The sequence below is a fragment of the Pseudooceanicola aestuarii genome (genome assembly GCF_010614805.1).
GTDB lineage: Bacteria > Pseudomonadota > Alphaproteobacteria > Rhodobacterales > Rhodobacteraceae > Pseudooceanicola > Pseudooceanicola aestuarii.
The window spans coordinates 2,042,247-2,157,589 of the sequence record NZ_JAAFZC010000001.1 but is presented as its reverse complement, the minus strand read 5'-3'; the positions used below and the strand labels follow the sequence as shown (position 1 = coordinate 2,157,589).

102 protein-coding genes, 3 tRNA genes and 1 pseudogene (2 of these 106 cut by a window edge) are annotated in these 115,343 nt (G+C 63.9%); 51 read left to right on the top strand and 55 right to left on the bottom strand.

All coding sequences use genetic code 11. The features are described from left to right. The 3 genes from G5A46_RS10265 to G5A46_RS10255 all read right to left on the bottom strand — a co-directional run. On the bottom strand, positions 1-172 hold the start of the coding sequence (locus G5A46_RS10265) for a cytochrome-c peroxidase (RefSeq protein ID WP_163849974.1). It extends 1,118 nt beyond the left edge of the window; only the first 172 of its 1,290 coding nucleotides appear in the window; the start codon lies at positions 170-172; its stop codon lies beyond the left edge, outside the window. 243 nt (positions 173-415) lie between these two features. Further along, positions 416-1,051, bottom strand: a complete 636-nt coding sequence (locus G5A46_RS10260) for an inner membrane-spanning protein YciB (protein WP_163849305.1) — start codon at positions 1,049-1,051, stop codon at positions 416-418. Between the two features lie 21 nt (positions 1,052-1,072). Next, positions 1,073-1,981 carry a DMT family transporter gene (locus G5A46_RS10255; RefSeq protein WP_163849304.1) on the bottom strand — a complete coding sequence of 303 codons (909 nt, stop codon included), beginning with the start codon at positions 1,979-1,981 and terminating at the stop codon, positions 1,073-1,075. A 137-nt stretch (positions 1,982-2,118) separates the two neighbouring features. On the opposite strand from G5A46_RS10255, the gene G5A46_RS10250 reads away from it, so the two are divergent. Continuing rightward, complete coding sequence (locus G5A46_RS10250) at positions 2,119-2,586, top strand: MgtC/SapB family protein (RefSeq protein ID WP_163849303.1); 468 nt, start codon at positions 2,119-2,121, stop codon at positions 2,584-2,586. A 34-nt stretch (positions 2,587-2,620) separates the two neighbouring features. Here the strand turns inward: G5A46_RS10250 and ftsY are convergent, their stop codons facing one another. Then, positions 2,621-3,883: a signal recognition particle-docking protein FtsY gene (ftsY, locus tag G5A46_RS10245; protein ID WP_163849302.1), complete on the bottom strand. Its 1,263-nt coding sequence runs from the start codon at positions 3,881-3,883 to the stop codon at positions 2,621-2,623. A gap of 284 nt (positions 3,884-4,167) precedes the next feature. On the opposite strand from ftsY, the gene G5A46_RS10240 reads away from it, so the two are divergent. After that, positions 4,168-5,301 carry an alkane 1-monooxygenase gene (locus tag G5A46_RS10240; RefSeq protein WP_163849301.1) on the top strand — a complete coding sequence of 378 codons (1,134 nt, stop codon included), beginning with the start codon at positions 4,168-4,170 and terminating at the stop codon, positions 5,299-5,301. 37 nt (positions 5,302-5,338) lie between these two features. Continuing rightward, positions 5,339-5,773: a hypothetical protein gene (locus tag G5A46_RS10235; protein WP_163849300.1), complete on the top strand. Its 435-nt coding sequence runs from the start codon at positions 5,339-5,341 to the stop codon at positions 5,771-5,773. A 46-nt stretch (positions 5,774-5,819) separates the two neighbouring features. Here the strand turns inward: G5A46_RS10235 and xseA are convergent, their stop codons facing one another. Continuing rightward, the gene (xseA, locus tag G5A46_RS10230) at positions 5,820-7,481 is read right to left on the bottom strand and encodes an exodeoxyribonuclease VII large subunit (RefSeq protein ID WP_163849973.1); all 1,662 of its coding nucleotides are present in this window, start codon (positions 7,479-7,481) and stop codon (positions 5,820-5,822) included. 257 nt (positions 7,482-7,738) lie between these two features. On the opposite strand from xseA, the gene purD reads away from it, so the two are divergent. Both purD and G5A46_RS10220 read left to right on the top strand, forming a co-directional pair. Beyond that, on the top strand, positions 7,739-9,004 hold the full coding sequence (gene purD, locus G5A46_RS10225; RefSeq protein WP_163849299.1) for a phosphoribosylamine--glycine ligase: 1,266 nt from the start codon (positions 7,739-7,741) through the stop codon (positions 9,002-9,004). 145 nt (positions 9,005-9,149) lie between these two features. After that, on the top strand, positions 9,150-9,812 hold the full coding sequence (locus G5A46_RS10220) for a hypothetical protein (RefSeq protein ID WP_163849298.1): 663 nt from the start codon (positions 9,150-9,152) through the stop codon (positions 9,810-9,812). Between the two features lie 145 nt (positions 9,813-9,957). Here G5A46_RS10220 and G5A46_RS10215 read toward each other — a convergent pair whose 3' ends face one another. Continuing rightward, positions 9,958-10,677 carry an FG-GAP repeat domain-containing protein gene (locus G5A46_RS10215; RefSeq protein ID WP_163849297.1) on the bottom strand — a complete coding sequence of 240 codons (720 nt, stop codon included), beginning with the start codon at positions 10,675-10,677 and terminating at the stop codon, positions 9,958-9,960. After that, positions 10,677-11,000 (bottom strand): 2Fe-2S iron-sulfur cluster-binding protein, encoded by a 324-nt coding sequence (locus G5A46_RS10210; RefSeq protein WP_163849296.1) that lies wholly within the window; start codon positions 10,998-11,000, stop codon positions 10,677-10,679. The genes G5A46_RS10215 and G5A46_RS10210 overlap by 1 nt, the downstream gene beginning before the upstream one ends. Positions 11,001-11,183: 183 nt before the next feature. Between G5A46_RS10210 and G5A46_RS10205 the strand changes: the two genes are divergently transcribed. Beyond that, positions 11,184-11,747 (top strand): peptidoglycan-binding domain-containing protein, encoded by a 564-nt coding sequence (locus G5A46_RS10205; protein ID WP_163849295.1) that lies wholly within the window; start codon positions 11,184-11,186, stop codon positions 11,745-11,747. Positions 11,748-11,866: 119 nt separating this feature from the next. Here the strand turns inward: G5A46_RS10205 and G5A46_RS10200 are convergent, their stop codons facing one another. The 6 genes from G5A46_RS10200 to rpiA all read right to left on the bottom strand — a co-directional run bounded on the left by G5A46_RS10200 (position 11,867) and on the right by rpiA (position 18,338). Next, positions 11,867-13,333, bottom strand: coding sequence for a Do family serine endopeptidase (locus tag G5A46_RS10200; protein ID WP_163849294.1), 1,467 nt, complete (start codon positions 13,331-13,333; stop codon positions 11,867-11,869). 241 nt (positions 13,334-13,574) lie between these two features. Further along, a complete protein-coding gene (locus G5A46_RS10195) occupies positions 13,575-13,769 on the bottom strand; it encodes a DUF2065 family protein (protein ID WP_163849972.1) in 195 nt (64 codons plus the stop codon). Further along, positions 13,769-14,908: a protease modulator HflC gene (gene hflC / locus G5A46_RS10190; RefSeq protein ID WP_163849293.1), complete on the bottom strand. Its 1,140-nt coding sequence runs from the start codon at positions 14,906-14,908 to the stop codon at positions 13,769-13,771. The genes G5A46_RS10195 and hflC overlap by 1 nt, the downstream gene beginning before the upstream one ends. After that, positions 14,908-16,119, bottom strand: a complete 1,212-nt coding sequence (hflK, locus tag G5A46_RS10185) for an FtsH protease activity modulator HflK (protein WP_163849292.1) — start codon at positions 16,117-16,119, stop codon at positions 14,908-14,910. The genes hflC and hflK overlap by 1 nt, the downstream gene beginning before the upstream one ends. Positions 16,120-16,176: 57 nt before the next feature. Further along, positions 16,177-17,538: a glutathione-disulfide reductase gene (gene gor, locus G5A46_RS10180; RefSeq protein WP_163849291.1), complete on the bottom strand. Its 1,362-nt coding sequence runs from the start codon at positions 17,536-17,538 to the stop codon at positions 16,177-16,179. An 11-nt stretch (positions 17,539-17,549) separates the two neighbouring features. Next, positions 17,550-18,338 carry a ribose-5-phosphate isomerase RpiA gene (gene rpiA / locus G5A46_RS10175; protein ID WP_163849290.1) on the bottom strand — a complete coding sequence of 263 codons (789 nt, stop codon included), beginning with the start codon at positions 18,336-18,338 and terminating at the stop codon, positions 17,550-17,552. A 177-nt stretch (positions 18,339-18,515) separates the two neighbouring features. Here rpiA and G5A46_RS10170 point away from each other — a divergent pair, with 177 nt between their 5' ends. Beyond that, the gene (locus G5A46_RS10170; protein ID WP_163849289.1) at positions 18,516-19,886 is read left to right on the top strand and encodes an L-serine ammonia-lyase; all 1,371 of its coding nucleotides are present in this window, start codon (positions 18,516-18,518) and stop codon (positions 19,884-19,886) included. 309 nt (positions 19,887-20,195) lie between these two features. Continuing rightward, positions 20,196-20,903 carry a hypothetical protein gene (locus G5A46_RS10165; RefSeq protein ID WP_163849288.1) on the top strand — a complete coding sequence of 236 codons (708 nt, stop codon included), beginning with the start codon at positions 20,196-20,198 and terminating at the stop codon, positions 20,901-20,903. Positions 20,904-21,026: 123 nt separating this feature from the next. Here the strand turns inward: G5A46_RS10165 and G5A46_RS10160 are convergent, their stop codons facing one another. Continuing rightward, positions 21,027-24,650, bottom strand: coding sequence for a hydantoinase B/oxoprolinase family protein (locus tag G5A46_RS10160; RefSeq protein WP_163849287.1), 3,624 nt, complete (start codon positions 24,648-24,650; stop codon positions 21,027-21,029). Positions 24,651-24,797: 147 nt separating this feature from the next. On the opposite strand from G5A46_RS10160, the gene G5A46_RS10155 reads away from it, so the two are divergent. From G5A46_RS10155 to G5A46_RS10130, 6 genes are all read left to right on the top strand, one after another. Continuing rightward, a complete protein-coding gene (locus G5A46_RS10155) occupies positions 24,798-25,772 on the top strand; it encodes a TRAP transporter substrate-binding protein (RefSeq protein ID WP_239520727.1) in 975 nt (324 codons plus the stop codon). Between the two features lie 69 nt (positions 25,773-25,841). Beyond that, a complete protein-coding gene (locus tag G5A46_RS10150) occupies positions 25,842-26,384 on the top strand; it encodes a TRAP transporter small permease (protein WP_163849286.1) in 543 nt (180 codons plus the stop codon). Then, positions 26,384-27,688 (top strand): TRAP transporter large permease, encoded by a 1,305-nt coding sequence (locus G5A46_RS10145; RefSeq protein WP_163849285.1) that lies wholly within the window; start codon positions 26,384-26,386, stop codon positions 27,686-27,688. Before G5A46_RS10150 ends, G5A46_RS10145 begins: the two co-directional genes overlap by 1 nt. Then, positions 27,685-28,203: a winged helix DNA-binding protein gene (locus G5A46_RS10140; RefSeq protein ID WP_239520726.1), complete on the top strand. Its 519-nt coding sequence runs from the start codon at positions 27,685-27,687 to the stop codon at positions 28,201-28,203. Before G5A46_RS10145 ends, G5A46_RS10140 begins: the two co-directional genes overlap by 4 nt. 160 nt (positions 28,204-28,363) lie before the next feature. Further along, positions 28,364-29,386 carry a siderophore-interacting protein gene (locus G5A46_RS10135; RefSeq protein WP_163849284.1) on the top strand — a complete coding sequence of 341 codons (1,023 nt, stop codon included), beginning with the start codon at positions 28,364-28,366 and terminating at the stop codon, positions 29,384-29,386. A 108-nt stretch (positions 29,387-29,494) separates the two neighbouring features. After that, positions 29,495-33,793, top strand: a complete 4,299-nt coding sequence (locus G5A46_RS10130) for a CARDB domain-containing protein (RefSeq protein ID WP_163849283.1) — start codon at positions 29,495-29,497, stop codon at positions 33,791-33,793. A 29-nt stretch (positions 33,794-33,822) separates the two neighbouring features. On the opposite strand, the gene modC is transcribed toward G5A46_RS10130, so the two are convergent. From modC to modA, 3 genes are read right to left on the bottom strand one after another with little or no spacing between them, the layout of a single operon-like run. Then, positions 33,823-34,908 carry a molybdenum ABC transporter ATP-binding protein gene (modC, locus tag G5A46_RS10125; RefSeq protein WP_163849282.1) on the bottom strand — a complete coding sequence of 362 codons (1,086 nt, stop codon included), beginning with the start codon at positions 34,906-34,908 and terminating at the stop codon, positions 33,823-33,825. Beyond that, the gene (modB, locus tag G5A46_RS10120; protein WP_163849281.1) at positions 34,905-35,600 is read right to left on the bottom strand and encodes a molybdate ABC transporter permease subunit; all 696 of its coding nucleotides are present in this window, start codon (positions 35,598-35,600) and stop codon (positions 34,905-34,907) included. Before modB ends, modC begins: the two co-directional genes overlap by 4 nt. Beyond that, positions 35,601-36,383, bottom strand: a complete 783-nt coding sequence (modA, locus tag G5A46_RS10115) for a molybdate ABC transporter substrate-binding protein (protein WP_163849280.1) — start codon at positions 36,381-36,383, stop codon at positions 35,601-35,603. A gap of 173 nt (positions 36,384-36,556) precedes the next feature. Here modA and G5A46_RS10110 point away from each other — a divergent pair, with 173 nt between their 5' ends. After that, positions 36,557-36,970, top strand: coding sequence for a VOC family protein (locus G5A46_RS10110; RefSeq protein ID WP_163849279.1), 414 nt, complete (start codon positions 36,557-36,559; stop codon positions 36,968-36,970). A gap of 3 nt (positions 36,971-36,973) precedes the next feature. Here the strand turns inward: G5A46_RS10110 and G5A46_RS10105 are convergent, their stop codons facing one another. Then, entirely contained in the window at positions 36,974-37,888 is a 915-nt protein-coding gene (locus tag G5A46_RS10105; RefSeq protein ID WP_163849278.1) for a LysR family transcriptional regulator, read from the bottom strand. 120 nt (positions 37,889-38,008) lie between these two features. Between G5A46_RS10105 and G5A46_RS10100 the strand changes: the two genes are divergently transcribed. The 8 genes from G5A46_RS10100 (at position 38,009) to G5A46_RS10065 (ending at position 48,415) form a co-directional block, all read left to right on the top strand. After that, complete coding sequence (locus G5A46_RS10100; RefSeq protein WP_163849277.1) at positions 38,009-39,172, top strand: acyl-CoA dehydrogenase family protein; 1,164 nt, start codon at positions 38,009-38,011, stop codon at positions 39,170-39,172. Next, complete coding sequence (locus G5A46_RS10095) at positions 39,172-40,275, top strand: CaiB/BaiF CoA transferase family protein (RefSeq protein ID WP_163849276.1); 1,104 nt, start codon at positions 39,172-39,174, stop codon at positions 40,273-40,275. Before G5A46_RS10100 ends, G5A46_RS10095 begins: the two co-directional genes overlap by 1 nt. 115 nt (positions 40,276-40,390) lie before the next feature. Continuing rightward, positions 40,391-40,711 (top strand): hypothetical protein, encoded by a 321-nt coding sequence (locus G5A46_RS10090; protein WP_163849275.1) that lies wholly within the window; start codon positions 40,391-40,393, stop codon positions 40,709-40,711. A 205-nt stretch (positions 40,712-40,916) separates the two neighbouring features. Then, a complete protein-coding gene (locus G5A46_RS10085) occupies positions 40,917-43,175 on the top strand; it encodes a TonB-dependent receptor domain-containing protein (RefSeq protein WP_163849274.1) in 2,259 nt (752 codons plus the stop codon). A gap of 9 nt (positions 43,176-43,184) precedes the next feature. Beyond that, a complete protein-coding gene (locus G5A46_RS10080) occupies positions 43,185-44,909 on the top strand; it encodes an ABC transporter ATP-binding protein/permease (protein ID WP_163849273.1) in 1,725 nt (574 codons plus the stop codon). Continuing rightward, positions 44,906-45,658 (top strand): ChuX/HutX family heme-like substrate-binding protein, encoded by a 753-nt coding sequence (locus G5A46_RS10075; protein WP_163849272.1) that lies wholly within the window; start codon positions 44,906-44,908, stop codon positions 45,656-45,658. Before G5A46_RS10080 ends, G5A46_RS10075 begins: the two co-directional genes overlap by 4 nt. Next, positions 45,655-46,449, top strand: coding sequence for a ChaN family lipoprotein (locus G5A46_RS10070; protein WP_163849271.1), 795 nt, complete (start codon positions 45,655-45,657; stop codon positions 46,447-46,449). The genes G5A46_RS10075 and G5A46_RS10070 overlap by 4 nt, the downstream gene beginning before the upstream one ends. Before the next feature lie 568 nt (positions 46,450-47,017). Beyond that, positions 47,018-48,415: a tyrosine-type recombinase/integrase gene (locus tag G5A46_RS10065; RefSeq protein WP_163849270.1), complete on the top strand. Its 1,398-nt coding sequence runs from the start codon at positions 47,018-47,020 to the stop codon at positions 48,413-48,415. 218 nt (positions 48,416-48,633) lie between these two features. On the opposite strand, the gene G5A46_RS10060 is transcribed toward G5A46_RS10065, so the two are convergent. From G5A46_RS10060 to G5A46_RS10035, 6 genes are all read right to left on the bottom strand, one after another. Continuing rightward, complete coding sequence (locus G5A46_RS10060; protein ID WP_163849269.1) at positions 48,634-49,815, bottom strand: GIY-YIG nuclease family protein; 1,182 nt, start codon at positions 49,813-49,815, stop codon at positions 48,634-48,636. Next, the gene (locus G5A46_RS10055) at positions 49,808-51,850 is read right to left on the bottom strand and encodes a DEAD/DEAH box helicase (RefSeq protein ID WP_163849268.1); all 2,043 of its coding nucleotides are present in this window, start codon (positions 51,848-51,850) and stop codon (positions 49,808-49,810) included. The genes G5A46_RS10060 and G5A46_RS10055 overlap by 8 nt, the downstream gene beginning before the upstream one ends. Next, positions 51,847-52,740: a hypothetical protein gene (locus G5A46_RS10050; protein ID WP_163849267.1), complete on the bottom strand. Its 894-nt coding sequence runs from the start codon at positions 52,738-52,740 to the stop codon at positions 51,847-51,849. The genes G5A46_RS10055 and G5A46_RS10050 overlap by 4 nt, the downstream gene beginning before the upstream one ends. 100 nt (positions 52,741-52,840) lie before the next feature. After that, entirely contained in the window at positions 52,841-54,157 is a 1,317-nt protein-coding gene (locus G5A46_RS10045) for a PDDEXK-like family protein (RefSeq protein WP_163849266.1), read from the bottom strand. Next, positions 54,154-56,904, bottom strand: a complete 2,751-nt coding sequence (locus G5A46_RS10040) for a class I SAM-dependent DNA methyltransferase (protein WP_163849265.1) — start codon at positions 56,902-56,904, stop codon at positions 54,154-54,156. The genes G5A46_RS10045 and G5A46_RS10040 overlap by 4 nt, the downstream gene beginning before the upstream one ends. After that, a complete protein-coding gene (locus G5A46_RS10035; protein ID WP_163849264.1) occupies positions 56,901-57,179 on the bottom strand; it encodes a HigA family addiction module antitoxin in 279 nt (92 codons plus the stop codon). The genes G5A46_RS10040 and G5A46_RS10035 overlap by 4 nt, the downstream gene beginning before the upstream one ends. Positions 57,180-57,542: 363 nt before the next feature. Here G5A46_RS10035 and G5A46_RS10030 point away from each other — a divergent pair, with 363 nt between their 5' ends. The 5 genes from G5A46_RS10030 to G5A46_RS10010 all read left to right on the top strand — a co-directional run bounded on the left by G5A46_RS10030 (position 57,543) and on the right by G5A46_RS10010 (position 65,167). After that, the gene (locus G5A46_RS10030; RefSeq protein WP_163849263.1) at positions 57,543-58,178 is read left to right on the top strand and encodes a hypothetical protein; all 636 of its coding nucleotides are present in this window, start codon (positions 57,543-57,545) and stop codon (positions 58,176-58,178) included. 222 nt (positions 58,179-58,400) lie between these two features. Further along, positions 58,401-59,594 carry a hypothetical protein gene (locus G5A46_RS10025; protein WP_163849262.1) on the top strand — a complete coding sequence of 398 codons (1,194 nt, stop codon included), beginning with the start codon at positions 58,401-58,403 and terminating at the stop codon, positions 59,592-59,594. A 397-nt stretch (positions 59,595-59,991) separates the two neighbouring features. Then, the gene (locus G5A46_RS10020) at positions 59,992-60,399 is read left to right on the top strand and encodes a hypothetical protein (protein WP_163849261.1); all 408 of its coding nucleotides are present in this window, start codon (positions 59,992-59,994) and stop codon (positions 60,397-60,399) included. A 1,313-nt stretch (positions 60,400-61,712) separates the two neighbouring features. Continuing rightward, positions 61,713-63,635 (top strand): hypothetical protein, encoded by a 1,923-nt coding sequence (locus G5A46_RS10015; protein ID WP_163849260.1) that lies wholly within the window; start codon positions 61,713-61,715, stop codon positions 63,633-63,635. Further along, positions 63,635-65,167, top strand: a complete 1,533-nt coding sequence (locus G5A46_RS10010) for a hypothetical protein (RefSeq protein ID WP_163849259.1) — start codon at positions 63,635-63,637, stop codon at positions 65,165-65,167. Before G5A46_RS10015 ends, G5A46_RS10010 begins: the two co-directional genes overlap by 1 nt. A 76-nt stretch (positions 65,168-65,243) precedes the next feature. On the opposite strand, the gene G5A46_RS10005 is transcribed toward G5A46_RS10010, so the two are convergent. Then, positions 65,244-65,456 carry a hypothetical protein gene (locus G5A46_RS10005; protein WP_163849258.1) on the bottom strand — a complete coding sequence of 71 codons (213 nt, stop codon included), beginning with the start codon at positions 65,454-65,456 and terminating at the stop codon, positions 65,244-65,246. A 341-nt stretch (positions 65,457-65,797) separates the two neighbouring features. Between G5A46_RS10005 and G5A46_RS10000 the strand changes: the two genes are divergently transcribed. The 3 genes from G5A46_RS10000 to G5A46_RS09990 all read left to right on the top strand — a co-directional run bounded on the left by G5A46_RS10000 (position 65,798) and on the right by G5A46_RS09990 (position 71,087). Next, complete coding sequence (locus G5A46_RS10000; protein WP_163849257.1) at positions 65,798-67,900, top strand: DUF262 and DUF1524 domain-containing protein; 2,103 nt, start codon at positions 65,798-65,800, stop codon at positions 67,898-67,900. Positions 67,901-68,289: 389 nt separating this feature from the next. Next, positions 68,290-70,383 carry a DEAD/DEAH box helicase gene (locus G5A46_RS09995; RefSeq protein WP_163849256.1) on the top strand — a complete coding sequence of 698 codons (2,094 nt, stop codon included), beginning with the start codon at positions 68,290-68,292 and terminating at the stop codon, positions 70,381-70,383. Then, positions 70,380-71,087, top strand: a complete 708-nt coding sequence (locus G5A46_RS09990) for a DUF2290 domain-containing protein (RefSeq protein ID WP_163849255.1) — start codon at positions 70,380-70,382, stop codon at positions 71,085-71,087. Before G5A46_RS09995 ends, G5A46_RS09990 begins: the two co-directional genes overlap by 4 nt. A 167-nt stretch (positions 71,088-71,254) precedes the next feature. Here the strand turns inward: G5A46_RS09990 and G5A46_RS09985 are convergent, their stop codons facing one another. The 3 genes from G5A46_RS09985 to G5A46_RS09975 form a co-directional block, all read right to left on the bottom strand. Then, a complete protein-coding gene (locus G5A46_RS09985; RefSeq protein WP_163849254.1) occupies positions 71,255-72,079 on the bottom strand; it encodes an aldo/keto reductase in 825 nt (274 codons plus the stop codon). Beyond that, positions 72,076-73,047 carry a TIGR03571 family LLM class oxidoreductase gene (locus G5A46_RS09980; protein WP_163849253.1) on the bottom strand — a complete coding sequence of 324 codons (972 nt, stop codon included), beginning with the start codon at positions 73,045-73,047 and terminating at the stop codon, positions 72,076-72,078. Before G5A46_RS09980 ends, G5A46_RS09985 begins: the two co-directional genes overlap by 4 nt. 63 nt (positions 73,048-73,110) lie before the next feature. After that, complete coding sequence (locus tag G5A46_RS09975; protein WP_163849252.1) at positions 73,111-74,292, bottom strand: MFS transporter; 1,182 nt, start codon at positions 74,290-74,292, stop codon at positions 73,111-73,113. 84 nt (positions 74,293-74,376) lie between these two features. Between G5A46_RS09975 and G5A46_RS09970 the strand changes: the two genes are divergently transcribed. Continuing rightward, on the top strand, positions 74,377-75,273 hold the full coding sequence (locus G5A46_RS09970) for a LysR family transcriptional regulator (protein WP_163849251.1): 897 nt from the start codon (positions 74,377-74,379) through the stop codon (positions 75,271-75,273). Positions 75,274-75,490: 217 nt separating this feature from the next. Continuing rightward, positions 75,491-75,835: pseudogene (locus G5A46_RS09965) on the top strand (transposase); the annotation flags it as partial. A gap of 50 nt (positions 75,836-75,885) precedes the next feature. Here G5A46_RS09965 and G5A46_RS09960 read toward each other — a convergent pair. The 15 genes from G5A46_RS09960 to G5A46_RS09890 form a co-directional block, all read right to left on the bottom strand. Next, complete coding sequence (locus G5A46_RS09960; RefSeq protein ID WP_163849250.1) at positions 75,886-76,191, bottom strand: helix-turn-helix transcriptional regulator; 306 nt, start codon at positions 76,189-76,191, stop codon at positions 75,886-75,888. Between the two features lie 199 nt (positions 76,192-76,390). Beyond that, positions 76,391-76,465, bottom strand: a tRNA-Phe gene (locus G5A46_RS09955). A gap of 491 nt (positions 76,466-76,956) precedes the next feature. After that, positions 76,957-77,169, bottom strand: a complete 213-nt coding sequence (locus G5A46_RS09950) for a DNA gyrase inhibitor YacG (protein ID WP_163849249.1) — start codon at positions 77,167-77,169, stop codon at positions 76,957-76,959. Next, positions 77,166-78,233 (bottom strand): ribonuclease E/G, encoded by a 1,068-nt coding sequence (locus G5A46_RS09945; RefSeq protein WP_163849248.1) that lies wholly within the window; start codon positions 78,231-78,233, stop codon positions 77,166-77,168. The genes G5A46_RS09950 and G5A46_RS09945 overlap by 4 nt, the downstream gene beginning before the upstream one ends. After that, positions 78,230-78,823: a Maf family protein gene (locus G5A46_RS09940; protein WP_239520725.1), complete on the bottom strand. Its 594-nt coding sequence runs from the start codon at positions 78,821-78,823 to the stop codon at positions 78,230-78,232. The genes G5A46_RS09945 and G5A46_RS09940 overlap by 4 nt, the downstream gene beginning before the upstream one ends. A gap of 27 nt (positions 78,824-78,850) precedes the next feature. Next, entirely contained in the window at positions 78,851-79,069 is a 219-nt protein-coding gene (infA, locus tag G5A46_RS09935; protein ID WP_163849247.1) for a translation initiation factor IF-1, read from the bottom strand. A gap of 83 nt (positions 79,070-79,152) precedes the next feature. Next, positions 79,153-80,025, bottom strand: a complete 873-nt coding sequence (locus G5A46_RS09930; RefSeq protein ID WP_163849246.1) for a carbon-nitrogen hydrolase family protein — start codon at positions 80,023-80,025, stop codon at positions 79,153-79,155. After that, the gene (locus G5A46_RS09925; protein ID WP_420821354.1) at positions 80,022-80,633 is read right to left on the bottom strand and encodes a GNAT family N-acetyltransferase; all 612 of its coding nucleotides are present in this window, start codon (positions 80,631-80,633) and stop codon (positions 80,022-80,024) included. The genes G5A46_RS09930 and G5A46_RS09925 overlap by 4 nt, the downstream gene beginning before the upstream one ends. Next, the gene (locus tag G5A46_RS09920; RefSeq protein ID WP_163849245.1) at positions 80,630-81,019 is read right to left on the bottom strand and encodes a ketosteroid isomerase-related protein; all 390 of its coding nucleotides are present in this window, start codon (positions 81,017-81,019) and stop codon (positions 80,630-80,632) included. Before G5A46_RS09920 ends, G5A46_RS09925 begins: the two co-directional genes overlap by 4 nt. Then, on the bottom strand, positions 81,016-81,477 hold the full coding sequence (locus tag G5A46_RS09915; RefSeq protein WP_163849244.1) for an arsenate-mycothiol transferase ArsC: 462 nt from the start codon (positions 81,475-81,477) through the stop codon (positions 81,016-81,018). The genes G5A46_RS09920 and G5A46_RS09915 overlap by 4 nt, the downstream gene beginning before the upstream one ends. Before the next feature lie 3 nt (positions 81,478-81,480). After that, the gene (locus tag G5A46_RS09910) at positions 81,481-81,960 is read right to left on the bottom strand and encodes a UPF0262 family protein (RefSeq protein WP_163849967.1); all 480 of its coding nucleotides are present in this window, start codon (positions 81,958-81,960) and stop codon (positions 81,481-81,483) included. Positions 81,961-82,069: 109 nt separating this feature from the next. Beyond that, positions 82,070-83,374, bottom strand: coding sequence for a histidinol dehydrogenase (hisD, locus tag G5A46_RS09905; protein ID WP_163849243.1), 1,305 nt, complete (start codon positions 83,372-83,374; stop codon positions 82,070-82,072). A gap of 150 nt (positions 83,375-83,524) precedes the next feature. Continuing rightward, on the bottom strand, positions 83,525-83,998 hold the full coding sequence (locus G5A46_RS09900; protein ID WP_163849242.1) for a DUF2948 family protein: 474 nt from the start codon (positions 83,996-83,998) through the stop codon (positions 83,525-83,527). After that, entirely contained in the window at positions 83,995-85,263 is a 1,269-nt protein-coding gene (gene murA / locus G5A46_RS09895) for a UDP-N-acetylglucosamine 1-carboxyvinyltransferase (RefSeq protein WP_163849241.1), read from the bottom strand. The genes G5A46_RS09900 and murA overlap by 4 nt, the downstream gene beginning before the upstream one ends. A 4-nt stretch (positions 85,264-85,267) precedes the next feature. Next, a complete protein-coding gene (locus G5A46_RS09890; RefSeq protein WP_163846111.1) occupies positions 85,268-85,423 on the bottom strand; it encodes a hypothetical protein in 156 nt (51 codons plus the stop codon). 106 nt (positions 85,424-85,529) lie between these two features. Here G5A46_RS09890 and G5A46_RS09885 point away from each other — a divergent pair. Next, positions 85,530-85,604 (top strand) — tRNA-Thr (locus G5A46_RS09885). Positions 85,605-85,825: 221 nt separating this feature from the next. Continuing rightward, positions 85,826-86,173: a hypothetical protein gene (locus tag G5A46_RS09880; RefSeq protein ID WP_204318724.1), complete on the top strand. Its 348-nt coding sequence runs from the start codon at positions 85,826-85,828 to the stop codon at positions 86,171-86,173. Positions 86,174-86,255: 82 nt separating this feature from the next. Here G5A46_RS09880 and G5A46_RS09875 read toward each other — a convergent pair whose 3' ends face one another. The 5 genes from G5A46_RS09875 to G5A46_RS09855 form a co-directional block, all read right to left on the bottom strand. After that, positions 86,256-86,477: a hypothetical protein gene (locus tag G5A46_RS09875; RefSeq protein ID WP_163849239.1), complete on the bottom strand. Its 222-nt coding sequence runs from the start codon at positions 86,475-86,477 to the stop codon at positions 86,256-86,258. 256 nt (positions 86,478-86,733) lie between these two features. Next, on the bottom strand, positions 86,734-88,638 hold the full coding sequence (locus G5A46_RS09870; protein WP_163849238.1) for an acyl-CoA synthetase: 1,905 nt from the start codon (positions 88,636-88,638) through the stop codon (positions 86,734-86,736). A 177-nt stretch (positions 88,639-88,815) separates the two neighbouring features. Next, entirely contained in the window at positions 88,816-90,615 is a 1,800-nt protein-coding gene (locus G5A46_RS09865; RefSeq protein WP_163849237.1) for an ABC transporter transmembrane domain-containing protein, read from the bottom strand. A 206-nt stretch (positions 90,616-90,821) separates the two neighbouring features. Beyond that, a tRNA-Gly gene (locus G5A46_RS09860) sits at positions 90,822-90,895 on the bottom strand. Positions 90,896-91,035: 140 nt separating this feature from the next. Beyond that, entirely contained in the window at positions 91,036-91,779 is a 744-nt protein-coding gene (locus G5A46_RS09855) for an IclR family transcriptional regulator (protein ID WP_163849236.1), read from the bottom strand. A 133-nt stretch (positions 91,780-91,912) separates the two neighbouring features. On the opposite strand from G5A46_RS09855, the gene G5A46_RS09850 reads away from it, so the two are divergent. The 8 genes from G5A46_RS09850 (at position 91,913) to G5A46_RS09815 (ending at position 98,414) form a co-directional block, all read left to right on the top strand. Continuing rightward, the gene (locus G5A46_RS09850; RefSeq protein WP_163849235.1) at positions 91,913-92,911 is read left to right on the top strand and encodes a TRAP transporter substrate-binding protein; all 999 of its coding nucleotides are present in this window, start codon (positions 91,913-91,915) and stop codon (positions 92,909-92,911) included. Positions 92,912-92,990: 79 nt separating this feature from the next. Beyond that, positions 92,991-93,557: a TRAP transporter small permease gene (locus G5A46_RS09845; RefSeq protein WP_163849234.1), complete on the top strand. Its 567-nt coding sequence runs from the start codon at positions 92,991-92,993 to the stop codon at positions 93,555-93,557. Next, the gene (locus tag G5A46_RS09840; protein ID WP_163849233.1) at positions 93,554-94,831 is read left to right on the top strand and encodes a TRAP transporter large permease; all 1,278 of its coding nucleotides are present in this window, start codon (positions 93,554-93,556) and stop codon (positions 94,829-94,831) included. The genes G5A46_RS09845 and G5A46_RS09840 overlap by 4 nt, the downstream gene beginning before the upstream one ends. 3 nt (positions 94,832-94,834) lie before the next feature. Then, entirely contained in the window at positions 94,835-95,887 is a 1,053-nt protein-coding gene (locus tag G5A46_RS09835) for a beta/alpha barrel domain-containing protein (protein ID WP_163849232.1), read from the top strand. A gap of 12 nt (positions 95,888-95,899) precedes the next feature. Continuing rightward, complete coding sequence (locus G5A46_RS09830; protein ID WP_163849231.1) at positions 95,900-96,817, top strand: DUF6282 family protein; 918 nt, start codon at positions 95,900-95,902, stop codon at positions 96,815-96,817. A gap of 1 nt (position 96,818) precedes the next feature. Then, on the top strand, positions 96,819-97,574 hold the full coding sequence (locus G5A46_RS09825; protein ID WP_163849230.1) for an HpcH/HpaI aldolase family protein: 756 nt from the start codon (positions 96,819-96,821) through the stop codon (positions 97,572-97,574). Positions 97,575-97,593: 19 nt separating this feature from the next. Next, on the top strand, positions 97,594-97,926 hold the full coding sequence (locus G5A46_RS09820; RefSeq protein WP_163849229.1) for a cupin domain-containing protein: 333 nt from the start codon (positions 97,594-97,596) through the stop codon (positions 97,924-97,926). 104 nt (positions 97,927-98,030) lie between these two features. Then, complete coding sequence (locus G5A46_RS09815; RefSeq protein WP_163849228.1) at positions 98,031-98,414, top strand: MerR family transcriptional regulator; 384 nt, start codon at positions 98,031-98,033, stop codon at positions 98,412-98,414. Between the two features lie 205 nt (positions 98,415-98,619). Here the strand turns inward: G5A46_RS09815 and G5A46_RS09810 are convergent, their stop codons facing one another. After that, positions 98,620-99,678 carry a DUF475 domain-containing protein gene (locus tag G5A46_RS09810; RefSeq protein WP_163849966.1) on the bottom strand — a complete coding sequence of 353 codons (1,059 nt, stop codon included), beginning with the start codon at positions 99,676-99,678 and terminating at the stop codon, positions 98,620-98,622. 597 nt (positions 99,679-100,275) lie between these two features. On the opposite strand from G5A46_RS09810, the gene G5A46_RS09805 reads away from it, so the two are divergent. After that, positions 100,276-101,217, top strand: a complete 942-nt coding sequence (locus G5A46_RS09805) for a DMT family transporter (protein ID WP_163849227.1) — start codon at positions 100,276-100,278, stop codon at positions 101,215-101,217. On the opposite strand, the gene G5A46_RS09800 is transcribed toward G5A46_RS09805, so the two are convergent. Beyond that, positions 101,132-101,830: a thiamine diphosphokinase gene (locus G5A46_RS09800; RefSeq protein ID WP_163849226.1), complete on the bottom strand. Its 699-nt coding sequence runs from the start codon at positions 101,828-101,830 to the stop codon at positions 101,132-101,134. The genes G5A46_RS09805 and G5A46_RS09800 overlap by 86 nt on opposite strands. A 157-nt stretch (positions 101,831-101,987) precedes the next feature. Between G5A46_RS09800 and G5A46_RS09795 the strand changes: the two genes are divergently transcribed. Then, the gene (locus G5A46_RS09795) at positions 101,988-104,525 is read left to right on the top strand and encodes a hypothetical protein (RefSeq protein ID WP_163849225.1); all 2,538 of its coding nucleotides are present in this window, start codon (positions 101,988-101,990) and stop codon (positions 104,523-104,525) included. 381 nt (positions 104,526-104,906) lie between these two features. Here the strand turns inward: G5A46_RS09795 and G5A46_RS09790 are convergent, their stop codons facing one another. Beyond that, the gene (locus G5A46_RS09790; protein ID WP_163849224.1) at positions 104,907-105,698 is read right to left on the bottom strand and encodes a crotonase/enoyl-CoA hydratase family protein; all 792 of its coding nucleotides are present in this window, start codon (positions 105,696-105,698) and stop codon (positions 104,907-104,909) included. Positions 105,699-105,818: 120 nt separating this feature from the next. On the opposite strand from G5A46_RS09790, the gene G5A46_RS09785 reads away from it, so the two are divergent. After that, positions 105,819-106,931, top strand: a complete 1,113-nt coding sequence (locus tag G5A46_RS09785; protein WP_163849223.1) for a pyridoxal phosphate-dependent aminotransferase — start codon at positions 105,819-105,821, stop codon at positions 106,929-106,931. Positions 106,932-107,025: 94 nt separating this feature from the next. On the opposite strand, the gene G5A46_RS09780 is transcribed toward G5A46_RS09785, so the two are convergent. After that, positions 107,026-108,297: a pyridoxal-phosphate-dependent aminotransferase family protein gene (locus tag G5A46_RS09780; RefSeq protein ID WP_163849222.1), complete on the bottom strand. Its 1,272-nt coding sequence runs from the start codon at positions 108,295-108,297 to the stop codon at positions 107,026-107,028. Positions 108,298-108,479: 182 nt separating this feature from the next. On the opposite strand from G5A46_RS09780, the gene G5A46_RS09775 reads away from it, so the two are divergent. Then, positions 108,480-109,181, top strand: a complete 702-nt coding sequence (locus tag G5A46_RS09775; protein ID WP_163849221.1) for a tyrosine-protein phosphatase — start codon at positions 108,480-108,482, stop codon at positions 109,179-109,181. 27 nt (positions 109,182-109,208) lie between these two features. Here G5A46_RS09775 and G5A46_RS09770 read toward each other — a convergent pair whose 3' ends face one another. Next, a complete protein-coding gene (locus G5A46_RS09770; protein WP_163849220.1) occupies positions 109,209-109,913 on the bottom strand; it encodes a glycosyltransferase in 705 nt (234 codons plus the stop codon). Positions 109,914-110,037: 124 nt separating this feature from the next. Here G5A46_RS09770 and ygfZ point away from each other — a divergent pair, with 124 nt between their 5' ends. Continuing rightward, positions 110,038-110,772, top strand: coding sequence for a CAF17-like 4Fe-4S cluster assembly/insertion protein YgfZ (ygfZ, locus tag G5A46_RS09765; protein WP_163849965.1), 735 nt, complete (start codon positions 110,038-110,040; stop codon positions 110,770-110,772). A 153-nt stretch (positions 110,773-110,925) separates the two neighbouring features. Continuing rightward, positions 110,926-111,507: a C40 family peptidase gene (locus G5A46_RS09760; protein ID WP_163849219.1), complete on the top strand. Its 582-nt coding sequence runs from the start codon at positions 110,926-110,928 to the stop codon at positions 111,505-111,507. 125 nt (positions 111,508-111,632) lie between these two features. Here G5A46_RS09760 and efp read toward each other — a convergent pair whose 3' ends face one another. After that, positions 111,633-112,196, bottom strand: coding sequence for an elongation factor P (gene efp / locus G5A46_RS09755; protein ID WP_163849218.1), 564 nt, complete (start codon positions 112,194-112,196; stop codon positions 111,633-111,635). A gap of 214 nt (positions 112,197-112,410) precedes the next feature. Between efp and G5A46_RS09750 the strand changes: the two genes are divergently transcribed. Together G5A46_RS09750 and G5A46_RS09745 are read left to right on the top strand one after the other, a co-directional pair. Further along, the gene (locus G5A46_RS09750) at positions 112,411-112,731 is read left to right on the top strand and encodes a DUF6280 family protein (RefSeq protein ID WP_163849217.1); all 321 of its coding nucleotides are present in this window, start codon (positions 112,411-112,413) and stop codon (positions 112,729-112,731) included. A gap of 153 nt (positions 112,732-112,884) precedes the next feature. Next, positions 112,885-114,339 (top strand): cobyric acid synthase, encoded by a 1,455-nt coding sequence (locus G5A46_RS09745; RefSeq protein WP_163849216.1) that lies wholly within the window; start codon positions 112,885-112,887, stop codon positions 114,337-114,339. Between the two features lie 137 nt (positions 114,340-114,476). On the opposite strand, the gene G5A46_RS09740 is transcribed toward G5A46_RS09745, so the two are convergent. Continuing rightward, on the bottom strand, positions 114,477-115,343 hold the 3' portion of the coding sequence (locus G5A46_RS09740; RefSeq protein ID WP_163846109.1) for a hypothetical protein. It continues 654 nt past the right edge of the window; the window shows 867 of its 1,521 coding nt (coding positions 655-1,521); its start codon lies beyond the right edge, outside the window; its stop codon occupies positions 114,477-114,479.

Sequence of the window (115,343 nt, the reverse complement as noted above, 5' to 3'; positions counted from 1 at the left end):
AGGTCGCGCAGGAGGTGTTGCGATTGCCCGACAGGATCGGGTCGTAGAACAGCAATTGCCCCAGAGCGACCCGCGCCGGATCCGGGTCCGCGAAGGCAGGCGCGGGCCCGAGGTCGGGCAGGAGGTCGGGGCCGAGGCCCGGCCCAGGGTACGGCAGGGTACGCGGCGCCATATCGGCAAGCGTGCCCCCGCCCCAGCCACCGACGGCCAGGACGAGCGCCAGAGACAGCGCCGTTTTTCTGCGAAATCCCATGCGGTCCCCCCCGATTTCCCCACCGGAGTAGAGCATGTCGCGCAGCACCAAGAAAGGGGGTGCGGCCGGACCGGGAGAGGCCATTGGCGAAGACATAGGGCCGCTGCACGCCACGCGATCTTCGCCCGATACGGCCCTGGCCTATCCGGCGAAGACGAAGGCTTAGCCGGCGGGGCTGTCTTTGCCGTGCTCGGGATCCTCGATCGCGTAATCGGTGAACAGGCGCCCCTGGGTCATGAAGAACGCAAAAACGGCGGCGGACAGGCCGAAGGTCTTGAAATAGACCCAGATTTCCGTGGTCTGCGTGCGCCAGATCAATTCGTTCAGCACCGCCAGCGCCAGAAAGAAGGCACAAAGCCGACGGGTCAGCTTCATCCAGCCCTCATGGCGCAGCGGCATCATCTCCTCCATCACCAACTTCAACCAGCTTTGCCCGCGCAGCAGTCCCAGGCCCAGGGCGCCGCCGAAGACCAGGTAGATCAGCGTCGGCTTCATCTTGAAGAAGCGGTCGTCGTTCAGCCAGACCGAAAGCCCGCCGAACACCGTGACCAGCACCGCCGTCACCACCTGCATCCGCGACAATTTCCCGGTCAGCCGCCACAGGAAAAAGGTCGACAGCAGGATCAGCGGGATGAAGGCTGCGGTGACGAGGATGAACCCGTCATACTCCGCGCCCGCGATGGTGAAGACACGGTCCTTCAGCGCCAGATAGGCGACGAAGAACAGAACGATCGGGCCAAGTTCCAGGCCCAGTTTCACAGCCGGGTGAATTTTTGCGGGGTCTCGCACTTTGCTCATTCCTTGCTTCGCTCGCGGGGGTCAGCCCCCCATTTCAACTACCACGGCCCCCACGGCGATCAAGCTCATCAAAGCGATGCGCCGGGGGCCGACCGTTTCCTTGAGGATCAGCCATCCGATCAGCGCCGCGAAGACGGTCGAGGTCTCGCGCAGGACGGCGGCCTCTCCGACCTTGTCGAGGCGGGTGGCCAGCATGACGAAACCAAAGGAGCCAAAGGCGATCAGCGCGCCGAACAGGCCCAGCCGCATCACCCCTCGCGGATCGGGGCGCTGTGCAGGATCCATCCGGCGCCAACGCAGCCAGGCGATGATCGGGAAATCCAGATCGGCGATGACGAAGAACCACGCGAGGAAGGTGAAGGGGTTCACCGTGTTGCGGATCGCATAGGCATCGTAGGTTGTGTAGATCGCCACCATCGCACCGGTGAACACCGCCAGCATCAGTGCGGCGGCCAGGGTTTCGCGGCCTTCGGTCAGGTTGCGCCAATTGTAGAGCGCAAGGCCGAAGATCCCCGACACCAGCAGCCCAACGCCCAGCCATTGCATGAGGGTGAAGGCCTCGTGAAAGATCAGGCCCGCGCCGATCACGGTAAAGATCGGGCCGGTGCCGCGCACCACCGGATAGACCACGGTAAAGGCGCCCCGGGTGTAGGCATAGGCCTGGCCGAGCTTGTAGACGAAATGGATCGGCAGCGTGCCCGCCAGCAACAGCCATTCACCGCCCCGCGGCCAGGGCACGACGAAGAGCGCGATAGGCAGCGCCAGCACCACCAGCCAGAAATCCACCGCCCCGCGCGAGATCCACGGATCGATCCGCCCCTTCTGCAACGAGCCGAACAGCGCATGCAGCACCGCCGCCGTCAGCGCGAGGTAGAGCGCCGCGCGGTGCCCGGCCTCTGTCCCCTGGATGGAGAGGATCCATTCGGTCATGGCGTCGCTCCTGTCATGCGTTGACCCCTGCGGTTGCCAGTCCCGTGCGATCTGCCGTGAAACCCCAGCCGCGCCGGGGCGTTTGTGTTCCACCAGGCCCAAACCGGAGGCCAGGCCCAAACCGGAGGAAAGCCGCCATGTACGAGATGCTTCGCGCCCAGTTCGAAACCCCTGTGCCGGGATTGGGCTGGGATGTGACCATTCTGCGGCTGGTGGCCGCCGTCATCCTGGGCGGGGTCATCGGGTATGAACGCGAGCGCCAGCGAAAGCAGGCAGGCCTGCGCACCCATATCATGATCGCCCTCGCAGCCTGCCTGTTTACCCTGATCATGCTGGGCCTGCTGATGAACCCGCTGGCCGATGACGATTCGATCCGCAAGGATCCGATCCGGGTGATCGAGGCAGTCACCGCCGGCGTCGCCTTCCTGGCGGCCGGGACGATCTTTACCTCCGGAAATGATGTCAAGGGGCTGACCACCGGCGCCGGGATGTGGCTGGCGGGGGCCATCGGCGTGGCCTGCGGGCTGGGCCACCTGGGCCTGGCGACCCTGGCCGCGCTGCTGGCGCTGGTCGTGCTGTGGCTGGTCCGGATCACTGCCGAATGACCCGCGCGGAGAGGCCCGGACCGGGCGGGGCGGCTCAGCTGTCCATCTCCGCCCCGGTCAGGGCGCGCGCGAAATCCTCCGGATCGAAGGGAGCGAGGTCGTCGATCTGCTCTCCGACGCCGATGGCATGGATCGGCAGGCCGAATTTGTCGGCCAGCGCCACCAGCACACCGCCCTTGGCGGTGCCGTCCAGCTTGGTCATCACCAGCCCCGAAACATCGGACATGCGGCGGAACGTCTCCACCTGGCTCAGCGCGTTCTGGCCTGTCGTCGCGTCCAGCACCAGCAGGGTGTTGTGCGGCGCGGTCGCGTCCTTCTTGCGGATGACGCGGACGATCTTTGACAGCTCCTCCATCAGGTCGGCGCGGTTCTGAAGCCGCCCGGCCGTGTCGATCAGCAACAGATCGGCGCTGTCCTCCTCGGCCTTGGTCATCGCGTCATAGGCGAGGGAGGCGGGATCGGTGCCGTGATCGGCTTTCAGCACCGGCACCCCGGCGCGCTGGCCCCAGACTTCCAACTGTTCGACGGCGGCGGCGCGGAACGTATCGCCGGCGGCGATGATCACCGACTTGCCCGCCGCGCGGAACTGCGACGCCAGCTTGCCGATCGTGGTCGTCTTGCCCGATCCGTTGACGCCGACGACCAGAACGACCTGCGGTTTCTTCGGATAGATCGGCAGCGGCCGGGCGACAGGTTCCATGATCCGGGCGACTTCCTGCGCCAGCAAGGATTTGATCTCGGCGGTGGACAGGCGTTGACCCAGACGGCCCTCCGCCATGTTGGCCGTGACCCGCAGGGCGGTTTCGGCCCCCATGTCGGCTGAGATCAGCAGATCCTCCAGCTGTTCCAGCATGTCGTCGTCCAGCTCCCGCCGGACCACGGGCGCACCGCCCCGCTTGAACAGGCGGGAGACCAGCCCGCCGGATTGCGGCGCGGCCGGTTTCGACGCCGGCGCAGGTGCGGGATCCGGTTGCGGCGCGGGGATGCGGTCGGGCAGCGGGGCGGGCACTTCGGACGGGCCCGGGGCGGGCAGCTCCGGTTGGGGCAGGTCGGGCACCGGACGCGCAGGAGGCACCGGCGCCGGGTCGGGTTCCGCAGGCTGCGGCAGGTCCGGTTCGGGCTCATGCGGGGGCTGATCAGGGGGCAGATCGGGTGTCGGGACCGGCGCCGTCCCGGGCGCGCCGGGGCGGGTGTCGTCCTCGGCGGTTCCACCGTCCTCCACGATGGCGTCCAGCCCTTCCTCCAACCGGGAGGAGGATTTGAACAGGCGATCCTTGAGTTTCGTGAAAAAGGCCATGGTCAGCGCATCCTTACATCTGCACCTGACGTAATACGCCTGCGGCCAAGATGGAAGGGCGCCGCGCCGGCCCCGCGCCCGCTGACCCACGCCCCGCCTCGTCCCCGATCCCGGTCCATCGCCGGTCCCGGCTGCCGTGCGCCGCCCCGGCCCGCCGCATCCGCGCACAGCGCGGCCCGCCGCAGCGCAGCGGCTGCCGCATTCTGTCCGAGGTCATGCCCCATTGCGACCCGAATTGCATGCGATCCCTGCCCGCGACCCATTCCCGAGTGTTCGAGGCCCCCATGCCGGCGTTTCTTTTGGCCACCCTGATCCCCGTCCCCCTGCTGATCACCGCCACCGCCATGGGCGGCTGGGTCGGTTGGGCCACGCTGGGCTACCTGACCCTCTTTACCGCGCTGCTGGACCAGATCCTGCCGCGCAACTGGTCCAACGACGACCCCGGCGCGGCCCATGTCAGCGGCGCGGGCCTGTCTGTCGCCCTGGGGGTGCTGCACCTGTTCCTGATCGTGATCGCGATGCGGTTGGTCGGCGGACCGGGTGGCGTCGCCGGCTGGGACATCGTGCCTGTGGCACTGGCCTATGGCATCTATTTCGGTCAGGTCTCCCATCCCAACGCGCATGAGCTGATCCACCGTCCGGGGCAGCAATCGCGGCAGCTGGGGCGTATGGTCTACACCTCCATGCTGTTCGGGCATCATGCCTCCTCCCATCCCAAGATCCACCATGTCTACGTCGCCTCCCGCTACGATCCCAACACCGCGATGCTGGGCGAAGGGTTCTGGCGTTACCTGCGCCGCGCCTGGATCGGCTCCTTCATCGAGGGGGCCCGGATCGAACGTTTCGACCTGAAACGCGGCGGCCGCAGCTGGCACGCGCATCCCTACGGCGGCTACGTGCTGGGCGCGGCGGGGCTGTTGCTGCTGGCCTACGGTTTTGGTGGCTGGACCGGCGTCGCGGCCTATGTGGCGATCTGTTTCTTTGCCCAGGTGCAGATCCTGCTGTCCGATTACGTACAGCATTACGGGCTGGAGCGTGACCAGACCGCCGAAGGCCGCCTGCTGCCCGTGGGGCCGGAACACAGCTGGAACGCGCCGCACCGCTGGACCAGCGCAATGATGCTGAACGCACCGCGCCATTCCGATCACCACATGCATCCCGGCCGGGTCTATCCCGCCCTGCAACTGGATCGTCGCGACATGCCGATGCTGCCGCGCAGCCTGCCGGTGATGGCCACCGTCGCCCTGTTTCCCGGCTGGTGGCGCCGGGTGATGGATCCGCGCGTCGCCCAATGGCAGCAACGTGGCCTGACCGGCGCCCGCCCCGGCACCGCCGCCCTGCGTGCCGCGGACCGCGAGGCCCCGCAGGACCAGGATTCGGGCGAGGCGCTGCCGCCCCTGCGCGGCGCCGGTATTTGAGGTTCCCGCCCGCCCCTGAACCTGTCAGGATCCGACCATGCGAGATCACCTGCCTCCCACCCGTTTCGGATTGGCCTGCCGGGCCTTGCTGGGCGCACTTGCCCTTTCAGCCCTGCCCGTCGTGGCGCAGGACCGGATGGACGCCGCCGCATTCGACGCCTACACGCAGGGCAAGACCTTTCATTACGGCGCCGGCGGCGAAGCCTACGGGGTGGAGGAATACCTGCCTGACCGCCGCGTCCGCTGGTCCTTCCTCGACGGGGATTGCAAGGACGGGCGCTGGTACGAAGAGGCCGGGAACATCTGCTTTGTCTACGATGACATGGGCGCGCCGCAATGCTGGAGTTTTTTCCTGGGCGCGCAGGGCATGACCGCCCGGTTCGAGAATTCCGCCGGTCCGACAACGGAATTGTACGAGGTCCGCAGCAGCCAGGCGCCGATGCTTTGCCACGGGCCCGAAGTCGGGGTCTGAGGGCCGGGCTGTCGCGCCGTGAATGGCGGCCCTTCCGGCACCTGGTTCAGAACAGCGACCCCTGGTCAGGGTCTTCACCCCGCGGCGGTTTCTGCCGGGCGGATTTCGCGGCCGTTTTCGAGGCGGGCTGGGGCCTTGATGTCGTCGCGGCAGTCCGGGCGGGCGTCGGGTCCCCCGCCCCCGCCGGCGCGGCAGCCATAGGCGCCGCCTCCCCCCCGCCTTGCGGCACGACATTCAACAGCCGGTCGCCGGCGAATTCGATGCGCAGCGCGGGCTGCTCCGCCGCCGCGTCCCGGTCGGTAAAGACCTCCCCTCCGCCCGCACCGCGAATCACGGCATAGCCCCGCTCCAGCGTTGCCTTGTACCCAAGGGAAGCGCGCAGACGGTCCGCCGCGTCCAGCCGATCACGGCGCTGCGCGACCCCGCGCTGCGCGACCTCGGCAAAGCGGCGGGCCAACGTGGCGTGATCGGTGCCGCGCCGTGCCACGTTGCGGGTCAGCTCGCGCAGGCTCAACCGGTCGGCGCGGCGGGCCAAGGCGTCACGCTTCACCGTCACCGCGCGGTCCAGCGCCGGATCCAGACGCCCGGCCCAATCCGCAAGATGCCGCTGATCGGTCCGGATATGGCGCAGCAGCACATTCGGCCGCAGCGCACCGCTGCGTTCCGACAGCTGCCCGCGCCGCTGCGCGACCAGACCGGTCAGCGCCCGGGGCAACCGGTCGCCCAGCAGGTCCAGCCGCTGGCGGGCGCCCTCCGTCAGGCCCTGCGGACGCGGCAGCGCCCGGCCCAGATCGCGCAACCGCTGGCCGCGCAATTGCAGACCGCGCGTCTGGCTGCGCAGCAGCCGGGCGCCCATGTCGGCGGACCAGGCCATCAGTTCCGCCCGCACCGGCACCGCCAGTTCCGCCGCCGCCGTCGGTGTCGGCGCCCGGTGATCGGAGACGAAATCAATCAGCGTCGTGTCCGTCTCGTGCCCCACCGCCGAGATCAGCGGAATCTCCGAATTCGCAGCCGCGCGGGCGACGATTTCCTCGTTGAAGCCCCAAAGATCCTCGATCGAGCCACCGCCCCGCGCCACGATCAACAGGTCGGGACGCGGGATCGCTCCGCCCGGAGTCAGCGCGTTGAACCCGGCGATGGCGCGGGCGACTTCCGGGGCACAGGCGCGGCCCTGCACCGCCACCGGCCAGATCAGCACCCGGCGCGGGAAGCGGTCGCGCAACCGGTGCAGGATGTCACGGATCACCGCCCCCGAGGGGGAGGTTACGACGCCGATCACTTCCGGCAGGAAGGGCAGCGGACGTTTGCGGGCCGCATCGAACAGCCCTTCGGCCTGCAATTGCGCCTTGCGTTTTTCCAGCATCGCCATCAGCGCGCCCATGCCGGCGGGGCGGATATCCTCGATCACGATCTGGTATTTCGACTGCCCGCCAAATGTGGTGACCCGGCCGGTGGCGATGACTTCCAGCCCCTCTTCGGGCTGGGTCTCCAGCCGGGAGGCGACACCCTTCCAGATCACACCGGACAGGACCGACCGGTCATCCTTGAGATCCAGGTACACATGCCCCGACCGGGGCCGGCTGACGCGCCCGATCTCGCCGCGCACGCGGATATGGGAAAACTCGCCCTCTATCACCCGCTTGATCGCGCCGGAGATTTCGGTGACGGAAAATTCCGGCGCGTTCTGCGGCGCCTCGTCCTCGAACATGTCCACGTCTGGCAGCCCCCTTGTTGCGCCGCCAGCATAGCAGACCGGCAGGGGGTCGGAAGGGGGCGGGGGGCGAAAGGAGGCGGGGGGGGGCGAAAGGGGATCAGCGTGGGAAAGGCCCGGCCGCGAAGCTCCGCACCGGCGAGGACCGGGGCGTCGCGGAACCGGCAGCGTTGCCCTTGGGGCCGGGCGCGGCTAAACCGCGCGCAACGATCCAAGACCAGACAACGGTTCAATACCAGACAAGGGCCCGCGACATGAACATCCTGATCCTCGGCGGCGGTGGCCGCGAACATGCGCTCGCCTGGGCCTGCATGCAAAACCCGAAATGCGACAAGCTGATCGTGGCGCCCGGCAATGCCGGGATTGCGCGGATCGCCGAATGCGCCCGGCTGGATATCGAGGACGGCTCCGCCGTCACCGGCTTTGCCGAGGAAAACGCAATGGATTTCGTCATCATCGGCCCGGAGGCCCCGCTGGCCGCCGGGGTCGGCGACGCGCTGCGTGCCGCCGGATTCACCGTGTTCGGCCCCTCGCAAGCCGCCGCGCGGCTGGAGGCCTCCAAGGCCTTCACCAAGGAAATCTGCGATGCCGCCGGCGCCCCCACCGCCAGCTGGGCCCGCTTTACCCAGGCCGAACCCGCCCGCGCCCATATCCGCAAGACCGGAGCGCCCATCGTGGTCAAGGCCGACGGGCTGGCCGCCGGCAAGGGCGTGATCGTGGCCATGGACGAGGAGACCGCCCTGGCCGCCATAGACGACATGTTCGGTGGTGAATTCGGCGCCGCCGGCGCCGAGGTGGTGATCGAGGAATTCATGGAGGGCGAGGAGGCGTCGTTCTTCGTGCTGTGCGACGGGGAGAATGCCCTGCCCATGGGCACCGCGCAGGATCACAAGCGCGCCTTTGACGGTGACGAAGGGCCCAACACCGGCGGCATGGGCGCCTATAGCCCCGCGCCGGTGCTGACCCAAACCTTGCAGGATCAGGTGATGGACCGGATCATCCGCCCCACCCTGGCAGAGATGGCGCGGCGCGGTACGCCCTACCAGGGAGTGCTCTATGCCGGGTTGATGATCCGTGACGGCGCCGCGCGCCTTGTGGAGTACAATTGCCGGTTCGGCGACCCGGAATGCCAACCGCTGATGTTGCGGCTGGGGGCCCAGGCGCTGGACCTGCTGCAAGCCACCGCCGAAGGGCGCCTGGACGATGCGCAGGTCAACTGGGCGGAGGATCACGCGATGACCGTGGTCATGGCCGCGCGCGGCTATCCCGGCGCCTACGAGAAGGGCACGGAGATTCGCGGCTTGCCGGATCTTCCCGAAAGCAGCTTTGCCATGTGTTTTCATGCCGGCACCCGGCGGGAGGACCGCCGCATCCTGGCCAATGGCGGGCGGGTGCTGAACCTGACCGCGCGCGGCGCCACCTTGCAGGAGGCCCGCGATCGCGCCTACGAGATGGTCGCCGCGGTCGACTGGCCCGAGGGGTTCAATCGCAGCGATATCGGCTGGCGTGTATTGGGATGATCCCCGCCCCGATTTCGTGAGATCGCCCTGGATCTGGCCGCGCGCGCCACGCATTGTCCCCCATCCGGGACAAGGAGGCGCGACACAGCGTCAGTTCGGCGCGAAAGAGCTTGCTCCCGCGGCCGACCCTGCGTCATGCTACGGCATGACCCCGAAACACGTGCACGACATTCGCCGGACCTTCCACTTCCGCCCTGCCCGGCGGCGGCGGCAGGAACGCTGGGTGCTGGACGGCACAAGCCTGCGCGGCCCTTCCTCCACGCGGCTGCGGCTGGCCGACGTCACCGGCCTGTCGCTGTCACAGCGCCGTCGGGGCGGGCGGCGCGTGCTGCGGATGGAGATTCGCACCGGGGCGCGCGTTCTGCGGTTGCAAGTGGCAGTGCGCGCCAGCCTGTGCCCCCCTTCGGAGAACCTGACCCGGTTCATCGCCCTGGCCGTCGCCCTGGCGGAAGATCTGGCCCGGGTCCGTCCTGACCTGACCTTCAGCACCGATCCCCTGACCCCAGCCGGATTGGCGGGCTTCCCCGCCGGGCTGGTCGCGGCCGGACTGCTGGGCGGGCTGACGATGCTGGGACTGGCCGGGTTGGCGGGGGTGGTGCCGGGATTGGTCCTGCCGCTGGGCAGCGTGGCGGCGACCGGACTTCTGGCCTTGGCCGGGGTGCTGGCATTGGCGCGCTATCGGCGCAGGGTGCGGGCGTTGCCCTACCCGATCACTTCCCTGCCCTTCGTGCTGTCGGTCATGGCCGGCGACCTGCCCGCCAAGGCCGAGGACACCGCCCCGCAGCCGATGTCCGCCACTCTGGCCTGAACACAGCCCACCGCCTGCCGTGGCGCGCGCGGGCAGATCGGCCCTGAGCGCCATTTCGGCGTTCCGGCACGCGGGGCCGCAAAGCGTTCGGCGCGGCCAGGCCACATGAAACGGGATAGTGCGGACCGCTCTCCCGCTCGGCTGTTCAGCGCGGACAGGTCAATGCGGCGTTCAGGCTGTCCTTGTCCGCCAGGGGCGCGATGGCCCGCGCGGTGATCTTCTGCCCGTCGAACCGCGCCGCGATCACCTGGCGCCAGTCGGCGGAGGCCAGCACCATCTCGACCCCCTTGTCACATCGGCGCAACCCGCCGGGAATATCCGGCCAGCCGATGCGATGATTGGTCAGCCCTGCGGCGCTGGCCACCTGCGTCAGCGTGGTGTCGGAATAGCGCCAGATCCGCAGCACCCGTGCCAGGTGCGGCCGGTCGACATAGGCGATTTCCATCCGGCCGTCGCCGTCCAGATCGGCAGCGCCCACCGGTGCCAGCCAGCGATTGGCCTGACCGATATGTGGCGTCGCCGTCATTCGCCCCGCGCCCGACCAGATCGCCAGCCGGGCGCCCTTTCGACGGTCGCTTTCCACCACGATCACCTCGGGGGCGCCGTCGCCGTCCAGGTCGGCCAGGCGGGGGGCCGTGTCCTCGAACACCAGGCGTTGCGGCAGGACGTGGCGGCGGCGTGTGCCATCCGACAGCGTCAGCACCAGCGCGCCCCATTCCACCGCATCGCCCAGGATCCCATGGGCATAGCGCGTCGTCGGCGCCGCGTATTGCGCGCCCGTGATCGCCTGCGCAGACAGCGGCGCCGCCGTCAGCCAGGCCAGGCCCAACCCCGCCACCAGTGCAGTGGCGGACAGGCGGCGCATCAGATCTGTTTTTCCGGCATCTGGACAACCAGACCGTCCAGCGCATCGGTGACCTTCAGCTGGCAGGTCAGGCGGGAGCGTGCGGGATCGGGCTCGTAGGCGAAATCCAGCATATCCTCTTCCATGTCGTCCCGAACTGGCAGTTTCTCCACCCAATCGGGATGCACGTAAACGTGGCAGGTCGAACAGGCGCAGGCGCCGCCGCAATCCGCCTCGATCCCCGGAATGCCATTGTCGCGGGCGCCTTCCATCACGGTCAGCCCGTTGGCAACATCGACCACGTGTTCGGTGCCGCCATGCTCGATATAGGTGATTTTCGCCATGCGCGTTTCGCCCCTTTCCATCACTTGGACCCGTTCCTAGCGATCCGGGCCGCGCTGTTCCAGCCTTGATTGCCGCAACCGGGTCACGCCAGCGCGAGGCATGGCCTGACTGTTTCGGCCGCCAGCTTTCCCAGCCGCGGAAAAGCAGCTAGGCTTCGGGCGAACATCGACCGGCAGGCCACCATGACCCATCCCCCTTTTCCGATCCTGCGGACCCTCCGGCTGATGGCACTGCCGTTGTTGGTGGCCGGTTGCGGGGACATGGCGCTGGTGCCGGCCAGCCTGGGCGCCCCGGAGGTCACGCAGATCCGCAACGCCGCCCCGCCGGGCGCGCCGCCGGGCACCTGTTGGGACCGCGATGTTGCCCCGGCAGTGGTGGAGACGGTGACCGATCAGATCCTGGTGCAGCCACCGCAGATCTCTACCGATGGCACCGTGCGGCAACCGGCGATCTACCGCACGGAAACCCGTCAGCAGATCGTGCGGGAGCGGCGCGACCAATGGTTCCGCACCCCCTGCCCGACCGACCTGACCCCGGATTTCAACGCCTCCCTACAGCGCGCGCTGAGGGCGCGGGGCCTCTATTCCGGGCCGGTGAGCGGCATGATGGACGCCCGCACCCGCCGCGCCGTGCGCAGCTACCAGCGCGAACAGGGGCTGGACAGCGCGGTCCTGTCGCTGGCGGCCGCCCGGAAGCTGGGGCTGGTGACCGTCGACCTGGCCGACAGCCCGGCGCCGGAGGGATAGTCTGCGCCAGCCCATGTCGACATGCGAAAAGGGCGCCCAATGCGGGCGCCCTGTCCATTTTCCGGTTCAATCGGTCGTGGCCGGATCAGGCGTAGCACCTGATCAGGCGCGAAGCCCGGTCATTCCTCGACCACGGGCAGGCCGACAAAGCGCGGCTCTCCCGCGCGGCGCACCAGCAGCAGGATGGACTTGCGCCCGGCATCCTCTGCCTCCGTGATGCGGGTTTCCAGATCGGCGATGTTGGTCAGCTGCTGCTGGCCCGCCTCCGCGATCAGGTCACCGGCGCGCAGGCCTTTTTCATAGGCGACGGACATCGGATCGACGTCGCGCACCACCAGCCCCTCGGCACCGGCGGTTAGTTCCAGCTGTTCGGCCAGTTCCGGAGTGACGGGGCTGAGGGTCATGCCCATCAGCTCCTTCTCCGTGGGGGTGTCGGGCAGGTCCGGTCCGTCCTGGGACGCGGGCACGGCGCCCTCCGCCTCTTCGCGGCGGCCGAGCGTCACGCTCAGCGTTTCTTCCTCACCGTCGCGGAAGACCACCACATCCACGGACTTTCCGACGCTGGTATTGCCAACCCGGCGGACCAGGCCTTGCGTGTCCTCGACCTCGTAGCCGTCAAAGCTGAGGATGACGTCGCCGGGTTGAATCCCGGCTTCGCGCGCCGGACCTTCTGGAACGTCGGTGATCATGGCGCCGCTGGCAGCGGCCAGATCCATGGCTTCGGCCATGTCGTCGGTCACGTCCTGGATGCGCACACCCAGCCAGCCGCGCCGCGTCTCGCCGAATTCCTGCAATTGCTCGACAACGCTGCTGACCACGTTGGACGCCATGGAGAAGCCGATCCCGATGGAGCCGCCGTTGGGCGACAGGATCGCGGTGTTCACGCCGATGACCTCGCCATCCATGTTGAACAGCGGGCCGCCGGAATTGCCCCGGTTGATCGCCGCGTCGGTCTGGATGTAATCGTCATAGGCGCCCTGCAACGCGCGATTGCGCTGCGAGACGATCCCGGCAGAGACGGAGAACCCCTGCCCAAGCGGGTTGCCCATGGCCACGACCCAGTCGCCCACGCGGGCGGTGTCGCTGTCGCCGAAGCTGACGAAGGGCAGCGGTTCTTCCGAGGTGACCTTGAGCAGGGCGATATCGGTGGTTGGGTCGGTGCCGACCACCTCTGCCGCGAGTTCGTCGCCGTTGAAGAATTCGACGGTGATTTCATCCGCCGCCTCGATCACGTGGTTATTCGTGACCACGAAGCCATCGGCGGAGATCACGAAACCGGAGCCAAGCGCCGAGGACCGGCGCGGCCGGCCGTCACCGCGATTGCGGTCCTGGAATTCGCGGAAGAAATCCTCGAACGGGGATCCTTCGGGGACGATGGGTGCGGGGCCGGTACGTCCGGTGACGGTGGTCGATGTGGTGATATTGACCACGGCAGGGCTGAATCGATCCGCGAGATCCGCAAAGCTTTCTGGCCGGGCCAATGCCTGCACGGCCTGGGCCAGCATCAGGACCACCGCAAGGAGCGCGGTCCAGATCAACCTGTAAGCCTGCGTGGATTGGGACGGCAGGGAGAGTGCCTTCTGCATTCCCTAAACTCCTTCCTTGTCTTGCTGCTGCGGCCGACGTCGCGTCGGACCGCGATGTTTCGCTTATCAATGTAGGCGCTTGTCGCCGCAACACAAAGACAATCGCGCCGCGTCACTAGGCCGTGACACGCTTGTGAGGCATCAACCCGCCGCCGTCAGCCAGGCGATGCGGGTCCAGAAAACCCCGAAGACATGAAGAAATCGTTTCGCCCCGTGGGAGAATTTCGCGGCAAGGGGGCGGTCAGGCGCCCAGCAGCACCGCCAGCCAGGCCAGCGCCAGCCCACCCGCCATGGCCGCCAGGCCCAGGTTGCGGCGCTGATCCAGTGGCAATTGGCGCAGCGCCTCCAACAGGCGCTCCACAAGCGAAGGGGCCAGCGCATAGGCCAGCCCCTCCACGATGAACACAAGCCCGAGGGCCAGAAGCGCCTTGGCGATCACTGATCGGCGGTCCCGGTGGGTTCGGCGGTGCCATCGGTGGCATTGTCATCCGCATCGCTGACAGGCGCAGTGCCGGTGTCGGCTTCCGTCCCGGTTCCCATATCGGCATCCGTCCCGACAGAGGGGGCGCTGTTGCTCTCCTCCTCGGCCTGCTGTGCGTCGCGGGCTTCGAGATCCTCGATCGTGGGCGGCTCCACCTCGGGGAGATCCTCGATCACCTCGGGTTCGGCCTCCAGCTCGGCAGGATCGAAAGCCGCCGGGCCGGCGCCGCTGGGGTTGTTCGACCGCAGGTAGTTGAAGAACTCGCTATCGGGTGAGATCACCATGGTCGAATTTTCCCCGCGCAGCGATTTGCGGTAGGCCGCGAGCGAGCGGTAGAATTCAAAGAATTCCTCATCCGCGCCAAAGGCTTCGGCAAAGATCGCGTTCCGGCGCGCATCGGCCTGGCCGCGAATGATCTCCGACAGGCGGTTGGCGGCGGACACGGTTTCGACGCGGGTCCGATTGGCCGCGGCACGCAATTCCTGCGCACGTTCGTTGCCGCGCGCGATCTCGTCGGCGGCCTCGCGCTCCCGCTCCGCCCGCATCCGGGCAAAGGTCGCGTCGAGGTTCTCCCGCGGGAGATCGGTCCGCTTCAGCCGGACATCTATGATCTCGATCCCCAGGCCGCTGGCCTCCCCTATGGCACCGTTGCGGATGCGCATCATCAGGGCGGCACGGTCGACGCTGAGAATGTCGTTCGAGGGGACGGAGCCGAGGATTTCCCGCGTTTGCGAGCGCAGGATGGAATCCAGCCGGCTTTCGGCCGCCAGGATCCCCCCGGTACCGACCGCCTGCCGGAACCGCCGCACATCGTTGATGCGGTAGCGGGCGAAGGCGTCAACCACCAGGCGGCGATCGTCCAGCGGCGTGACCTCCAGCGGGTCTATATCGCGGCTCAGGATACGGTCGTCATAGCGCACGACCTCCTGGATCAGCGGGATCTTGAACGCCAGGCCCGGATCTTCCTTCACGTCGACGACACGGCCGAATTGCAGGATCAGGGCCCGTTCACGCTCGTCCACGATAAAGACGGAGCTGAGCGCGATGGCGACCAGAACGAAGAGGGCGGGCAGAATGTAAGCGGTGCGGCGCATCAGTTGCTCCCCTGGTTGGTCGCGTTGCCGTTAGCGGAGGACGACTGGCGCTGGCCCGGCTGCTGCTGAAGCTGGTTCAGCGGCAGGTAGGGTACGACCCCGGAGCCGGAGGCGTTCTCGTCCAGGATGATCTTGTTCACGTCTCCCAGCACTTCTTCCATGGTCTCCAGGTACAGACGTTTGCGGGTCACGTCGGGCGCCTTGCGATATTCGGTCAGGACGGCCTTGAACCGGCTGGCCTCACCCTCGGCTTCGTTGACGACGCGGGCGCGATAGCCCTCCGCTTCCTCGCGGACCTGAGCGGCCTCACCCCGGGCTGCGGCGGTGACGCGGTTGGCATAGGCATCGGCCTGTTTCTCCAATCGGTCCCGCTCCTGCTCGGCCGCCTGGACCTCGCGGAAGGCGTCTATCACCTGTTCGGGCGGATCGGCCTTGTCGAAGTTGACGCGGATCACGTTGACGCCGCTGTCATAGCTGTTGAGCGTCGACTGGATCAGATCCTGAAGACGCGCGGCGATGCTGCCCCGGTCCCGGTTGAGGATCGGCGACAGTTCGGATTGGGCGATGATTTCGCGCATGGCGGATTCGGACACGGCCCGAATGGTCATGCGGGGGTCGCGCAGATTGAACAGGTACTTGGCCGGATCGGTGATGTTCCAGACGACCTGGAAATCAATGTCGACGATGTTCTCGTCGCCGGTCAGCATCAGCCCGCCGTCAGTTGTGCCGCGACCGGTGCCGATATCCTCGGTCTGTTCGCGGGTCACCGGCAGTACCTCTGCCGTGACAAAGGGCCAGGGTGCGAAGTTCAGCCCCGGTTGCCCGGTGGACGCGTAATCCCCAAGGAACAATTCGACCGATTGTTCCTCTGGCCGGACGGTGTAGAAACTGGCGAACAGCCAGACACCGAGGGCCACCAGAAGACCAAGCAGCACGGTGCCACGCGTCAGGGCCGGACCGCCCCCGCCCGTCCCGCCACCGGATCCGTTCGCGCCACCACGACCGCCGCGACCGCCCATCAGGACGCGCAGCTGATCCTGGCCCTTGCGCACCAGATCGTCGATGTCGGGAATCTGGGGGCCGTCACCGCGCCCGCCGTCACCGCCGGGCCGGCGACCGCCGCCGCCTCCGCCGCCATTTCCGGACGGCGGCGTCGGCCGCCCTCCGCCGGAATTGCCGCCACCCCAGGGGCCGCCAGATTGTCCCGCCATTGATACCCTTTCCCTCTCCTTGTCCTGCGCTCTAGATGTGCAGCAGAACCTCTATTTTCAAGTTTCCCGCGTCGGGCTGCGCATGGTCACGAGTTCCTCGGCCATGGTTGGATGCACCGCGCAGACACGGTCGAAATCTTCCTTGGTCGCGCCCATTTTCACGGCGATCCCCGCGATCTGGATCATCTCCCCGGCCTGCGGGGCAACGATGTGACAGCCCAGCACCTTGCGGGTCTCCTTGCTGACCAGCAGCTTCATCATCACACGCTCTGTCCGCCCGGCAAAGGCCTGTTGCATGGCCTTGAAGGAGGTGCAGTAGACCTCGATCGGTTCCTGCGCAGCGGCTTCTTCCTCGGTCAGACCGATGGTGCCCATTTCGGGCTGGGTGAAGATCGCGGTGGGCACCAGATCATGATCCGGCGAGGTCGGATTGCCCTTGAACACCGTCTCCACGAAGGCCATGCCCTCGCGAATGGCGACGGGGGTCAGCTGCAAACGGTCAGTCACGTCACCGATGGCGTAGATCGAGGGCACGGCGGTCTGGGAATAGCCATCTACCACAATGGCGCCCTTGTCGTCCAGCTCCACGCCGACGTCCTCCAGGCCCATCTTCTCCGTGTTCGGCGCACGGCCGGTGGCAAAGATGACGTGATCGAACACCCGTTCATCCCCGTTGGAGGATTTCACCCAGGTCCCGCCATCGCGCGGTTCCATCTCCAGGATGTTGGTGCCGGTGTGCAGATCGATGCCGCCCTGGCGCATCTCCTCCGAGATCAGGCCGCGGGCTTCCTCGTCAAACCCGTTGAGGATCTGCGCGCCCCGCAGGTATTGCGTGACCTCGACTCCCAATCCGTTGAAGATCCCGGCGAATTCGCAACCGATATAGCCGCCGCCGACGATCAGAACCGAATTCGGCAACTTGTCCAGCAGGAAGACATCGTCCGAGACCAGGCCGTGTTCCGCGCCCTTGATCGGGGGCAGGATGGGCCGGCCACCGGTCGCGACCAGAATGTGTTTCGCCGTCTTCTTGACGCCATTGCCCAACTGGACGGTATGGGGATCCACGATGGTGGCGCGGCCGTCGAACCGATCGACCCCGGAATTGTCCAGCAGCCGCTTGTAGACACCTTCCAGGCGGTCCAGCTCGTCGCTCAGCCGGCCGTGGAACTTCGTCCAGTCAAAGGCCCCTTCGTCGACCTCCCAGCCATAGGCGCGAGCGTCCTCGAACATGCATTTGTAACCGCTGGCAAACACCATCAGCTTTTTCGGGACGCAGCCCCGGATGACGCAGGTGCCGCCATAGCGACTGGATTCCGCCAGTGCCACCTTGGCATCGGCCTCACCGGCCGCGACCCGCGCGGCGCGCACGCCACCGGATCCGCCGCCAATGACGAAAAGGTCATAGTCGAACTCGCTCACGGCGTTGTCTCCTAGTCGTTCAGATCATTGAAAAGGTTGTCATCCTCGACGAAGTCCAGCCGCTTTTCCTCGGCCGTGCCCTCGTTGATATCCCGGATCTCGATCCGGCCGTCGCCATGGCCGATGATCACCGTGTCGCAGATATCGATGAACAGGCCGTTCTCCACCACGCCGGGCATCTGGTTCAGCACCATGGCGAGCTGGCGCGGGTTGCCGATGCGGCCCAGGTGCAGGTCCAGGATATGGTTGCCCTCGTCGGTGACAAAGGCAACATCGCCGTTCATCCGCAGCGTCGAATCGCGGCCCAGGACATCCATCTGGATCAGCGTTTCCTCGATCAGCGCCTGGGTGGTGCGCCAGCCGAAGGGCACGACTTCCACGGGCAGGGGGAAATTGCCCAGATGTTCGACCCGCTTGGCCGCATCGGTGATCACCACCATGCGATCCGAGGCCGTGGCCACGATCTTTTCCTGCAGCAACGCGCCGCCGCCGCCCTTGATCAGGCTCAGGTCCGCGTCGAATTCGTCGGCCCCGTCGATGGTCAGGTCCAGCCACTTTGCCTCATCCAGGGAGATCACCTCGATCCCGACCTCACGCGCCAGCGCGGCGGTGCGCGAAGAGGTCGGCACGCCGCGGATCTTCAGCCCCTCGTCCCGGACACGCTCCCCCAGGCAGCGCACCATCCAGGCGGCGGTGGAACCGGTGCCAAGCCCGACGCGCATGCCGTCCTCGACATATTCCACCGATTGTTTGGCAGCGACGAATTTGGCCTTGTCGATGGGCGACAGCTCTCCGCTCATGAATGGGTCTCCGGGGGCGGTTGCAAACTTGACCGCTTATAGGAAGAAGCGGGCCGGGATGCGAGGGGCGATTTCCCCGTGCCGCACGCCCTCACGCAAAGGTCAGGGCGCCGCGATCCGTGCATCAGCGGTCGCCTACCGGCTCGACACATGCGCGAAATCTGTCAGGGTGCCGGCATGTTCATATCCTTGTTCGATATCTTCAAGATCGGGATTGGCCCGTCGTCCTCCCACACGATGGGCCCGATGGTGGCCGCCGCGCGGTTTCTGGATCTGCTCCGCGCCGCGCCCTTCTCCGCCCATGGGCTGCGCGCGTCGCTACATGGCTCGCTGGCCTTCACCGGCCGGGGCCATGCGACCGACCGCGCCACGATCCTCGGGCTGGCGGGCTTTCGCCCGGACGATTACGACGCCACCGCTGCGGAGGCAGAGCTGAATCGCATCCGCGCCGAGGGCACGCTTCATCCCGACGGGCTGCCGCCCCTGATGTTCGCCCCGGCTAACGACCTGGTGTTCGACTTCGACGCCGCCCTGCCCGGCCACCCCAACGGCCTGCGCCTGATGGCCACCGACGCCCAGGGCGACGTGATCCAGTCGCAGGTCTATTATTCCATCGGCGGCGGCTTTGTCCTGACAGAGGAGGAATTGGCGCAAGGCAAGGCCGAGGCCGAGGGCCCACCCGTCCCCTACCCGTTCAAGTCCGGCGCCGAGATGCTGTCGATGGCCCGCGCGTCGGGGTGTAGCATCGCGCAGATGAAATCCGCCAACGAGATCGCGCGCGGCACCCGCGACGTCACCGGCGGCACCCGGCGGATCTGGCAGGTCATGTCCGATTGCATCGACCGGGGGCTGGCGAGCGAGGGCATTCTGCCCGGCGGGCTGGGGGTCAAACGCCGCGCCGGGGCCATCCACCGCGCCATCCTGGACGAACGCGGCCGCAACCTGGCCCCGCCCCACGTGGTGAATGACTGGATCTCCTGCTATGCCATGGCGGTGAACGAGGAAAACGCCGCCGGTGGGCAGGTCGTCACCGCCCCCACCAACGGCGCCGCCGGGGTGATCCCGGCGGTGCTGCGCTATTGGTTGCACCACGTGCCCGGCGCGTCAGAGGCCGGGATGCCCGATTTCCTGCTGACGGCGGCGGCGGTCGGTGGGCTGGTAAAGTTCAACGCCTCGATCTCGGGGGCGGAGGCGGGATGCCAGGCGGAGGTCGGCAGCGCCGCTGCCATGGCCGCCGCCGGCCTTTGCGCGGTGATGGGCGGCACACCGGAACAGGTGGAGAATGCCGCCGAAATCGCGTTGGAACATCATCTGGGCATGACCTGCGACCCGGTGAAGGGTCTGGTCCAGATCCCCTGTATCGAGCGGAACGGCCTGGGCGCGATCAAGGCCGTCAGCGCCGCCTCCCTCGCCCTGCGCGGCACCGGGGACCATTTCGTCCCCCTCGACGCCTGCATCGAAACCATGCGCCAGACCGGCCGCGACATGCACGAGAAATACAAGGAAACGTCCCTGGGCGGTCTGGCAGTGAATGTGCCGAATTGTTGAGGGAGGCTAGTGGTCGGGCGAACGGCGCTCCCAATTGCGCATCAACCGCCACTGCGCGCGTGGCAGGCAATCTGGTTTATCCCTCGGGCATCGGATTGGATAACACGCCCGCCACTTTGGTCATTTAGCGAAACGCCGTTTAATTCGGCCTCACGCCCATTCACGAACACCGAGAATGGAACCCTAAGGCATGCAGCTGCGCTCAGTTCGTCCCAAGGCGCATTGCGATACGCCCGACCTGTGCTACCGTCAGATCGAGAGAAGATTTTTTAACCCCGACCTCTGACCAAATTTGCGAAAGAGATAATTGTGTCGATTTCATCCATCATTTCACCACTTCAACTTCTTGCAGTGACAACACTCAGCCTCTTCACTCTCACTGAAGCGGCGCGGTCGGAAAGCAAAGCTGCCATTGCCGCGTCATGTATCGAAGCGATCGAACGAGGGGATACCGAAGAAGCCTTAAGAATTTCTGAAATTGTTATCAGATGGAAGTACTTGTATTCGACAGAGTTGATTGCAGACGCGAAGGAATGCCTGGATACAGGCACGGGTGAGCGCTGGGAATACTTCTCCACAAAAGGTAGATTTCTATCTGGAGCCGAAGCGCAAGCTGAAGAAGCCTTCATTGAAGGCGCAGATGACAGAAAGACCTCACGCGAGGAAGAGGAAGCTCGACTAAACTGTGCAGTTGCCCTCGCTCAGAACCGGGTTCTTCAACTGGAAGCGGATCATGCTCGATTCGCCAAAATGAAATCCAATGAAGCGCTGGAAGCTACTCTATCAACTTGCGTCAGATTATATGAAACAGACCGAGACGCAGCCATATTAAACTCAACGTGCAACGAAATTTTCCTGAAGTCGGGATTACCTGACACCGCGCACGAGTTTGACTATGGCGCACTGCTGCGCGCCCGGACAAAGTTGGCGCGCGCAAATCTCGAACGCATACGGCAAAGTAAGTCGCGCGATCTCAGCCAGAGTTCGGAAACTTACCTCTCCGAGGTATGCGGTTAGCGGGAGAACATCCGAATGCTCCGCTGAACAGGCTGTGCCGTCCAGGCCGCCCGAAGTAGAAATCTCCCACCGCAAAAAGGGCGCCCCATCGGGCGCCCCTTCTCTTCCCCCGTCAGACCCGGCTCAGCCTTCGCCGTAGCCGCCCGGGGTCGGGGTGACGATGATGACCGCGTCTCCGGCGGCGACGGTGGTCTGGTCGGCGTTCTTGAGCTCCTCCACCTGGCCATCCTTGCGGCGGATCTCGGTGCGGCCCTTGCGGCCTTCTTGGCCGCCGGCGATGCCCTGCGGCGCGCGGTGGCGGTGGGAGGCGAGAATGGACAGGTCCATATCCTCAAGGAACCGGATCACACGGGTCGTACCATCGCCGCCGCGTCGGCGCCCTGTCCCGCCGGAGTCCGCGTCGATGCCGAACCGTTCCAGCACCACGGGATAGCGGCTTTCCAGAACTTCCGGGTCCGTCAGGCGGGAATTGGTCATGTGCACATGCACCCCGGCCGCCCCGTCGAATTCGCGCCCGTCGTTCATCCGCCCGGCGGGAGAGCCGGCGCAGATCGTCTCGTAATATTGGTGGCGCGCATTGCCGAAGGTCAGGTTGTTCATCGTGCCCTCGGAATTCGACATCGCGCCCAGGGCCGCGAACAGCGCGTTGGTCACGTGCTGAGAGGTCTCCACGTTGCCGGCCACGACGGCGGCGGGGTAGCGCGGCGACAACATGCAGCCATCCGGGACGATGATGCGGATCGGGCGCAAGCAGCCCGCATTCATCGGGATCGGGGCCTCCACCATCACGCGGAAGACATAGAGAACCGCCGCGCGCGTCACCGGCTCGGGCGCGTTGAAGTTGTTCTTCATCGCCTCCGACGTGCCGGTGAAATCGACAATGGCCTCGTTCTTCTCCCGGTCGATGGTGATCTTGACCCGGATCACCTGGCCGCTGTCCGTCTCGTAGGCGCATGCGCCATCGTCCAGACGGGTCAGCACGCGGGCGACTTCGGCTGCGGCGTTATCCTGAACGTGGCCCATGTAGGCCTGCACCACATCCAGTCCGAAAAGGTCGATCATCGACGACAATTCCGCCGCGCCACGGGCGTTCGCGGCGACCTGGGCCTTCAGGTCGGCGACGTTCTGATCGGGGTTGCGACAGGGATAAGCGTGATCGGTCAACAGGGCGCGGATCTCCGCATCGCGGAACCGTCCGCCCTCCACCAGCAGGAAGTTGTCGATCAGAACGCCCTCTTCCTCGACGCTGGTGGCGCGCGGCGTCATGGAGCCGGGGGCCACCCCGCCGACATCCGCATGGTGCCCGCGCGAGGCGACCCAGAACAGGATCTGCGCCTGCGCCGCGTCGAAAATCGGGGTGACGACGGTGATGTCGGGCAGATGAGTGCCGCCGTTGTAGGGCGCGTTCAGGGCATAGACGTCGCCCGGTTTCACCCGGCCCTCATTCTGCCGGATCACCGCCTCCACCGACCGGTCCATGGAGCCGAGGTGCACGGGCATATGCGGTGCATTGGCCACCAGCGCGCCGTCAGCATCGAAGACCGCGCAGGAGAAATCCAGCCGTTCCTTGATATTGACGGAGCGCGAGGTCTTTTGCAGGGCCACGCCCATCTGCTCGGCGATATTCATGAACAGGTTGTTGAACACCTCCAGCAGAACCGGATCGGCCTCTGTCCCCGCCGCGCTGGCCCGGCTGGCCGCTTCGGTCCGGGTCATGAGGATATGATCATGAGTGCTGACCTGAGCGGTCCAACCGGGTTCGATGACGATGGTCTGGTTTGCCTCGATCACCAGCGCGGGGCCGGCGACACTGCTGCCGGGGGCGATGTCATCGCGCCGGACAACAGCCGCGTCGTGCCACGCCCCGCCGGAGAAGACGCGCACGCGATCGGCCACCGGCGCCTCGGACGGGGTTGCGGGATGTTCGGGTTCGGCATCGGCGGCAGAGGCGGCGGCTTCCCCCTCGACCTCGACGGCCTCGACCACCAGCTGCGCGTCAGGGTCGGTAAAGCCGAACTCCGCCTTGTGTGCCGTTTCGAAGGCAGCGACAGCAGCGGTGGCATCGCCGGACCAGACCACCGGCAGGGCTGTGTCCGTCCCGGCATAGCGCAGGTGCAGGCGCCGGGTCATGGCGACATCGGCACCGCTGACGCCCTGTTGCACCAGCGCCTCCTGGACCTCGGCCTGAAGTCGGGCCATGGCCGCATCCAGATTGCCCTGCCCCGCGGGGGTGAATTCCGTCTCCATCCCCTGCTGGCGCGCCTCAGTCACGCGGGCCAGGCCGATACCATAGGCCGAAAGCAAGCCGGACATCGGGTGGATCAGCACCTGGCGCATCCCCAACGCATCGGCGACCAGGCAGGCGTGCTGCCCACCCGCCCCGCCAAAGGCGTTCAGCAGGTAGCGGGTCACGTCATGGCCGCGCTGCACGGAAATCTTCTTGATCGCGTTGGCCATGTTCTCCACCGCGATACGCAGGAAGCCTTCGGCGACCTCTTCGGGGGCTTTGCCTTCAGCCTCCGCGATCTCGGTGAACCGGGCGACGACGGCATCGCGGTCCAACGGCTGATCCTGGCCCGGGCCGAAGATCGGCGGAAAGAAATCGGGGTTCAGCTTGCCCAGCATGACATTGGCGTCCGTCACCGTCAGCGGCCCGCCCCGGCGATAGCAGGCCGGCCCCGGATCGGCACCGGCACTGTCGGGGCCGACGCGAAAGCGCCCCGGTTCGGCATGCAGGATGGACCCGCCGCCCGCCGCGACCGTATGCACCCGGACCATGGGCGTGCGCATCCGCACCCCTGCCACCTGGGTTTCAAAGGCGCGTTCGAACACGCCGTCGAAATGCGCCACGTCGGTCGAGGTGCCGCCCATGTCAAAGCCGATTACCCGATCATGCCCAGCGATCTGGCCGGTGCGCGCCATGCCCACCACGCCGCCCGCCGGGCCGGACAGGATGGCATCGCGCCCCTTGAACCGGTCCGCCGCCGTCAGCCCGCCGGAGGACATCATGAACAGCAGCGTCGGCCCGGCCTCCTCGGGCGGGGTGGCGCCCAGGGCGCTGGCAACCTTGTCGACGTAGCGCGACAGGATCGGGGTCAGGTAGGCATCCACCACGGTGGTGTCACCGCGTCCGACCAGCTTGATCAGGGGGGAAACCTCGTGACTGGCGGACACCTGGCCAAAGCCCGCGTCGCGGGCGGCCTGTTCCAACTGGCGTTCGTGTTCGGGCGCCGCCCAGGAATGCATCAGCACGATGGCCACCGCGTCGATCCCGTCAGCGCGCGCCTGAGCCAGCGCATCGGTCACGCTGTCCGTGTCCAACGGGGTTTCCACCGTGCCATCGGCCAGTACGCGTTCCTCCACCTCGACCACGCGATCATAAAGCTGGTCGGGCAACAGGATCTCCTTGGCGAAGATGTCGGGCCGGTCCTGGTAGGCGATTCGCAGCGCATCACGGAAGCCGCGGGTGATCAGCAGCAGCGTGCGGTCGCCCTTGCGCTCTAGCAGGGCGTTGGTGGCGACGGTGGTGCCCATGCGCACGGTGCCGACGCGGGCGGGGTCGATCACGTCGTCGCCCAGGTGGCGGCGGATGCCCTCTATCGCTGCATCATCATAGGCTTCGGGGTTTTCCGACAGCAGCTTGCGCGCCGACAGCGTGCCATCGGGCGCACGGCCGATGACGTCGGTAAAGGTGCCCCCACGGTCGATCCAGAAATCCCACCGGTTGCTTGAAATCTGGTCAGTCATGGGGCGGCCTCCGCTGCGCGTTTCCAGGTACGATGACAATTTGTTGACAAAATGGAAGCGTTTGGTCAACCTGACTTTACACCGAGGGCAAAGCGGCCAACCCCGGTTGCATAAAATGGCCGCATGTCGAACCGACAGGGAAAACCGATGACCGCTTCTTTCAAGACGCCGCTTCTGGCGGCTGGCCTTGCCGCATTTGCCATGCCCCTCTGGGCCGAAAGCTGGGACATGCCGACGCCCTATGGCGATTCCATCTTTCACACGCAGAACATCATCCAGTTTGCCGAAGACGTGACCCAGGCCACGGGCGGGGAGCTGGAGATCACCGTCCATTCCGCCGGATCGCTGTTCGCCCACCCCGAGATCAAGGACGCCGTACGCCGGGGCCTTGCCCCCATCGGCGAAACGCTGATGTCGCGCCTGGCGAACGAAGACCCGATCTTTGGCGTGGACAGCATTCCGTTTCTCGCCGCCTCCTACGAGGATGCGCTGAAACTCTGGGAGGCCTCCCGGCCGCTGGTCGAGGAAAAGCTGGCTGAACAGGGGCTGACCCTGCTGTATGCCGTGCCGTGGCCCGGCCAGTCGATTTATACTCAGGACCAGATCGAAAGCACCGCCGATCTGGAAGGGGCCGCTTTCCGCGCGTACAACACTGCGACCGAGCGGCTGGCCCAGCTGATGGGCGCCGTGCCCACCCAGATCGAGACCGGCGATATCCCCACCGCCTTCTCCACCGGGCGCGTGGCGGCGATGATCACCTCTCCCTCCACCGGGGTGTCGGCGCAGGCCTGGGATTTCACCTCCTATTACACCGACACCCAGGCCTGGCTGCCCAAGAATATGGTGATCGTGAATTCCGGCGCCTTTGAGGGCCTGTCCGACGAGGTCAGGGCCGCCGTGATGCAGGCCGCCTCCACCGCCGAGGCGCGCGGATGGGAGATGTCCATGGCCGAAACCGAAAGCAAGATCGCAGCCCTGAAGGACGGCGGCATGACCGTGGTCGATCCGTCGGCCAAATTGTCCGAGGAGCTGGCCGCCATCGGTCAGACCATGACCGACGAATGGCTGGCCGAAGCAGGCGATGCGGGCCAATCCGTCATCGACGCCTATACCGGCGAATGATCCGCGCGGGCCGGGCCATCATGCCCGGCCCCATCATCCACGCCCATTGGGCCCGAGGGGAAGATCGCGGTGCGACAGATCCTGGACAGAACGTATTCGGCCGCGTTGACGCTGGCCGCCACTGCCTTTGCGGCCATCGGAATTCTGGTGCTGGTGCAGGTGACGGGCCGGTTGATCGACCGCGCCGCCCGCGCCATGGGGGCCGCCCCGCCGGGCATCACCGTGCCCTCCCTCGCTGAAATCGGCGGGTTCCTGTTTCTTGGCGCCGTCTTCCTGGGGCTGGCGGGCACCTTTACCGCCGGGGGTCACGTCCGGGTCACCCTGCTGACCCGCGTTTTACCCGACGCCCCGCGCCGCGCACTGGGCGTGGCGGTGGCGGCCGGAGCGGCGGGGCTCTGCGCCTTTGCCACATGGTCCAGCCTTCTGCAATTCCTTGATTCCGTGAAGTTTACTTCCGTCAGCTACGGCATGGTGAAGATCCCGCTGGCGATCCCGCAGGGCGTGATGACGCTGGGGCTGGCCCTGCTGTTGCTGGCGATTCTGGATGCCATGGTCGTTCTGGCGCGGGGCAATACCCCCGCCTACGAAGCCGCCGAAGAGGAGACGGGCTGATGGAAATCGCATATCTCGCCCCGATGCTGGTCGTCGTGCTGTTTGCCACGCTGGCCGCAGGCCTCTGGATCGGGTTCGCCCTGATCGCCGTGGGCATGGTGGCGATGATTGCCGCCTCCTCCGCTCCGGTCACGCTGGTCTTCGCGACCAAGGTCTGGGGCGGGCTGACCGTCTGGGATCTGACCGCCCTGCCGATGTTCATCTGGATGGGCGAAATCCTGGTCCGGTCGCGGCTGTCGTCGGACATGTTCGCCGGGCTGGCCCCGTTCACCCGCTACCTGCCCGGACGGTTGCTGCATGTGAACGTGCTGGGCTGCGCGCTGTTCGCCGCCGTCTCCGGCTCCTCCGCCGCGACGACGGCGACGATTGGCCGGATGTCGGTGCCGGAACTGACCTCGCGCGGCTACGATTCCCGCATGGCCATCGGCACATTGGCCGGGTCGGGCACCTTCGGCTTTCTGATCCCGCCGTCGATCATCCTGATCGTCTACGGCGCCGCCACCGAACAGAGCATCGCGCGACTGTTCCTGGCCGGGCTGGTGCCGGGGCTGATGCTGGCGGTGCTGTTTTCGGGCTATATCGTTGTGTGGTCGCTGATGAACCCCGACCGCGTGCCCGACGCCGAACCGATCACCGACCGGCGCGAGACCTTCGGCGCGCTGGCACGGCTGCTGCCTGTGGTCGGGTTGATCGTCGCGGTGATCGGGTCGATCTACGCCGGCATCGCCTCCCCCACCGAGGCGGCGGTGATCGGGGTGACAGGCGCGCTGGTTCTGGCCAGCCTGACTGGCGCCATGTCCCGGGCCGGGTTCACCGAGGCCCTGCGCGCGGCCACGGTGACCACCTGCATGATCGCCTTCATCCTCGGCGGCGCGGCCTTCCTGACTGTCGCCATGGGCTATACCGGCATCCCTCGCGCGCTGGCCGGCTGGATCGGCGAGATGGGCCTGTCGCCCTACGCCCTGCTGGCGGCGTTGACGGTATTCTTCATCGTGATGGGCATGTTCCTTGACGGGATCTCCATCGTGGTTCTGACCGTGTCGATCATCCTGCCCATGGTGATGGAGGCCGGGATCGACCCGATCTGGTTCGGCGTCTTCCTGGTCCTGGTGGTGGAGATGAGCCAGATCACCCCGCCTGTCGGCTTCAACCTCTTTGTCCTGCAAAAGATCACCGGGCGGGACATCCTGACGCTGGCGGGCTATGCGCTGCCGTTCTTCCTGTTGCTGGTGGTGGCCGTGGCGATCCTGTCGGTATTCCCGCAGATCGCGCTGTGGCTGCCCGGAACGATGCTCAGCCGATGAGCAATCAGAAACATATCGGGCCGGTCGTCTCCTCGGCGCATCTGGCGGATTCGGACCTGCCCGAGGCGTCGGAGATGGAATTCGCGCTGACCATGGCGAACCACGCCTTTCAACGCTGGATCACCCGCTGCATGGCGGCGGCGGGTGAACCGGGCCTGTCCCCGATGGAGATCCTGGTGCTGTTTCTGGTCCACCACCGCGACCGGCCCAAGACGCTGGCCGACATCTGTCTGGTCCTGAACGTCGAGGACACGCATCTGGTCAATTACGCCCTGCGCAAGCTGACCGAGCGCGGGGTCGTCCAGACCGGGCGCAAGGGCAAGGAAAAGACCGTCGCCATCACCGAAACCGGGGCCGATCTGTGCCGCCGCTATGGCGAGGTGCGCGAGGCGCTGCTGATCCGGGGAATGCAGGCCACCGGGATCGACCCGAGGGAGCTGTCACGCCTGGCCGCCCTGTTGCGCAGCATCTCGGGCAGCTACGACCAGGCGGCGCGGGCGGCGGCAAGTCTGTGATCCGTTAATCGCACAATTTTAGTCAGGTACTCTGGCAATCCGCCGGCGGGGGCGCTACCAAGGGGCAGTCCCTTCGGAAAGGCCGTGCCATGCCGTCACCCTGCCCCCCGCTCACCCTCCTGGTTGGCCCGTCGCCGGTGCGACACTGCGGAGCACGCGGATGACCCACCTGGGCGAAGGGCGCGTCGCCCTGGAAACCGACGCGGTGCATGCCATGTTCCGCACCCATGCCGATGAACATGACCTGCCGTTGCACAGCGATGGCACGGCCCTGCAACTGGAGCTCTGGGGCACATGGGTCACCGCACGCCCTGATGGTCCGCGCCGCACCCACCTGACCTTGCGCGCCCCGGATGCGGGGCTGCTGGACGTGCTGCGGGAGGCCGTGACCGGCCATATGGAAACCCTTGGCACCCTGCCCGATTGGGAGGGTATCACCGTCGGCGCCCACCCCGCCAACATGCGGCTTGCCACCGTGGCGGCGGTCACCGAAGTATCGCCCCGGTTCCGCCGCATCCGCCTGACCGGTGACCTCGCCCGGTTCGCCGGCGAGGGGCTGCATCTGCGCCTTCTCCTGCCGCCCGAGGGTACAGACACCGCATACGATGTCCCGGTGCAATGGCCGGTGCTGGACGACAAGGGCCGCACCCGCTGGCCCGAGGGGGCGGCGGCCCTGCATCGCCCGGTCTACACCGTGCGGCGCATCGGCGCGGCGGGCGATTGGCTGGATGTCGATGTCTATCTGCACCAGGGCGGCCGCACCACCGATTGGACCGCCCGCACCACCCCCGGCGACCGGATCGGCCTGATGGGCCCCGGCGGCGGCGGCATTCCGCAGGAGCCGCATCTGGGCCTCTGGGGTGACGAGACCGCCCTGCCCGCCATCGCCCGCATCCTGGAATGCCTGCCCGCCGACACCCGTGGCAGCGCCTGCATCAGCGTTCCCGCCGCCGACCTGCCCGACCTGGCCCACCCCGCCGGGATGCGCCTGACCCGAGTGGACAGCGGTGCCGCGCTGCTGGCCGACCTCGCCGCCAGCCCCCTGCCGGAGGACGGCGGCTTTGCCTGGATCGGCGCCGAGAAATCCGACGTCGCCCATGCCCGCGCCGCGCTGGCCGCGCGCGGCCTGCCCCGAACCCGAAGCCTGGCCGCCGCCTATTGGTCCCGCGACGCCGGCATGTGACCGGCGCGTCCTGCCCGCCTCATTCCCGCGCGGTTCGCTTGACCGTTAAGGAAATATGAGGGTTTGGTACCTAAGGACGGAACCACAGCAGGCAAGGGAAGACGCGGCATGACGGAGAATTCGGACCTCACCGGTACTCCCGTGATCACCGGCACCGGCGCGGCGGGATCCGTGCTGTCGGTGGATCTGGCCGGGCTGGCGGATGCGGACGGGCTGGGGCCGATGGGCTACCAATGGTATCGCGACGGCCAGGCCATCGCCGGCGCCACCGGCGCGACCCACGCCGCCACGGCCACCGATATCGGCAGCCGCCTCACGGTGCGGATCAGCTATGTCGACGGCGCCGGAACATCGGAATCCGCGCTGAGCGCCGGGGCGATCATCCAGGCCGACCAACAGGGCGCCGCCGGGATCGACGGCGCGGCGCATCCGCTTCTTGGTGCACTGGTCTCCGGCCATCATTGGACCGGAGAGGTGCTGCATTACGCCTTCTACTCCCCCGGCGCACGCTATTCCGCCAGCCCCGACTACGGCGGCAGCGGCCTCTCGGGCCCCTGGTCCGAAGCCGATCGCGCCGTGGTGCGCGGCGTGTTCGACCAACTGTCCGCAATCACCCCCCTGACCTTTGTCGAGACGCAGATCATCGCCGACGCACAGATCGCACTGGCACAGGACGATCTGACCGGCATCGGCGGCTGGGCCAACCTGCCCAGCCCGCCCCACACCGCCCAGGTGGTTCTGGATGCGGCAGCGATGCGGCGCGACACCGGCACCCCCACTCAGTTGACCACCCATGAGCTGGGCCATGCGATGGGCCTGGAGCACCCGTTCGAATCCCCCTCCCTGCCCGGTGTCGACGCACAGGGCGACCCTGGCGATCACGGTTTCAACCAGTACATTTTCACCGCCATGTCCTATTCCATGAACGCCAGCGGCGCGGGGATGGATCACGTCACCTTTATCGCCGACAGCTACGGCTACGGCGCGTTGGACATCGCTGCGTTGCAGGCGATCTACGGCACCAATGACGCCCACGCCACCGGCGCCGACACCTATGGCGTGCCCAGCGGCCACCACACGATCTGGGATGCGGGCGGCGCCGACCGGATCGACTTCTCCGACGCGCAATTCGCCGCCGTCATCGACCTGCGCCCCGCCTCCCTGCAGCAGGAGGAGGGCGGTGCCGGTCATGCCTCCTATGTCTGGACAGAGGTGTCGTTTTCTGCACCGGCTATCGTCTACCCCGACGGTGTCTACACCATCGCCCACGGCGTCATGATCGAGGACGCGACCGGCGGCGGTGGCGCCGACCGGATCACCGGGAACGCCGGCGACAACATCCTGTCGGGGCAATCGGGCAATGACACAATCCTGGGCATGTCCGGAGACGATGTCCTGCATGGCGGTCTGCCCGGCACTGCCTCCGCCGGCATCGACATGCTGGCACTGAACAACGATGGCGCATCGGGCCAGCGCGCCCGGGTCGACAATTTCGCCGCCTTCGAGACGGTGCAGCGCATTGACATGCACCTGCGCATCGCCCCCGACGATCCCGGACGCCAGGGTCTGTTTTCCTTTGTCAGCGCCACCGATCCGGACCTTTTCTTCGAGATCGTGTTGTGGGATGGCCAGGTCCGGACAATGGTCGGCAGCAACGGCGGCTACCGTATCTCCACCACCCAGATTCTGCGCGAGGAGATCCAGACCGGAGAGATCCACCACCTGACCGCGCAGCTTGACCGCGGGACGGGAGAGGTCCGGTATTTCCTCGACGGTCGGTACCAGGGCTATTCCGCTTTCGCCGATCTGGCGGCCCATAGCAGTGGCGCAGGCACCCTCCGCTTCGGGGAGGTCGGCGCCGCCTTCCTGCCGGATATCGCGCTGAACGGCCATCTCGGGGAAATCGCCCTGTATTCCCGCCCTGCCAGCGACACCGCGCTGGCCGCCATCGGGCGCCGCGCGGAGGCGTCGCCGGACGATGCGGACCTGCTCCACCTCTGGCGCGCCGGCACGGGGGGCGACCTGTTGACCGACCTTGCCGGGGGGCGCGACGCGACGCTGGAAGGCGCCCCGCCGCAACTGCGCCTGGACCTGCATCCGGAGGCGGACAGCCTGTCCGGCGGGATCGGTGACGACACCCTGTCAGGCGGCACCGGGGCGGATACGTTGACCGGCGGTTCGGGCGACGATGTCTTTGTCATCGCGCCCGGCGGCGGCTCCGACCTGATCACCGATTTCACCGACGGTTCGGATCTGCTCGACCTCACCGCCTTTGATCCTGTGGCCGCGCAGGCCGCCATCGCCGGCATCGGGGGGAGCGACCCGGTGATGCGCTTCGATGACGGCACACAAGTGCGGCTGGCGGGGATCGTGGCCGCCGATTTCAGCGTCGATGACGCCTTGTTGCGCGCCGACAACACCCCCGTTTCCGGCGCGCCGGTGATCACCCCCGGCATCGGCCCGGCACCCCTGCTGGCGGTATCCCTCGCCGGGTTGCACGATCCCGACGGCATCCCTGCCGGTGGCAGCTACCAATGGTTGCGCAACGGCAGCCCGATCCCCGGCGCCACGGCGGCGACCTATGCGCCCAGCCTGGCCGACATGGGGGCGGAGCTGACGGTATCCTATGCCTTCACCGACGCGGCCGGCGGGGCAGAGGTCGCGCTTAGCGCTCCCCGTCTTCTGAAGGCGGGGATCGAGGCGCATAGCCTCACCTTTGCCCGCACGGCCCTGACACCGGGGGACGTCGTCGACATCTCCGTCCTGGTGGAGAATTCCGGCGATCTGGACTGGCCGGACGGAACCCTCGCGCTGGTCCGGTCAGAGGGCGCGGCCCCGCTGGGTTACGACGATCCTCGCCTGGCGGAGATTCCCCTGGGCGGCGTGCTGACGGCGGGCAGCCAGCGCATCGTCACCGCGCAACTCACCCTGCCGGACCTGCCGACAGGCAGCTACAGCATCGCCGCGGTGGTGGACCCGGACCAGCAGATCGCCGAAACCGGCCCCGGCGCGGAAACCGACAATATCTCGGCCAGCGCCCAGATCACGGTGACCGGCGCGACCCAGGGGCCGGACCTGGTGATCACCGCGCTCTCCCTGCCTCCTGGTCCCCTTGCTTCCGGCAGCCAGGCCGATGTCACCGTCACCATGCGCAACCAGGGCGACATGGATGCGGCCGCCAGCAGGATCGGCATCCTCTGGTCCACGGATGCACAGGTCACCACGCAGGACATCGCGATCGGCACCGCTCCTGCCGCCGCCCTTGCCGCCGGAGAACAGATCCAGGTCATTGCCACGATCACCGTCCCCACCGACGCGACAGCCGGCCGCCTGCACTATCTGGCAGCCATGGCCGACCACGGCATGGATGTCGGGGAAAGCAGCGAAACCAACAATTTGTCCCCGGTGCCCGGCCCTCTTCTGGTGGCCCATGACAGCCTGACGGTCACCGGCGGATCGGGCAATGACCCGTTGTCGGACGGGCCGGGCGATGACATCCTGCGGGGACTGGGCGGGGATGACACCCTGACCAGCCTGGGCGGCAATGATCTGCTGGACGGCGGCAGCGGGCGGGATACCGCCCGACTGGGTGGCGACCAATCGGACTACACCCTGCTCCTGTCCCCGGACGGGGCGACCCTGACGGACAGGCAGGGCGGCTCGGTGACCACCCTGACCTCCATCGAAGCGCTGGATTTCGAGACCGAGATCCCGCTCTTTGACACCGGTCCGATGCCGCTCGACATCTTCGCAGGCCCCGCCACCCTGACGGAGCCGGAATTCGCAGCGATCATCGAGCTTTACATCGCATACTTCAACCGCGCGCCGGATGCGCTTGGCCTGTTCTACTGGGCGACGCGCTTCTCCGAGGGGTATTCCGTCCCGGAAATGGCCGCTTCCTTCTTTGTCCAGGACGAAACCCGGTCCACCTATGCCGCGTTGATGGCCCCGCCCCCGCCGGGCAGCGACATCCCGCAGGTCACCGATTTTGCCGGGTTTGTCACCGCGGTCTATGGCAACGTGCTGGGGCGTACGCCCGACCCGTCGGGCTTTGCCTATTGGGTGAACGAGCTGGAGAACAACCCCGCCATCACCCCCGCGATCTTCATCCTGGCGATCCTCAACGGCGCGAAATTTCCCAGCGTGACCACCCCGGACACCCTCGCCGATCAGGCCTACCTGGCGACCAAGACCGATATCGGCACCTATTTCGCCGTTATTCGTGGCATCTCCGACGTGGCGGAGGCGGCGGAGGTCATGGCTCTCTACCTGCGCGACGATGCGCAATCTCTGAACAACGTCCTGTCCACCATCGACGCCCATCACGCCGATGCGCAGCACCCTTCGGATGGTGATTTCCTTATCCAGCTGACCGGAGTGATCGACACCCCGTTCGATACCGGATGATCCGCTGGCTGATCTCCTTGGTCCGGCGGCTAGCTGCCCGCCACCGCCTCCCGCGCGACGGAGACGGCCTTGAGTACGGCAAACACCTCCTGCCCCGGCGCAAGGGTCAGCGCCTCGGCGGAGCGGCGGGTGATGCGCGCCAGCAGGATGTTGTCACCGGCCCGCAGCCGCACCATGACCCCCGGCCCCGCTCCGCTGCGCAGGCCGCTGATCACCGCCGGCCAGACATTCAGCGCCGATATTCCCTGCGGGCGGGTGGTCGCCAGCATGACATCCTGCGCCGCGATCCGCACCCGCAGCGACTGCCCCGGCGGACCGGGCACGCGCGGCAGCAACAGGCGGCGACCAGAGGCGTCCAGCTCGCTCAGCCCGTCGGCATGGTGCGCGACGAGACGGGCGGTGATCACCGCGCCGGCTTCGCGCGCGCCCAGGGGAGTAACGGCCGGATCGCCCAGAACCTCCGCCACCGGGCCGGCGCGGATGATCCGCCCGTCTTCCAGCGCGACCACGGTGGTGGCCAGTCGGGCGACCTCGGCCGGGGAATGGGTGACATAGAGGATCGGAACCGCGACCTCGTCCCGAAGCCGTTCGAAATAGGGCAGGATCTCGGCCTTGCGGGCGTCATCCAGCGCGGCAAGGGGCTCGTCCGCCAGCACCAGACGCGGGCCGGCAAGCAAGGCGCGGCCGATCGCGACGCGCTGTTTCTCGCCGCCCGACAGCGCGCCGGGGCGCCGATCCAGCAGCGGACCAAGGCCCAGCATTTCCACCACCCTGTCCCGGTCCGTGACCAGCGCGTCGCGCGGCGCGAAACGCGCGCCATAGGCCAGGTTCCGGCGCACGTTCATATGCGGAAACAGCCGCCCGTCCTGAAAGATATAGCCCAGGCCGCGCCGCCGCACCGGCAGGTCCACCCCCTGCGCGGCATCGAACAGCACCTGTCCGTCCACGGCGATCCGCCCGGCCTGCGGGCGCAGCAATCCCGCCACCGCCTGAATGATCGTGCTTTTGCCCGCGCCGGAGCGGCCGAACAGCACCGTCACCCCCGGCGGCGCCGCAAAGGCCACGTCCAGCGCAAACCCGTCGAACCCGTGTTGCACGGTGACGTTCAGGCTCATCGCGCGGCCACCCGACGGGCGACAAGCCGCGACAGTGCCTCTGACGCCAGCAGCGCGGCCATGGCGATGGCCACCGCGACGGCCACCAAGCGCAGGGCCGCGCCCTCCCCTCCCGGCACCTGGAGGAACGCATATATCGCCGTGGGCAAGGTCTGGGTCTGGCCGGGAATGTTGGAGACAAAGGTGATCGTGGCGCCGAATTCGCCCATCGCCTTGGCAAAGGACAGGACCGCCCCGGCCAGCACCCCCGGCAGGATCAGCGGCAGGGTCACCGTGGCAAAGATCCAGGCGCGCGGCGCGCCCAGGGTCGCGGCGGCGGCTTCCAGCCCGGGGTCCACCGCCTCCACCGAGAGGCGGATGGCGCGCACCATCAGCGGAAAGGCCATGATGGCCGCCGCCAGCGCAGCACCGGTCCACCGGAACGCAAACACGATGCCGATCTGGGCCAATGCCCCACCCACCGGCCCCTTGGTTCCGAAGGTCAGCAGCAGCAGGTAGCCGGTGACCACCGGCGGCAGGATCAGCGGCAGGTGCACCAGGGCGTTCAGCACGCCCCGACCCGGAAAAGACCAGCGCGCCAGCGCAAAGGCGACCAGGATCCCCGGCGGCAGCGCGGCCAGGGTAGCCACTGCCGCGACACGCAGCGACAGCAAGATCGCCTGTGTCTCCTCGGGGCCCAGCCAGCCGGCCACCTAGTTCTCCACCCTGTCGAACCCTTCCGCCACAAGGATCGCGCGCGCCGGGGCAGAGAACAGGAAAGCCAGGAAAGCGGTCGCCTGCGGGTCCGGATCGTCGCCCAGGGTGGCGGCGGGATAGATGATCGGCGGGTGGCTGTCGGGCGGGAAGGTCGCGACGATGCGCACCCGCGGCTCTGCCATGGCGTCGGTGCGGTAGGTGATGCCCAATGGCGCTTCTCCCAGGGCGACGGCGGCCAGCGCGCTGCGCACATTGTCGAACTGCGCGACATGCGGGGACAGGCTTTCCCACAATCCCAGCCCGGTCAGCGCGGCCTTGCCGTAGATCCCTGCCGGAACCGCATCGACAAAGGCCATGGCCAGGCGCCCGCCATCCAGCCGGGCCCGCAGGTCGGGCGCGGCGCCCAGGTCGAGCGGTTCGGCGGCATCCCCGGGCGCAATCAGTACCAGCGCGTTGCCCAGCAGGTCGCGGCGGGTGCCGGGTGTCAGATGACCGCGGTCTTCCAGCCAATCCATCCAATCCGGGTTCGCGGAGATCACGACTTGCGCCGGGGCGCCCGCGTCGATCTGCCGGGCCAGCGCGGAGGTTCCGGCAAAGGACAGGGTGACAACGCCGTGCCCCTCGGCCTCGAACGCGGTGGCGATGTCCTCCAGTGCGGTCTTCAGGCTGGCGGCAGCAAAGACGGTGATCCCTCCCGCCCGCGCGGCGGCCAACGGCAGGGCAAGGGCAAGGGCCAACGCCAAGGTCGGCAAAACGGCAAGGGCAGAGCGGCGCGGCATCGGGGATCCTGTGCGAATGACCCGGCCACCGGGGCCGGTGCGGCGACCCTACCCAAGGGGTGGCGCGGGGGCAATCGTGGCACGAGGCCCGCCAAGAGGTGCCCGGCGATCCGCTTGACGGCGGCACGCAGGGCGGCAGAGTGGCCTGCGCAACCGCCGGAAGGAATCTCCAGATGAACAGCCTCTTTCACCTTGCCCTGCATGTCACCGACCTGGAGGAGACACGCCGGTTCTACGGCGACACCCTGGGTTGCCGGGAGGGGCGTTCCACCGACAGCTGGGTGGATTTCGACTTTTTCGGGCACCAATTGTCATTCCACCTGGGCACGCCCTGGTCCACGACGCGCAGCGGCAAGGTCGGCGATCACATGGTGATGATGCCCCATATGGGCGTGGTTTTGCCGCTGGCGGATTGGTTGGCCCTGGCCGACAGGTTGCAGGCCAAGGGCGTGGTCTTCGACATCCCGCCCGTCGTCCGCTTCGAAGGGGAGCCCGGGGAACAGCGCACGATGTTCTTTTTTGACCCATCTGGGAATCCGATTGAAATCAAGGGCTTTGCCGATTTCGAGGGGTTGTTCGCGCGCTAACCCTCAGCCGCCGGCGCGCGCGCCTGGCCAGTCGCCCTTGGCGATCAGCTCTGCCGTCACCTCCCGCAGCAGGCTGGCGACCAGCTGCGCGGCGCGCGGCGCGGGCCGGGCGTTGGCGCGGGCCATGTAGGCGCTGCGCCGCAATCCCGGTGCGGCGAAGGGGCGGAGCAGCAGGTGCCCGGCCTCGGCCGCATCTGCCACCGCATGGCGCGGCAGGACCGAGGCGCCATATCCCCCCGCCACCAGGCGTTTGATATTGCGGTAGCTGTCGACCTCGATCTCCGGCGTGACGGTGATTCCCTGTGCCCGCAGCCGCTGATCGATCATCACACGCAGGCCATGCGCCCCGCTGGGCAGGATCAGCGGCAGGCGGGCCAGGCTTTCCGGTCCCGGCGCAACGGCGACGTCGGTCCCGGTGTCGGGGGGCAGCAGCAGCACCAGTTCCTCGTCCAGCAGCAGGTCGGTCCGCAATGCCGGTTCCTGCAATTCGCCGTAGATCACCGCCAGGTCGATCCGCCCGTCCAGCAGCCATTCGCGGACGAAACCGCTCATCGCTTCGGCGATGACGATGCGGACGCGCGGATAGCGCGCCCGACAGCGCGCGATCAGCGGAATCGACAGGATGTCGCTGACGGTGCCGGGCAGGCCCAGGCGAACGCTGCCCGCCGGATCATGGTTGAGGGAGCGCAGTTCCTCCAGCGTGGCGTCCAGATCGGCCAGCAGCACGCGGGCGCGACGCAGCAGCAATTGGCCCTCCGGCGTCGGGGTCGCACCGGTGGGGCCACGCAGCAGCAGGGGCGTGCCCAGGTCGTCCTCCATCCGACGAACGTGACGGGACAGGGCAGGCTGCGCCACCCCCAGCCGCGCCGCCGCGCGAGAGAAGGAGCCGTCCTCCACGATGGCGACGAAGTATTTCAATTGCCGCAGATCCACAAGCCAGGCCCGATCGTTATGGCAGATAGCACGAAGCGATATTTGCAGTATGGCCCGCCCCTGTCCATACTCCGCCTGTCCAGACCCCCGGACCCAGGAGCCCCGATGACCCAGCCCAGCCCCGATGCCCACCAGGACATCCGCGATGCGGTGCGCGCGCTTTGCGCCACCTTTTCCGACGAATATCACCGCAAGGTCGATGCCGAACGCGGCTATCCCGATGAATTCGTCGACGCCTTGACCCGCGAAGGCTGGATGGCCGCATTGATCCCCGAGGAATACGGCGGCTCGGGTCTGGGCCTGACGGAGGCCTCTGTCATCATGGAGGAAATAAACCGGGCGGGCGGCAATTCCGGCGCCTGCCACGGCCAGATGTACAACATGAATACCCTCGTCCGGCACGGATCGGAGGAACAGCGCCAGCGCATCCTGCCCAAGCTGGCCAGCGGAGAACTGCGCCTGCAATCCATGGGGGTGACCGAGCCCACCACCGGCACCGACACGACAAAGCTCAAGACGACGGCGGTGAAAAAGGGCGACCGCTACGTGGTGAACGGGCAAAAAGTCTGGATCTCGCGTGTGCAGCATTCCGACCTGATGATCCTGCTGGCCCGCACCACCCCCCTGTCGGAGGTGAAGAAGAAAAGCCAGGGCCTGTCGATCTTTCTGGTCGATATCAAGGAGGCGATGACATCGGGAATGGAGGTGCGGCCCATTCCCAACATGGTCAATCACGAAACCAATGAGCTGTTCTTCGACAACCTCGAAATCCCGGCGGAGAACCTGATCGGGGAGGAAGGACAGGGGTTCAAGTACATCCTGACCGGGCTGAATGCCGAACGCACGCTGATCGCGGCGGAATGCATCGGTGACGGCTATTGGTTCACCGATCGGGTGACGAAATACGTCAGTGAACGGCAGGTCTTTGGCCGGCCCATCGGGCAGAACCAGGGGGTTCAGTTCCCCATCGCCGAGGCGTTCATCGAGATCGAGGCCGCCAACCTGATGCGCTATGATGCCTGCCGCCGCTACGACGCGGGCGAAGAATGCGGCGCCCAGGCCAACATGGCGAAATACCTGGCGGCCAAGGCCAGCTGGGAGGCGGCGAATGCCTGCATCCAGTTTCACGGCGGGTTCGGCTTTGCCTGCGAATACGACGTGGAGCGCAAGTTCCGCGAGACCCGGCTGTACCAGGTGGCGCCGATCTCCACCAATCTGATCCTGTCCTATGTCGCCGAACATGTTCTCGGCATGCCGAGGTCGTTCTGATGCTGCCCTTGAAGGGCCTGCGCGTGGTGGCCGTGGAACAGGCGGTGGCGGCGCCCTATGCCTCCGCCCGGCTGGCCGACGCGGGGGCCGAGGTGATCAAGATCGAGCGGCCGGAGGGCGATTTTGCCCGCGGCTACGACACTGCCGCGGCGGGACAATCCAGCTATTTCGTGTGGTTGAACCGGGGGAAATCCTCATGCGTGCTGGATCTATCGACGGCAGAGGGCAAGGCCGCGCTGGAGGCGGAGATCGCGCAGGCCGACGTGCTGATCCAGAACCTGAAACAGGGAGCGATGGCGCGGCTGGGCTTTGCCATCGACCGGTTGCGGGCCGATTATCCCCGGCTGATCGCCTGTTCGATTTCCGGCTACGGAGAGGCCGGGCCGATGGCGCAGCGCAAGGCCTATGACCTGTTGATCCAGGCGGAATCGGGCCTGTGCTCGATCACCGGCGGCCCGGAAGAACCCTCCCGCGTCGGCGTCTCTGTCGTGGATGTGGCGACGGGGGCGACCGCCCATGCCGCCATTCTGGAGGCGCTGATCGGCCGGGGCATCACCGGTGCGGGCGCCGCGATCGAGGTATCGATGTTCGACGTGATGGCCGATTGGCTGTCGGTTCCGCTGTTGAACCACGAGGCCGGGAACAGCCCGCGCCGGGTGGGCATGGCGCATCCCTCCATCGCGCCCTACGGCGTGTTTGCCGCCGCTGATGGGGATCAGATCCTGCTCTCGGTGCAAAGCGACCGGGAATGGCGGCACCTTTGCACCACCTTCCTGGACCGGCCGGAGATGGCCGAGGATCCCCGCTTTGCCACCAATGTCGCGCGGGTGCGGCACCGGGCGGAAGTCGATGCCGCCGTCGGGCTGGCCATCGGGGCGCTGACAGGCCCTGCCGCGATCGCCGCGCTGCTGGCGGCGGGTATGGCCGTGGCCCAGGTCAATGACATGCAGGGCCTGTCGGACCACCCCCATCTGCGCCGGATCACGGTGGAAACGCCCGGCGGTCCCGTCGCCCTGCCCGCCCCCGGCGCACAGGTGGTGGATGCGCCGCGCCGCTATGGCCCGGTGCCCGGTCTGGGGTCGCGGCGCCCGGCGGGACGCTAAGGCTTCGGGCGCGGTGGGTCAGAGGCCAAAGGCGGCGGGATCACGCGGGGCGGCGGAACGATTGACCTGCCTGGCCGGTTGATCCCGCAAATCTGCCACCGATAGGAGCACCGCCATGTCCGAAACATCCCGGCCTTCGGGCCCTGCCGCCGCCGCCCGCCTGCGCGACCGGATTGACCGCAACGGCACCGGCGACAAGCTCGCCTTTGAGGACCCTGCCGCCGCGCCCCTGGGCACCGATGCCGAGGCCGCGGGCCACCCCCCCACGGCGGAGGAGGTCGCCCATGCCGCCGCCGTGGAAACAGGCCGCGCCAAACCCGCCGACCGCAAGAAATCTCCTGCCGAACTTCAGGGCAACCGCCTGTCCTTCGGCGTGCTGCTGGCGGTTCTGGCCGGAGTTCTTGGCGGGATCGGCCTGTTGGTCTGGCTGGTCTGACCGGCATGCGCCCCTGACCACCCGGCCCGCCCTGGCATTCGGGCGCGGTGGAGGGGCGCAACAGGGGCGCAAGACATAGTTGACAATAATGCTCAACTAATTCATTACCCGGCTCAGCCGATCGGCGGATCTTCTCCGTCCGGCGCATTTCAGCCAGCCATTTTCCGCTAGCGTTCCCCCCATATCACGCTACGGAGGCTGTCCTTTGACCCTGCTTGCCCGCCATGCCGCCCTTTTGGGCGCGTCTTTCCTGCTGCCCGCCCTTCCGGTGACGGCTCAGCAGGGCACCTTGTCCGCCGATCCCGAAATCCCGTTGGCGCCGATCACCGTCAACACCGACCGCGCCGGTGCCGAGATGCTGGACGTGCCCGCAAACATCACCGTGATCGAGGGCGCCACGATCGAGGATCGCCAGATCTCGGATATCGAGGAATTGCTACGCCGCCTGCCGGGCGTCAGCGTCAACCGCCAGACCTCGGGCGCCGATCCGTTCAGCACACTGGGCGGAATCAGCATTCGCGGCGTCAGCGGCAACCGCGTGGCGATGCAGGTCGACGGCTCCCGCATGGCGGAGCGGATCATCGACGGTACGCGCGACTACGTCGACCTGAACTTCACCAAGCGGGCCGAGGTGGTGCGCGGCCCTGCGTCGGTCCTGTGGGGGGCGGATGCCCTTGGAGGGCTGGTCGCGTTCGAGACGCTGGACCCTGAGGACGTGCTGAACGGCGCCGATCGGGCCGTCCGGGTTCAGGGCGGATATGACAGCTACGATAGCGGCACTGCCACCTCCCTGACCTTTGGCCAACGCCTGTCGCCGGATCTGACCCTGCTGGCCGGTGTCGCCCGGAGCGACGGTCACGCGCCGGAATTGTCAAACGCGGATGGCGCGGGCGGGATCTACGGCTGCCCCCGAAACCTGGCCTGGGGTGCGACGTCCTGCGGCTCGCTGGACCCGACGGAGGCACAGTCGACGCGCGGATTGCTGAAACTGGTCTGGACCCCTGACACGCGCCACCGGCTGGAATTCAGCGCCGATCTGCTGGACCGGGACACCCATGTCGATCAGGATTACGTGCTGGGGCCGGTCTATTCCTCGATCACAGGCGCGCCGACCGGCGAAGTCATTCGCGACAAGTCCAGCGATCTGGACCTCTACCGCCGCCGCTATGCGCTGGAACATGGCTGGTCGCCCGACAGCGGAGTGTTCAGCGAAATCAAGACAACCCTTGCCTATACACCGCATGGCTATGACCGCACAGGGATCGAGGCCACGACCTCTGCCTCGGGAGAGGATATCGTGACCCGTGACAGCCTGTCCTACAGCGAGGATTTCCTGGAACTCGACGTGCAGGCCACCGCGCTGTTTGCCACCGGCGCGGCCGATCACCGGGTGATCCTGGGATTTGACGGCGATATCGCCCGCACGGATTATTCCCGCCGCTCGGTCGAGACGAACCTGACCACCGGCAGCGTCACCGAAACCCGCGCGGGCGGGTTCAACTTTGCCAATGCCACGACGCGCCGGGCGGATCTGTATATCGAGGACCGGATCACCCTGGGCGGCGGCCGGTTCGAGCTGACGCCCGGCCTGCGCTATGCCACCTACCGGATCGACCCGCGCGCCGATGCCGATTACCAGCCCGTCCCCGGCCAGGAGCCCCGGGTCCGCGAGGACGACGCCCTGTTGAAAAGCCTGGGCGCGCTGTATCGGCTGGACGACAATTGGTCGGTCTGGGCCAAATATGGCGAAGGGTTCAAGATGCCCACGGCGCAGCAGCTTTATACCTCCCTGCCGGGCACCTATTTCAACCTGACCCCCGCCCCCGGACTGGAACCGGAGCAGGTGCGCAGTCACGAACTGGGCCTGCGCTACGAGACGACGCGCGGCTATGCCTCGCTGACCGCGTTCGAGGCGCATTACTCGAACTTCATCCAAAGCTTCTACAACCCGCCGGGGACCAGCGATTACACCTATCGCAACATCTCCACCGTCGATGTGCGGGGCATCGAGGCCCAGGCTGGCTGGGCCCTGGGGCTGGACACCCGGCTGGATCTGTCCGCCGCCTGGCAGACCGGCACCCAGCAGGTCGATCCGACCTCTGCCGAGGCGCCGCACACCCTGCCCCCCTTTACCGCCACGGTGGCGTTGCAACATTATTTCGCCGGGCCGCGCCTGACTCTCGAAGGGGTCGGAACCTTTGCCGCGGCGGTCCAGGATACGGCCAGCCCGACGGATTTCAAACCCGACGGCTACGCGGTCCTGGACCTGCATGCGAAATGGGAGGCGATCGACAACGGCTTCCTGAAATTCAGCATCGGCAATGTCTTTGACACCAAGTATTACACCGCCAACGCGGCCAGCTATTCCACCACGGCCAGCGATGCGGTGGCCCGCACCAACCCGATCGAATTGCAGACCGGACCGGGCCGGACGTTTGCCGTCAGCTTCGACATGACGTTCTAGGGGGCTGACATGCTGGATACCCTGGGGCGGATCTGGCGCCTGACGCGGCTTGCGGCCTCCGGGCCGCGCGCCTGGGTCGGGCTGGCCATGGCGGCCATCGTGCTGGCGCTGATTTTTGTCGAACTCTATGTCGACGTGCAAATGATCGCCTGGACCAAGCGGTTCTACGACGCGCTGGAGGCAATGGACGCCGCTACCGCCCTGCGGGAGCTGGGCGTCTTTGGCGCGCTGACCGGCGCATCGGCCGGCATCAACCTGGCGCAGATCTACCTGCGCAAGCTGTTGCGGCTGCGCTGGCGGACCCGGTTGACCGGTGCGGCGCTGGATTCCTGGACCAAGGGTCAGGCCTATTGGCACCTGCGCCCCGGCCTGTCCCTGCACGGCATCGACAACCCCGATCAACGGATTTCGCAGGATTGCGACCGGTTTGTCGAATTGCTGCTGCTGGAGACGCTGGACCTGCTGGGCAAGATCGTGGGGCTGGTCACCTACCTGGGCATCCTGTGGGGGCTGTCGAATTTCGTGTTGCAATTCAGTGCTTTCGGTCTGGATATCGCGATCCCGCGTTACATGGTCTGGCTGGCGTTCCTCTATGTCGCGCTGGCCAGCCTGGTGACCCACGGCCTGGGCCGACCGCTGAAATCGATCTATTTCCGGCAGGAGCGGCGCGAGGCCGATTTCCGGCATGCGCTTGTCCAGGTCCGCGACAACGCCACCGAAATCGCCCAATCCGGCGGCGAGACGGCCGAGCGCCGGCGGCTGAACCACCGCTTTGGCGCGATCCAGACCAACTGGCATCGCCTGATCGGTCGGGAATTCGTGCTGGGCCTGTTCACCCAACCCTATTGGCAGACGATCCTCCGGGTGCCGCTGTTCTTTGCCCTGCCCGCCTATTTCGCCGGTTCCGTCACCTTCGGCGGGCTGATGCAATTGTCCGGCACCTTCAGCCGGGTCACCACCTCGTTGTCGTGGTTCATCTTCTCCTACAAGGATCTGGCCGAATTCGCCGCCGTGGCCCATCGGCTGGACGAACTGTTCAGCATCACCCGCGATCCCGCACCGATGCCCGCCGCTCCGCGCGCCATCACTCGCAGCCACGGCGGCGCGGCCCTGCGCGTGCGCGACCTGCGGCTGGCAACGCCCCAGGGCCGCTGGCTGGCGCCGGTGCCCGATCGGGAGGTCCGACCCGGCGACCGGATCTGGATCAGCGGCGGATCGGGCGCGGGCAAGACCACGCTGCTGGCCGCGCTGTCGGGGCTGTGGCGCTACGGCAGCGGGCGGATCGACCTGCCGGAAGGCCGGATGATGGTCCTGCCGCAGCGCCCGCATGTCTTTGCCGAAGGGCTGGCGGCGGCGGCCTGCTACCCCGAAGATCCGCGCGACATCCCGGAAAGCCGGCTGCGCGAGGTGTTGACCCGGCTGGGGCTGTCGCACCGCATGCCCGACGGCCCGCTGACCGATCGCGACCCCGCCGCGCTGGAGGGGCTGTCGCTGGGCGAACGGCAACGGCTGGCACTGGCACGCGTCCTGTTGCACCGTCCCGACTGGGTGGTGCTGGACGAGGCGACCTCGGCTTTGGACCCGGCGGCAGAGGCCCATGTGCTGGCCCTGCTGCGCCACGATCTGCCCAAGGCCGCGATCCTGTGCGTCGCGCATCGCGATCCCGTGGCCCTGCACCCAACCGGGCGCTGGACCCTTGGCACCGACCTGACCACCGAAAGGAAATCCGCATGACAGATACCCCCACCCGCCCCGCCGCCGCAACCCCGCAGACCGACGCCCCAGAACCCGGCCGCTGGTGTCTGACCGCCACCCCTCCGGCCGAGGCCCTGCGCCGCCTGCCCCACATGGGCAAGGTGATGGGTGTCCTGCGCCATCGCGGCGCCACCCATGAACGCATCGGCACCGTCACCGACGTCACCGTCACCTCCGACCAGGCCATACTGAACGGCCCGGTACATACCGCCCGCATCGACCTGGATGCAGTGGCCGACGTCACTCTGGACACTGCCACGATCATGCAAGGCAAGGTCTTTCCTGTCCTGGACTTCCGCGATGCGGCGGGAGAGGTCGTGTTCTCCGTCGTCGGGATGGACGGCGCCACCCCTTTCGTCACCGCTTTCGCACAGGAGGACCGCAGCCCCATCGCGCCGCGAGAACGCCGGATGCCCGCCATGTCCGCCACCCCTGAGACGATGGAGGACGATCCGGGCTTTGCCCTTCTGGACCGGCTGTGCGCCGAGGGGGCGGACCTGCGGATCATCCTGCATCCCAGAGGCCGCCGCCAAAGCTGGACCGGCCGCATCGCCGAGGTCCGCCCGGCCATGGGCTTTGCCAATGTCATGACCGAGGATTTCCACCTTCACCTGAAGGCCGGCGCTGTGCATCATTGGGATGAAACAGAGGCCGGATTCGTCGCGCTGGACAAGGACGGACGCGAAACCGGGCTGGTCATCGAACAGCTGACGGAGCGCCCCGCATGAGCGCCCGGCCCTGGTACAGCCCGGCCACCGGCGCGCCGCTGTCGCATGTCGGGGCGCTGGACATCCTTGCGCAGGCGCCGATCGTCCTGCTGGGCGAACAGCACGACATCGCCGCGATCCACCGCTGGCAATTGCATGTCGCCGCAGGTCTGCTGGCCCGCCGTCCCCTGGTCCTGGGGTTCGAGATGTTTCCGGCCCGGCTGGACCCGGTGCTGGCCGAATGGGTCGACGGCAGGCTGGACGAGGACACGTTCCTGGCCCGCGCCGAATGGAACAAGGTCTGGGGGTTCCCCGCCGAACTGTATCTGCCGCTGTTCCGCTTTTGCCGGGAGACGGGCACCGCGATGGTCGGGCTGAACTGCCGCCGCGATCTGGTGCGCGAGGTCGGGCGCGATGGCTGGGCGGCCATCCCCGAAGATGCGCGGGAGGGTCTGACCCCTGCCGCCCCCTCCCCCCGCGCCTATCGCGACGACCTGTTCAGAATGGTCGCTGGCAGCGGTGCCGCGCGCGGGGCCGTGGATGGCCGGGATCCGGCCTTCGACAGGTTCGTGCGCGCACAGGAGGTCTGGGATCGGGCCTTCGCCACCCGTCTTGCCACCGCAACGGATCATCCCGGCGCGCCGCAGGTGGTGGGCATCATCGGCCAGGGGCACCTGCACTGGGGCGGCGGCGTCTCGCATCAATTGGCCAGCCTTGGGCACCCCGGCAGCTGCGTTGCCGTACCCCGCCCTCGCAGCGCCGCCTCCCTGCCTGCGGGCGCCGCCGACCTGGTCGCCCTGTTGCCGGACTGACCCGAACCCAAACGCGACCACCCCGTGCATGCATTGGCGCTCGCCGTCGCGTGATCAGCGCGGATCAGAGGGGGAATACAAGGCCGGACTGCTTCCCACACCCTGGCCGCGGCCAGGGATCAAGGCCGAAGACCTGTTCCCCGATACTGCAAATCCGCCAAAGGTCGGAAGGCCCGGCCCATGGATGACGGATCCGGCCAGAGCCAGAAACGCAGGTTCGGTTTTCGTGTAAACAATGGTGCCCGGGGGCGGAATCGAACCACCGACACGAGGATTTTCAATCCACTGCTCACAAGTCTTGGGTTGGCCAGGTTCTGAGACAGGGTGAGACGCTTTGAGACTCAAAAGCCGTATAACCTATTGATATCGAACATATAGGTTCACAATTTCGAGCCCCAAAGTCTGTCTCAAGATTATCTCCACGTCTCACAGGGGATCAAACCAGCGACGCTATTTTGTCGTCCCGGTGTCGTCCCGAGCGTTTTCTGGCGCTTTTCTCGCCTACGACATTTCCGGACGCGCGAAAACGAAACGACTTCTTTCCTGACCAGCAGATCAGGAGTCCAAAGTGTCCACGAACCAAACCACCACTCAAGAACGCCCCGCCAACCGCGCAAGTCGAAAGGTAAGGCTTACCGACATCTTTGCCCGGAACATCAAACCGACCGGAAAGCGGCAAACAATTTCAGATAACGTCTGCCAAGGACTGTCTCTACGCGTAGGAGCTAAAGGTACGAAGACCTGGGCCTACATGGGACGTGACTGCCACGGCAAGAGCCGCACCGTAACTATAGGGCGATATCCGGAAGTGCCGTTGAAGGCTGCACGCCAGAAGGCCGACCAACTTCGGGGAGTGTTCGCTGTACCTGAGAGCCTGGCTGAGCACCTGAAACCCGCAGCCGTCATAGATGACGTGACCCTCTTCCAACTTCTATTGGAGGCTGAAAGCAAGTTTAGCGCCACGAAACAGATTTGGAGGCAGCGCGGGAAGACAAGTGACGCATCGACTGCACGCCAGGTTATTTCAACCGTATTCGGTGAGATGTTGCACCGACCCGCGAGAGAGCTGACAGTCGAGAAGGCGTCTGAGCTCGCCCACTCTTACAAACCGAAAAGTAAGAGTCGTACGGGAAAGACATCGGCAAACGGTCAAGCAGCTAAGGCATTGGCCTATCTAAGAACTGTCTTTAACTGGGCTTCTCATAGGACTCCGCGGTTCGTGAAAGTTGGGGCTGGGCGGAAACCACAGCTGCTTCTTGCAGATCTTCTTGCTGTTCAAGATCCGTCAATCGACGATCCAAAGATCACAGGCGAGCGCGATCGGGTGCTCTCCGTGGCAGAGCTTCGTTGCTTGCTACAATATCTAACCGTTCCCGAGACCAATTCGGAAGAGTGGTGGAAGGTAGACCTACGCCCGATCGCTCAAAAATTTATACTTTTGACACTCTCACGACGTGAAGAGGTTGAGGCTGCGCGGTGGGCGGACGTTTGCTTTGACGAGTGCGTCTGGACCAAGCGTGTCAAGGGCGGCCGAGAGGTGACGCACCCATTGTCAAAATCTGCTATGAATCTTCTTAGGTCTCTCCCCGGATTCCCCAATCGTGAAAGCGATCAACTTATCTTTCCAAATCAAGAGCTCGGTCCGCTTGGCAACTGGAACCGATCAAAGAACATGTTGCAAGACCTTTCGAGTATCGAGAACTGGCACCGACACGATCTGCGTCGGACCGGGGCGACAATCTTGGTATTGATGGGCGTGCCAGCAGAGGTCGTTGATACCCTGCTGTCGCACAAAAACCCCATGTCGAAGGACACAGTCAGCCCGGCAATTCAGAGCTATGTGAAACTCGCCAAGGAGATGAAAGGTTTGCCAAATCTTCTTCGAGATGCTGTAGAAACACTCGCCGAAGCAATCGATATGATCGAGCGGGGAGAAATCGTAACGTCGTCCCAATCTGTCCGCTGATTTACGGTGCCTCATGACAATGGAGCTACCGCGGTTCAGGCCGGACGCCGAAAACCTTTGGCTCACGTGGTGCTGATGAAGATAGCAACCCATTTGCTCGCTTGTTTAGAGCGAGCAATGACTACAGTTGCACCCCATGTTCACCCAATGTGTACACCAATGCCTCAGCTTCGACGTTCTCTTATCAGGAAGCGAATGAACAAGGCCACCGTACCGCTTTACCGTACGACCAGTTCGGCTTTCTCTGGATCGTATGCGTAATTCGTAATCGTGCCGTCCCTGATTTTCTCAACGGCGTCATCGATGACAAACAACGGCACAAGAAACCATTCTCTCGGGGATGTGAGTCGGCCAAATCGATCGGGGATCTGAATGTCGAGCTGCGCATTCCCGAAGATGCGGTGGATCAAGTTTTCGAGACGCGTCTGATTGATGTTATAGAGCTCGTAGGTCGCAACAACCTCGACCTGCGCCATCAAAAAGGTTGGTTGAAGTTGGGCGCCTGCGATCCTCTTTTTCACTGGCAACGTGGTCACGCCGATCTTGTGAACGAGTTCACGATTGGCTTCCACCAATGGGTGGTCAGACTTGCTGCGCAGAACATAAATTGTCCCAGTTGTACTGTCTCCCTCTTCCACGGCGTCAGAGAACAAGGGACCTGCGACAGGCTCAGTAATGCGGCGTCCCGTCGCATCCTTATTGAGGGCCCGTTGAAGCGACCTCATCAGCATGTTGCTTTCAGTTCCGTTGTCGAAGATTACCCGAAGTCGGGCATCGGTTCGCCCCTGGTCGGTGAGCGTGGTTTCACCCATATCTGCGACATAGGCTTTCTGACCTTCTACAATGAAGAAGCGCCCCTTCTGAATTTCGGCTTTCAATTCGAATGGTCGGGTCTCGCGCGCGCCTGTGTCCAGTTCGCGCTGCACCTTTTCAAACAGGGGTTTGAATTTCTCGAAGTCATCACATTTCTGGCGGTTTGCAACCTCCTCGGCTGCTTTCCGTTCTGTGGCGGAGCGGACATGTTTCAATTCAGTTATCGGGCTGGCTTCGATTTCAACACCCAATGCCGCTAAGAGGGCATCGTCATCCAGATCTTCAGCGCCCTCGGCTGGTGCTGCCTCAGCCAAGAGATTACCATGATCCAAGCCTGCCAGGAGATCGAGCGCTTCTGGTAACTCCCTGATACGGTCAAGACGTACTGCATAAAGACGCTCGAAGATGTCTCCGTTACCCGAATGCCGCGGCAGCCTTCCCTGATCGGCGACAAACTTCTGAATATCCTCAAACCCCGCGATGATGCGCTCTTCGCGGGGCGTTCGTTTCACTTGCTTTTTGTGCTCTACTTCGACGCCAAGCTCGGCGAGAAGTGCATCGTCGTCTTCAGTGAACCCGTTACCCATTTATCGCTTCCTGCTTCATTCGCGTTAAGTAGGCCACGCCTTCTGCCATTCGTTTCTCCCAAGCATCGGCGGATGTCAAAGACGGCAGACGTCCGCGCTCTTGCTTGAATTTCACAGCGCGTTTCGCCAGGTCGCGGGCTTCTTCGGGTGAAAGCTGGATTTTCTTAGCCTCAATCACCGCCGCAACATCCTTCAGGCTCTGCTCACTCATGGTTTTAGCAAGGATAGCGTAGGCTTCGCTGAACGGGTTGATCCGGTCGATCAGATCAATGTCCAGATCCCTGACACTCAACGCGAATTGGCGGACGCCATCAACGAATGCAGTATTCACGGCCGTTTCGCTACCATCACCGACCAGAGACTTTTTAGCCTGTTGGGTGAAATTCATCGCGGCAATTGCGTGTTGGCGTACAGCCTCTTGGTCCGCCTCATCCAGTTCTGGATATCTATCGCGTACAATTTTGCCCATCCGCACCTGCGTCAGCTCTTCAGGCACAACCTCTTCATCGAACAGACCGCGTTCGATCGATGTCTTGTCCTGTACGAATGCGGTGATCACCTCGGTCAGATCATTCTTGCAAATTCGGTGCGCCTCCGGGCTTTTCGGCGGTGTCAGGCCATTTATCTCGATCTGAAACGTTCCCTGCTCCTCGTTGAAGCCGACATTGCATTTCTTAGGATCGTAGTCACCTTCGCCATAGTTGAAGCCGTCCTGCGGAGTATTGGCGGGCGCTTTGGGCTTGAACTCGAACTTCGGCGTCAGAACCTGTTCCATCAACAAACTGGCTGCAATGGCCTTCAGCGTGTCATTCACAGCCTCACGCACGGCCTCTTCCGAAGCATCAGGTTCCGCAATCAAGTTGGTGAAACGCGCGTGCGTCTTGCCCTTGGCGTCCCGCGTGGCCCGTCCAATGATCTGCACGATTTCCGTCAGGCTCGACCGGTAGCCTACGGTCAGCGCGTGTTCACACCAGATCCAGTCAAAGCCTTCCTTCGCCATTCCAAGCGCGATGATGATGTCCACATGATCGCGGTTGTTCTTCTGGCTCGGCTCTTTGAGCGATGCGGAAACTTTGTCTCGCTTGGCCGGATCATCGTCCACAAGGTCGGCAATCCGCAGCAGTTTGCCATCGTCGCGCTTCACCAGCTGAAAGCCGGTGGCCGGGTCAGTGCCCTGCCAATCGCCCAAGGCGTCGATGATGTGCTCAACCTCCCGATGCTTGTCCTTCGTGCTTTCGCGCGAATTGACGTTCGGGATGTGCAGGATCGTCTTCTCGTTCGGGTCCAGCACCTTAAGCAGTTCGTCGGCATAGGAACCGCTGTAGAAGAAATACCCGATGTCGAGCGTCTTCAGGTATGTGTACCCGCTGAGCTGCTCGTAATAGGTATAAGTAACAGTCTCGAACAGCGCCTCGTCCTCGGGCGACAGAACGGCCTCGGTGTCGCCACGGAAATACGATCCGGTCATGGCGACCACATGCGACTTGTCGCGGGCGATCAGGGTGCCCAGATGCGCGCCCAGCTTGTTGTCGGGGTTAGCCGAGACATGGTGGAACTCGTCCACCGCAATCAGCCGATTATCGAACGCTTCGATCCCGAACTTGTCGACGGCGAAGCGGAAGGTCGCATGGGTGCAGACGAGGATCTGGTCGGCTCCTTCCAGGAACTTGCCAACCGCACCGACCTTGCCGCTGTCTCCCCCCGGCGAATTGCAGAGGTTCCAGCGCGGCGCGACCGTCCAGTCAGCCCAGAAGCCGAACTTCGATAGCGGTTCATCGGCGAAGCTTGATCCGATCGATTTCTCCGGCACCACGATGATGGCTTGCTTCAGACCCTGATTATGCAGCTTGTCGAGCGCGATGAACATCAGCGCCCGGCTTTTCCCCGAGGCGGGCGGCGACTTGATTAGCAGGTATTGCTCACCCCGCTTTTCATATGCGCGCTCCTGCATGGTGCGCATCCCGAGCTCGTTGGACTTGGTGGAGCTGCCGTTGGCCGGGTAGGAAACACAGACAGAGGAAACGGGTTTGGTCATTTGGGGCTAACTCTCTTATCAAAACGCCTCAGGAAAACTCGTGCAGTAATTAAAATTATCTGAAATCTAAACGCGCAGTCATCTTCATCAGAAAGACCTGGATGACTACCGTGAGGATGAAGCCTTGCCCACAGCCCCAACACATAAGCTGGCTTACCTCTATCGTTCTCCCACTCATTGTATTCGTGATAGAGAAACGGTCCGGAGGCGTCTTGAGCAAGATATTGGCGTTTCTGATTATCACTGACCTTCGGATCACATCCAAAGCGTTCGGCAATTTTATCCAAAAGCTCTTGGTAGAAATCTCGTATCATCGCGTTGGCGCTGGACCAATGTCCACCTTGAAACGTGGCCGTCGCTTGCTGCAGATGTCCCAAAGCTGTGGAAAAACCATGCTTCTTCAGCAAGGTAGTTATTTCGTCGTCGGCTGCTCGCAAATTCAAGCCCGGCACGGACTGAGGCAGCATCCGTCTTAGTGTTGGCTTTGCGATCATGACCGGACCGTCTTCAAATAGGGATTGCCGCCCAGAGGGATCAGGAAACTTTTCTTCTCCGATCTCGAAACCGTCCATCTTCAGGCCCGCAACAAGCCGCGACCAAGCATCAGGACAGTTACGCTTCGCTTGTTCCGAAGCTGTTATGGCATATTCCATCATGGCTCTTGGAAGCTCGCATCGGCCGTTGGCCGTTGGAACAGATCTCTGGCTTCCCATGTTGCTCTTAGCGAACTTCACAAGATCATTTGCCTTCGAGGTAACAGAACCAGAACCAGAACCACAGAACTCATCAACGTCCCAGCTCAGGATCAATGCTGAGAACGCAGCTTGGGTAGACATTTCAGCAATCATCTCGCCCGCAGCCATCAAAGTCATGCTGTTAAAATCCGTCATGCCGACACCTTCTCAGTCATCTTAAGGTACATGTCGAACAGCTTCCCCATCTGTCCATCATCGTTCTTGAAGCGCCCCGCATCGCAGATGGAACACCCAATCATTCCGAACTATCTTCCTGGCCGTGCGATACGAACTGAGGCAAAACCTTAGCAACAGCGTCCATCTCGGCCTCAAAAGACTTCAGCACCTTCTTGATGGCATTTGCGATCTTGTCTTGGTCATGAATATCATCAACTGCAAAGAAGTTCTTTTTGAAGAACTTTGAATATTTCTTGCCTTCGTCGGCCGCGCCGCGTTGGAAACCGATCGTTGTCAGCGATTTCTTCTTTGCCACTTCCGTAATGGCAGCAATCAATTCACGGCGAAAGTCATGATCGCTCAGGGGGCCAACCTCCGCATATAGGCGAATCTGACCACTGGCCCCCTTTGCATCACTTGTAAGCTGGATCCAGGTAATGAGGGGGAAGCCTGCCCACCAGTTTTCACACCCATGCCACCAATACTCATCACCCCCAAATGCATCGTACCAAGCCTTAGGTAAAAAGCTGAATGAATGAGCATCCGAGTGGTTAAAAATGAACTCACGTTTTCCGACTTTGATTACCGCTTCGTCTTCAAGGTCCTCCCCAAAGACAGCATCGCAAGCAAAAGAGAAATCCGTGCTTTTCCCGTGCTCCACAATGAAATCAAGAGCGCGCCTGTGATCTCGGTAGAGTTGCCGCGCCAGCTTCTCCATTTCGACTTGCTCAGTGCTCATGCCTGTCGCCTCTCGAATAACGTCTAAATAATGCTTCAAAAATGTTTCGACTTCTGGTGCCAATGGTAGCCGACCAGACAATGCAGTCTGATCCAACAATTCGCAGATTGCGCCATACTCGATCGGCGCATATCGATCATCTTCAGGGTTCTCTTCCCAAAGGGTAAGAAATATACCGCGTACCAAATTAAAGCTGTCTGACCCCATAAACGTTGCGTCCACAACATCCATGTAGCGTTGCAGCTGGTTGCTGTGCTGACCACTATCGAATTTGTTCTCGATTACAAAAACCCAGCCGTTGCGGGGGCTTAGAACAAGTAGGTCAATGTTGCGCCACTCGCGCCTGATTTCGGCGTCCATCATATCGGCTTGCGACACATCCAGCGCTGTTGGCCGCGCCTTGCTGTCATCGCCGCGCAACGCCTGGGCCAGAAACGCCTTGAGGAAGGTATCCCCCAGTCCATGGGTTTCTTGAGGGTTCAGCAACCAGCCAAGGATGGCAGAGTGCCGGATTTCCATCCGCTCCATACCCATTGTCTTGATAGGGTTAAAACGGCTGAGGTGGGCACGGATATTGTCCAGATCAGCATTGTTGACGAACAGGCTCTCCAGATCATCCAGTGTCGGCAAATGGGCGTCGTTATTATCAAGGCTCATGCTGACACCTTTGTGGTCATCTTGGTGTACATGTCGAACAGCTTTTCCAGCCGTTCGGTGTCATTTTTGAAGCGGCGGCCGATGTAGATGCGCTCGAGGGTTTCGTCGTTGCGGTCGTGGGCGGCGCGGAGGTTTTCGGGCATGGTTTCGGGGTTGTAGAGATCGGCGATGGTGGCGGGGAAATGCGCCTCGCGGGCCAGAAGGATATCTTCGGCGCAGCGGATCAAATCCTCGCGGTTCTTTTCGGTGAGTTTGGGGATAGGGAAGGTGTTCCAGCCCATAGTGTTCGAATACCGGAAGTCCGTTTTCATCTTGCCACAGACTGTTGCGATCCAAACCAGATGCAGCCGTGATGCGATCAGCGCCATATTCCAAAGGGGGGCGTCGTAGAGGGCAAAGGCAAGATCAGTCACGATTGATCCCGGAGGCAAGACCCCAACCGGCAAAAAATTTCGAGTTTCAGAAGAAACTTTTGGAATAACGATTACCCGTTCAGTTCCAGCCTGTTTCACCTCCTCGAACTTGTGCGGCCATTGCGCACCCTGCTTAGTTGCGGCCTTCGGGCTTTTGGTGCGAACTGCAGCTACGGCATCGAAGCGCTGAGCAAAGTCAGCAACCTCTTTGGCTTCATCCTTGTCAGCATCTGAAACCCAGATGCAGTATCGAACATCACCACGGATGTACTCACTTGCGCCATAGACGCGCTTCAAGAACTGTTCTGCTCGCGGATCACCTTTAATTATTCTGCGTGCCTCTGACGCTCCGAACAGAAGATTACCACCCTCAACAGGCTTGCCCCCAGCCTCGATGTTCCCACATCCAGCGCCTGGCTTCGATCGTTTTTCCACGACAACATTTGGCGCTGTCACCAGATAGGCGTTGATGTTATCGCCTTCCTTCAGGACCGTTTTGCCCTCACCGTCCAGAGCATAGAGTCTCTTTACTGCGCCCGCATGGTTTGAAATCGCCACAATTGCCACCGTTACACCGGCATTATGACTGGCAAGGTTGGCCCACTTGAAAGAGGTATGCGCGAAAGAAATTTCGTGACCTGTCTCAAAAATCAGTGGCCAAAGGATCGGCACTTGTTGCCCCTGGCAGATCGAATTGGTTGTCACAAAGGCCGAAACGGTCGGCGTATGCAGGCCGTAGTCAGCGGCCTTCATGAACCAGCCCGCGACATAATCCAGCGACTTCCAGTTTTTGGTGCGCCCGTCAAAGATGCGCTGCAAATCTGCCTTCTGCTCTTTGCTCTGCCAAGTGGATCCCAGATAAGGCGGGTTCCCGCAGATATACGTCTCTCCCCCCTCGTTCTCGAAATCAATCTGCGCCTGATCCAGCGGGCTTTGAAACAGATCCTCGGATTGGAACTTCACCCCCGTCCCCGTGGGCGGGCAGATCGACAGCCAGTCGAGCCGCAGGGCGTTGCCGCAGGTGATCCAGTTTTGGCTGTCCAGCGGCAAGAACTCGGCCAGGGCCTCTTTCTGGCCGCGGTAGGTCACGTCGCACTGGTATTCCGCAATGATCAACGCCAGCCGCGCAATCTCGGCCGAGAAATCACGCAGCTCAATCCCGCGGAAATTGGTCAAGGGGATGTCCGTCTTGCGGTCAGGCTCACCGCGCCGCTGATTGATCACAGCCTCGATCGCGCGCAGCTCTTTGTAGGCGATGACAAGGAAGTTGCCTGACCCACAGGCCGGATCAAACACACGGATCTTGGCAATGCGGGCGCGCAGGTTGGCCAGCTTGCGACGGTTGTCCCCCGCCTCCTCAAGTGCGGCGTTCAGGTCATCAAGAAACAGCGGGTTCAACACCTTTAGGATGTTCGGCACAGAGGTGTAGTGCATGCCCAGGACAGAGCGTTCGTCCTCATCAGCGACGGCCTGAATCATGGAGCCAAAGATATCGGGGTTGATCTTGGTCCAGTCCAAGCCGCCGATATGGGACAGGTAGCGCTGCGCGATCTTGGAGAAGCGCGGCACCTCGGTACTGCCCGAAAACAGGCCCCCGTTCACATAGGGAAATGCATCGGCCCAGCGGGGCAGATTGGCGGCGGCGCGATCTGGGATGGCGGTGTTCATCGCCCGGAAGATTTCCGAGATGACTTCGTGCGTGTTTGAGCCATCGCGGTTTGACATCTGGTCGACGGTGGCGGTGAACAGATCCTCGCCATTCAGGATGTCGGTGTCCTCGGCAAAGAAGCAGAAGATCAGCCGCGCCATGAAGTGGTTCATGTCGTGGCGGCGCTCGGCGGTGCCCCAGTCCGGGTTGTCTTTCAGCAGTTCAACATAAAGGCGGTTGAGGCGGCCCGTGGCCTTGATGTCAAAGGCGCTTTCGCGGATTTGCTTGACGGTTGAGATGCCCGCGAGGGGCAGGAAGAGGCCAAAATGGTCGGGGAACTGTTGGAAGGTACAAGCGACGGTTTCGCCGCCGATCAGGTCCTCGGCCTCGAAGTCCTGACCATCGGTGGCGAGGATGAACTTGGCCTTGAACTTGGTGGTGGCGGGGCTGTCCTTTAGCGCTGCAAGGGTACTGGAAACTTCACCGGTGGCGCAGGTGGCGATGTGGATGTTGTTGCGCTGTAGAACGCCGCCAAGATCGGATTTGTTGGTGTCACCCTTGCGCAGCTTTTTGATCTCGGTCGCCTTGCGGCCGAAGGCTTCGAGGAAAGCAAAGGGGAATTCAACCGCGTCGAAGGGTGTCTCTGCAAGTTCAGAGATGGCCTGTTCGATCTCGACCGGGTTCATTGGGCACCCTTCGAATAGCGGCGAACATCGATCTGATCGGCACGCGCCATGATGTCGGCCAGTTCATATTCCATTTGTCTCTCCATCCAAGCCCTGGCGGACCCGCCAAACGCCTTCTCCAATCGCAGTGCCATTTCCGGAGAAATCCCCGAGCGGCCGTTGAGCAAGTTGCTGAGTGTCTGGCGATCTACCCCCAAAATAGCCGCTGCTGCCGTAACACTAAGGCCCAACGGCGCAAGGCATTCTGCGCGAACAATATGTCCAGGGTGATCCATCCAGCACTCCTCGTTTGCGAGACCGTATGGTGATAATCGACGATTATCAATAGTTGGGTGGGTGGGGCGGCGCCTGCCATAGACCCACAGGCAGCGCAGGGGTGCACGTGACGCAGTTACTGCGACTGAGCGCATGATGATCAAAGCTGTCCAAGTCGCCCTTTACGGGAAGTCGACGTCTTTCCTGCGGGCCACTCGGATGAGGTGCCGGCTGAAATCGTCGGGCCAGCTGAACCAAAGAAACTACACCACCAAGCGCATATTTCCTTCCGTCGCTTGGTTTGCCGTCCAACCTACTGAGAAAGCCACATCACACACCGGGTTTGTCAAACTCGGTTTGACAAATAGAAGGACAAACCCCGAATGACTAAGAACAAGCCCAATAGCGGTGGCCGTCCGCTGAGCTATCGGCCCGAGGATGTTTACGCAATCGTCGAGGAGCTTCTCACGGCTGGCACACCTACCGACGAGATAACGACCACTCTTGTCAAAGACAGGCTTTGCCTCGTCTATAGCGCGAGCAAGAGCATACGGCCTGAAGCGCTTCAGAGACTGATCGACGATGCGGTTGAGGAGTTTATCTCAGAGCGGAACGATCGACTTATTGCCGATCTGCCGGGCTCGGTGAAGGCGTCACTGGATGATTTCATGGCCGGTGCACACCATTCGTTCTCCCTCATGCTGGCGGAGCAGAACCAACTTGCAAAGCAGGAGACCGACAAACGTTTGGACGAGGTTGTTGCCGATAAGCGTTCCGCCCAGTGGCTTATCACGGAGTTGGAAATGAAGATCGAGACCCTGGAAAGGGAAAAAGAGACAATCTCCGCGGAGCGTGACCATCAAACAGCCGAGGCCGATGGACTTAGAAAGAAACTGGCAGCAGCCAACGTCGAGATGAGCAGGCTGCGGGGCGGAAACGACATGCTTCAACAGATGCTCAACAACATGCAGATGTTGGGCGCGAGATCCGACGAAGGAAGTTTGAAACCTTCGCCCTAACAGTCTTTCATTGCAGGAAAGCGGGAGCGCGCAATTCTGAACGGCCGCAACGCTTCCGAGCGAACCAGAGAACTTAAATAGAGCCGGCGCCTCTCTCTAAATTCGATGCTTGGTTTTGGATCCCTGTATCGTCATATGAACGTCTTATCGGTCTCGTGGGCGCTCTGGCTCGGACGTGACCCAAAGAATCTGATCTGTTGAGAAGAAATTCCTTCTGCATTCATGAAAGCAACCAATGTCCTCAATATGGACATACAACGCTTATATGAGGCTTTGACCTCCCCGACCCCGCCGCCGCATCTCGAACCTGCTGGTACTCCCTTCCAATTGGCTACTCACCTGTCTCTCCTTCAGAAGATCGAGAGGGTTCCGCTGCTGGGTCTTACCTATACGGCGGCAGACCTTTGCAATCGCTTTCCTCATGAGGTCGTCCCTCTTCATGCGCAGGCAGTATTCAAGAAAGAGCTAACCCGTTACTGGGGGTGGCGTCGCGCCATCTTCGATCTGTACCTACTGGATATGGGCAAGCCCGCAGATATGGAAGATATTGCAGCGCTAACGCGAATTGCTCGCCTCGAATTCGCCACCGAGAAACACAAGGAGTTATCCATTCTGAGAGGAATGCTACCTGCAAATCTCCGCATTTGTGATCTGAATGCAGAAAAGGCGCTCGCTTTGGACAAATCGCTCGATCCGAAAAATCGAGCGCCATTTCGCAGGGCGCTCTCCGTCATGGACCATCTGCAGACATCGCAGCTTGCGCAAGGTGTCAAACATCTCCTGCCTAAGGAAAAAATCGGGCAACTACCGGCTCCGAGCAGCCATGTGTACAACGCACCATTGCCACCGAAACTCGCAGCTCAGTTCGCAAATGGTGGGGCCTCACTTAAGGCAGCAATACCCTTTGCTTACGGATTTGCCGTCCTGATTAAGACGCTGTCGGATGGCGATGATCCCACCCTCGAAGAACTCGCACTGGTATTGAAGCCCATGTTTGAGCTGGATCCAGCTGACTACGGATTTCGCAGGCCAAACAAAGCGACTTTTCAGACCTATATCAAACGTATCTGGGATTGTTCTTCGCTCGGCCCCTACGTAGGCATTAGCACGCTGTCGCCAGTTCAAGAGGCATGGGCTAAGCTGCGCAAGCAACTACGCGCGCACGGAAAGAGCGACATGGTTCAAGGTACATACTTTGTATCAAAGTATGCCATCTCTGACGGGCTATCACCGCACGAACTAAGTCCGACTTGGTTTCAAAATACTGATCAGCGTCTTTCGGGAGCTGCCCGTCGGGCCTTTCGCTCCGGTGTCTTCGTTATAGACGACATGATACAATGCGATGATCTGCCAGGCCACCTATTGCCACAGTCCCCCAGCGGCATCACGCGTATGAGAAATAAGCCAGCCTTGTAGAATGTGAAATAAATTTTTGGCTTGAGAAGGCCCAAACTGAGAACTTGAGCAATCGCGGACGTGAACGATATTGGTTCGCAATTTGCCTCTTGCGCAATTTAGGGGAGCAATCCGATTGGGATTGCTCCCTTCTCTATTAAGTATTTCGGCACAACTTGTACCGAAACCTGCCCTCGTGTCCCAGCCATTAAGACTCCCAAAGTAAATGCAGGTGAGCGGCGAATGAGACGCCGTATGGCAAGATATCCTTGGGTAACACGTAAAACACCTTATTTTTCTTCTTCGCCTCTCGCAAGAGTGGCCAATATTATATTTGTCAGGACGACACCGGCATAGGTGCGCATGAGTGAACAGGGAGGTTCAGCCACAGCAACTGCCGCTCCAATGGACGTGAAACATGACGCCGATGAATCAGGCAACAGAAGACCTCATCACGTATCCAAGGGAGAAAAGCATGTTCAACACCGGCCACATGAACCTCAGCCAAGCGCGCTACAATGCGGTAGCTGCCACGGAAAAGTATTTGCGCCGCAGTGGTGCTGCGCTTTGTGACTTGCTCGATGCGCTGGACGATCCAGCGGGATTTGAAGCGCTGTGCCGGCTCCATAGCGCGTTTTCGGAGCCGTTTCCTGACGCGGACGCAATAGAGGATGCCTTGCACGACATTGTTCGCTTCCTCGCCGATCAATCTACATCATCACTTGATCAGATTGGCCGAGAACGGAATTTTCCCTGCTGCGACATGGCGCGCTACCATGGCGCACGTGCCACCGATCTCTTTGCCCGGTTCCGCCATGCCGAATAACACAGGGGCGCGCTGCGGGGTGCAAATCGCGCGTGAGCACCGCCTGAAGAAACGTCCCGGTGCGTTCGGGCCGGAGCAGGATATTTGCGACGTAACTGTATGGCTAAGGCAGAAATACCCACTTTCGAGTGCCCGGCTGGTAATCTACCGGCACTACACCCAGCAAGGGCGACAGTTCTCACATGTCGGTGTTTCGTCGGTGTGCTCGAATACGGTATTCCTGACAGCGCAAGCGCGCGAGGCCTTTGTCGCGCTCGGATACAGCGTTAATGATACGGGCGGGGATACCTACCGCTGTCCATCGTGCAATGGGCATCATTCGAGTCATGAACACTTGCTGGCCTACGCCCGGATTGAGCGTATTTTACGACACCGGAACAAGGCATAGAGCGTTCGGAAACACGTCTCAGAGGGCGGCGGGTGCCGCCCTTTTCGACGCCCGGAGTGCCGCTATTCGCTATCTCGATGGTAGGTAAGGTTCGTGTTCATTGGGGTCATGGGTTGCACACATTCGGGTGCATGCTGCAGAACCCATTTTTTTGCGATGTGTCTAACCTTTTCACAGACCCAACTGTCGATTTCTTCCGAACAGATTGGAAACGCCCCACTTCCTGAAAAAGGAGATGGGGCACATGCCATTCGAGCTTTTCAGAGAACCAATCGTTCCATGCAATCCCGCGGGACTCACGACGACTGAGCTCCGCCAATACCTTAATGTCGGGCGTGACGCGCTATCGCCAATCTTGCGCCGTTTTGGGATCACGATGTTTCACGGGATCGTCCCCGAGGTCGTTCTGTGGCGCCAGCTATTCGGTCTTGAACCGTCAGATCAAGCGGCCACGGACGCCCTCAGGGAGCCGCTCGCTGATGTTCGATGGGTGTCACAGGCAACGGGTGTCCCGATGTCTACCCTTCGGCACCATCTCCGCAACGGACGCTGGCAATATGATCCGGGCATACAGCTCGGCGATGAAACGGGTTCCTCTACCCCGCGTCTTCGCCGCTGGATCCCCAGCCTCATACGGAACCAGCGGCTTGGTTCAGCACCTCTGAATTTCTGTTCCGTTACACCATTGGCCCCGCCCAGTACGGACACCGGGATAGCCACGGCCGCGGCGCCTGCCGAAGCAGATAAGCAGCCCCTCGAGGACCTTTTCTCGCTGGTTCACAGCGGCAATCCACCGTTGCCCGAATAACGCTCAGAATAAGACCCCCCGGGGAATTTTCGGCGTGGGTAAACTCCCCGGATTTTCTTACCGCCCGCCCGATAACGACCAATCTTCTCATTAACGACAACAAAGAGACAAACGAACATGACGAATAAAGCACCTACAATGCTGGACATTCTTCGCTTCGGCGAGAGCCAGGAAACCAAAACCGCATGCCAGTATGCGAAACATCTAAAGCTAATGTTCAAAAAGCGCGGGTACGCCGACCGGCACCTTGAGGCGCTTGATGGTACCCTGGAAGTCTATCTCATAATCGCGCCGAAGTTCAGCGCAAAAGATGCTCGCTTGATGAGTAAGATTGCCAGTTGGGGAATAAAGCCAAAAACCTACAAGCAATATCAGACTGACGGGCGCAGATTAATTGAAAGCTACTACGGCGATTTGCAAAAGCGCCGCGAGCGAAGGGCGCGTCAAGATGGATTCGCCCGCCTGCAAGCGGTTCTGCCCGATCTTCTTAAAGGCGGGTTGATAAAGGCGAGCCAAATGCGCAACCTACCAAGGTTGTTCGATCTGGCCCGCGCCCGGGAATGGGACATGGCCGACATTACGCGTGATCGGGTGATTTCGCTACGTGAGGATTGTCAGAACTCGGATGATTGGGGCCGAGTGAAGCAGGGGGCTGCATTCTTTGACTATTTGCGAGTGTTCCCGACTTGTTTGCCTTTGTTACCACCCACTGTCATCGGGTCTCTGACCGGTGTGTTTCGGTTGGACGAAATCGTCCCTGATTTCCTGGCGGATGAAGCAATGACTTGGGTCAAACAGGCAACCGTTGTCTATCAAAGCGATATGCTCACCGAGGAAGCACGAGAGGCTACGGCCAAGTCCTATTCAGCCAGTAGTAGAGGGGTCTACACCGCAGCACTGCGCCATTACATTATGACGGTCAGCGAATTTTGTGACTTTCGTTCGGTCAATAGTCTGGCTGCGCTCTTTACTGCAGATCTGATCGAGAGAACATTGACGCGTCAGTGCAAGAAATCAGGTGCGCAAGGCGGTTTGGCGCCGCGGACTTTGTTCTCCTACTCGCTGGTATTGAAAAGAGTTCTTGCGGATCAGAACCTTACGGAAGCATCTGAGAAAGTAGAACGGCTCATCAAGAGCCTGCCCCTGCTCGTCCAAGGTCAAGCAGCCAGCAAAATCATGTCTCCCAAGGTTGAGGTATGGTGTCGAAACCTCATAAGCGACCCCCTCGCTGCAGAGATATTCGAAACTCAGCACTTTCGATATGTTGAAAAGGCACTTGCCGCGATCGAATTGGCGAGCATCGAAGACATCGATCTTCAGGCGTTCAGCAGGTTTCCTGATGAACAGGCTTTATCACCAGAACAATCACGTTTGGCGAGCCAGCTTCTGGGCCAGGCAAGGATGTACGGCGTCTGCGCGGCATTCGCCGCAATCGAGCTCGAGGGCGCGCCATTCCGTAAGTCGAACGTGATCAATGATCTGAAAATTTTTGGTCACCCACAAACCTTTTTCGACCATCGAGACGACAAGCACAATCCTCGGTACGAAATACATATTTCGAACGAGCTGCTTAAAAATGGTGAGGCGATGACACGCCGAAACCAATATTTGCCACGGTTTAGTTTTGAGAAGAATGGCCTCGGTCATGAGGGATACCGTATCTTGGCTTTCTATCTTTCCCGTATCCGGCCTCTGTTCCCAGGTTCTGATCACTCAGACTACCTCTTCCCAGCGTTGAAGGCCGAACCCCGTCCTCTCGTCCTCTCGACATTTGACGGGTGGCTCGCCGCTTGCTCCACAAGCATCGAGCTGTATCTTCTTCCGCATAATTTTCGCCACGGAGTATGTACGCTGGAGATCTTCCATGACCCGACATGTTTCGAGGAACTCGAAAACCTGACAGGCGATACAACTGCAACCCTGCGCCAGCACTATGCTTTCGTCGACAGGGAACGGCAGAGCCGCTCGCTTCAGCAGAAACGATATGAACGGCGTGCCAAACGCCACTCGGTGCCAACTCCATCAAAGGGGGGCTTGTAATGAGTGTCCAGGAGGCCCTTGCGAAACCGGCCTGGCGGGCTTTGATCGTGCAGCCGGGCTTCGCAGACATATCGGGTCCGGCGATCCTGACCACCGACAGCTTCTTTGACTTCATTCTGAAGTTTGAAATTTTGTCTCCTACGGTCGGTGATATCGAGAACTGGTTGGGCGAGTTCCCTGACCCAGAGAGGGCTATGCGTCTTGATCACCTTCAAGAGGTTTTCGCAGTTTTTCAGCCGGCGTTCTTATCTTCGATCAGGCAAGCGCTTCATCCCAAGCCGAATGTACCGTTGTCAAAACCGATTCACGCTACATCTGCTTCCTCGCAATCAAATTCAAAGATGAGGCCGAACACGACCCCGCCAGTTCATGAAATGGAGGATTGGGATCCCATCGCGCCGCCCAGTCGCCGGCCCCCACTACCTCGAAGGGTGACCATCCGTCCCCATGAACTTCCTTTGGATTACCAGCAAGAACTGCGTCGCGCTGCTGAGGGATTGCCCAGTCGAAACGCCTCGGTGCAGGTTCCGGCGCGTAGCATGGTTAAAAGAATGCGCGAAAAACTTTGCGGACACGCTTGGTCGGCTCAGCGCCATGGCATGGGCAAGGAACTCAGCGTTGAAGGGATCGATGCATATCTCACGGACCTGAAAGAACGATTGGCAAAGAAACCTTACGGTTTACGGTGGGCAAGCATGCTTGCGGCTGCTGACGGACTGTATCTCTTTGCCAGATATAGTGACGCAGCCTCGAACATCGTCGGTCACCTCAAGGGCTATTCGCGTGAATATGGTGCCCGAGAAAAGGGACAAAAAGCACTAAAGTTTTTCGCACTGCTGCGGACAGGAAATACAACTGACCGTGTTCTTGACCTCGCCGAGAATCTTCTGGCGGGTGTCTCTGCAGAGGTTTGCTTTAAGAAGCGTCATCAGATGCGCAACGCCGCCGCGATATTGGGTGTCTTTGCGAATGCGCCACTAAGGAATGCATCCGCACAGCTGGTGTTTGGCGAGAACCTTTTTTGGAAGGAGTGCGAGTGGGTCATCCGAACGAAGATCCGGAAAACCAACATGTCGCGTCCGGTTGATTATGTGCTACCGCTCCACGAAGAAGTCGGACGTTTTGTTGATGCTATTGTTCTTGGAGAAGCGTCGCCTGCAATGTTACCGTTCCTGCGAGAACGCTTGCAGAAACAAAAACGGCAGCTTTTCGTGCTGCATGATGGCACCCCTGCAGCCGCCACATATGTTCCTCGTGTTTTCAAAACCCTCACGGGCAACAGTTTCACGACACTCCGTACCATGCTCTATACAGACGCATTCGCGGCGCATGGAACGGCAGGCATCGAGTATGCTAAGCCGGCGGCGCACCACTCCAGTACGGAGATCGTCAAGCGCCACTACATCGAAGAACAGGTGGCAGAGTTGCACGCGACCAATCTGCGCCAACGGCGCCAAGACCGCCAGAAAGACATTGCTGATAAGCATCGGGATCTGAAATCAGCGTTGGACGACGCGACGGATGCGACATGAGGGCGACGAATGATCGCTCAACGCCTCTGCGAGCTTGCCTCTAAAGATAGTCTTGCTGACTGACGGCATATCGACCTCAGATCTTACGGCACTCCGACGATGGCGAAACTTTTATGCCGATATTGGCCAACAGGTGATATGGAGCGTTCCGAACCGCAGCCTCAACATCAACTTTTGACTGCTTTCCTTTGTTCGGTAGCGCCATCAGCAGGCCTGTTACGATCAGAACACCGCTGATGAAGATAAGGGTGCCGGCAACGATGAATTCTGTGGTGAAAATACCTGTCACGGTAGCTCCCTTCTTGTTCAGGTGTATCTCACAGTCTAACGGGACGGCGCCGGAGGACGCAAATTCATAGTGTTTTAGAGGGGGCGGCCTGCGCAGCCGCCCTCCCAACATCCACCGGAAGCTCAGCCGATACGCTTATGGCAGGATACGCCTACGGCCCAGGCTGTTAGATCAATACCGCGGAGCGCGGAGAGCAGTTCGAAAGCGTGTTCGCTGTGGTACCGTTTACGCGGCACTTCTCTCGAGTATTGAGGCTCCCCATGCGTCACATTTGATTTGTCATCAGACTGGCCGACGCTTTAGGCTCAGCTTAAAGCATATTTTTCAGTTTAGGTGACCCATTGAAAGCTACCGAAGCCGGCCTCCTCCAGTTCCTCCGAGCCGCCCCGAGATTTGTCATCCCGATTTATCAGAGAACCTACTCGTGGACAGAAAAGGAGTGCACCCAGCTTTGGGAGGACGTCTATCGAGCCGGGTTGGACGACAGTATTGATGTGCACTTCATCGGATCCATCGTCTACATTGAGGATGGGCTGTCCAATAATACCAAGCGGGCGCCCAATCTGGTCATCGATGGCCAGCAACGCTTGACCACCATCACCTTGCTGTTGGCTGCGCTCGCCGATGCTGTTGGTGATGACGAACCTGTCGAAGGCTTTTCTGCAGACGAGATCCGCGAAACCCTGCTGACCAACCACCGGCGCAGCGGCGATGAGTTTTTTAAGCTTCTATTGACCCGGACCGACCGCGACACTTTGAAGGCAATCGTTGGTCGACACGACTATCCGACGCCCAGGTCTGACCGTATCGTTGAGAACTACGATGCATTCAAGGCCCGCCTGGCGGCCGGGGACGCTGTTATCGAGACGATCTGCAAAGGCCTTGGCAAACTGATTATGGTGGATATCGCTCTGAGCCGCGAACACGACAATCCACAGCTCATTTTCGAAAGCATGAACTCGACCGGGCGGGAGCTAAGCCAAGCTGACCTTATCCGAAATTTCATTCTCATGGGGCTTGAGCCCGACTACCAGACGAAGCTCTACGAGCACTACTGGCACCCCATGGAGCAGGACTTCGGGCAGGCCGCATATACAGCACATTTCGATAGCTTCATGCGTCACTACCTGACTGTCCGCACAGGCAATATCCCCCGCTTGGGCGATGTTTACGAGGCCTACAAAGCATATGCCCGTCAGGTCCAATCCAAAGGCGGCACAATCGAAGATCTCGTGAAGGAGGTTCGCTCGTATGCCCGCTTCTACTGCGTCATCGCTTTGGGTCATCAAACCGAATCCAAGTTGGCAGAAGCGTTCCAGGATATTCGGGAGCTCAAGGTAGATGTTGCCTACCCCTTCCTTCTCGAGGTCTTCGATGACTTCGAGAAGGAACGCCTGACCAGTGAAGAGTTTCACGATGTGTTACGCATGGTCGAGGCCTACGTCTTCCGCCGGGCGATCTGCTCCATCCCCACGAACTCTCTCAATAAGACCTTTGCCAACTTCGCCCGATCGATAGACAAGGCTGATTATCTGAGCAGTGTCCGGACCTATTTCTTCGGCATGAAGTCATACCGCCGTTTCCCGCGCGATGAGGAGTTCATCCAGGAGCTCAAGACCCGAGACCTTTATAATTTCCCGCGACGAAGCTACTGGCTCCGGCGCTTCGAAAATTATGGACGCAAAGAGCGCGTTCATGTCGACGATTATACGATCGAACACATCCTACCCCAAGACCCCAATCTTTCTGCTGAATGGCGAAATGAGCTTGGCCCCGAGGCGGAGCAGGTACAGGAACGCTGGTTGCACACACTCGGTAACCTGACCCTTACCGGCTACAATTCAGAATACAGCAACCGTGCGTTCCAGCAGAAGCGCGACATGAAAGATGGTTTCAAACACAGCCCTCTCCGCGTGAATGAAGGCCTTGGGGCGACCGAAGCTTGGAACGAGGACGCGATCCAAGCGCGCGCTGCAAAGTTGGCGAGGGAAGCGACCAAAGTCTGGGCCGCGCCGGTCCTGACAGATGAAGAGCTGGCCTCGCTCAAAGTTGTGAAGGATGTGCCTACAACCGGATACACGATCCAGGATCACCGCCACCTGGCTGGTGGGCATAGCAGAGAATTGTTTGACGCGTTCGAGCAGAGGATCCTTGCCCTTGATCCATGTGTGACCCGCGAGTTCCTGAAGCTCTATGTTGCCTTCAAGGCCGAAACAAATTTCGCAGACGTCGTTCCTCAGGCGAAGGGCTTGCGCATATCGCTTAACATTGAACCGCAGGACATCAGCGATCCCCGTGGAATGGTAGAAGATGTGACCGGCGTCGGCAGATGGGGCAATGGCAACTCCGAAGTGCGGCTGAACAAAATTGAGGATCTTTCCTACGTTGTGGGTCTGGCGCGCCAGGCGCTGGAGCGACAGATGGATCAGGCAGAGGCGGCTTGAGAGAACACTCACAATCGGCGTGACCTTCGGACGCGAGCCAAAACCAGCTTGATCCATGCTTTGGGCGGGGAACTGCCATTCGCCGCGGCCGTCACGAATGGCAACACTGCGCAGAAGCGGGCCGTCACCACGGTACCTTGATTCTGCATATCGCTTGCCGGTCGCGTCGCGCTCCGGGGCGGGCTGGGTCTACAGTAAACGCGCGATCAGAGCGCTGCCCTGAGCAGACCGAAGGGCGAAGGTAAGGTGGAATGCCACTGCACCCCAAGCCAGTCACATCACTATGTTGAACGTTTAGGGGCAACTGACGGGGGCCTTGTTGAAATTCTACTTTTGGCTCAGTGTGCTCAAAAGGCCAAACGGCTGCACAACTTACTGAAGGAACCCTAATGGCGTTAGAGTATATTCCAGCCAGATCGGATCTTGGCAAGAAGCCTCCTCTCGAGACCGTCATCAAGAGAATCCGCCAGGCTATGGGGCAGCAGAGCGGCGTGGTCTATTACTCTTGGCCGACTCTCAAAGATTATAGTGAAACGCTCCACAGAGGTGACATCGCCCTGATAACTCGAGATGGCGGCCTTAAGCTCGTGGTTTACACAGCCTCCGATAGCGAGGAGGCTGTCACAATAAAGTACGAAGAAGCTTCTCACCTTTTGGGGCTGGTCGAATCCCAACTATCAAAAAGCTCAAAACTACGGCGGAAACGCAGGCTCAAAGTTGAGATCGAACCAATTCTGTATGCGCCAAACTCCCCAATCGATATTGGTGATGATGAGGCGACTTTCATAAAAAACGAGGATAGTCTTATCGAAATACTATCCCAGAAGTCTGAAAATATTCTGTCTGAGCCAGACATCGAAGAGGTCCGTTCAATTCTTGAGGGGGCAAAAGCTCTTTCAAGACCCAAGCCTCGACATGTAAAAAAAGACGGTTCCCAAGATGTAGCGGAGGCGTTCGCCGAGCTTGAAGAATTAATTGCAAATTTTGACGCTAAGCAGCGCGGCGTTGCAATGACTTCTTTGAATTGCCCGCAACGTATACGTGGTTTGGCTGGGACGGGAAAAACCGTGATCTTGGCAATGAAGGCTGCACTCACCCACGCAAACGAACCTAATTCCAAAATCCTTATAACTTACTATACGCGCAGCCTGAAGGATACAATCGAAAAACTGATAGTTCGATTCTATAGGCATTTTGCGGAAGGGGAGCCTGATTGGGATTATGTCCATGTTCGACACGGGTGGGGACGACGTGACTTGCCAGGTGTATACAGAGACACGTGCAATCGTGAAAGCATTTCGCCGAAAAGCTTTGCTGAGGCGAAAGGAGAAAGTGATCCCTTTGGATTCGTTTGCGGTGAGTTAATCGCAAATAAGGAACCCTCCAGTTATTACGATCTCGTCCTAATAGATGAAGGTCAGGACTTTCCTGATAGCTTCTATCAACTTTGCTTCTTCATCACTAAGGGCACACGAGACACAAAAAACATTATTTGGGCATATGATGAGCTCCAGAACGTATTTGACGTTAAGGTACGAGCTCCTGACGCTCTCTTCGGAAATGACACAGATGGGGAGCCGAGAATATCGCTCACCAGATCACTTCCAGAGGGGGCAGATACGAACGATCACGTACTACAAAAGAGTTATCGGAACCAACGGGACGTATTGGTGATGGCTCATGCGATTGGCTTCGGTGTGTATGGTGAAACCGTACAAATGCTTGAGAACCGAAGTCATTGGGAGGACGTTGGGTATGACGTCATATCTGGAACATTTCAGGTAGGTTCCAAGGTAACCGTAAAGCGTCCACGTAGAAACAGCCCCGCACAACTTAATACTCCAGACGATATTCCGATCATTCAGCCGAGCGTCTTCGAAGACATGAACGAAGAGGCAAGGGCGTGCGTGCAAGGGATCCGTGATATGATGTCCCGTGGACTTCGAGCTCATGATTTCCTTGTGATTGCGCTCGACGATAGGTACGCGCGAGGATATCTGTCGAAGGTTTCAAAGTTGCTCGCTGAAGCGGAAATTCAACCGAACAATCTCTTGGCAGGAGGGTATGACGAACCGCCATTCACAATGGAAGACCATGTTACTCTGGCCACCGTTTATCGCGCAAAAGGTAATGAGGCTGCCGTAGTTTTCGTGTTGGGAGCGGATGCCGCCACATTGCGAACACGCACAGGTCGAAATCGACTATTTGTTGCTCTTACCCGTACGAAGGGATGGTTACGACTGAGTGGTTGCAATACGGGACGTTACAGGAAATTGCTCGATGAAATTAAAGAGACGTTAAAGTATACCCCCGAAATAAGGTTCGTCATGCCAAACATGACCGACCTGAACACAATCCAACGCGACCTCGAAGAAAAACACGCACGGATGACTGAGGCAAAAACAAAAATAGAAAAATTAAAAGAAGACCTTAATCTTACTGACGAAGATTTTCAATCTCTCTTAGAGGATGATGACTTTTGAACGAGGCTAACTTCAACGCAAGTATTAGACATTCAATTGAGTTTTTCACACGCGCAGCACTTGATGAAGTAACCGTTAATTTGTCTCGACTCAAGGTTAATACTGATTTCAATGAGGTCGCGCTTGCCCCAGACGTCGACTATGAAAGCATATACCGATGCGCCCTGAGCTTGAACCATTTCAACGTGCAGCTAAAAGATTATGCACTGTTTCAGTTTAGCTGGGATAGTCAAACGTCATGGAGATTGGCCTACTATCCCAACCCATGGATTTCGGGCGTCGCATCTGCATTGAGTAAGCTTTCGGAACTTAAGGAAATGCTTGAAGCAGGCGCTATTAACTCTGAGGAGTTCATGGAGCTACTCTCAACAGACTTTCAATGGCACCAAGCAATACCTATGTTTCGCTATGAATATTCTGAGAGCCAGTATGTTCCAGTGACACACCCGGCTGGACATTTTCATATTGGTACTTTTGGACAAGATCGTTGGGCTTGGAGCAGAAAGCTCTCCCCCAAGAGCTTTTCAATGCTTGTGGTTCGCATGTATTATCCAGAGGTTTGGTTAGAAAATAGCTCATTTCATACCGAAGATGTAGCGAAATGTTGGGAAATAGAGCTGAGGGAATCCCTTACAAACGATGGCGCTTCTACCGAATTTAGTGTCGATGAGGCTATCAGCATCCACTTGAACGCCATAAATTAGTCCGCATTGCCGCCACTCGAACCTCAAAATGCTGCGCGATGCATGAACGACCGGTCTGGGACAACTGCGGCGCGGCATTTGTGCTATTGATGGACGGCAGCTGTGGGGCCGAAGGCTGAAGTCGACGGGTATAGGTCCTGCAGGGTTTCTGCAGGACCAGTGAATAATCAATCCCAGTCTGGCGCGAGCGACTCCGGGCATACCAAGCGCCCTTTGGCTGTACCAAGGGCATCAATTCGAGCGATCTCCTCTGCGCTTAGCACGATCTCTGCGGCACGGAGGTTGTCGGCAAGCCGGCCTGGGTTGCTTGTGCGGGGCAACGCGATGCTCATGGGTCGTTTCAGGATCCAGGCCAGCGCAATCTGGGCCGGGCTTGCATCATGTGCGGCACCGATCTCGCGCAGCACGGCATTTCCCATCACCTTACCCTGCGCCAGCGGACAGTAAGCTTCGACCGCTACGCCCTTGCTGGCAAGATGAGCGATCATCCGCGTTTGGTCGATCAGCGGATGCAGTTCGATCTGGTTGGCGGCCAATGGTGTGTTTAACGCTTCCTGTGCTTGATTAACCATATCCATGGTAAAATTCGACACGCCCCCGTGACGAACTTTGCCCGCAGCAATCAGATCATTCAGCGCGCCAATGGTCTCGGCAATAGGCACATCTTTTGAGGGCCAGTGCAGTAGCAGCAAGTCTACATAGTCGGTCCCCAGTCGTTTCAAAGACGCATCAGTGGCAGCGATGAAGGCTTCTGGCGAGAAGTGCTCGGGCAGGATTTTGGTGGTGAGGAACACTTCATCGCGGCGGACATCGGCGTGGCGCAAACCTTCGCCAACTTGCTCTTCGTTTTCATAGGCCTGCGCCGTATCAATATGGCGGAACCCTTCGGAAAGGGCCGCGGCCACCATGTCGGCTACGGTATCTTGCTCAAGTTGAAAGGTGCCGAACCCCAAGGACGGAATTTGGGCGGGGCCGATAAGGGTGATACTCATAGTGTTGTTTCCTTATTATTTTGCTCGGTGAACTCAGGGATGACGTGCTCGGCTAACTCGGCCAGAACGTCCTCGATTTCGCGCTGTGATTGGCGCAGGTTAAAGGCAATGTGGGCGACCCCTGCAGCGTGCAGGGAGCGAACGTGATTTGTCAGAGCATTGCGACCCATACGGCCCCCGAACTGGATTGGCCGGAAGGGCGCATCGGGATCAGGGTCAAGATCCAGGTGCATGACAGACAGGACCGGCGCGGGGGGTAGGCCAGCATCAGTGCGCGCCTGACGCCACATCGACAGGCGGCGCTCGGCCTGATCGGGAGGGCCCGGATAGGTGAACCAGCCGTCCAATGTGCGGGCGATCCATTGCAGGCTTTGTTGGCCCATCCCGGCCATGACCATCGGGATACCTTCTGGCACGTAGGGACGCACAGTGACCGGACCTTGCGGCCCCTGCAGCGTATCCCCCGACCAAAGATTGCGCATCTGGCCGACGCGATCACGCAAAGTGGCTCCGCGGGCCTCATAGTCCAGCCCCATCAGAGGGTATTCTACCGGACGGTCCCCGGACGCAATGCCAAGGATAAACCGCCCGCCCGATAGATGGTGCAGGCTGGCCGTCATCTTGGCCAGGAGGATTGGATCCCGCAGCGGCAGGACGATACCCGCTGTGCCAAGTGCAATGCCCCGCGTGCGGCCTGCAAGAAAGCCGAGATAGGGGAACGGATCGAAGACCTGTCCCGCATCCCCGAAGCTGGGATCGTGAACCGGCACGTCCCGCAGCCAGACCGCATCGAAACCAAGACTTTCGGCCAGCTCTACTCCCTTGGAGGGGTTTGAGATGTCAGGCACACCAAAGGGGCGTCCCTCGATACGGGCGCAGTATTGCCCGGCCTCGGTCCAGTCGCGGTCCAGTGGCAATTCGATGCCGAAAGTCATGCGGTCTTTGTAAATCAGATTTAGGGCAGACATGATACGAACCTCCAGTTCAATGATTTGCCCCGCCGCCATAAAGATACGGCAGGGCAAGTGAGGTTATTCAGCAGCAACTGCTTGGGATGTTGTTGTGTTTAGGCGGCCAGACAGACGCACCAGAACGATTCCGACAACCACAACTCCGGCAGCAATGTAGGGTGCCGAGGTAAGACCGATACCTTCGACCACAAGACCACCGGCCCATGCGCCACCGGCAATGCCAAGGTTGAACGCTCCAATGTTCAGACCCGAGGCTACATCAACCGCACCAGGTGAGACTTCGCGCGCAATTTGCACAACGTAGGACTGCAGTGGTGGCACGTTGGCGAAGGCAAAACCGCCCCAGAAAGCCGCAACCGCGATGGCTGCAATCGGGCTGGTCAAGAACGCGCCGAGTGCGACCAGTGATATCGCAAGGCCAGCAAAGATCACCGTCAAGGACGCTACTGCACCGATCCGGTCAGCCAGTTTGCCGCCTGCGATGTTTCCAACGGCGACAGATGCACCATAGAGCAGCAGCACCAAGCTAACGGCGCCTGCGGACAGTCCGGTGACTTCGTTCAACATCGGTGCAAGGAAAGTGAAGGCGATGAAGTTGCCGCCATAGCCGATCGCAGTGATCAGATAGACCAGCAGCAGGCGCGGCGAAGTCAGTACCTGCAACTGTGCTTTGATCCCGGCGGAGGCGGTCTTGGTCAAATTCGCAGGCACCAAGACGGCTGAGGCAATGAAGCCGATCACGCCCAAAGCGACAACGCCAAGGAAGGTCGACTGCCAACCGAAGTTTTGGCCAATGAAGGTGCCCAAGGGCACGCCCGTCACCAGCGCCACCGTCAGGCCAAGGAACACCAACGCAATGGCCGAGCTTTCCTTTTCAGGCTCCACCAGATCGGTGGCGATCGTCGAGGCGATGGCAAAGAAAACACCGTGGGCGAGACCGGTGATAAAGCGCGCAGCGACAAGGCTGCCGTAATCCGGCGCAAAGGCGGCATAAGCGTTGCCAAGCGTGAACAGAGCCAGCAACAGAAGCAAAAGTGTCTTACGTGGCACGCGGTCGGCCATGGCGGTCAGCACCGGCGCGCCGATGGTCACGCCAAGCGCGTAGAGGCTGACGAGCAGGCCAGCGGAGGGGGTGGAAACGCCAAGGTCAGCGGCGATCGTGGGAAGCAAGCCGACGATGACGAACTCGGTCGTTCCGACGGCGAAAGCGCTGATGGTCAGCGCCCAGAGTGCAAGAGGCATCGGTTTTCTCCAGTGAATTTGATGTCGACGCCACATATGCCAGTCGCTATCTGTTGCGAGAGCAGGCAAGTTTGGAATGGATCATTGCAGAAACTGCACGAATTGCTGCGCATGGGGGACTTGGCTGCCTTTGTCGGGATCGTCGATGATGGGGGCTTTGCTGAATCCGCGCGGCGCAGAGGGGTGTCTGCCTCAACACTCAGCCGGTCAGTGACGCGGCTGGAAGAGCAGTTGCAAGTCACACTCCTGCGCCGGACTACGCGGTCCATCGAGATCACCCCCGAAGGCGCTGCCGTTCTGGCCGAGGCGCGCGAGATTTTGGATCGCAGCGAAGCCCTGCAAGAGATCGCAACAAGTGGACAGGCCCCCGCCGGACCACTGCGTGTGAATGCGCCTGTGCCTTACGTCCTGCATGTCCTCGCCCCGCGGCTGGCCGAGTTTCGTGCGGAATACCCCGGCATCCAGCTTTCGATCGACATGACAGATGCGCTGGTGGACCTTATCGGCAGCCACGCGGACGTTGCCATTCGGCTGGGCCAGCTGCCTGATAGCGACATGTTGCACCGCCCCTTGGGGCGCACGGCTTGGAAATTAGTGGCTGCGCCGGAATACCTTGATCGCAAAGGCTGGCCAAAAACACCAACCGACCTCGCAAAGCTGGAGCAAGTGCGCTTTGCGGCACCAGATCATATCAACACGCTGCGCTTTACTGGTCTGTCTACCCCGGTGACGGTCCCCCCCGCGGTGACCGCAGGCAATGGAGAGGCCGTGCGCCAGATGGTATTAGGCGGGCTTGGCATCTCGCGTTTTTCCGATTTCATGATCGCAGATGACATTGATGCGGGCCGATTGGTTGAGCTGTTCCCGGGCCAGCTTGACGCCGCCCCGCTGGATATCTCAGCCCTCTACCTAACCCGCGTCTCGGGGTTGCGCCGGTTGGGTGTTTTTCTGGATTGGTTGGGAACCATTGGTGCGGGCTGAATTATTCCCACGTGCTTTCAGTATGCATAACGATGACGAGCAAAGCCTGGCCGCAAAGAGTTATTCTCAGTCAGGCTTATATCGGCATGTTTTTGGATGTCCGCTTCTTAGACGCTGCACTGCAGCGGCGCGATGCCATGCGAACGGCTGGTAAGGGCCGAGGCTGTGTGGAAACTCCCCGACATGTTAGACTTCTGCGAGGCAGACGGGGGCAGGCATGTCGGGTTTCATCGAAGGGATCGACCGGGAACAGACGACGCTTTTTCCGGAGCGGCTGGAAGACTGGATCGGCGAGGATCACTTGGTTCGCGTCGTGGACCTTTTCGTTGATGAGCTCGATCTGGCCGGTCTTGGTTTCACCCGACACGCGCCGGCGCGCCCCGGACGGCCGGGATATCATCCGGCCGTTCTGCTCAAGCTCTTCATCTACGGCTACCTGAACCGCATCCCCTCCAGCCGTCTGCTGGAGCGCGAGGCCGGGCGGAACGTCGAGGTCATGTGGGTGACCGGGCGATTGGTGCCGGGTCACAAGACCATCGCTGACTTCCGGCGTGACAACGGTGCCGGCCCGGCCCCATGATGCGTTAAGCCACAAGGCAACGTGCGCAGTGCTTATTGCACCTCCTGGGGCGCTCCCGTGCATTCTTCAGCGACGGCCGTTTCGGAGGAAGCTTCCGTACAAGGAGTTGAAGGTTCATCCGCTGAATTTAGCTCATTTGAGCATTCTGGCTGGTACGTACCCTCGACGATTTGCATGATGAGCGACAGCCGCCAGCGGCTCGAGCGGCCCAGCTTTTGCGCTTTGGGAAACGTTTCACGCTTGATGTCCCGGTAAATGCTCGCCTTCGAGCGGGACAAGATTTCGCAAACCCGTTCGATCGGTAGCAGAACGTCGTGTGCAGTTCCTGAGCTATGCATCTGTTATCTCCATGTGATTGACTGGAGATGAAGTGATGTCGATCTGCTTTCGCCGGAAATGCAAATGTGCCAGACTATCGACTTCAAGCAACGAATGAAGGAGAGAAGTCTGTCGTCCCGCTGTCGTCCCGAGGAGATGGAAATCAGCACTGAGTGAGTACTCACAACAGAAATACCTATATATTTCAGTTGTTTGCAATGGTGCCCGGGGGCGGAATCGAACCACCGACACGAGGATTTTCAATCCACTGCTCTACCCCTGAGCTACCCGGGCACGGGAGAAGGCAGCGCCTTCGGGTGGAGGCGTTCTAGGCGAGGTGCGCGGGACTGTCCAGAGGGGAAGTGCAAAAAAGATCAAGGCCGTAGCGGAAGCTGTGCAGAGGGGCCTTCAGGGCACCTGGCACGGGGCGAAGGATGGGTGGGAAATGTCGGAAAACCAAGTACTTGAGGGAGGTGCGCGGAGAGCTCGCGCGGGTGCTGTCCACGGGTAACGAGAAGGGGGACACCGAAAATGAGACGTGCCGCATCGGGTGGGCGGCTGCCTTGTCGTGACCGACGTCGCGGGACCTTGGCCCGCGCCTGGTCGGGTCAAAGCGGCCGACGCGGGATCAGCACAAGGGACGGAATGCGAACCGGGCCGGAGATCGTGGGATTTCGGTGCGGTGACGGCAGGCACGCCGCCCGCCGCAGGCGGATCCGGCATCCGTTGACCGGCCCTGCGCCCGAAATCGGAGTCGGAGTCGGGGGCGGGGCGACGGGCGCCGATCAGTGACGCAACTTGGTCGGGTCGTCGAGGAGGGCGTCCCGGCTCAGGGCTTCTTCGAAGGCGTCGGCGGCCTCTTCCATGTCCTCGGGCGCGGTGGAGGGGACGGCATAGCTGCCGTTCAGCCAGCGCGCCAGGTCACGGTCCGCACAGCGGCGAGAGCAGAAGGGGCGATAGGTGGTGGCGCTGTTGTCGCCACAGATCGGGCAGCTCATTCGGACAGTCCTGCCAGGATGGGTGCCAGCGGAAGGCGAGCGCGTTTGCGTTGAAGCTCCAGATTGCCCAGGACCGACCAGCCGGAGACGGTCGTTTCCACATCGTCGCCGCGCAGCGCGGCCTTCAGCGCGCTTTCCAGCTGCTTCCGCTCCCGCTTGGGAAAGGGCGCAAGGTCAAGGTAGATCAACCCGCCCAACCCACGCAGGCGCAACTGGCGCGGCAGAGCGCGGGCGGCGGCGATATTGGCCTTCAGCCCGGCGGCAGGGCTGGTGTCGGCGCCGGTGTTCACGTCAACGGCGACGCAGGCGCGCGTCGGCTCCACGAACATCGTCCCGGCGCCTGGCAGGGGCACACGGCCGCCCCGCAGCGCGGCGATCATCTCGTCAACGCCGAGAGTGGCAAAGCTGCCGGTCGCGTCCTCCACCTGGGCCTGCGGCCAGTCGCGCCAGGCCAGATCATGCGGGCCCGGACCGTCCAGCAGCTTTTCCGGCGCGCCCTCGGCGTCGCCCAGAACGCGGGCGGCGAGATCGGCCATCATGGCGATGTCTTCCGCCACGGCATCCTCGTCCGCCGCCGCGCAGGCTGAGCGCAGGATCAAGCCGGCTGCCTCGCCGCCCTGCCCCACCTCCGTCTCGGGGAAGATGTCATGGGCCAGCCCGTTCAGGGAAACGCGGATTTCCTCGTCCCGGATGGCGCGGGATATGTTGATACCGGGCGCGCCGGGGGTGACGATGGCATAGCGGCTTTTGAACAGCAGACGGGCGGTGACTGGAATCGCCTTGCCCGGTTCGGCATGGCCGGAGACCTGCACCAGGATCGGCTGACCGGGGGCCAACCCCTTGACCTGGCGCAAGAAGGCCGGGCCGTCCGGGGTCTTCAGGAACATGCCGCCCTGCCCCTTCACGGGGCGGTCGGTCAGGGCGCGGTAGATCGTGCCGGGGCGCGGATCGTCAGTGTCGATCAGCAGATCGGACAGTTGGCCGTCCTCCAGCAGGGCGGCGGCTTCGGCCCTCTCTCCGTCGCGCCGGGGCAGCGTGTCGAGAGCGATCTGAAAACCCTTCATGCGGTATCCTTCCTGGCGGACCAGACCGGCACGCCCGCAGCGGCCAGCACTTGTGCGGTTTCGGCCACGGGCAGGCCCATGACGGCGCTGAAACTGCCGGAGATCCAGGGGATGAACGCCCCCGCCGGACCTTGAATGCCATAGCCCCCCGCCTTCCCGCGCCAATCCTCGGTGGCGAGATAGCCGTTCAGCTCATCGTCCGACAGGCGTTTCATGCGCACGTCGGTGACCACGTCGCGCTGCCACATCCGGTCGCCCGCGCGCACCGCGACGGCAGTGATGACACGATGCCGGCGGCCCGACAGGGCCAGCAGGAATTGCGCAGCCTCGCCGGCGTCGGCGGGTTTGCCCAGGATGCGGCGTCCCAGGGCGACGGTGGTATCGGCGCAGAGCACGATTTCATCTGGCACCGCGTGAACGGCCTGCGCCTTTTCGCGCGCCATGCGCACGCAATAGGGGCGCGGCAATTCTCCCTTGGCGGGGGTCTCGTCGATATCTGGGGGGCGAATGTCGGTTGGGGTCAGCCCCAGCTGGGCCAGAAGCTCCAGCCTGCGGGGGCTGCCCGAGCCCAGGATCAATGTCGGGGTCACGCGGCCCCCTCCCTCCTTGGGAAGAATTTACCGGAACCGGTAGTTGATCCGGCCCTTGGTCAGATCGTAGGGGGTCATTTCCACCTGCACACGATCGCCGGCCAGAACACGGATGCGGTTCTTGCGCATCTTGCCTGCCGTGTGTGCGATGATCTCATGGCCGTTCTCAAGCTCGACCCGGAATGTCGCATTGGGCAGGAGTTCCTTCACGACGCCGGGGAATTCGAGAATGTCTTCCTTGGCCATGTGATCTCCTTCATCCATACTTCTGCTGATGTGCAGATGCGCGCCTAAATGGGGCGAAACGACCGGCACTTCAAGATAATAATCTATTTCAGCGTACAAAGTTCCGCGATGTCGTGCGGGAGCCCCTCCTCCCAATGGCTGCGGTGGCGGACATTTCCGCCCGAACGCACCGCCGAAATGGCTGCCGGATCGACGGCGCCCACCGTCCAGCCCGGCCGATCCAACGCGCCCTGCGCGATCACCCCATCGGCCGGAAAACCGCAATCAGGCGGGCCGTAGATGCCTCCGCATCCGGTGCTGATGTCCACCGCCTCCACTTGCGGGAACGGCCCGATGACCGAGGACATGACCGCAACGCATTGATTTTCCATGGCTCGGGCCTGCGCGCCGATGCGCACGCGCCAATATCCCTCTGCCGCGTCGGTGCAGGACGGAACCAGCAGGATATCGGCCTGCCGCTGGGCACGAGCCAGCAGCGGGAATTCGCTGTCATAGCAGATGTTGATCGCGATCCGCCCGATCGCCGTGTCGAAAACCCGCAGCGGGCCCTGGCCCTGCACGCCCCAGGGGTCGCGTTCCCACAGGGTCATGATCTGCTTGTCCTGATGACCGGTCTGGCCGTTGGGGGTATGCAGATGCGCGCGGTTGACGATTCTCCCCTCCGTCACCACCGGGGCGGAGGCCCCGAGGATATGCACCCCGAAGCGCGCCGCCAGTTCGCGGTGCAACGAATTCACATCGTCCATCAGATCCGACACGGCCTGCGCCGCACGCACCAGATCGGCGGCCGTCTCCTCCCCCGCGAGGGAGACGAGTTCCATCGCCCCGTATTCGGGAAACACCAGCAGTGCGGCCCCCTGTTCGGCGCCATCCCGAACCCAACGGGTCAGTTTTTCTTCATATTCCCGCCAGCTGGAGAACCAGTCCAGCGGATAGGCGGCAGCGGCGATCTTCATGGCGCGGGCTCCAGGGGTTTCATCCAGAATTGCAGATCATGTGGGGTCTCCTCTGCCGCGCCGATATCGCGCCAGCGGAATTGCGCCACGCAATCCGGCAGGGGCGCATAGCCGCGTCCGCGCCAGAACCGCGTCAGATCACGCGGACAGGCCGGACGTTGCGGATGGCTGTCGGGGCGGGCCACGGCACAGAACGCAGCGTAGTGGCGCCCCAGTCGCCGGGCATGCGCCTCTCGCGCATCAAAGAACGCGTGGCCGACCCCCTGACCCCGCCATTCGGGCAACAGCACCGATTCGGCGCAGTAGAAGATATCTGTCAGCGCCTCGGGCCGATGGGCAAAGGCGGCAGCGAAATCGGCGGCGTGATCCTCCATCGGGGCGCCGGTTGCCGCACCGACCATGCGCGGTGCCCCCTCCCCGGTATCGTCAAAGGCTGCCACCACGATGGCGCCGGGCGACAAGTAGGACCGAAGGTAGCCGCGTTCATAGTCCAGATCGCCGTCATAGAGATACGGCCAGTCGCGAAACACCGCGATCCGCAGCCGCGCCACATCCTCCAGCGCGGCCTCCAGCGCGGGACCGGTCAGCCAGTCGATCCGCAGGGTCACGCGACCTGCCGCAGCCAATCGGCCAGATTGTAATAGGTCGTCACCCGCGCGATCCGACCGTCCGCATTCAGGGTAAAGAACGATCCCGCCGGCAGGCGATAGGTCTGGCCGCGCGCCTCCGGCAGGCCGGAATCGGTGGCCAGATAGGTGCCGTTCACCACATACTCCGCCGCCGCCCGGTCGCCCGCGCCGAGAATCACCATATCCGTCAGCTCTTCGTCATAGCAGCGGGTCATATGGGCACAGAAATCGGCAAAAAGCGGTTTGCCCCGGCGCACCTCCCCCTCGTTCACATGGTGGGCCACGTCGTCGGACAGGCACTCCAGCATCGCCGGGGTATCGCCCGCGTTGAAGGCATCGAAATAGCGTTGGATGATCCGGGTCATGCTCTCTCCTGCGGGGGGCCCCATTTCGCGGTCAGCCGCTCCACGATCTGGTCGCGGGTCATGCGATAGGCGTTCAGCTTCTGCTCCCGCGTCTCGCCAATGCCGGTGGGGTCCATGATCGGCCAGAATTCCACTGTCAGGTGAAAGTACCGCGTCAGCTCCAGCGCGCGGCGTTGGCTGGCCGGCGAGAGGGAGACGATCAGGTCGAAGGACGACAGGTCATCGCCCCATTCCTGCATTTCGTCAAAAGACCGGGAGCGGTGTCGTTCCAGCGCCACGCCGATCTCCCGACAGACGGCGATGGCAAAGCCGTCGACCTCAAGGTCGTTATGTACCCCGGCCGATTGCACGTAGGTGCCTGCGCCGTAGAACTGCTTCATGATGCCTTCGGCCATGGGCGAGCGGACCGCGTTGTGATCGCAGCAGAACAGCACAGACTGGGGCAGAGCCACCGGCAAGGATCAGCCCCCGAAATGCAGGACGCAGATCAGGGTGAACAGGCGGCGCGCGGTGTCGTGATCAACCTGCGCCTTGCCGTCCAGGCGTTCGACAAGCACCCGCGCGCCTTCGTCGTGGATGCCACGACGGGCCATGTCGATGGTTTCGATCTGGGCCGGGGGCAGGTTCTTGACCGCGTCGAAATAGCTTTTGCAGATGGCCCAGTAATCCTTGACCGTCTGGCGGAACGGGCCCAGCGACAGCAGGAATTGCGCGGCCGGCTGGCCCGCCTCCGTCTGCACGTCGAACACCAGCCGCTTGTCCCGGATCGACAGCGACAGCCGGTAAGGGCCGTCTGGCACGTCCCGATCGTCCCGCTTGGGCAGATCGAAGACGTTCTCCTCCATCAGGTCAAAGATCGCCACGCGGCGCTCTTGCTCGATCTCCGGGGTTGGCGGCGGCAGATTGGCGTCGTCCAGGTCGATATGGGTGATGCGGGACATGATCATGTGATCCCCTCGGGCTGGTTGCAGGGCTCCCCACCGCCACAACATGCTGCATCGCAGCAAAGTTCCGTTGCTATGCAAACCTACGGGAAGGGCGCGGCCCTTGTCACCCCTGATTCAGCCGATCCAGCCGCGCCCGCACCGACAGGCCATGCGCCTGCAAACTCTCTGAATTCGCAAGAGTTTCCGCCGCAGGTCCAATGGCGGCCAGAGCGCGGGGGCTCATCTCCGTCAGGGTGGTGCGCTTGAGGAAATCCATCACCGACAACCCGGAGGAGAATCGCGCCGACCGCGCCGTGGGCAGGACATGGTTCGGGCCGCCGACGTAATCGCCGATCGCCTCCGGCGTCCAGGCGCCCAGGAATATCGCCCCCGCATGGATGCAGTCACGGGCCAGCGTCTGCGGATCGGCGACGCAGAGTTCCAGGTGTTCGGGCGCGATCCGGTTGGACAGGGCCGCGGCCTCTGCCATGTCGCGGACCCGGATCACAGCCCCGAAATCGCGCCAGCTGGCACCTGCGATGGCCGCCCGGTCCAGCGTTTCCAGCCGCCGCTCCACCGCCTGGGTCACCGCGTCAGCCAGGGCGGCATCGTCGGTGATCAGGATGGATTGCGCGCTTTCGTCATGTTCCGCCTGGCTGAGCAGGTCCAGCGCCAGCCAGGCGGGATCATTGTCCGCATCGGCGATGATCAGGATTTCGGACGGGCCGGCGATCATGTCGATCCCGACCTTGCCAAAGACCCGGCGCTTCGCTGCCGCGACAAAGGCATTGCCCGGCCCGGTGATCTTGTCCACCGGTGCAATGGTTTCGGTGCCATAGGCCAGCGCCGCGATCGCCTGCGCGCCGCCGATGCGGTAGACCTCGTCCACGCCCGCCAGCCGCGCGGCCAGCAGGACCAGCGGATTGGCCTTGCCCTCCGGCGTGGGCACAGCGATGGCCAGCCGTTCGACACCCGCGACCTTGGCCGGGATGGCGTTCATCAGGACCGAGGACGGGTAGGACGCCAGTCCGCCGGGCACGTATAGCCCAGCCGCGGACACCGCCGACCAGCGCCAGCCCAGACGCGCGCCGTCGGGATCGGTCCACATCTCGTCGCGCGGCATCTGCCGGACATGATAGGCGCGGATGCGCTGCGCCGCCTGTTCCAGCGCCGCGCGTTCCGTGGCCGGCACGGCGGCGCAATGGGCGTCGATCTCCTGTGCGGAAAACGCCAGCGTCCCGGCGGTCAGCTCCAGCCGGTCAAATCTTGCCGTCAGCTCCAGCACCGCCGCGTCGCCGCGCGCGCGGACATCGGCGATGATCGCGGCGACGGTATCATCGACATCGGGGCTGTCTTCCCGCTTGGCGCCCAGCAACGCGGTGAACCGGGCCTCGAAATCGGCGGTGTCGGTGGACAGGAAATGGGGCATGGCAAACTCCGTTGGTCGCAGGCTGCATAGCCGCCGCCGCGCCCGGCCTCAAGCGGGAGCTGCGCGGCCTGCGGCCAGCACCCCAGGCAACGCGATCAGCACCGGCGGGCACGGCGCGCCCCTGCCCTGCCTCCCAGTATCGCGACCGGACTACGCGCCGTGGTCCGGCGCCTTGCCCGACGGGGCACGATAGGGCCGGGTCACGTCCTTCAGCGAGAGGTCCAGCGCCTCGACCTTCAGGCGGATCGCGCCATCGCCGGCCAGGGTCAGCATCAGGTGTCCGCCCGGCGGCTCGGCCTCGGGCTCGAACGCGATCTGCAACAGCGACAGGATCATCTCCGGGTCTTCCCGCACCATCCCCTGGCTGGCGACGGTTTGGACGTTGTCGATGACCAGCACGGATTGCACCCGCTCGGCCCCGTGGCGATCCCGGCCGCCATCCTCCCAGCGAAAGCGGTTGAGAAGGATGGCAAACCGCCGTTCCGCCGGGCGCCAGGTCACTTCGGAGACGGGGAAAACCGCGTCCTGCACCAACGCCGACAACACCGACAGATCGTCACTGTCCAGCGCGCCAAGGTTCAGCGGCGCCTCCCGGCCGTCCTGAAATCGAGCATCTTCGGTCATGCTGCTTTCACCCGTTCGATTTTTGCGCCGCAGGCCGACAGCTTCTGTTCCACCTGCTCATAGCCGCGATCCAGATGGTAGACGCGGTTCACGACGGTCTCACCCTCGGCGGCCAGCGCAGCCAGAATCAGCGAGACGGAGGCGCGCAGATCCGTCGCCATCACCGGGGCACCGCGCAGGCGGTCGACACCCTGCACTGTGGCCGTCCCGCCCTGAACGTCGATCCGGGCGCCCATGCGGGTCAGTTCCGGGGCGTGCATGAACCGGTTCTCGAAGATACGTTCCTCCAGCACCGAGGTGCCGTCAGCCGTGCACAGCAGGGCCATCATCTGGGCCTGCAAATCGGTGGGAAAGCCGGGGAAAGGTTCGGTCACGACGTTCACCGGGCGCACGCGGTTGCCCTTGCGCTCCACCACCAGCCCGTCGGGCGTTTCCTCGATGCCGATCCCGGCCTCCTCCAGCTTGACGCAAAAGGCCGACACCAGATCGCGGCGCCCGCCCTTCAGCAGGACACGCCCTCCGCAGATCGCGGGCGCCAGCATATAGGTGCCCAGTTCGATCCGGTCGGTCACGACGGCATGTGTGGCGCCATGCAGACGGTCCACGCCCTGCACGGTGATCGTATCGGTGCCGGCGCCATCGATCTGCGCGCCCATGCGTGACAGGCACAGCGCCAGGTCGACGATCTCCGGCTCCCGCGCGGCGTTCTTCAGCACCGTGGTGCCCTTGGCCAGGGTCGCGGCCATCAGCGCGTTTTCCGTGGCGCCCACCGAAACGATGGGAAATTCGAACGTGCCGCCCCGCAGCCCGCCGCGTGCCGTGGCGTGGACATATCCATCGCGCAGGTCCAGCTCCGCGCCCATCGCCTCAAGCGCGCGCAGGTGCAGATCCACAGGACGCGCGCCGATGGCACAGCCGCCGGGAAGCGACACGGTCGCCTGCCCGTCCCGCGCCAGCATCGGTCCCAGCACCAGGATCGACGCCCGCATCTTGCGCACGATATCGTATTCGGCCTTGTGGTTGGTGATCTGCGCGGTTCGCAGTTCCTGCACCGTGCCATCCGCATTCGGCGTGATCTCGCAACCCAGCGATTCCAGCAACATCGACATGGTGCGGATATCGCTGAGGCGCGGCGCATTGGTCAGGATCAGCGGTTCGTCGCTGAGAAGCGTGGCGGGCATCAGGGTCAGGCAGGCATTCTTGGCCCCCGCGATGGGAATTTCGCCGTTCAGCGGCCCGTTCCCGGTGACATGTATCGAATCCATCTGCTCAGCCCTCTTTTTTCGTTGCCTTGCCGTCATTCTCCGCCGGGGCGTCCTTGCGCGCGCGGGCCTGCGCCTTGCGGCGGGCCAGGTTGGACTTCAGCGCCTGTTTCAGGCGATCTTCGCGCGTTGGCGCGCCGCGATCGGAAGAGGATTTCGACACCATGGCCCCTGTCTAAAGCAGAGGAGGAAAAGCGTCCAGATTGCCCTTGCGCCTTCGGGAAATTGCCTCTAAAGACCCGCCACGGTCCGTTGATCGGGCCAGTATCGCCGCAGTAGCTCAGTGGTAGAGCGCACCCTTGGTAAGGGTGAGGTCGGGAGTTCAATCCTCCCCTGCGGCACCATTTCTCCCTTGATTGTCAAAGTGTCAGTCCACCGCGCCAGCCGTTGGCCGTGCCGTCTTCAAACACGGTGGGGGTCGACGCAGGGGTAGATCCATGCGCATGCAACAATATTTCGTGTGCGACCAAGGTCCGCGTTGCGCCAGAGGCCGGGATACGTCACCCTTGGGGGATGCGATGCGCAGCCCGTCGGGCGCGGCTCCGAAACCGAAGAGGTGCCGGATTTGGACGAGGAAAAGTTGGCTCTTGCCGGAGAACTCGCGCTTGGTCTCCTCGACGGGGAGGAACAGCGCCAGGCCCGCCGCGCCATGGCGCAGGACGAAACCATGCGCGCCGCCTACCTGAACTGGGCCGAATCGCTGGCGCGGCTGCACGACGACACCCCGGAGGTCGCCCCAGCCCCGCACGTCCTGCGCGGGATCGAAGGGACGCTTTTCGACAATTCTGTGCAAGCCGACCTCTGGACCCGATGGAAAACCGCGCTGCTGGCGCCGGAAAACCGCGAGATCGTCGCCATCCTCGTGGCGGCGAAGATCGGATTGCTGGTCTGGATACTCTACCTGTTCCTGTAGTGCGTGTTCGGGTCGCGCGCGACGTTGAAGCCCCGACGGACTCCGGGCCTCCCCCCGCGCCCCGTTCGGGCGCGCCGGACCGTCAGCCGGCGGCTTGCAGCGTTCCGCCGTCCAGCACGCGGCCGATATAGGGCACGATCAGCAGGGTCGCCGCCACGGTGGAAACCAGCGCCACCCCCAGAATTCCGGTATGTTCGCCGACCCCTTCGCCTGCCAGCGCATAGGCGGCTATTGCCGCCAGCGGGATATGTAGAAAGGCGGCACAGACGATCTGCACACGGCGTTTCTGTCGAATTGCGATCATTGGTGTCTCCCGAAGCGATGTCTTGGCCACCACTGCGCGGATCATTCCACCCCGCGCCCCCGGGTGCAAGTCTCGGATCAGATGACGTGAGGGTGCGACAGCGCCCCGGACCGCGCGATGCGGCGGGCGATCCGTCCCGTCCCACTGCCTGCGCCGGTCCGCCGACCGGGCGAAGGATGCGGGGTCGTGCGGCGGCTCTGCGAGGCCCGATCACCCCGCCTTGGGGGCCGCGACGGACGCGGCCCCCGGCCGCGGATCACTCTTCCTCGGCCCATTCCCAGGGCCGGGTGAAATTGCCCAGAAGGGTGGTCATCGCCAGATCGTCCGTCTCTCCGGTTTTGCGGATCTGGGCGACCAGGCCGCGCTTCTTGTCATCTACCACGGCGATGACCCTGGCGGGGATGCCGGCGCGGCTCAGCTCCGCATTGTAGACACGGGTGATGGCGCTTTTGCGCAGATCGGGCTTGAACACCTTGCCCACGGCGGTCTTGGGCAATTCATCCATGATCTCCACATGCTTGGGGATCGCGGCGCGTTCATGGACATGCTTGCGGCAATGCTCCATCAGCTCTTCCGAGGTGACCTCGGCGCCGCCGACCAGTTCAACATAGGCACAGGGCAGTTCCCCGGTCTTGGCGTCGGGCTGACCGATGGCCCCGGCAAAGGCGACTGCACGGTGGGACAGCAAGGCATCCTCGATCTCGGCCGGGTCGATGTTGTGACCGCCGCGGATGATCAGATCCTTGGCCCGCCCGGTGATGAAGACATAGCCATCCGCATCGACCCGTCCCAGATCGCCGGTGCGCAGGTACATGCGGCTGGTGCCGTTGCCGGTGTGGTAGAGATCGGCGTTCTTGACCTCTTCGGTATAGGTGCTGCCCTGGCTGACGCCGGGGTTGTCGACGCAGATTTCCCCGACCTCGTCAGCGGCGCATTCGCGCGGCGTCTCGCCCGAGAAATCGTAGATCCGAACGTCCGAATAGGGAAAGGGCACGCCGACCGATCCGATCTTCTTGGTCCCGTCGACAGGGTTGCAGGAGACCAGGCAGGTCGCCTCCGTCAGGCCGTAGCCCTCCACTATGGTGACACCGGTCGCCTTCTCGAAGCGGTTGAACAGCTCCAGCGGCAGCGGCGCTGAGCCGGAGAACGAGGTTTTTACGGTCGAGATATCTGCATCCACCGGGCGCTGCATCAACGCGGAAATCGCGGTAGGGACGGTGATGATGAAAGTGATCTTCCAGCGCTCGCAGAGCTTCCAGAAATTGTCGAACACCCCGTCGCCGCGATAGCCCGAGGGCGTCGGGAACACCACATGCGCGCCCGAGCTGACCACCGCCATCATGATGACGTGGCAGGCAAAAACGTGGAACATCGGCAGCGGGCAGATCACGTTGTCTTCTTCGGTATAAAGCAGCGTATCGCCAAGCCAGGCGTTGTAGACGATGCCGGAATAGGAATGCTGCGCCACCTTTGGCATGCCGGTGGTGCCGCCGGTGTGGAAATAGGCGGCAACGCGATCGCCCGCGCTGTCGGGAAAATCCAGAATCTTGTTCTGGCGCGCGACTTCGCGGGTGAAATCCTTCACATCCGCGTGGTGGGACACCGGGTTCTTGGGCCGGATCACCGGCACCAGCCAGCTTTTCGGCGGGCTCAGGTAGCGGTTCAGGTCGACCTCCAGGACGGTGTGCACGCTGGGCGCGTGTTTCACCGCATCGGCCGTTTTCTGGGCCACATCGGTTTTCGGAAAGGATTTCAGCGTGACCACGACCTTGGCCTTGGTCTCCCGCAGGATGGCGCCGATCTGTTCGGGTTCCAGCAGCGGGTTGATCGGGTTCACGATCCCGGCGATGGAGCCGGCCATGATGGATTGGGCCATCTCCGTGCAATTCGGCATGACCAGCGCGACGACATCGGTCTCGCCCACGCCCAGAGACCGGAACAGGTTCGAGGTTTGGCAGATAAGGTCGTGAAATTGCTGCCAGTTCAGCGTCTCCGCCTTGGATTCCGGGCTCGATTCAATCTGAAAGGTTATCGCATCGTGATGCGGAAAGGCATCTGTTGTACGTTTCAGCATCTCATAGACAGTGTCCGGCACGTCCCGGTCCTGCCATGGCATTTCGCTCTGGAGCGCAAGCGCGTCCTGCAACCCGTTAAAGCCCATCGGAATCCTCCCCTTTCCGTCCGCGCGACGTACTGCCGCAGCTTATCGAACTTCTTGCCTTAGCTTTCGAAAATCAAGCCCGACCCCGCGTAGGGCGCAGCGAACGACGTAACGTTGCCCGCGCCCCCGGTAATGCGGGCGGGGCTGTTGGCGGGATGGCTGCCCTGGGGAGGGGCCTCAGCCCGCGTCGTCGCCGGCGGTGAATTGCAGGCGCGCCAGCCGCGCATATAGCCCCCCCTGCGCCACCAGATCCGAATGGCGCCCGTCGGCGACGAGACGGCCGTTTTCCATCACCAGGATGCGGTCGGCCTTTTTCACCGTGGCCAGACGGTGGGCGATGATCAGGGTGGTGCGTCCCTGGGCAACGTGGTCCACCGCCGCCTGCACCAGCCGTTCGCTTTCGGCGTCCAGCGCCGATGTGGCCTCGTCCAGCAACAGCACAGGCGCGTCGCGCAGGATGGCGCGGGCAATGGCAATGCGCTGGCGTTGCCCGCCCGACAGCATCACGCCGCGCTCGCCCAGTTCCGCGTCATACCCCCCTGGCAGCGCGGTGATGAAGTCATGCGCGGCGGCGGCTCGGGCGGCGGCCTCCACCTCGTCTGCGATCGCGTCGGGACGACCGAACAGGATGTTCTCGCGCGCCGTGGCGGCAAAGATCACCGGATCCTGCGGCACCATCGCGACGTGTCGGCGAAACGCCCGGCGGTCCTGCGTCGCCAGATCCAGCCCGTCCAGCAGCACCCGTCCTGAAACGGGATCGTAGAACCGCAGGATCATCTGCATGATCGTCGTCTTGCCCGCGCCGGAGGGACCGACGATGGCCACCGTCTCGCCGGGGTGGATGGTGACATCCACGGCGTCCAGCGCCGGCACATCGGGGCGGGTGGGATAGCGGAAGGACACGTCGTCAAACGTGATCTCCCCGCGCACCGGCGCGGGTAGCGCCACGGGACTGGCAGGGTCTTTCACGCTGTCGGTGGTGTGCAGCAATTCGACCAGCCGTTCGGTGGCGCCCGCGGCGCGTTGCAATTCGCCCCAGATCTCGGACAGGGCGGCGACGGCGCCTGCGACCATGACCGAATAGATCACGAATTGCACCAGCGTGCCGGTGCTCATCTCGCCCTGCCGAACATCATGGGCGCCGATCCACAGCACCCCGACCACGCCGGAGAAGATCAGGAAAATCACGATCACCGTCATCGCCGCACGGGTGCGGACCCGGCGAAGGGCGGCGGAGTAGCTGCGTTCGGTCACCGCGTCGAACCGGGCGCGGCTGCGCCCTTCGTGGGTGAAGGCCTGCACCGTCTGCACCGACAGCAGCGCCTCCGAGGCATTGCCCGAGGATTCGGCGATCCAGTCCTGGTTTTCCCGGCTCAGCACCCGCAATCGGCGTCCCAGCGTCAGGATCGGCACGATGACCAGCGGCACGATCAGCAAGACCAGCCCCGTCAGCTTGGCCGAAGTCAGCAACATCAGCCCCAGGCCACCCACGAAAATCAGCATGTTGCGCAGCGCGATGGAGACGGAGGAACCGATGACCGACTGGATCAGCGTCGTGTCGGTGGTAATCCGCGAGAGGACTTCGCCGGACATCGTACGCTCGTAGAACCCCGGACTCAGCCCGATGACGCGGCCGAACACCGCCTTGCGGATATCGGCCACCACCCGCTCGCCCAGCGTCGTGACCAATGCGTAGCGCAGGCCCGTGCCCACAGCCAGCAGCGCCGCGATGCCGATGGCGGCGGCAAAGTAGCGGTCCAGCAGGACCGTGGTTCCGGCGTTGAAATTGTCGACCACTCGCCGCACCGCCAGCGGCAGCACCAGCGAGACGGAGGCGGTCAGCACAAGCGCCATCAGCGACAGCGTCAGCAGTCCGCGATAGGGGCGCATGAACGGCCACAGGTCGGACAGCGCGGAGACCCGCCTGGAGGTGGCGCGTTCGGGCGTCGAGCCCTGCTGAACTGGCGATCTGGCCACGCGACCCTCCCCGGAGAATGTGATGCGCTACATGACGACCGCCGTGCCGAGGGTCAAGGGAGGGCGGCGCCGATCCGGCGGCTCCAATTGTCGCGGCGGCCCATGCGGCAGATTGCGGGGCGGGGATGGCCCACGGACCCCGGATCTGCGCGGGCCCGGACCTGCGCAAGGCAGCCTCAGGCAGGATCGGCGATACGGGAAGTTGCTGGAGCGGGCAGCGGGAATCGAACCCGCACCAAGAGCTTGGAAGGCTCGTGTGATACCATTTCACCATGCCCGCCCTGCAAGCGCTGGATATTCCAAGGCACCGGGCAGGTCAAGCAGCTGCACCGCCTCATCTTGCCGGTGCTGTTCCGGCACGGCCCGACATGCTTCGCCCCTCCCCCGGCACCGTTCGGCCCCGTGCTGTCACTCCGCCGCCTAACCGCCCCCCGCGCCACGATGTCCGCGCGTCTGCGAGATCGAGCGTGCAAGCTCAAGGATCGCGGTGACCAGGGCCGGATCGGGCGTTTCCGCCAGATGCTGGATCGAGCCGATCATCGCCACCGTCGCGATCAACCGGTCGTCATGGCCAAAGACCGGCGCCGCGATGACGTTGACGCCCAGCAATGTCTCCTGCGGCGCGACGGCATAGCCCTGCTGGCGGACCTCCGTGATGCGTCGGCGCAAGGCGCCGGGATCGGTCAGGGTGCGGGGCGTCAGGGCCTGCATCGGCTCGGCGCAGACGTCCTCTGCCAGCTTCGGATCGCCAAAGGCCAGCATCACCTGCCCCTGGGCCGAGGCATGGACCTCCAGTCGGCTTCCCTGGCGCACGCCGATCTCGATCTCGTGGGTGCCGTGCAGCGCCGCGATCACGGTCACCGACCGCTTGTTGACCGAGGACAGCACCACCGCCAGCCCGGTCTGGTTGCGCGTCTCCCGCATCCGCGAATCGGCCGCCTGGGTCAGATCGTCGATCCAGGTGGCACGCTGCCCGATCAGCCAGGCCTTGGGCCCGATGCCGTATCTGTGGCTGCGGTGGTCCCGGATCAGCCAACCGGATTCTTCCAGCGTATGCAGATGCTTGTGCGCCGCGCTTTTCACGATTCCCATCGCCGCCGCGATCTCAGTCTGGCTCATCGCCTCGTCCGAGAACGCGATTTTTTCCAATATCGTCAAGGCCATATCGGATGCCTTTACCCGTGCCTTATCCATCCTGCCGGCGCCTCCTTCTGTTTGTCTTGACAATAGATCATCGCTCTGCAAGCCTCAATGTGAGAACTGTAGTTCTTGTATTGAGAACCCGGAGGAGGATCAAATGAAAAATTGGAACTATGTGGGAGGGGCCCTCGCCACGCTGGTCCTGTCCTCGACAGCGATGACCGCCGCGCAGGCGCAGGAGCTGACGTTGACCATGGGCCACGCGGTGTTCGAATCGCATCCGTTCCACGACGCGGCCGTCCGGTTCGCGGCGGAGGTCGACAGCCGCTCCGAAGGCGCGATCAAGATCGACATTTTCCCGGCGCGCCAGATGGGCGACGTGAAGGAACTGATGGAAGGCGTGCAATTGGGCACCCTGGACATGACCGTCAATTCCTCCTCGGCATTGGCGACGCTGACACCGGCGATCAACGCCTTTCAGCTACCCTACGTGATCCGCGGCTACGACGGCTTCGCAGAGATGGCGACCTCTGCCGAAGCGGAGGCGATCATGGGGGCGCTGGACGAACACGGAATGCTGGGGCTGGGCCTTTATGACGGCGGCCAGCGGCATTTCCTGTCCACCGGCGCACCGGTCACGGAAATGGCCGGGTTCGAGGGGCTGAAAACCCGCGTCGCCCCGACCGAGTTGTTCCTGTCGGTCTGGAATGCCGTCGGCGTGAACCCGACCCCCATGGCCTATGGCGAAGTCTATTCCGGGCTGGAAACCGGCACCATCGACGCGGTGGAGATCAACCTGACCTCCATCGAATCCGAAGGCCTGTTCGAGGCCGCGAAGAACGTCACCCTGACCGGCCATTACTTCTGGCCCGGCATCATGCTGATCAACCAGGGCGTGTTCGACGGTCTGACGGAAACACAGCAATCCGTCCTGCGTGAGGCCGCGCGGGCGTCGGTCGAGCCGCAGGTGATGGCGGTGAAAGCCTATGACGAGGAGCTGAAAGCCGGGCTGACCGCCAAGGGCGTGCAGATCGCCGAGGCCTCCGACGCCTTCAAGGCCGAGCTGGAAGCCGCCTGGGCACCGGTGGTGCAGGATTACGCGGATCGCGATCCGCTGATCGCCGATTTCGTCGCCCGCGCGTCGGCGTCCGACTGACACCGCCGAGGGGCGGCGGGGATGCTCCCTTTCCTGCCGCCCGACGCTCGCGCGCCTCTCCCCACCGAACGGAGTTCCCATGCAGCCCGAACGACTGCCCTCTCCCTTGCTGCGCGTGTTGCGCGGCTATGTCACGATCACTGAAACCCTGCTGATCACCGGCATGGCCGGGGTGGTCCTGCTGGCCGCCCTTCAGGTCTTTTTCCGCTATGTCGTGGGGGCCTCCCTCTCCTGGTCCGAGGAAGCCCTGCGCTACCTGATGATCTGGATCGCCTTCCTGGGCATCGGCCTGGCCTATGCGCGCGGCGAGATGATCGGGATGGAGCTGCTGACCTCCGCCCTGCCGCCACGTCTCGGGAAAACAGTGGGGCTGGCCGGGCGGGCGCTGATCCTGGCGATGATGATCGCCATCGCTATCTACGGCTGGCAATTCGCCTGGAAAACCCGTGCCGGAACCGCGACGGCGATCCCGATTTCGATGTTCTGGGTCCATATCGCGGTCGCGGTGGGCGCGGTCCTGGTGGGGCTGCATGTCATCGCCGGCGCCGTGGCGGTCCTGCTGGGCCTCGACGAGGACACCAATCCCGCCCCCCTTTCCCACGACCCCCATTCCCCTGACCACCCCATGACGGAGGCACCCCGATGATCTGGCTGGGCGGCATCTTCTTTCTGACCCTGATGATGGGCATTCCCATCGCCTTCGTGCTGGGGCTGTCGGCCTTCGGCTATTTCCTGGCCACGGACAACCTGCGGTTCCTGATCGCCGTGCCGCAGCGGATGTTCTCGGGCCAGGACAGTTTCGTCCTGCTGGCGATCCCGCTGTTCATCCTGGCGGGCAACCTGATGGATGTCGGCGGACTGACGCAGCGTCTGGTGGCCTTTGCCAATTCGCTGGTCGGCCGGTTCCGGGGCGGGCTGTCGCTGACCGCCGTCTGGGGCAGTTTCCTGTTCGGGGGGGTCAGCGGGTCCGCCGCCGCCGATGCCGCCGCCCTGGGCACCGTCCTGACCCCGGAGATGAAGCGCCAGGGCTATCAGGAGGACTATTCCGCCGCGCTGATCGGCGTCTCCTCGATCATGGCGCCGCTGGTGCCGCCCTCAATCGCGATGATCCTCTATGGCGCGCTGTCGGGCACCTCCATCTCGCGGCTGTTCGTGGCCGGGATCGTACCGGGCGTGCTGCTGGCGGTGATCCTGTCGGCCTATGCGATCTGGATCGCCGGGCGGCGCGGCTATCCCAAACTGCCCCCCGCCAGCCTGGGCGAGATCGGGCGCGCCCTGGGCCGCTGCGCGCCCGTGCTGCTGCTGCCGGTGATCATCATCGGCGGGATCCGCGGCGGGGTCGTCACCCCGACGGAGGCTGCGGCAGTGGCCGTCGTCTATGCCATGCTGGTGGCCGGGCTGTGGTATCGCGCCCTGTCCCCCGCACGCCTGCGCCGGGTGTTCCTGAACACCGCGCTGGTCAGCGCCACGATCTATCTGCTGATCGCCTTTGCCCATGTGCTTTCGCTGATCTTCTCGATCGAGCGGTTGCCCCAGGCTGTCGTCACCACCCTGACCACGGTGTCGGAAAACAAATGGGTGATCCTGCTGATGGTGAACCTGATCCTGCTGGTGCTGGGCATGTTCCTGGACACCGTGGGCATCCTGATCCTGACGGTGCCCGCGCTGATGGCCATCGGCAACCAGCTGGATCTGGACCCGGTGCATCTGGGCGTGATCGTGGTGTTCAACTGCCTGATCGGTTTCGCCACGCCGCCGGTGGGCCTGTGCCTTTACGTGATGTCCGGCGTCACCCGCCGCCCGATCGAGGCGATTTCCCTGCATGCGTTGCCCATGGTGGGGCTGGCACTGATCGTCCTGGGGCTGATCACGGCGTTTCCGCAGATCGTCCTGTTCCTGCCCGACCTGCTGGTGGAGTGACCCATGGCCGACCTGACCACGCACCTGGGGCGCCTGACCCTGAAGAACCCGCTGATCGCCGCCCCGGCCGAACACATGATCCATGACGGCGGCGTGCGCGCGGCCATCGCCGCGGGGGCCGGCGCGGTGGTGGTGAAATCCACCAACGAAAGCACCGCCGCCCGCGCCCAGCTGTGCGCCGCCGAATACGTCGCCCTGAACGACCGCTGGGAGGTCGTCGACTGGGGCCCGCAGGCCGATCCGGCGACCATGATCCTGTCCCGCTCGGGATTGCATCCGCTGTCCTTCGACGCATGGCTGGCCGCCTGCGTCGAACAGGACCGGGCCGCGCGGGACGCCGACTGCCTGCTGGTGCCCAGCCTGATCCTGGCCGATCTGGATCAGGCCGTGCAGATGGCCCGCGCGGTGCAGCAGGCCGGGTTCCGGGTGCTGGAGTTCAACATCGGCACCCCCTATGCCCGCGAGGCGGCGCCCGGCGCCGTCTCCACCGAGACGGCCGCCGACCGCGTCGCGCTGCTGACCCGCACCATCTGCGCCGCCGTGGACATCCCCGTCTGGATCAAGCTGACGGGACAGACCAGCGACGTGCCCGACCTCGCACGCGCGGCCCGCGATGCGGGGGCCGAGGCCGTCATCGTCGCCGGCCGTCTTCTGGGTCTGCTGCCCGATCTGGAAACCCAGGCGCCGGTGATCGGCACCTCCGGCGGCTTTGGCGGGTTCTGGAACCTGCCGCTGACCTGCCATTGGCTGGCCCTGTGCCGCGCCGCCCTTGGGCCCGGCCCCAACCTGATCGGCATCAACGGCATCACCAACGGCCCCGATGTGGCCCGCGCCCTGCTGGCCGGAGCCTCCGCCGTCGGCATGGCCTCGGCCGTGATGCTGCGCGGCTTCGGCGTGATCGGCGACAGCCTGGATTGGCTGGACGGCTATTGCACCCGCAAGGAATGCAGCGTCGCACAGCTGGTGGGCCGCGCCGCCGATGCCCGCCGCACCTTTGCCGACATGCCGGACCTGGACGCCCACTGGACCCGCTTCGTCCCCCCGGAAAGCACCTGAAGGAACCCTGACATGACTTCTGAAACCCCCACTGCCCCGTTCAGCGACCGCGCCCGCCGCCTGCTTCGGGGCGCCGTGGATCTGCACATCCACTCCGGTCCCTCGCTGCATCCGCGCAAGATCGACCACGTCGAGGCCCTGCGCCAGGCCGATGCGGTGGGGATGAGGGCGATCCTGCTGAAGGATCACTATTATCCCACCATGCCCGTGGCCACGCTGCTGAATGACAACATGCAGACCAGCACCCGCGCGTTGGGCGCCATCGTGATGAACCATCCGCTGGGCGGGCTGAATCCCAGCGCGGTGGACTACGCCCTGAAACAGGGCGCGCGGATCGTCTGGATGCCCACGGCCCATGCCCGCAACCATATCGAAAAGACCTCGGGCGATCTGAAGGGCAAGTTTCCGGAGAACAGGAAGAAGACCCTGGACCAGGAAGGCCTGACCCTGACCGATGCCAATGGCGTGCTGCGCGACGAGGTGCGCCAGATCCTCGACCTGGTGGCGGAGGCCGACGCCTGCGTGTCCGCCGGGCACCACCATATCGACGAGGCCTGGACCTTTTACGAGGAAGCAAAGGCCCGTGGCGTCACCCGCATGTTCCTGAACCATCCCACCTACGTCAACGCCGGCAGCTTTGCCGATGTCACCCGGCTGACGGAGATGGGGGTGAAGATCGAACATTCGATCTGCATGTTCATCCCCTCCACCTTTTCCATGTTCGACGGCGAACACCTGAAAACCGCGATCGACGCGGCGGGCGTAGGCAATACGTTCTTCGGCTCGGACCTGGGCCAGAACGGCAATCCGACCCCGGTCGAGGGCTTTGCCCAGATCATCGATATGCTGGCCGAACTGGGGTATTCCGACGCGGAGATCATACAGATGACCGCGACCAACGCGGCTGACTTCGTCGGAGGGCTGGATTGACATGACATCACTGAAGGAACGGCTGGCAACGGGGACGCGGCAGATCGGCGTCTTTCTCAAGACCCCGGCGCCGCATCTGGTGGAACTTTCCGCCGCGGCGGGCTGCGATTTCGTGGCCCCCGACATGGAGCACGCCCCCCTGGACCTGTCGCATGTGGATGCGATGGTGGGCTTTGCCGGGCGCAGCGGCATTCCCGTGTTGCCGCGCGTGCCCGGCAAGGATCCCGCCCTGATCGGGCGGTTGCTGGACCTCGGAGCGCAGGGGATCCTGGTGCCCCATGTCTCCACCGCCGACCAGGCGCAAGCGCTGGTCGCGGCGACGCGGTTCGACGGCGGGCGGGGATTTTCGCCCTCCCCGCGTGCGGGCGATTACGGCGCGATGGGCGCGGCGCGCTACAAGGCGCGGCAGGCGGACCATGTGCTGACCGCCCTACAGATCGAAGACCGCGCCGGGCTGGACAACGCCGACGCCATCGCGGCGGTGCCCGGTGTCGATGCGCTGTTCGTCGGACCGGCGGACCTGTCGCTGTCTCTGGGCGTCGGCCTGCCCTCGGAGGCGCTGGATCACGCCATCGCCCGCATCCTGGCCGCCGGACAGACGGCAGGCCGGGCCTGCGGGATCTTCGTGGCCGATGGCGCCGCAGCCGCCCGGCGGCTGGAGCAGGGATTTGCCTGGGCGATCGTCGGATCGGACCAGAGCCTGTTGACCGCCGCCCTGCGCCGTGAACGCACCGCCGCCAGGCCCGACGTCACCTGACCACTCAAGGACAAAGATCATGAGCATTCACAACATCAACTGGAACGACCTGCCCTGGAAAACCATCCGTCCGGGGGTGGAGCAAAAGGCCTTCTCCGGAGAGGGGGCGACCGTCGCTCTGCACCGGCTGCAACCCGATCACGAGCCGCGCCCGCATTCCCACCCGCATGAGCAATTGGCCTATATCGTCTCGGGGACCGTCGATTTCCACATCGGTGACGACGTGGTGCGTCTGGGACCGGGGGGGATTGCCGCCGTGCCGCCCGGCATCACGCATCATGCCGTGGTGGTAGGCGACGAAGAGGTGATCAACCTCGACGTTTTCACCCCACGGCGGCCCGAATACGCCTGAGCGCGGGTGCGACCGGCCTGTCGCCTGCCATTGCCCGTGCCGACCGTTCGAGTATTACCATGGGTCACATGTTCCCGATGGCGCAACGGAAGGCAGACGACACGATGGCAGGCACCGACACTGAGGCGCTGACGTTCAAGCAGATGGTGCGGGATTTCGACGTGACCCCCCGCACCCTGCGGTACTACGAATATGTCGAGATCCTGCGCCCGGAGCGTACCGGGCGCGAACGTTACTACGATCGGCGGCAACAGGCCCGCCTGAAACTGACGCTGCGGGGCCGCCGCTTCGGAATGCGGCTGGAGGATATCCGCCTCTGGCTGGAGATGCATGACGAAAGCGGGTCCGAGGCGCAGATGCGCGCCTGGCTCGACCTGGCGGCAGAGCTGGAGGCCCGCCTGACCCAGGAGATCGAGGAGCGTCAGCAAGCCATCGCGGAGCTGCGCGAAACCGCCCAGGTCGCCCGCCGAACCATCGGCGACGCCTGAGCTCCGGTCAGACCGCCGCGTCCCCGTGACAGACCCTGTAGCGGCCTCGTCGCGGCCCCGTGCCGTGACGGTACGGCCGGCAGGGCCTGCGCGGGTGCGCGGTGCCGTCACGCCCTCCCGACCGGTCGGCCTCCGCCGGACGCCGACATCCCTGCCGGGCAGCACAGCAGCCTTCGGGCCGGGAAATGCCCGTCTGGTGCGCCGGTCACCCCGCCGCGGTGTTGCGGCGGTTCCAGCGGACGGAGGACCAGAAGGACACCCCGATCAGCGCGGCCCCGGCCAGGCCGGTGATGACCTCGGGGATATGGACCAGCGATTGGGCGAACATGATCACCGACAGCGCGATGATGGCGTAGAAGGCGCCATGTTCCAGGTAGCGATATTCGGCCAATGTCCCCTTCTCCACCAGCATGATGGTCATGGAGCGGACATACATCGCCCCGATCCCCAGCCCGATGGCGATGACAAACAGGTTCTGCGACAGCGCAAAAGCCCCGATCACCCCGTCAAAGGAAAACGACGCGTCCAGAACCTCCAGGTAGAGAAACGCCCCCACCCCGCCCCGTGCGCCGGCCTGCAGCGCGGCTTCCTTGCGGTCCAGCAGGCCGCCTGCGACCTCTACCACCAGGAAGGTCACAAGCCCCCAGATCGCCGCTGTCAGGAACGTCATCTGCTGCGCCTCCGGCAGCAGCCGTTGAAAGGCCAGGATCACCAGCAGCACCACTGCAACCTCGATCCCGCGCACGGCGGCGTAGCTGGACATCCGGGCCTCCAGCCAGGTGACCCAATGCACGTCCTTGTCGCTGTCGAAGAAGAACCCCAGCCCGACCATCATCAGGAACGTCCCGCCAAAGGCCGCGATCGGCAGATGCGCGGTTTCCATGATATGGGCGTAATCCTCGGGGCGGGCGGCGGCCATCACCAGCGCCTCCCAAGGGCCAACCCCGGCCGCGATCACCACGATCAGCAACGGGAAGACGATGCGCATCCCGAACACGGCGATCAATATCCCCCAGGTCAGGAAGCGGCGCTGCCATTTCGGGGTCATTTCCTTCAGCTTGTTGGCGTTCACGATGGCATTGTCGAAGGACAGGCTGATCTCCAGCACCGCGAGGACGGCACAGATGAAGAAGATCGTCAGCGCACCATTCCAGGTGCCGGTGGTCTGCCACCCCAGCACGGCGCCCAGGACAAGGCCCAGGCCAGTGACGATGAAGGCCCAGAGAAAATAGTGAAGAAGGGTCGACGCGGGGCCCCGGCGCATCGCTGTTTTGGGTCGGCTGGTCATGATGGATCTGCTGTGCGGCCGATTTTCGAACTGGTGCCGACATCACGGATGTGCCGCGACATCCGCCAGAGGGGCCCGGTCACCCTGTGCAATCGTCCCCTTCCCGGCCCGGCGCCGAGCGGCGCAAGGGGCCGATAGGGCCGACGGCGCATTACTTGGCCCCCGCCGGACGAAGGTCAAGCGTCTTTCGCCCGATCCACCCGGTGAATCCGGGTCTTGCCCCGGAGTTCGCCCGGAGTGGGCCCCTGAATTGGTCCCCGAGTTGGTTCCGGGGTTCCCCCCGGCGTTCGCCCCGGCGATGGCCCGGTTCCAGCCCGGCAAGGGCGGCCCCGTCCCGGCCGTGCCCTTCCGCCGCGATGGCCACCGCCCCGAACACCCGCCCCGCCGGTGCCCCAGAGACGCATCCGCCCCGCCAGCAGATCGCCCGCGCACCGGCTTTGACCGGCCTCCGCATGCGGCGCATGGGCGCTGCGGCTTTCCACCCGCTGCAAGTCAGGTCAGCCTGCCCCGCACACCCGCCCTTGCGATCGCACAAACTCGACACGCCCCAAGGCCGCCCATAGGGTCGCCGGCATGAACGCTGATAGGCCGGTTCTCGGCATTTTCCTGATGCTCGGTTTCTGCATCGTGGCCCCGATGGGGGATGCCACGGCGAAACTGCTGGGCACCCGCCTGCCCATCGGAGAACTGCTGCTGATCCGGTTCGCCCTGCAAGGGGTCTTTCTGACCCCCATCGCCCTGGCCACCGGACGAGTGATGCGGATGCGCGGTTATATACTGAGGATGACCGCCCTGCGCACCCTGCTGCATATTCTGGGCGTCGGGTTCATGTTCACCTCGCTGAAATACCTGCCGCTGGCAGACGCCATCGCCATCGCCTTTGTCATGCCGTTTCTGCTGCTGCTGATGGGCAAGTTCCTGCTGGGAGAAGAAGTCGGCCCGCAGCGCCTGGCCGCCTGCGCGGTGGGGTTTGTCGGCACGTTGATGGTGGTTCAGCCCAGCTTTGCCGAGGTCGGCGCCCCGGCCCTGCTGCCGCTGGGCGTCGCGCTGACCTTTTCGTTGTTCATGCTGGTCACCCGCCGCATCGCCAAGGAAATCGACCCGATCGGGATGCAGGCCGTATCCGGCTGGATCGCCGTGGCCGTGCTGGCGCCACTGCTGCTGATCACCAACGCGGCAGAGGTGCCGGGCATGACCCTGCCGATGCCGCCGCGCGACGCCTGGGGTCTGCTGCTGCTGATCGGGCTGCTGGGATCGTTCGGTCACCTGTTGATGACTTGGTCCCTGCGGTTCGCACCCTCGGCCACGCTGGCGCCGATGCAATACCTGGAAATCCCCTGCGCCACGCTGATCGGCTGGGCAATCTTCGGCGATCTGCCCGACGGGCTGGCCGCCATCGGCATCGGCGTGACCATCGCCTCGGGATTGTTCATCGTGGCGCGGGAACGGGCCATCGCCCGCCGCCCCCTGCCAGCACAAGCGCCGTTTCCGCAAGCGTTGCAGCCGGAAGAATAACCAGCATCCCCGGCCCGTCCATCGACAGCCGCACCGTTCCGCCCAGCGCCACGTTGGACGTGCCGACCCGCCCGTCGGGGCGGAACGCCAACCCGTCGATCGGCCAGCGCAGCCCTTCGGACCGCCCCGTCACCGGCGCCAGCGGATAAAGCGACACGCGCGTTCCCGTCTCCAATGACAGGGCCACCTCGGGCGGGCAATGGAACAGTTGATCCTCCCCCCCCAGCAGCAGGCAGGGCCGGTCCGCATGGCGGACCAGCGCGGTGCAGGCGGCCATCATGTGATCCACCCGCCTTCCCAGGAACCCGGTGCCGACGACCAGCGGCGCGGCGATCCGGGTCAGGCATTTCTCGAAATCTGTGCTGTCCTGTTCGGAGACGTGATGCACCCGGTCGGCGGGAATACGGCGCGCGACGTCCGGGTCCAGCGAGTCCAGGTCCCCGATCACCGCATCCGGCACCACGCCATGCGCCATCAGCAGGTTCGCCCCCCCATCCGCCGCCACCAGCGGTCCGCAATTGCGCCGGATCACGCCCAGTTCCGCAATGTTCAGACCGCTGCCGCCAACCAGACCGACGGGGCGGTCACTGCGCAGAATGGGGGGAATTTTCATGATTTTGCCTGCCTGGATTCGACTCGAACCACAATATGGTCACAAAATAAGACCGGCTGCTTCAAAGATTCGGGCAGGTTCCGCCGTATCACGAAAGGCAATTCGTATCCGTGTCGTCCTGCGGATCCTATATCATATACAGAAGGCGAGTGGCACCGTGGTTGAGTCCAACAAAATTCTGACCGTTTCGTACGGAACCTTCTCCTGTACCCTCGAAGGCTTCGACGACGCGTTCGAAACGATGAAGGCCATCGCGGAATATTTCCGGGATCTCGCGGCGGAGGACCGGTTCTTCGGGGCCGAACCTCCGACGCCGGATGCCGATGTGCTGGCCCGGCTGGCCGAACGCGGCCATTCCCGCCGGATCGAGGCGCGCACCCAGGATGGCAATATCGTGCTGCGCCCCGAAACCCGGCAGGCGCCCGCCGCCGAGCCTGCCTCGGAACCTGCCCCGGAACCTGCCGCCGCGTCCGATCCCGCCGCCGACCTGCCCGCTGCAGACCTGTCCACCGACAGCTCCGCGCATAGCGATCAGGACAGCCTGGCCGATCACGCCATCGGCGACGCCGCCACCGGACTTGAAACGGCCATCCCGGCCGAAGACAGCGAACCGACCCCTGCCGCGGAACCTGCCCCCGTCGCGCAACAGGCCCCCACCGCCGAAGCTCAGGCCGCCAAGCCGGAACAGGCCCCTGAGGCGGAAGTTGGCGAAGACCTCCCCGCCGCGCGCCCGGCTCCGACCCCTCCCGATCCCTCCAGCGTCACGGCCAAGTTGCAACGCATCCGCTCTGTCGTGAACCGCACCCAGCGCGCCACCCCGGACACCGCGCCCGAAGCCGCTGCCCCGGTAACAACACCGCCCCCCGCCGAGCCGGAGACCGTGGCAGAGAGCCGGGCAGAGCCCGCAGATCTGCCCGCCGCAGACCGGCCCGCCGCAGATCTGCCCGCCGAGGAGATCGCCGCGCCGCTGACCTCCGATGCGGGGGAAACCTTCGCCGACACTTCTGCCCTGACGGACGAGGAAGAGGACGGCGAATGGTCCGACCTGATGGCCGACCTCGACGCGGAGGACGCCGAGATCGACGAACAGCTCACCGACGACGGCGAAATCGGCACCGATGCCCGCTCCCCCGCCGCGGCCGGAGAGGCGGCCGCCGAAGAGGACACCGATATCTTCGACCTCGCCGCCAGCGATGAGGCCGGGGACGACTTGGCGGATACCGCCACGACCGCCCCCGCCGAAGCCCCCGTGGCAGAAGCGTCGGAGGAGGCCCCCACCGTCACCGCGACCGCCGAGGACGCCGCCGAGGACGATACCGATCACGTCGCCGATAGCGCCGACATCGCAGCTGACACCCCCGCCCGCCGCCCTGTCGCGCGGGTCATCAAGGTGAAGCGCGCCGATTTCGACGCCGTGATGGAAGAGATCGACGAAGAGGACGAGTTTTCCTCCGATTCCACGCTCAGCGCCGAGGACGAGGCCGAACTGCAAAGCGAACTGGCCGCGGTGGAGGCCGAACTGGCCGCTGATACCGATACCGACGCGCCGGCCACGCCATTGCGCGCCGACCGGGCCGATGATTTCGGCTTCGACGACGCAGACGACCCTGCGGACCACGACCCCGCCCATGGCGCGATCACGTATGACGCCGCCCCCGATGCTGATCAGCAGGGCGCACCGCAAAACGACATCGCCCTTGACGGTCCCGCCGCCCCCGTGGCGCAGCCGGGCGATGATGCGCAGATCGACGCCACCGATCCGGATGCCGCCGATCAGCCCGACCGCTTTGCCGATGCCGACAACCAGGGCAACATGGATCGCATCCTAGAGGAGACGAACCAACATCTGGGAGAGAGCGAGGGCACCCGCCGCCGCAGCGCCATCGCGCATTTGCGGGCGGCCGTCGCCGCCACCAAGGCCGAGCATCGCGCCGGCTCCAACCTGCGCAAGGAAAACCCCAGCGCCGACCCCTACCGGGAGGATCTGGCCCAGGTGGTCCGCCCCCGCCGGCCTCGCGTCACAGGTCAGGCTCAACGCGTGGATCAACGCCCCGCGCCGCTGAAACTGGTGGCCGAACAGCGCGTCGACCTTGAGGAAAGCAACGCCCTTGCCCCGGTGCGGCCGCGCCGCGTCACGGTCCAGCACCGCGCCGATCCCGCCCCAGAGGCAACATCGGACGATGCGATCGAACTGTCCGACGACAACGACGGCCTGGCCGAAGTGGTCGCAGAGACAATGAACAGCCAATCCGGGGAAGGCCCCCTGCGTCCCACCCCGGAGACCGCGCAGGACATGCCCCCACCTACCGCAGAGGCCGGGTCCGAAGCCGCCGCGCGGGAGGCCGCGCCCGCACAGCAGGCAGATCCCGCCCCTGCCCGCCAACCCGAGGGGGAGGCGCCGGAGGCCGCGACCAGTTTCCGCGACTACGCCGCCCGCGTGGGCGCCGTGGAACTGCCCGACCTTCTGGAAGCCGCTGCCGCCTACCTGAGCTATGTCGAGGGGCGCGGCGAATTCTCCCGGCCGCAGATCATGACCACCGTGCGCTCTCTGGAACCCGAAACCTTCAGCCGCGAAGACGGCCTGCGCTCCTTCGGGTTGCTCCTGCGGGAGGGGAAGATCCGCAAGATCGACGGGGGGCGCTTTGTCGTCTCCGACCGGTTGGCCTTTGGTCCCGGCAAACGCGCGGCGGGGTGACCAGACGCGCGGGCGGCCATCGTTCGTCCGTCACCGGCCCAAGGGGCTGAGGCCCCCGGCCTTTCGCCGTCCTGTGTTGGCCCCCTATGCCGGACCCCGAGTCCCGGCCGGTTGAGAAACGGCGAGGTATGGCCCGGCGCGGTGCGGCACGGTCCGAAAGGGTGCGGCACCCCGTTGGACGCCCGACCTGGCACGGGCACCGCGCCTAGGGGTCGGCGCCGGATGCAGGACGTGTTGCCTCCCCAACCCAAAGCCGCCGAGACACCAGGGCGCCGCCCTGCCCCGCGCTCCTGGCGAAACGGCGCGGGCTGCGGCCGCCACCCCGCCGTGCCAGCGACAGGCCGGGCGCCACAAGTCCGCACCCCCCGGCTCTACGGCACCTCAGTCGAACTGCGGCGCGCGCTTGGCCATATTGGCCGCGATGATCTCCTGCTGGTGGGCGCCACCGATCAGGGGCAGCTGTTCCGCGCTTTCCTCAAACAGCACCTTGGCCGCATCCGCGCCACTTTCGGCGACGCCGATCAGCCGTTTCGCCGCGCGGGTGCCGGAGGGCGACTTGCCGGCGATCACCTCTGCCAGGCGCTGCGCCTCCGCCAGAGGATCCTCGGCGATCTGGGTGACCAGGCCCCAGGCCAGGCCCTGTTCGACCGCCACCGGCTCTGCCGTGTAGGTCATCAGGCGCAGCACGTCGGACCGCACCAGCTGCGGCAGCAGAACCATCCCGCCCATGTCGGGGATCAGCCCCCACTTGGCCTCCATCACCGCCAGCTTCGTGCCCGGCGCTGCGATGCGGATATCCGCACCCAGCGCCAGCTGGAAGCCTGCGCCAAAGGCCACGCCCTGCACGGCGGCGATCACCGGCACCGGCACCTTGCGCCAGATCATCGCGACCTCCTGCATCAGGTTCGAATCGCCATGGGTCCGGGTCATCACCCGGTCTTCCGTGGACGGGCCCGCCATCTTGCCGAACGACGCCACATCCAGCCCCGCGCAGAAGGCCCGCCCTTCTCCCGAAAGCACGACGGCGCGGATATCGGCATTGTCCACCAGGGCCTCCCCCGCCGCGACGATGGCCTCCGCCATGGCGGGATCCACCGCGTTCATCTTGTCACCGCGCACCAGCGTGACATGCGCGATCTTCCCCGTGATCTCGGTCCTTACCCGGTCCGTCATATCGGTCCTCCCTCTACAGACGGTAAATATTGGACCTGACCCTAATCTTCCGCGCCGCCCGGGCGCCACGAGAACGTCGCGTCTTGTGTGGGGCGCGGGTTCGGGGCTAGACATTCGGGCATGTCCGACACGCGCCTTACCCCCCTGGCCCAGAGCCTGCCCGCCACCGTCCCCTTCATCGGCCCCGAGGAATTGGAGCGCCGTCGCGGCGCCCCCTTCGCGGCCCGGTTGGGGGCCAATGAAAACGTCTTTGGCCCCTCGCCCAAGGCGATCGCCGCGATGCAGGCGGCCACGCCCGACCTGTGGAAATACGGCGATTCCGCCAGCCATGACCTGTGCGTCGCGCTGGCCGAACATCTGGATACGCGGCTGGAAACCGTGACCGTGGGCGAAGGGGTGGACGGGCTGCTGGGCCTTCTGGTGCGCCTGCTGGTGGCGCCGGGCGACCGGGTCGTGACCTCCCACGGGGCCTATCCCACGTTCAATTACCACGTCCAGGGTTTTGGCGGCGAACTGGTGACCGTGCCCTACAAAGGTGACCACGAAGACCCGCGCGCCCTGTTCGCCAAGGCGCGGGAAACCGGGGCGAAACTGGTCTACCTCGCCAATCCTGACAACCCGATGGGCAGCTACCTGAACGGACAGGACATCGCCGATGCTTTGGCGGATCTGCCCGATCACGCGCTGCTGGTTCTGGACGAGGCCTATATCGAATGCGCCCCCGAGGCGGCGCTGGCGCCGATCGCCTATGACGATCCGCGGGTGATCCGGATGCGCACCTTTTCCAAGGCCTATGCCCTTGCGGGCGCGCGGGTCGGCTATGCCATTGGCGATCCGACGCTGATCGCCGCCTTCGACACCGTACGCAACCATTTCGGGATGCATCGCACGGCGCAGGACGGCGCATTGGCGGCTTTGGCGGATCAGGACCACCTGCGCGACACGGTGGCCAGGATCGCCGCCTCCCGAGAGGAGATCGCCCGGATCGCCCGCGACAACGGGCTGGTGCCCCTGCCCTCGGCGACCAATTTCGTGACTGCCGATACCGGCGGCGACGGCGACACCGCGCGGTCGCTGGTCGCGGCACTGGGCGCACGCGGTGTGTTTGTCCGCATGCCCTTTGTCGCACCGCAGGACCGTTGCATCCGCATCAGCTGCGGCACGCCGGAGGATCTGCTCCGGCTGGAGGAAGCCCTGCCCGCCGCCCTGGCCGAGATCAACTCCGCCGGCTGAGAGCCCCCCCAGACCGAAACGCAAACGCCCCCGCATCGACAGGTGACGGGGGCGTTGTCATTCCTTCCGGTCGGCCCGCCCCGGCGCGGGCGGCTCAGCGCGCGGCGGGGGCCATGGTGGCGCGCGCGGTTGCCTCTTCAGCGGTCAGGGTGGCGGCGGGGGCCAGCGGCTCGTTGCTGGCAACCACTTCCGCCGCTGCGGCCAGCGCGCCGCTGCCAAAGGGGATCTCCAGCGCACGCATCCCGCTTTCGATCACGCCCATGACCCCCAGCACCATATGGGCATTCACATGCCCCATGTGCCCGATGCGAAAGTACCCTTCGCCTGCCGGATCGTCGCGGGCCGCCATACCCAACCCCAGGCCCAGCGTCACGCCCGCAGTCTCGGCGGTCCAGCGGCGCAACGCCTCGCCGTTGCGACCACCCAGACCCAACGCGGTAACAGCATGACTGCGCAGCTGCGCATCCGCCACGTTCAGCCGCAACGGTCCGCCCTGCCCCCAGGCCTCGCAGGCGGCCCAGATGGCGCGGGCCAGCACGGCGTGGCGATGCCACACGGCCTCCAGCCCTTCGTCATGGATCAGGTCCAGCGCGGCGCGCAGGCCCAGCAGGTGATGCGTGGGCGCCGTGCCCCCGAAGAACTGGTAGAACCACTCCGGTTCGGCACGCGGTACCCAGTCCCAATAGCGGGAGACACGTTTCATCCGCGCCCGCACCTCCGCCGCGCGGGCGTTGAAGAAGACAAAGGACAGGCCCGGCGGCACCATCAGCCCCTTTTGCGATCCCGCCACCATCACATCCACGCCCCAGGCGTCCATCTCGAACCGGTCCACCCCCAGCGAGGCAATGCAATCGGCCATCAACAGCGCCGGATGTCCGGCCTCGTCCAGCGCCCGACGCAGGGCGCGCGGATCGTTGCGGATGGAGGTGGCGGTATCCACATGGCTGAACATCACCGCCTTGATCCGATGCGCCGTGTCAGCGGTCAGAACCTCGGCCAGGCGGGCCGGGTCGATGGTGGCGTTCAGGCCGAAATCCAGCACTTCGACCTCCAGGCCCAACCCCTCGGCCATGTCCGCCCAGCCGTGCCCGAACCGGCCCGTCGCGCAGACCAGAACCTTTTCCCCTTCGGCGGCGATGTTGGACAGCGCTGCCTCCCAGGCGCCATGCCCGTTGGCGATGTAGATCGTGGCAAAGGCATCGGTCTGCGCGACGCGTTTCAGATCGGGCATCATCTCGGCCACCATACGGGGCAGTTCGCCCTCGTAGATATTGGGAGCGGCACTGTGCATCGCCCGCAGCACGGCGTCCGGCATGACGGACGGGCCGGGAATGGCAAGGTAGGTGCGACCGGATGCAAGGCTCATGGAAATCTCCGTTTCGGGTCTGGTTCGGCGTCGGGATCGGCGTCGGGTTGGGATCTGTGATGCGGTCGCAGGGGGCCGCCACGGGCGGAGAATGGTCCCGCGCGCGGCGCGCGTCAATTCGCACGGGTTGCCACAGGGGCCTGCCCCCCTTACATCGGGCCTGCACTGCACAGGATCGGGCAATGGCCAAGGCGGGAACCGTCAGACTTTTCGACCGAATAAAACAATGGGAGCGCGACCTGCGCAATTCCTACAACACGGATCTGTCGACGCCGGAGAAACGGCGCCGGGCGCATATCTACAACTTGTGGTTCGACCATGCGATCCTGCGCGGCGTCTGGACCAATCTGGACGAGATCGCGCCGGGGGTCTTCCGGTCCAACCACCCCACCCACCGCCGTTTTGCGGAGCTGAAGGCGCGCGGCGTCACCTCGGTACTGAACCTGCGCGGCTCGGCGGGGGCGGCGCATTACCTGACCGAACGCGAAAGCTGCGAGCAGCTGGGCCTGACGCTGGTGGATCGCAACCTGCACGCGCGCAAGGCGGCCTCGGCCGCCGAGATCCTGGCCGTGATCGCAGCCTTTCGCAGCATCGACCGCCCCTTCGTGATGCATTGCAAATCGGGCGCGGACCGGGCCGGGTTCGCCTCGGCCATCTACCTGATGGCGATCGAGGGAGAGCCGGTCGAACAGGCGCGGCGCATGTTGTCGGCGCGCTATGTCCACTTCCGCTGGACCAAAACGGGCGTGCTGGATCACATCCTGGACAGCTACGCCCTGCGCAACGCCACCGACCCCATCGGGTTCGAAGACTGGATCCGCACGGAATATGACCCGGCGAAGATCCAGGCCGAATTCGACGCCCGAACCCGCCTGCCCCTCTGATGTCCGGGGCCGGGCCGTGAGCCGGCCTCAGCGGCCTCGGTCCCGCCCATCCCGTCCGGCCCGCGCCAGCAGTGCCGGATCCGCCCCTGCGGCATAGCGCAATTGCAGGCCCAGGCTGCGGGCGCCGTTCCGGACCCAGCCATCTGCGGCATAGCGATCAAAGGACCTGCGCGCCACGCAGCCCATCAGTTCCATCGGCAGGCCAGCCCGCGCCAGCCGCCGTGCTACCGCGATATCCGCCATTACCGGCTGATCCGGGTAGCCCCCCACCCGCGCCAGATGCACGGCAGAGACCAGCAACCCCTGATCCGCGAACGGCAGGCGCAGCAGCCGGCTGCGCCGGTTGGCCCATCCCGCCACCAGGCGTGGACCGATGCCGCCGCGGTCAAATCCCAGCCGGAAGGCCCCTGGCCTGCCGCGCGCCATCTGGGCGCTGACTTTCTCCGTCCAGCCGGGGCCGGGCTGGGTACCGGGATCCAGAATCAGCAGCCACTCCCCCGCCGCCGCCGCCACGCCCCGTGCGATCTGCCCTCCGCGCGAGGGGGCGCCGATGATCACGCGGGCGCCAAGGTCTTCGGCCAGGGTCCGGCTGTTGTCCTGCGATCCGCCGTCACTTACGATCAATTCGCGGATCACCCCGGCCTGGACCCCTTCGTACAGCGCGCCGGCGCATCCGGGCAGCTGCGTTTCGCCGTTCAGCACCGGCACGATCACGGATAATGCGGCGCGCATCGCACCCCTCCTGTCGTTTCCCTCGCCAAGGGCTATACTGGGACCAAGAAGGAAAAGGGAGCCTCCCATGACAACCGCAGACCTCACCCCCCGGCGCGACGACACGGCCACCGGCCCCGATCCCCTGCGCGACCGGCGCATTTTGCGCCTGTCAGGTGCCGATGCCTATGACTTTCTCCAGAACCTCGTGACAAGCGACCTGGCCCGCCTGTCCGACGGGGCGGCCTATGGCGCGCTGCTGACCCCGCAGGGCAAGTTGATCGCCGATTTCATCATGCTGCGACAGGGCGAGGACATCCTGATCGACGTGGCAGAGCAGGTGGCCGATGCCCTGGCCCAGCGGCTGGCGATGTACAAGCTGCGCGCCGATGTCACCATTGCCGAGGCCGATCTGCACGTCCGTCGCGGCACCGGCCCTGCGCCGGCGGGCGCGCTGGCCGATCCGCGGCACCCCGCGCTTGGCTGGCGGCTATATGGGGACGAACAGGGCGACGACGGCAGTGACTGGGACGCGATCCGCGTCGCCCATTGCATCCCTGCCACCGGCATCGAGCTGACCCCCGACACCTACATCCTGGAAGCCGGTTTCGAGCGGCTGAACGGCGTCGATTTCCGCAAGGGCTGCTACGTCGGCCAGGAGATCGCCGCCCGGATGAAACACAAGACCGAACTGCGCAAGGGGCTGGTCACGGTCGCCCTGTCCGGCACCGCAACGCCGGGAACGGAGATCACCCGCGACGGCAAGACCATCGGCCGCCTTCACACTGTCGCAGGGGATCGGGCCATCGCCTATCTGCGGTTCGACCGCGCCGGGCCGGGGATGCAGGCCGGCAGCGCACAGGTCAGCATGGACGGCTGACAAGGCAGGATACGACGCCGGGCAGGCCCTCCTCAGGCCCGCCCGGCGCGCGGCGGTTTCGTGACAGATCTTGCGGTCCGGCCCCTCTTGCGGAAACCCGATGCGTCCTCATGCGTTGCCACCCCATCGCTGACCGCATCGGAGGATTGCCCCGTGTTCGATTTCCCGCAACGATCCGCGCCCGACATCGGGGCGCCCCCTGTGGCTGCGGCCAAATCCGGGCCCACCTCGGCCGAACTGTCTACCGATGGCACCCGGGCAGAGGCCCCGCGCACCGATCTGCCCTGGATCGAAGAGGCGCTGCGACTCTACCAGGAGGATGGCGAACCGGGTGTTCTGTCGCGCAGGCGTGTCCTGCACCTGATGCATACGATCGGCGATCGCCTCCCCTCGACTCTGCCATGGTGCGGGCTATTCGTCGGCCATTGCATGCGCCGCGTGGTGGCCGATGACGCAATCCCCGAGATCGAACCGCGCGCCCGCCCCTGGTGCGATTTCGGGATGCCGGTGCGTCCGCAATACGGCGCCATCCTGGTGTTCTGGCGCCTATTCCCGCGCTCTCCCTTCGGGCATGTGGCGTTCTGCGTCGGCGAAAGCCGGGACCACTACCTGATGCTGGGCGGCAACCAGCAGGCGCAGATGCGGCTGAAGCTGTACCCGAAACATCGTCTGCTCACCGCGCGCTGGCCCCTCACCGGGCCGGATCCCGCCGCGAAAGATACCTCCCGCCAGTGACCACCGCCCCGTGATGTCGACCAAAAAAAGGGGCAGCGCCTGCGGCCCGCCCCTTGGATGCAGGCCAGACTGCATCCTTACCCGGTCTCACGCGGCCCGCCGCACGACGATGACGCGACGTCAGGTCATGCCCGTTCCGCGTATTCCATCGTCTCGGTGTTCACCACGATGTCCTCGTCCTGCCCGACGAAGGGCGGCACCATGACCTTGACCCCATTGTCCAACTCAGCGGGTTTGAAGCTGTTGGCGGCGGTCTGCCCCTTCACCACCGGCTCCGTCTCCACGATCTTGCAGGTCACTTTCTGCGGCAGCGTGGCGTTCAGGGCCTCGTCCTCATGAAACTCCACCAAGATGGTCATCCCGTCCTGGAGGAACGGGCGACGGTCGCCCAGGATCTCTGCCGGCAGTTCGATCTGCTCGTAGGTCTGGGCATCCATGAACACCAGCATCCCGTCGGTTTCATAGAGGAACTGCTGGTCTTTCTGCTCCAGCCGGACCCGTTCCACCTTGTCGGCGGAGCGGAAGCGTTCGTTCAGCTTGGAGCCGTTGCGCAGGTTGCGCAACTCCACCTGGGCAAAGGCGCCGCCCTTGCCGGGTTTGACATGATCCACCTTCACGGCGGCCCACAAACCCCCGTTATGCTCCAGCACGTTGCCGGGGCGGATTTCGTTGCCGTTGATCTTGGGCATGGCCGTTTCCTGCGCATTCAGTTGAAGCGATATCCGGCGGACCTATATCTGCCACTCGTGCGGGTGGCAAGGTATGTGCGAAAGCCCTGCTGCATCGCGGAAGTCATGCGTCTTGCGCATGTCGGGAATGCGAAACTGCTGTATCCGAATCGTCATCGTTTCGCCATAAACGGCAGCACGCCCGAAACGCAAGAGCAATAACAAAGGACGGATCATGAGAGATTTCGTTGACGGAGCAGCCTTCACGAACGAACAAGGCAACCGTGCGCGCAAACTTTTTGCAGCTGTCGTCCTCGCCGCCCTGGACGACGCCATTGCCGATGACAAGAAATACGGCAACGGGCCCGAACAGATCGCGCGATGGGCGCGGTCCCGCGATGGTCGCGAAGTGTTGAGCTGTGCGGGGATCGACCCGACCGAACGCGTTGTCCAGGGTCTTATGGACTTTGTGGGCAAAGGGGTGCGGACCTCTGTCGCGCTGTCGCGCGAAGAAAGCGAACGCCGCCAAGCGGCAGAGCAGGCCGAAGCGGCCTGATCACGACCGGGCCACGCCACGGCGTGACCGGAACAGGAAAAGCGCGCCCGGCCTGTCCGGGCGCGCTTTTCGTTTGCAGGCGACGGGCGTGGCGGTCTATCCCCGCCCCCACCGCAGCCCCGCAGCGGATCAACAGAACGGATGGCAGGCCGGATGACACGGGCGATCATGCTTCAGGGAACCGGCTCAAACGTGGGCAAGTCGATGCTGGTCGCCGGGCTGGCCCGCGCCTTCGCCCGGCGCGGCCTGTCCGTCGCCCCGTTCAAGCCGCAGAACATGTCCAACAACGCCGCCGTCACCCCCCAGGGCGGTGAGATCGGGCGCGCCCAGGCGCTGCAGGCCCTCGCGGCCCGGCGGGCGCCGCATGTGGACATGAACCCGGTCCTGCTGAAACCGGAAACCGACACGGGCGCCCAGGTGGTGCTGCACGGGAGGCGGCTGGCAAATTGTTCGGCCCGCGATTTCGCGACGATGAAACCCCGCCTCCTGCGCGACGTGACCGACAGTTTCACCCGCCTGGCCAGCACCGCCGACCTGGTCCTGGTCGAAGGCGCCGGCAGCCCGGCAGAAATCAACCTGCGTGCCGGTGACATCGCCAACATGGGCTTCGCCCGAGCGGCAGGCGTGCCCGTGGTGCTGGTCGGTGACATTGACCGGGGCGGTGTGATCGCGCAGATCGTGGGCACGCAATCGGTGCTGGATCCGCAGGACGCGGCGCAGGTCGTCGGCTTTGCGATCAACAAGTTTCGCGGCGATCCTGAGCTGTTCGAAGACGGGCTGGCCGCGATCGAGATCCGCACCGCCTGGCCGTCCGTCGGCGTTCTGCCCTGGTTCGACGACGCCTGGCGCCTGCCGGCGGAGGACATCATGGACCTGGCAGGGCGCCACACGGGCGATGGCGCATTCCGCATCGCGGTGCCGCGCCTGGGCCGGATGGCGAATTTCGACGATCTCGACCCCCTTGCCGCAGAGCCGCATCTGCGGGTCGACATCATCGAGCCGGGGCGCCCGCTGCCCGGCGACGCCGCTCTTGTGCTGATTCCCGGATCGAAATCCACCATCGCCGATCTGGAGGCTTTTCGCCGCAATGGCTGGGATATCGACCTGACAGCCCATATCCGGCGCGGGGGCCATGTGCTGGGGCTGTGCGGCGGTTACCAGATGCTGGGCCGCAGCATCGCCGACCCCGACGGGATCGAGGGGAGGGCAGGCAGCTATCCGGGCCTCGGCCACCTGGCGGTCGACACGGTCATGGCACCCGCGAAACGGGTGCAGCTGACCCAAGCCCGTCACCCAGCCTCCGGCGCGCCGCTGGAAGGCTATGAGATCCACCTGGGCCGGACGGAGGGGCCGGATTGCGCCCGCCCCTGGCTGGAGGTCGGCAGCCGGCCCGAGGGCGCGACCAATGCCACAGGGCGGGTGCGCGGCAGCTACTTGCACGGGCTATTCGCCGCCGATGCCTTTCGCGGTGCCTATCTGGCCGAGTTGGGTGCGCAGAGCGGCCTGAAATACGACGACCAGGTGGACAGCACGCTGGACGCGTTGGCCGCGCATCTGGAACGGCACATGGACCTGGATCTGCTGCTGCACATGTCCGCAAAGGTCTGACCGCCGGTCAGGCGACCTGCCCTGCGGCACGGGACCGGACCCCCAGGCGTTGAGGGCCTGCCAGCGGTGACATCGCCATCGAAGAGCCCCGAGGCACGACATCGCGACCGGGGGCAGGAACACCCCGGCCGGTCCGGTCAAAGCAGGTTCTGCGCGGTCAGGCTGCGCTGAATTTCCCGGCGCACGAGTTTGCGGACGTTGCGGGTGATCCGCTCTCCCAACGGGCCTTGCAGTTCCTCCCGCACGATATCGGAGACGATGGCCCGCAGCATGTCCTCGTCCAGCGCCTCCAGCGCGGTGGCGGCGGGCTGCGCACTGGGCAGATGGTCCGTATCGGGTGCATCCTGCGCCGGTGCTGCATAGCCACCAGCCGCCGAGTCGGGATGCCCTGCCCCACTGCCCTGTGCCACGCCCGGCATGCGATCTGCCATGTCATCGCGCGCCTTCGCCTTGGGGCCCCGGCGGGGCAGGTCCGAAGGCTCTGCCGGGGGATAATCGGCGAGGTCGGCATTCATGCCTTCCGCTTCCGGCAGATCGCCGGGCATGGCATCAGCCCCACGCTCTGCCCGGGGGGGCCAACGCAGGTCGGCCGGTGCGCCGTCGACGTCGGGCACGTGGTCCTCCCAGGGCAGCGTATCCTCCGAGGCGCTGGCCCTGCCCTCCCGGCGGGGGGCGGCCTCCGTATCCCAGGTCTCTTCGCTTTCGGCGACGGCGGCTTCAAGCTCCGCGATCCGAACTTCGAGCGAGGTGACCCCCTTGGTCCGCAGGAAGGACGGGACTTCCACCGGGTCGTCCTGTGCGCCGGGATCGGCAAAGGTCAGGTTCTCTGCAAAGGCCCCGCCTTCGGCTTCCGCGTCATTCTCCCGACCCGAGTCCAGATCACAATGGGCGGCCAGATCCTGCGCCTGCGCCGCGTCGTCTTCGGCGCTTCCCTCCGCCGCACTGTCACGACTGTCCTGCGCTTGGGGGGCAGGTTCATCCGTCTCCGCACGAAACGCGTCGGA

Coding starts and splice junctions, on each gene's coding strand:
- G5A46_RS10260 (WP_163849305.1), bottom strand. CDS start 1,051: ATGAGCAAAGTGCGAGACCCCGCAAAAATTCACCCGGCTGTGAAACTG.
- G5A46_RS10255 (WP_163849304.1), bottom strand. CDS start 1,981: ATGACCGAATGGATCCTCTCCATCCAGGGGACAGAGGCCGGGCACCGC.
- G5A46_RS10250 (WP_163849303.1), top strand. CDS start 2,119: ATGTACGAGATGCTTCGCGCCCAGTTCGAAACCCCTGTGCCGGGATTG.
- ftsY (WP_163849302.1), bottom strand. CDS start 3,883: ATGGCCTTTTTCACGAAACTCAAGGATCGCCTGTTCAAATCCTCCTCC.
- G5A46_RS10240 (WP_163849301.1), top strand. CDS start 4,168: ATGCCGGCGTTTCTTTTGGCCACCCTGATCCCCGTCCCCCTGCTGATC.
- G5A46_RS10235 (WP_163849300.1), top strand. CDS start 5,339: ATGCGAGATCACCTGCCTCCCACCCGTTTCGGATTGGCCTGCCGGGCC.
- xseA (WP_163849973.1), bottom strand. CDS start 7,481: ATGTTCGAGGACGAGGCGCCGCAGAACGCGCCGGAATTTTCCGTCACC.
- purD (WP_163849299.1), top strand. CDS start 7,739: ATGAACATCCTGATCCTCGGCGGCGGTGGCCGCGAACATGCGCTCGCC.
- G5A46_RS10220 (WP_163849298.1), top strand. CDS start 9,150: ATGACCCCGAAACACGTGCACGACATTCGCCGGACCTTCCACTTCCGC.
- G5A46_RS10215 (WP_163849297.1), bottom strand. CDS start 10,677: ATGCGCCGCCTGTCCGCCACTGCACTGGTGGCGGGGTTGGGCCTGGCC.
- G5A46_RS10210 (WP_163849296.1), bottom strand. CDS start 11,000: ATGGCGAAAATCACCTATATCGAGCATGGCGGCACCGAACACGTGGTC.
- G5A46_RS10205 (WP_163849295.1), top strand. CDS start 11,184: ATGACCCATCCCCCTTTTCCGATCCTGCGGACCCTCCGGCTGATGGCA.
- G5A46_RS10200 (WP_163849294.1), bottom strand. CDS start 13,333: ATGCAGAAGGCACTCTCCCTGCCGTCCCAATCCACGCAGGCTTACAGG.
- hflC (WP_163849293.1), bottom strand. CDS start 14,908: ATGCGCCGCACCGCTTACATTCTGCCCGCCCTCTTCGTTCTGGTCGCC.
- hflK (WP_163849292.1), bottom strand. CDS start 16,119: ATGGCGGGACAATCTGGCGGCCCCTGGGGTGGCGGCAATTCCGGCGGA.
- rpiA (WP_163849290.1), bottom strand. CDS start 18,338: ATGAGCGGAGAGCTGTCGCCCATCGACAAGGCCAAATTCGTCGCTGCC.
- G5A46_RS10170 (WP_163849289.1), top strand. CDS start 18,516: ATGTTCATATCCTTGTTCGATATCTTCAAGATCGGGATTGGCCCGTCG.
- G5A46_RS10160 (WP_163849287.1), bottom strand. CDS start 24,650: ATGACTGACCAGATTTCAAGCAACCGGTGGGATTTCTGGATCGACCGT.
- G5A46_RS10155 (WP_239520727.1), top strand. CDS start 24,798: ATGACCGCTTCTTTCAAGACGCCGCTTCTGGCGGCTGGCCTTGCCGCA.
- G5A46_RS10145 (WP_163849285.1), top strand. CDS start 26,384: ATGGAAATCGCATATCTCGCCCCGATGCTGGTCGTCGTGCTGTTTGCC.
- G5A46_RS10140 (WP_239520726.1), top strand. CDS start 27,685: ATGAGCAATCAGAAACATATCGGGCCGGTCGTCTCCTCGGCGCATCTG.
- G5A46_RS10135 (WP_163849284.1), top strand. CDS start 28,364: ATGACCCACCTGGGCGAAGGGCGCGTCGCCCTGGAAACCGACGCGGTG.
- G5A46_RS10130 (WP_163849283.1), top strand. CDS start 29,495: ATGACGGAGAATTCGGACCTCACCGGTACTCCCGTGATCACCGGCACC.
- modC (WP_163849282.1), bottom strand. CDS start 34,908: ATGAGCCTGAACGTCACCGTGCAACACGGGTTCGACGGGTTTGCGCTG.
- modA (WP_163849280.1), bottom strand. CDS start 36,383: ATGCCGCGCCGCTCTGCCCTTGCCGTTTTGCCGACCTTGGCGTTGGCC.
- G5A46_RS10110 (WP_163849279.1), top strand. CDS start 36,557: ATGAACAGCCTCTTTCACCTTGCCCTGCATGTCACCGACCTGGAGGAG.
- G5A46_RS10100 (WP_163849277.1), top strand. CDS start 38,009: ATGACCCAGCCCAGCCCCGATGCCCACCAGGACATCCGCGATGCGGTG.
- G5A46_RS10095 (WP_163849276.1), top strand. CDS start 39,172: ATGCTGCCCTTGAAGGGCCTGCGCGTGGTGGCCGTGGAACAGGCGGTG.
- G5A46_RS10090 (WP_163849275.1), top strand. CDS start 40,391: ATGTCCGAAACATCCCGGCCTTCGGGCCCTGCCGCCGCCGCCCGCCTG.
- G5A46_RS10080 (WP_163849273.1), top strand. CDS start 43,185: ATGCTGGATACCCTGGGGCGGATCTGGCGCCTGACGCGGCTTGCGGCC.
- G5A46_RS10075 (WP_163849272.1), top strand. CDS start 44,906: ATGACAGATACCCCCACCCGCCCCGCCGCCGCAACCCCGCAGACCGAC.
- G5A46_RS10070 (WP_163849271.1), top strand. CDS start 45,655: ATGAGCGCCCGGCCCTGGTACAGCCCGGCCACCGGCGCGCCGCTGTCG.
- G5A46_RS10060 (WP_163849269.1), bottom strand. CDS start 49,815: ATGGGTAACGGGTTCACTGAAGACGACGATGCACTTCTCGCCGAGCTT.
- G5A46_RS10055 (WP_163849268.1), bottom strand. CDS start 51,850: ATGACCAAACCCGTTTCCTCTGTCTGTGTTTCCTACCCGGCCAACGGC.
- G5A46_RS10050 (WP_163849267.1), bottom strand. CDS start 52,740: ATGACGGATTTTAACAGCATGACTTTGATGGCTGCGGGCGAGATGATT.
- G5A46_RS10045 (WP_163849266.1), bottom strand. CDS start 54,157: ATGAGCCTTGATAATAACGACGCCCATTTGCCGACACTGGATGATCTG.
- G5A46_RS10040 (WP_163849265.1), bottom strand. CDS start 56,904: ATGAACCCGGTCGAGATCGAACAGGCCATCTCTGAACTTGCAGAGACA.
- G5A46_RS10035 (WP_163849264.1), bottom strand. CDS start 57,179: ATGGATCACCCTGGACATATTGTTCGCGCAGAATGCCTTGCGCCGTTG.
- G5A46_RS10030 (WP_163849263.1), top strand. CDS start 57,543: ATGACTAAGAACAAGCCCAATAGCGGTGGCCGTCCGCTGAGCTATCGG.
- G5A46_RS10025 (WP_163849262.1), top strand. CDS start 58,401: ATGAAAGCAACCAATGTCCTCAATATGGACATACAACGCTTATATGAG.
- G5A46_RS10020 (WP_163849261.1), top strand. CDS start 59,992: ATGACGCCGATGAATCAGGCAACAGAAGACCTCATCACGTATCCAAGG.
- G5A46_RS10015 (WP_163849260.1), top strand. CDS start 61,713: ATGACGAATAAAGCACCTACAATGCTGGACATTCTTCGCTTCGGCGAG.
- G5A46_RS10010 (WP_163849259.1), top strand. CDS start 63,635: ATGAGTGTCCAGGAGGCCCTTGCGAAACCGGCCTGGCGGGCTTTGATC.
- G5A46_RS09995 (WP_163849256.1), top strand. CDS start 68,290: ATGGCGTTAGAGTATATTCCAGCCAGATCGGATCTTGGCAAGAAGCCT.
- G5A46_RS09985 (WP_163849254.1), bottom strand. CDS start 72,079: ATGAGTATCACCCTTATCGGCCCCGCCCAAATTCCGTCCTTGGGGTTC.
- G5A46_RS09980 (WP_163849253.1), bottom strand. CDS start 73,047: ATGTCTGCCCTAAATCTGATTTACAAAGACCGCATGACTTTCGGCATC.
- G5A46_RS09975 (WP_163849252.1), bottom strand. CDS start 74,292: ATGCCTCTTGCACTCTGGGCGCTGACCATCAGCGCTTTCGCCGTCGGA.
- G5A46_RS09960 (WP_163849250.1), bottom strand. CDS start 76,191: ATGCATAGCTCAGGAACTGCACACGACGTTCTGCTACCGATCGAACGG.
- G5A46_RS09950 (WP_163849249.1), bottom strand. CDS start 77,169: ATGAGCTGCCCGATCTGTGGCGACAACAGCGCCACCACCTATCGCCCC.
- G5A46_RS09945 (WP_163849248.1), bottom strand. CDS start 78,233: ATGAAGGGTTTTCAGATCGCTCTCGACACGCTGCCCCGGCGCGACGGA.
- infA (WP_163849247.1), bottom strand. CDS start 79,069: ATGGCCAAGGAAGACATTCTCGAATTCCCCGGCGTCGTGAAGGAACTC.
- G5A46_RS09930 (WP_163849246.1), bottom strand. CDS start 80,025: ATGAAGATCGCCGCTGCCGCCTATCCGCTGGACTGGTTCTCCAGCTGG.
- G5A46_RS09920 (WP_163849245.1), bottom strand. CDS start 81,019: ATGACCCGGATCATCCAACGCTATTTCGATGCCTTCAACGCGGGCGAT.
- G5A46_RS09910 (WP_163849967.1), bottom strand. CDS start 81,960: ATGTCCCGCATCACCCATATCGACCTGGACGACGCCAATCTGCCGCCG.
- hisD (WP_163849243.1), bottom strand. CDS start 83,374: ATGCCCCATTTCCTGTCCACCGACACCGCCGATTTCGAGGCCCGGTTC.
- G5A46_RS09900 (WP_163849242.1), bottom strand. CDS start 83,998: ATGACCGAAGATGCTCGATTTCAGGACGGCCGGGAGGCGCCGCTGAAC.
- murA (WP_163849241.1), bottom strand. CDS start 85,263: ATGGATTCGATACATGTCACCGGGAACGGGCCGCTGAACGGCGAAATT.
- G5A46_RS09875 (WP_163849239.1), bottom strand. CDS start 86,477: ATGATCGCAATTCGACAGAAACGCCGTGTGCAGATCGTCTGTGCCGCC.
- G5A46_RS09870 (WP_163849238.1), bottom strand. CDS start 88,638: ATGGGCTTTAACGGGTTGCAGGACGCGCTTGCGCTCCAGAGCGAAATG.
- G5A46_RS09855 (WP_163849236.1), bottom strand. CDS start 91,779: ATGGCCTTGACGATATTGGAAAAAATCGCGTTCTCGGACGAGGCGATG.
- G5A46_RS09850 (WP_163849235.1), top strand. CDS start 91,913: ATGAAAAATTGGAACTATGTGGGAGGGGCCCTCGCCACGCTGGTCCTG.
- G5A46_RS09845 (WP_163849234.1), top strand. CDS start 92,991: ATGCAGCCCGAACGACTGCCCTCTCCCTTGCTGCGCGTGTTGCGCGGC.
- G5A46_RS09840 (WP_163849233.1), top strand. CDS start 93,554: ATGATCTGGCTGGGCGGCATCTTCTTTCTGACCCTGATGATGGGCATT.
- G5A46_RS09835 (WP_163849232.1), top strand. CDS start 94,835: ATGGCCGACCTGACCACGCACCTGGGGCGCCTGACCCTGAAGAACCCG.
- G5A46_RS09830 (WP_163849231.1), top strand. CDS start 95,900: ATGACTTCTGAAACCCCCACTGCCCCGTTCAGCGACCGCGCCCGCCGC.
- G5A46_RS09825 (WP_163849230.1), top strand. CDS start 96,819: ATGACATCACTGAAGGAACGGCTGGCAACGGGGACGCGGCAGATCGGC.
- G5A46_RS09820 (WP_163849229.1), top strand. CDS start 97,594: ATGAGCATTCACAACATCAACTGGAACGACCTGCCCTGGAAAACCATC.
- G5A46_RS09815 (WP_163849228.1), top strand. CDS start 98,031: ATGGCAGGCACCGACACTGAGGCGCTGACGTTCAAGCAGATGGTGCGG.
- G5A46_RS09810 (WP_163849966.1), bottom strand. CDS start 99,678: ATGCGCCGGGGCCCCGCGTCGACCCTTCTTCACTATTTTCTCTGGGCC.
- G5A46_RS09805 (WP_163849227.1), top strand. CDS start 100,276: ATGAACGCTGATAGGCCGGTTCTCGGCATTTTCCTGATGCTCGGTTTC.
- G5A46_RS09800 (WP_163849226.1), bottom strand. CDS start 101,830: ATGAAAATTCCCCCCATTCTGCGCAGTGACCGCCCCGTCGGTCTGGTT.
- G5A46_RS09790 (WP_163849224.1), bottom strand. CDS start 105,698: ATGACGGACCGGGTAAGGACCGAGATCACGGGGAAGATCGCGCATGTC.
- G5A46_RS09785 (WP_163849223.1), top strand. CDS start 105,819: ATGTCCGACACGCGCCTTACCCCCCTGGCCCAGAGCCTGCCCGCCACC.
- G5A46_RS09780 (WP_163849222.1), bottom strand. CDS start 108,297: ATGAGCCTTGCATCCGGTCGCACCTACCTTGCCATTCCCGGCCCGTCC.
- G5A46_RS09775 (WP_163849221.1), top strand. CDS start 108,480: ATGGCCAAGGCGGGAACCGTCAGACTTTTCGACCGAATAAAACAATGG.
- G5A46_RS09770 (WP_163849220.1), bottom strand. CDS start 109,913: ATGCGCGCCGCATTATCCGTGATCGTGCCGGTGCTGAACGGCGAAACG.
- efp (WP_163849218.1), bottom strand. CDS start 112,196: ATGCCCAAGATCAACGGCAACGAAATCCGCCCCGGCAACGTGCTGGAG.
- G5A46_RS09750 (WP_163849217.1), top strand. CDS start 112,411: ATGAGAGATTTCGTTGACGGAGCAGCCTTCACGAACGAACAAGGCAAC.
- G5A46_RS09745 (WP_163849216.1), top strand. CDS start 112,885: ATGACACGGGCGATCATGCTTCAGGGAACCGGCTCAAACGTGGGCAAG.